We start from the raw sequence: 114376 nt of genomic DNA, 5'->3' as shown, positions 1-114376 counted from the left end.
GCACCAGGCGCGGATCGGCGAGGACGGAGAGTTCAGCAGGATGACGGGAGAAGAAGTCTCCGAGCCCCTTCGACGCACCGAGCACGCGCACGAGACGCACCCGGTGGCGCTCCTCAGCAAGAATTGCCGAGACATGCTCGGGAGAGCGGCGGAGGAGGATAGCCAGCAGTGACAACGCCTGGTCCGGATCCGCGGCAGCGGGGATGGCGGCGATCAGGTCGTCGACGTCGAGGCTCGCCAGCGAGGCGACGACACGCAGTTGTTCGTCTGCCCACTCAAGATCTGCGAAGCCCATCCGGGCCAGATAACTGAGTGATCTCGATTCGCGCATGATCCTCCGGACGAGGGATGCGACGACCCCGTCGCATCCCTCGTGCGTCTCGGTTAGAGCATCTCCAGATTGCTCTTGAGCTCGAACGGCGTCACCTGTGCACGGTAGGCCTGCCATTCCTGACGCTTGTTGCGCAGCACGTAGTCAAAGACGTGCTCCCCCAGCGTCTCCGCAACGAGCTCAGAGCCTTCCATCAACGTGATGGCGCGATCGAGGCTCGCGGGCAGCGGGTTGTAACCCAGAGCGCGGCGCTCGGCCTCGCTGAGGCTCCACACGTTGTCTTCCGCCTCCGGCGGCAGCTCGTAGCCTTCCTCGATGCCCTTCATACCCGCGGCGAGAAGCAGCGAGTACGCGAGATACGGGTTGGCGGCCGAGTCGATGGCGCGGTACTCGATGCGCGAGCTCTGGCCCTTGTTGGGCTTGTAGAGCGGAACGCGCACGAGCGCGGAGCGGTTGTTGTGACCCCAGCAGACGAAGCTCGGGGCCTCGTCTCCGCCCCAGAGCCGCTTGTACGAGTTGACGAACTGATTGGTGACGGCCGTGATCTCGGGCGCGTGGTGCAGCAGTCCGGCGATGAACTGGCGGCCGATCTTCGACAGCTGGTACTCGGCTCCGGCCTCGTAGAAGGCGTTGCCGTCTCCCTCGAAGAGCGAGAGGTGGGTGTGCATGCCCGAACCGGGATGCCCCGCGAGCGGCTTCGGCATGAACGTCGCGTAGACGCCCTGCTCGATGGCGACCTCTTTGATCACGGTGCGGAACGTCATGATGTTGTCGGCCGTGGTCAGCGCGTCGGCGTAGCGCAAGTCGATCTCGTTCTGACCGGGACCCGCCTCGTGGTGGCTGAACTCGACGGAGATGCCGAGGTCTTCGAGCATGCGGACCGACCGGCGGCGGAAGTCGTGCGCCGTGCCTCCGGGCACGTTGTCGAAGTACCCGGCCGAGTCCACGGGCTCGGGGCCCGCGGCGCCGTACTGCGACGACTTCAGCAGGTAGAACTCGATCTCCGGATGCGTGTAGAACGTGAATCCGCGGTCCGCGGCTTTCGCCAGGGTGCGCTTCAGGACGTTGCGAGGATCGGCGACGGCCGGCAAGCCGTCCGGTGTCGTGATGTCGCAGAACATGCGCGCGGTCGGGTCGATCTCGCCCCGCCACGGAAGGATCTGGAACGTCGTGGGATCGGGATGAGCCAGAACATCGGCCTCATACGATCTCGTCAGGCCCTCGATCGCGGAGCCGTCGAATCCGAGACCCTCGGTGAAGGCTCCCTCGACCTCGGCGGGTGCGATCGCTACTGACTTCAGAGTTCCGACCACGTCGGTGAACCAGAGCCTGATGAACTTGATGCCACGTTCCTCAATGGTGCGAAGAACGAAGTCACGCTGCTTATCCATCTATGGGGACTCTCTTTCGAACGGGGTCTTTCAACCAGTTACAGGTTAGTGCACGCCCTCGATCCTGCGGGTCAGCTGGGAACGAGCACGATCCAGGCGAACCAGGCGAGCATGCCGAGCCAGACGATCACTGCGGCCGAGGCGAGGAGTGCCGCACCTCTGCTGCCGAGCTTCCAGACGACGATCAGTGCGAAGAGGCCGACGGCGAGCAGGATCCCGAGGTAGGGGAAGTACGACGGAACGCCGACGAGCGCCAGGGCGGGCTGCGTAGCCGTGGCCGAGGCCATGCCGAGAGCGAGGATGCCGCCGAAGATCAGGCCGGAGACGGGCGAGATTCCCGAGGCGATGAGCAGGCCGAGTCGTTCGCGCTGGATGCCGCGCACGATCAGGGTGATGACCCATCCGATGAACCAGAGCGCGCAGAACCCGAAGAAGATGATCGGGATCAGCAACTCGAACCAGTTCACCTCGTCGACGGCGCGCACGACCGACGCGGCGCGAGAGGTCTCGTGGATGGATGACGCCGTCACGAAGGGGATCGTCGCGTCGTCGTGGTCGCATACGGTCGAGACGTCTTCTCCGGGCTTGTCGAGCCAGGCGACAGCGGTCTTGGCGGCGCAGTCGCTCGTGTCGAGCACCTCGTGGCCGGCGCCGGTGAACGAGACGAACTGGCTTCCGGCGATGGATGCGGCGGCGGCCTGAGCGGTCGCTGCGGACGAGATCGGATCATTCGATCCGGCGAGGATGAGGGTGGGTTGCGTGAACGTCGGAGGCACGCGCAGCTCCGTGCCCGCGGGCGTGATGCCGGCCTGCGCGCACACGGCATCGGTGAGCGAGTAGGTCACGAGCAGCGGCGGATCCACGGGCACGACGGGTTCTTCGCCCTCGGCCGGAGCGGCGGCCTCGGGCGCAACGGGATCGGGCGACCAGTTCGCCTTCTGATCGAGACAGGTCGAGGTCAGGTACTGGCCCCAGTCGACGGTGCCCACAGCATCGGCACCCAGAGCGACAAAGGGAGCGAGCGCGCCGGTGTCGCCCGCCTCGAGCCGATCGAACAGGAGTGGCAGGGTGCTGGCGACCGCGGGGTCGGTCAGGAGCTGCTGCACCAGGCTCACGAAGTCGTTGCCCTCGAGTTCGACGAAGCGCTGCCTGTCGGTGAACGGGTTCGTGACGGGGCCCTTGAACGGATCGTCATCGAGATCCGATGCGATCTGGGCGACCGTTGCCGCGTAGTCGGTGCCCTCGACGTCGGAGCGAGTGGACAGCTCACCGAGCGACGCCGTGAGCGCGGCGTAGGCCTCGCCCTTGATGTCGGCCGCTGCGGGGCTGTAAGAGTCGAGGAGTACGGCGTCGCTTCCGGCCGCGTCGAGCCCGGCCACGGCCGTCATCACCTTCGACGACCAATCCGAACCGAACAGGGTCCAGGTCGGGATCTCGAGCTTGTTCCGCAGATCGACCACGTCTGCCGCAGTCTGGGCGATGGTGTAGCCGTTCGGGTCTCCCCCGGCGTCGATGAAGTCGGCCAGACAGTCGGAGAGTTCGAGTCCCACGGCGGTGCCCTCCGCCTCGACCGTGTCATCGGTCGAGGTGAAAGACTCGACCCACGCGTTCGTCGCTCCGGGGCAGTCCAGGTTCGGCGTGGATGCGGAGCCGCCGCGCTGCTCGAGCACGACGACGTCTCTGTGGGCCCCGAACCCGAGGTCGCGCGACAGGTGCTGGCCCACCGACGCAGCCGACTCACCGAGTCCGGGCGCCATGACGACGATGGGTGTGCCCGTGGCTTCTGCGCTGGCCGGTATGACGGCGTAGGGGATGTCGATGGTTCGACTGGCAGGGTTCAGCCGGTTCTCCGGAACCGTCAGCACGCCGCACTCGGCGTCGCCGCTCGACGGCTTCGGGCACCCGTCGTCTGCTGCCGCGTTCGCGACACCAGGCGCGCTCAGGGCGAGCAGCACACCCGCCACAAGGGCGATGGACGGCATTCGCAGCCGACTTGATCTTTTCACTTCACATCACCGTCACTATCGAGTCAGGCACACGATACCGTGATCGCTCGCCTCGGCCAGCAGCGCCCCGCAGGGTGTTTCACTCTGCGTCGATAGACTGGCCCGATGTCAGAGACGCCGCCGTCCGTGCCCCCTTCTGCTCCGAAGCGCGTGCGCACGCGCCATTTCCAGAACGCGAAAGCGAGCGGAACCCCGATCACCGGACTGACGAGCTACGACCAGCTGTCTGCCCGAATATTCGACGAGGCCGGCATCGACTTCCTCCTCGTCGGCGACTCCGCCGGCAACACGGTTTTCGGCTACGACACGACCCTTCCGGTCACCGTCGATGAGCTGATTCCGTTGACCCGCGCCGTTGCGCTGGCCGTGCAGAGGGCGTTCGTCGTCGCCGACATGCCGTTCGGCTCCTACGAGAGCGGCCCCCTCGAGGCACTGCACACGGCGGTGCGCTTTATGAAAGAGACGCACGCCCATGCCGTGAAACTCGAGGGAGGCGTGCGCAGCGTCGAGCAGATCCGACGCATCGTCGGCGCCGGGATTCCGGTGATGGCTCACATCGGCTTCACCCCCCAGAGCGAGCACGGGCTGGGCGGTCACATCATCCAGGGCCGAGGTGAGGGACTGGACCAGCTGATGGCGGATGCCCTCGCCGTCGAGGAGGCCGGCGCCTTCGCCGTCGTCCTCGAGATGGTGCCGGCGGAGGCCGCGCGTCTGGTCACCGAGAGGCTGCGTATTCCCACCATCGGAGTGGGTGCGGGGCCGCATGTCGATGGCCAGCTTCTGGTCTGGACCGACTTCGCGGGGTTCTCGACGGGCCGCATCCCGAAGTTCGTGAAGCAGTACGCCGATCTTCGAGGGGTTCTGACCGACGCCGTCACCCGGTTCCGATCAGACGTCGCAGACCGAAGCTACCCCGGTCCAGAGAACTCCTACGAGTGATCGGCAGCGACGAGCACGCTGGTTCAGCGCTGCTCGTCGGCCTCTTCTTCGGCCCACTTCGCGCTGTTGGCACGAAGCTTCTCGAGGGCGTGCGACGCCTCCGCCTCGGTAGCGAACGGTCCGACCCGGTCGACGACCGAGGACTCGTAGCCATGCTCCACCTTGCCGGTCTTCATGTTGTACCAGTACTGCTTCGAGGCGTCTTCCGACATGTCAACTCCCGGGATCTCGCGAAGACCTTCGATGGTCGGCGCTTCGGCTACGTCAAATCCTAGGCCCAGTTCCGCGAACGCCGCAGGGGCTCGTCTGCCCTAGGCTCGATAGGAAACGCAGAGGCGCGCCCGACGCGTCGACGGTGATAGTTCGAGGAGACCGACCATGAGCACCCCAACCGCATCCGACGTGGCCATCGGCATCGACATCGGTGGCACCGGCATAAAGGGGGCGATCGTCGATCTCTCTTCCGGCGAGTTGCTGAGTGACCGGGTCAAGCTCTCCACCCCCGAGGGCGGCAAGCCGAAAGACATCGTGGGCACGGTCACGAAGATCCTCGAGAAGCTGACGGATGCACCCGACGATGCGCCCATCGGAATCTGCTTCCCCGCGGTCGTGCGGAACGGACGCACGATGTCGGCCGCCAACGTCTCGAAGAAGTGGATCGGCCTCGAGGCAGAGAAACTCTTCGAAGACGCCCTCGGCCGAGACATCTTCTTCGTCAACGACGCGGATGCCGCGGGGTACGCCGAGGTACGATTCGGCGCGGCGCGAGACCGGTCGGGTCTGGTCATGATGACGACGCTCGGCACCGGAATCGGCACGGCGATCATCTACAACGGGGTGCTCGTGCCGAACGCCGAGCTCGGCCATCTGCAGATCGACGGGGGCGACTACGAGCTGAAGGCCGCCTACTCCGCCAAGGAGCGCGAGGATCTGTCGTGGTCGAAGTGGACCGAACGCCTGCAGAAGTACTATTCCGAGCTCGAGAAGCTGCTCTCCCCCGACCTCTTCATCGTGGGCGGCGGCGTCTCGAAGAACTATCAGGAGTTCCTTCCCCTGCTCGACCTGACGACCGAGATCGTGCCGGCCGTTCTGCGGAACAACGCGGGCATCCTCGGAGCGGCAGCCCTCGCTGCCCAGCCCCGCGTGGTCGCGGGCTCCGACGACGCGCCCACCGAGCATCCGGCCGCCGAGCTCTGAGCTCTTCGGCGCTCTGCGCCGCGGGTGGCCGGGGTGTGAATGGGTCGGCCGTACGCCGGGTTCTGTCCGCATCGGCGTTGCCGCCGACCCGTGACGGCCATCTATCTCGGGACTACGTTGCCGCAGCCCTCTAGCGGTCTACCCGGGAACTCGACGAGCAGTCTCGAGCGTTCCCTGTCTGACCTTGCTCCGGGCGAGGTTTACCAAGCAGGCCAGGTCACCCTGGCCTCTGGTGGTCTCTTACACCACCGTTTCACCCTTACCGCAGGCGTGAGCCTGAGGCGGTCTACTTTCTGTGGCACTGTCTCGCGGGTTGCCCCGGGTGGGTGTTACCCACCGCCCTGCTCTGTGGAGCCCGGACGTTCCTCGGCAGCCGAGCATCCGAAGATGCGCGACTGACGCGACCGTCTCACCGACCCATTCGTGTGGAAGTCTACGGCAGAACGCCGCAGCGGATCACAGGCCGGACTCCTCCGTACGCACCAGGATGCAGTTGCTGTCGGGGTCGAGGACCACGTCGTCGGGAGCGGCCGCTCTGATGACCGCGAGATCGGACTCGTGGAGCTTGACGTGACTTCCGCCTGAGACGCCGCGGGTCAGCAGCGCCGCACCTATGCCGTAGCGCGAACGCTGCTTGTCGTACAGGGCGACGAGCTCGGCACTGATCGCAGAGGCGATGCGGGCCCGGCGTTCGGTCACCTGCGCGATCTCGGCGTTGATCTGCTCGAGCTTGTCGTCGCGGTCTGCGGTCAGCTCCTTCTCTGTCACCAGGAGCTCGTCGAGGCGGGCGGATGCGGCCTGAAAACGACCATCGATCTCCTCCTGGCGCTCCATGACGGTGAGTTCGATGTCTTCGAGGTCGGACTGGCGCTTCAGCAGCGAGGCCAATTCGTGTTCGAGACCCTGGATGTCTTTCGGCGACGAGCTGATCGCGAGCCGCTCACGGTCGCGGGCGATGCGTGCCGCCACGACCTCGATATCGGACTCGACACGACCGATCTCGACCTTGGTGTCTTCTAGTTCGCCGCGAATGGACGCGGAGAGCGCTCGAGAACGGGCGACGTCTTTCGCCAGCTCTGCGAGTGCGAGCGACTGCGGAAGCGTCTTGGCGGTGTGCGCGAGCTGGTCGAGTCGCGTGTCTGCAGCCTGCAGATCGAGAAGTGATGTCTGCTCGGTGATCGGTGCCTTCATGGGTGCCTTCCTTGGCTGAGCGTGGTGGGTGCCGTGAGACGGCGAGGCGGACGAGACTATTGGGTGACGACGAAGTCCCACGGGTCGGTGCGAAGCTCGCTGACCGTGAACGTGGCATCGGGCAGTTCGGCAGCGAGTGCCGACGAGGCGGAGTCGAGCCACAGCCACTCGCTGGCCCAGTGCGACACATCGATGAGAGCCGGGCCCGCCGACAGCATCGATTGCTGCCTCGATTCCGATGCGGGATGGTGTCGCAGATCGCTCGTGATGTAGACATCGGCCGAGGCCACGGAGGGGTCGGCCAGCAGGGAGTCGCCGGCGCCCGCACAGAGGGCCACCCGAGATATCTGCTGCTCGTAGGCGCCCGACACCCGGATGCCCGTGGCGGTCGCCGGGAGAATCTCGCCGAGGGCGAGGGCCAGCCGACCGAGGGTCGTGGGCTCGGCCAGGTCTCCGACGCGGCCGAGGCCGGTACCGGAGCGCTCGCCGGCCACGATGGGCGTGGACTCGACGAGTCCGAGACGCTTGGCGAGAACCGACGAGGTGCCGTCGTCGACGATGTCGGCGTTCGTGTGGGCGGCGACCAGCGCGCATCCGGAGCGGATGAGACGCGTGAGCAGGGCGCCCTTGTAGCGATCGGTGGCGACCGACGTGACACCGCGCAGCAGAAGCGGGTGATGCACGAAGAGCACATCGGCGCCGAGCTCGATCGCCTCATCGACGGTCTCGGCCACGGCGTCGACGGCCAGGTGAACGCGCATGGCAGGCTGCATCGCGTCTCCAGTGCTTGTTCCCGGTCGATCCCAGTCTTCGGCGAACCGTGTCGGCCAGAGTCGTTCGACCGCGGCCTCGAAATCCTGGAGCGTGTGCATCACCCGCCCAGCCTACCGGCGGGGTGCCTGTGTGAATCCGGCACTCGTGCGGATCGAGACCCGAGGCATCCGTCTTGCCGAAGCGGCATGCCGAGTTGCGCCGCGGATGCGCTCGACCCATCGTTGTGTCATGACCGATCACGAGCAGCAGTCGCCGGCGTCTTTCTGGGAGTCGCGTTACCGGGAGTCCGACAGGACCTGGAGTGGGCGCGCCAATGCGGCGCTGGAGCGAGAGGCCGGCGGACTGACTCCAGGGAGAGCCCTCGACCTGGGCAGCGGCGAGGGCGGTGACGCGCTGTGGCTGGCGTCACGCGGGTGGAGCGTGACCGCCGTGGAAATCTCTCCGACGGCGCTTGCGAGAGGGCGCTCTGCGGCCGAGTCTGCAGGGCTTGGTGATCGTATTTCGTGGGTGGAGGCGGATCTGGCGGCGTGGGCTCCGGAGGGCGAATACGACCTCGTGTCGGCGCACTTTCTGCACTCTCCCGTAGAGCTTCCGCGCGACGAGATCCTTCGGCGCGCCGCCTCGGCCGTTGCTGTCTCCGGGGTCTTGCTCATCGTCGGCCACGGCGCCTTCCCGCCGTGGTCGACGCACCGACACGAAGGTCCTCCGCTGCCCGGGCCCGATGAGGTGCTGAAGAGTCTCGCGTTGCCCGAGTCGGAGTGGACCTTGCTGACGAGTGCCCTGGTCGACCGCGACGCCCGATCTCCGTCGGGTGACACGGTGGTCATGACCGACGCAGTACTCATGTTGAGACGCACTGTCCCAGTGTGACGCGGTGTCGTGACGTCTCGCTGTCGGTGGCTCTCGCTATCGTCGATGGCAGGGGCGAATAACAGGAGAGCACCATGATGAACGACGCGCAGTCCGTAGCTGAATTGGTGCGATGGGCGGCAGAGAATGCGGCGCACCTCGCGTGGCAGAGGGTCGACGAGCAGTCGATCGAATTCGATGTCGCGGCACCGTTCTCCGTACGCCTCGTGGCCGTCTCGGGCACGTGGCAGCTCGTAACGGTGTCGGGTCGAGGTGCTCGAACCACATCGCTGGGGGCCCTCGACATGCCGTTCGACGATGTTCTCGAGTCGCTGCGCGATCGCCTCTACGGCACGGCTACCGACGAGTTCGACGACACCGATCGATCGGGCGGTCAAGCCCTCGCGCAGGTGCTTCGAACCTCATCAGACGAGCAGCGCGACCGCATCTGGTGCGCTCGGGCGGCCACCCTGCTCGCCGGGCACGCCATCAAAGACGGCTACGGGCTGCAGGCGCGCATGAGGTTGGAAGAGGCGGCCGCGCTCTTCGCGGCGGCGGGCGATATCGATGCCGAGAACCGCATGCTGCAGACGCTGGCATCGCTTCCCGAGCTGCTGCGGGCGTGACGCCCGGTCTGCGAGGGGTGGGCCCTACCGGGCTCGAACCGATGACATCCACGGTGTAAACGTGGCGCTCTACCAACTGAGCTAAAGGCCCCTGCATCACGAGAAATCGCTCTCTCGTGCGGTGAACAGATTACACGCTCGCGGCGCAAAGCCGGAATCCGAGCGTCAGTCCGCGAGCACGTAGCCGTGGGCCGGCACCGCGACTCCGCGCAGGGCGACCTCGGCATCCGTCAGATTGAGTGCCAGCGTCGTGCGGCCCTCGCCGGAGCGTGCCGTCGCCTCGAGCAGAAGCGTCTCGTTCGCCAGTTCGAGCACCTCGACGCGCGCGTCGTGCAGCCACGCGTGCTGTCGCCGGAACGCGATCAGGCGCTGATGCAACTCGAAGACCTCGTTGCGCTGCCACTCCGGCGCCCCACGATCGGCCCGCGGCCTCACGGCGTCGTCTCCCCCGGCCCTGTCTTCTTTCTCACCGGTCAGGCCGCGCTCGTCGCCGTAGTAGACGCTCGGAACGCCGGGCAGGAAGAACAACAGCGCGTGCGCGATCTGTGAATGTCGCCTGTCGGAGACGAGCGACGCGATGCGGGTGACGTCGTGGTTGCCGACGAAGGTGAGCGGCGCGAAACGCTCCACGAACTCCTGGTGCCGCTCGAGCGACCACGCCAGTTCGAAGAAGTTCTTCTCGTTCAGCGAGTTCCAGATCGCCTTCCACAGCTCGTACTGGGTCACCGAATCCATGCCGGACTGGTCGACGATCGAGGCGTAGTCGCCGTGGATGACCTCCCCCACGATCCATAGGTCAGGGTGCGTCGAGCGGACCGCGTCGAGGATCGGCCGCCAGGCATCCGGTGCCACGGCGTACGCCGCGTCGAGCCGCCAGCCGTCGGCGCCGCGGTCGAGCCAGTGCCGCATGACGCCCGTCACATAGTCGGCGGCGGGCGGATGCGTGAGGTCGAGTTCGACGAGGTGGCCGTGGCCCTCGAAGACGGCGGGCTTCAGTTCGCCGTCTGACGCTTGATCGGCGTCGAGACGGAACCACGCCGCCTCGGCCGAGCCCGGGCCGGCTGCGACCGCCGCCTGCCAGAGAGGGTTGCTGCGGGCGACATGGTTGAACACGCCGTCGAGCAGGAGTCGGATTCCCCGCTCGCGGCACGCCGCGACCAGAGCATCGAAGTCGCCGTCATCGCCGAGTCTCGGATCGATCGAAAGATGGTCGATCGTGTCGTAGCCGTGGGTCTCGGAGTCGAAGATCGGTCCGAGGGCGAGCCCGTTCGCACCGAGGTCGACGATGTCGTCGAGCCATGGAACGATATCGCCGAGTCGATGCTCAGCGGGAGCATGCGGATTCGACGTGGTGTCAGCGCCGACAAAGCCCAATGGGTAGATGTGCCACCAGATGACGTGCTCTGTCCATGCGGGCATGCGTCGACTCAGGCCGCGACAGAACGCATCTCGTCGAGAGCTGCCCTATAGGCCTCGATCGAACGAGCCTCTCCGGGGGCGGTGATGAAGCTCTCGCGGATGATGCCGTCGATGTCGATGAGGAAGGTCGCGCGATTCGCGAAGCCCTTGCCGTCGAGGAACACCCCGTACTCCTTCGCGACGGCGCCGTGCGGCCAGAAGTCGGCCAGCAGCGTGAAGTCGTAGCCCTGCACCTCAGCCCACGACCGCAGGGCCGACTTCGAGTCGACCGAGATGCCGAGAAGCTCGACGTCGTTGTCCTTGAACAGGTTGAGGTTCTCTTCGAGCGCACAGAGTTCGCTCGTGCAGGTTCCGGAGAATGCGAGAGGGAAGAAGACGAGAGCCACGGCCTTCTTGCCGCGGAACTGGCTCAACCGGATTCTCTCGCCGAACTGGTTGGCGAGGTCGAAATCGGGAGCGCGGGTGTCGTTCTCCAAAGCCATGATTGTTCTGATTCCTTTCGCGAGCGGGGATGGACGCCGTGTAGGCCCGACCTGGGTGCCCGTTCGCTGAACGTCGCCGATCCTACGCCTGATCCCGGGGAGTACCAACCGGATCGCGGCCAGAGTGCCCGGAACATTCACTAGGCTGGAGGATGGCGCGCATCCCGACGCTCGGACACGAATCCGGACACGGCTCGCACCGGCACTAGAAAATCTGTCACCCACAGAAAGAGGTCGACGTTGACTGTCAACGACCAGGACCCGTACTCGGTTAGCTCGACCGATTCCGATCCCGAAGAAACCGCGGAGTGGAACGAGTCACTCGACCAGCTGGTTGCGGCTCACGGCCACGGGCGTGCGCGCGAGATCATGCTGAGCTTGCTCAAGCGAAGCAAAGAACTGCACCTCGGTGTGCCGATGGTTCCCACCACCGACTACATCAACACGATCGCTTCCGAGAACGAACCCGACTTCCCGGGCAACGAGGAGATCGAGCGCCGTTACCGCGCGTGGATCCGGTGGAACGCCGCCGTGCTCGTGCACCGTGCGCAGCGCCCCGGCATCGCCGTCGGCGGCCACATCTCGACCTACGCGTCGAGCGCCGCCCTCTACGAGGTCGGTTTCAACCACTTCTTCCGTGGCCAGGACCACGCGTCCGGCGGAGACCAGATCTTCGTCCAGGGCCACGCCTCCCCCGGAACCTACGCCCGAGCCTTCCTCGAGGGACGCCTGGGCGAGAACCAGCTCGACGGCTTCCGCCAGGAGAAGTCGCACGTGGGCGGCGGACTCTCGTCGTACCCGCACCCGCGTCTGATGCCCGACTTCTGGCAGTTCCCCACGGTCTCGATGGGTCTCGGCCCGATCAACGCCATCTACCAGGCCCAGTTGGCCAAGTACGTCACCAACCGCGGCATCAAGGATGCGTCGGACCAGCAGGTCTGGGCATTCCTCGGCGACGGCGAGATGGACGAGGTCGAGAGCCGCGGACAGCTGCAGGTCGCCGCGAACGAGGGCCTCGACAACCTCAACTTCGTGATCAACTGCAACCTGCAGCGCCTCGACGGCCCTGTGCGAGGCAACGGCAAGATCATCCAGGAGCTCGAGAGCTTCTTCCGCGGTGCCGGCTGGAACGTCATCAAGGTCATCTGGGGCCGCGAGTGGGACTCGCTGCTCGCCAACGACACCGACGGCGCGCTGCTGAACCTCATGAACACCACGCCGGATGGCGACTTTCAGACGTACAAGACAGAAGACGGCGCCTACGTGCGCGAGAACTTCTTCGGTCGCGACCCCCGCGCTCTCAAGCTCGTCGAGAACTACACCGATGACGACGTGTGGAACCTCAAGCGCGGTGGACACGACTACCGCAAGGTGTACGCGGCGTTCAAGGCTGCGGCCGAGCACAAGGGCCAGCCCACCGTCATCCTCGCCCACACGATCAAGGGCTACGGCCTGGGCAAGAGCTTCGAGGGCCGCAACGCGACCCACCAGATGAAGAAGATGACGCTCGACAACCTCAAGGCGTTCCGCGACGAGCTTCGGATTCCGATCACCGACGCTCAGCTCGAGGAGAACCCCTACCTTCCGCCGTACTTCAAGCCGGCCGAGGGTGACGAGGCCATCGAGTACCTGCACGAGCGTCGTCGCGAACTCGGAGGCTATCTGCCCGAGCGTCGTTCGAAGTACGAGCAGTTCGATCTGCCTGACGACTCCGCCTACCAGACCCTCAAAAAGGGATCGGGAACGCAGGAGATCGCCACGACCATGGCGTTCGTGCGCCTGCTCAAAGACCTGACCCGCTCCAAGGGCTTCGGTCACCGCATCGTGCCGATCATTCCCGACGAGGCCCGCACCTTCGGTCTCGACGCGTTCTTCCCCACCTCGAAGATCTACAACCCGAACGGACAGAACTACACCTCGGTCGACCGCGATCTGCTGCTCGCCTACAAGGAGAGCCCGCAGGGAACGATCATCCACGTGGGTATCAACGAGGCCGGCGCGCTGGCCGCGTTCACGGCTGTCGGCACCTCGTATTCCACCCACGGTGAACCGCTCATCCCGGTCTACGTCTTCTACTCGATGTTCGGATTCCAGCGCACGGGTGACGCCCTGTGGGCTGCCGGTGACCAGATGGCCCGCGGCTTCGTCATCGGCGCGACCGCCGGACGCACCACGCTCACGGGTGAGGGACTGCAGCACGCCGACGGACACTCCCTGCTGCTGGCATCGACCAACCCCGCCGTCGTCTCGTACGACGCCGCCTACGGTTACGAGATCAACCACATCGTGCGCGACGGACTCGAGCGCATGTACGGCGGCTCGCACAGCGACCCGAACGTCATGTACTACCTGACGGTCTACAACGAGCCCCACGTGCAGCCGGCCGAGCCCGAGGGACTCGACGTCGACGGTGTCCTCCGCGGCATCTACAAGCTGAAGAACGGCACCGTCGAGGGTCCGAAGGCGAACATCCTCGCCTCCGGCGTCGCGGTTCCGTGGGCTCTCGAGGCGCAGCAGCTGCTGGCCGACGACTGGGGCGTCTCCGCCGACGTGTGGAGTGTCACCTCGTGGACCGAGCTCCGTCGCGATGGGCTGAAGGCCGAGGAGCACAACTTCCTCAACCCGAACGCTCCCAAGCAGACGGCCTACGTCACGACGAAGCTGGCCGACGCTGCCGGTCCGTTCGTCGCGGTGACCGACTACATGCACGCTGTGCCGGATCAGATCAGGCAGTTCGTGCCCGGTGAGTACGCGACCCTCGGTGCCGACGACTTCGGTTTCTCGGACACGCGGCCCGCGGCTCGTCGCTTCTTCAAGATCGACGGCCCGTCTGTCGTGGTGCGCACCCTCGAGCAGCTCGCTGCCAAGGGCGAGGTCGACGCCTCGGCGCCTGCCTGGGCCATCGAGAAGTACCGTCTGTACGACGTGACAGCCGGAACGTCGGGTTCCGCCGGCGGAGAGAGCTGACGCCCGCGCAACGGCCGACGCGTTCGATGATCAGATCAGGCGCCCGGATCGAAGAGACCGAGCATGGCCAAGAGTAAGGCGGAGACGCTCGCGTGGCTCCGCACCATCTCGGGTGAGCTCGCGACAGCGACGATCAAGCGCCTCGACGCGACGCTGCCCTGGTACGGCGACATGCCGCCAGGGCGGCGCAGCGCCGTCGGACTCGTCGCGCAGGCAGGTATCAAGTCGTTCATCCAGTGGTACGAGGACCCCTCGACCACCACGTGGATCGCATCGGACGTCTTCGGTTCGGCGCCCCGCGAGCTTCTGCGCTCGGTCACGCTGCAGCAGACGCTGCAGCTGATCCGGGTGGTCGTCGAAGTCGTCGAAGACCGGGTCAAGGGTGCCGATGCTTCGCTGCGCGAGGCCATCCTGCTCTATTCCCGCGAGATCGCCTTCGCGTCGGCCGACGTCTACGCTCGCGCCGCCGAGGCGCGCGGGCTCTGGGACGCGCGACTCGAGGCCCTGGTCGTCGATTCGATTCTGAGCGGCGAATACGACGACGAGCTGCCCTCGCGCATCGCGGCTCTGGGGTGGCATGGCCACGGCGAGGTGAGCGTCCTCGTCGGCACGACTCCTCGCGTCCTCGATGTCGACCAGCTGCGCCGCACGGCACGACACCTCCAGGCAGACGTTCTGATCGGGGTGCAGGGAAACCGCCTCGTCCTCGTCATCGGACGTTCGATTCCCGCTCCTGGCAGCGCCACCCCTGCGAGCGAGGCCGCAGAGATGGACGAGCCCAGTGCGGAGCCCACCCTCAGCTTCATGGACATCGCTCGCGCGCTGGAACCGGGATTCGGACCCGGCCATCTCGTCCTCGGACACGAGGTGCCGAGCCTGGTCGACGCATCCCGAAGCGCGAAAGCGGCCCTGGCCGGTTTTGCGGTCGCTCGGGCATGGCGCAACGCGCCCAGGCCCACCCTGGCCGACGACCTGCTGCCGGAACGTGCCCTCGCAGGCGACCCGTTGGCCCGGTCTACCTTGGTCAATCGCGTCTATCGTCCACTACAAGACCAGTCGCCGGAGCTGATGGCGACGCTGTGGTGCTACCTCGACAACGGCCGCTCGCTCGAAGCCACGGCGCGGGAGCTCTACGTTCACCCCAACACGGTGCGATACCGCCTCAAGCGCGTGTCCCAGGTCATCGGATGGGATGCCACCGGTGCGCGCGAGGCGCTCATCCTGCAGTCGGCGCTCATCCTCGGAACGATGCACGACCACGATGGCGGCGCCACACGACGGTGACGCGGCCCTGTACCCTTTCGACAGCAGTTCTCGCCATTGTTGGTGGGAAATGCACACACCTTTGATCTCAACTCTTGGGAGGATGATCTAGTGATCGTCATCGTCTGCCCCGGCCAGGGTTCTCAAACCCCCGGCTTCCTCTCTCCCTGGCTCGATGTTCCGGGGTATCGCGAACACCTCGACGAGCTGGGATCCGCTTCCGGCCTCGACCTTGTGGCCCACGGTACGACGAGCGATGCCGACACGATTCGTGACACCGCCGTCGCCCAGCCGCTGATCGTGGCCGCCGGCATCCTGACCCTTCGTGCTCTGCTCGCCGACGGTCGCATCGACCGCATCGGCGGCATCGCGGGTCACTCGGTCGGCGAGATCACCGCGGCAGCAGGCGCCGGTGTGCTCACCGAGACGGATGCGATGGCTTTCGTTCGTCAGCGCGGGCTCGCGATGGCGTCGGCCGCTGCAGAGACGCCGACAGGTATGAGCGCGGTCATCGGTGCCGACGAGCAGGAGCTGCTCGCCCGCCTCGACGATCTCGGGCTTCAGCCCGCGAACTTCAACGGCGGTGGCCAGATCGTCGTGGCGGGCGCGCCAGACGCCCTCGCGGCCCTCGCCGCAGAACCACCGGCGAAAGCCCGTGTCATCCCCCTGCAGGTCGCCGGCGCGTTCCACACGCGCTACATGGCGCCCGCCGTCGCGACGCTCAGCGAGGTCGCCTCGCGACTCGATGTGAACGACCCCACGACCACCCTCTGGACGAATAAGGACGGCAGCATCGTGACCAGCGGTCGCGAGTTCGTCGAGCTGCTCGTCGGTCAGGTCTCCTCCCCCGTCCGGTGGGATCTCGACATGGAGGCCTTCGCGAACGCGGGGGTCACCGGCATCATCGAAGTCGCTCCCGCCGGCGCCTTGACCGGCCTCGCCAAGCGCGGCCTCCGAGGTGTACCCGCCGTCGCGGTCAAGACTCCCGACGACCTCGAGGCGGCGTTCGCGCTCCTCGACGGCGACGCGTGACCCCGACACCCGATTCCCCACACCCGGAGACTTCCATGAAGCACGCCCCACTCAAGCAGAATCGCGGCAGCGAGTTCACCCGCATCCACAGCGTCGGCGCGGCCCGAGGCGAGAATGTCGTACCGAACGACGACCTTGTCGGACCGATCGACTCGTCAGACGAGTGGATCAGGCAGCGCACCGGGATCATCGAGCGTCGTCGTGCCGGCAAAGATGTGCTGGCTGTCGACCTGGCCACGACGGCCGCTCTCGAGGCGATCGAGCGTGCGGGCATCGATCCGCAGCAGATCGGTGCCGTCATCGTGGCGACCATCAGCAACCCTGTCGTGACGCCGTCGATCTCGTCGCTGCTGGCGGAGCGCATCGGTGCGAACCCCGCCGCCGCGTACGACATCGAGGCCGCGTGCGCCGGATACACCTACGGAATCGCCCAGGCGGACTCCCTCATCCGCTCAGGTCTCGCAGAGTACGTACTCGTCGTCGGGGCCGAGAAGCTCTCCGAGTTCATCGATCCGGCAGACCGATCCATCTCGTTCCTTCTCGGTGACGGAGCGGGTGCCGCCATCGTGGGCCCCAGTGACTTCGCCGGCATCTCCCCCAGTATCTGGGGCTCCGACGGCTCGAAGTGGGACACGATCTACATGACCGGAACCCACGCGCAGTTCCGCGATGGAGAGATCGACACCTGGCCCACCATGCGTCAAGAGGGCGCCACTGTCTTCCGCTGGGCCGTCTGGGAGATGGCGAAGGTTGCCCAGCGCGCCCTGGATGCCGCCGGCATTACGAGCGAGGACCTCGCCGCGTTCATCCCGCACCAGGCGAATATGCGCATCGTCGACGAGTTCGCAAAGCAGCTGAAGCTTCCCGAGTCCGTCGCCATCGCACGCGACATCGCGACCACGGGCAACACCTCGGCCGCGTCCATCCCTCTTGCTACCCACCGACTGCTAGAAGAGAACCCCGAGCTCTCCGGCGGCCTCGCCCTGCAGATCGGCTTCGGAGCCGGCCTGGTGTTCGGAGCGCAGGTCGTCGTTCTGCCCTAGCCACCACGTCGCGTTGCTTAGCGAAGAACGCGCACGGCCTGACCTAAACTAAGTGACGGTCAATTCAACCCTCAAGGAGAAACACAATGGCATTGTCCACCGAAGAAGTGCTGGCCGGCCTGGCCGAACTCATCAACGACGAGACCGGTATCGCCACCGACACGGTCGAGATGGACAAGTCGTTCACTGACGACCTGGACATCGACTCGATCTCGATGATGACGATCGTCGTCAACGCTGAAGAGAAGTTCGACGTGAAGATCCCCGACGAAGAGGTCAAGAACCTCAAGACCGTCGGAGACGCCGTCACGTTCATCGTCGCGGCACAGGACTAACACTCCCGCTGCAGCGCAGACGACAGGCCCGGGCATCACGCCCGGGCCCGTCGTCCACGCACCGAATACTGCCCACGATTGACCACGTGCTAGAGAGTTTTCCATGAGTTCCAAACGAATCGTCGTCACCGGAATCGGTGCGACCTCCCCCCTCGGCGGCACCGCCCGCGACACGTGGGCAGCGCTTCTCTCCGGAGCGTCAGGCGCCACCACCCTCGAGCAGGAGTGGGTAGCGAAGTGGGAGATCCCGATCACGTTCGCCGCACAGGCGAAGGTTCCCTCGAGCGAGGTGCTCGAGCGCGTCGAGACCAAGCGCCTCGACCCGTCGAGCCAGTTCGCGCTCACGGCCGCCCGCGAAGCCTGGGCTGATGCCGGCTCCCCAGACGTCGTGCCCGAGCGCTTCGGCGTGGACTGGGCGACGGGAATCGGCGGCGTCTGGACGCTTCTCGACGCCTGGGACACGCTGCGCGAGCGAGGCCCCCGCAGAGTCCTGCCGATGACCGTCCCCATGCTGATGCCGAACGGCCCCGCCGCCGCCATCGAAATGAGTCTGGGCGCGCGAGCCGGTGCTCGCACCGTCGTCTCCGCCTGCGCATCCAGCACAGAGTCGATCGCCAACGCCTACGACCACCTGCAGGCCGGCTACGCCGACATCATTATCGCTGGCGGATCCGAAGCGGCCATCCACCCGCTTCCCATCGCGTCGTTCGCAGCTATGCAGGCCCTCTCCAAGCGCAATGACGACCCAGCAACGGCCTCGCGTCCCTACGACGTGACCCGTGACGGTTTCGTGCTCGGCGAAGGCGGAGCAGCCATCGTTCTCGAGACCGAGGAACACGCCCTCGCCCGCGGTGCCCGCATCTACGCCGAGGTAATCGGCGGAGCGGTCACGAGCGACGCGTACCACATCACCGCCCCCGATCCCGAGGGGTCGGCTGCGGCCCGCGCCATGATCGCGGCCGTCGAGGGGTTCGGATACTCACTCTCCGACGTCGCACACATCAACGCTCACGCCACATCGACGCCCGTCGGCGACATCGCGGAGTACAAAGCGCTCCGTCATGTGTTCGGCGACTCGCTTGCGGGCATCCCCGTCTCCGCGACCAAAGCATCCACCGGTCACCTTCTCGGTGGCGCCGGCGGAATCGAGGCGATCTTCACGATTCTGGCGCTGCACGAGCGCACGGCGCCGCCCACGATCAACCTCACCGAACAAGACCCTGAGATCGACATGGACGTTGTCACCGCGCCGCGCACTCTGCCCGAGGGCGATCTCGTGGCCATCAGCAACTCGTTCGGTTTCGGTGGCCACAACGCGGTCGTGGCCTTCAAGACCGCCTGACGCGCGAACGTTTGTCGTTCGGTCCCCTCGCTTCACCCGACCACGTCGGCGGAGGCAAGGGGACCGAACTGGTTAACCGACGGAGTGGAGCCACACCACGGGAGAGAAATCGCTCTCGTGGCGGAAGGGCTCCAGCTCGTCGTCCCATGCCTGTCCTAAGGCCAGGCGGAGCTCGCGGTGCAGCTCGAGTGCGTCGGTTCCGGCGTTCTCCATGGCCGCGCGAACGCGGTCCTCTGGAATGACCGTGTTTCCGGCGCTGTCGGTCTGCGCGTAGAAGATGCCGAGGTCAGGCGTGTGCACCCAGCGACCGCCGTCGGAGCCGGCGGCGGGATCTTCGGTGACCTCGTAGCGGAGGTGTTCCCAGCCTCGGAGCGCGGAGGCGATCGCCGCGCCCGTCCCTGCGGGGCCTTCCCAATAGAACTCGGTGCGCTGCGAACCGCGAAGCACCGGCTGCTCTCGCCAGGTGAAGTTGACGGCACGACCGATAGCGCGACCTGCGGCCCACTCGACGTGGGGGCAGAGCGCGCGAGGGGCGGAATGAACGAAGATCATTCCGTGTGCGACGGGTGCCACCATTGTTTTCTCCATTTCGTGAGGTACGTCTTCCCCAACGACCTGTGAAATGGAACTGTGGCGGCACTGATATGAAGTTGTTCTTGCATTATGCACGACGCAGCTGCGTACTGCCAGATGAATTGCCGCGGGCGTGAGCGGCGAGCCGATGCTCGATGTCTGGGAGCCTCGGACATACTGAGTAGACAATTACTGTGTTGGAGTGCGTTATGTCGGTGAGGTCGGGAATCCTCGCGGTGTTGAGCCTCGGTACGGCCTATGGCTCCCAGGTGCACGGCGAGGTCGAAACGCGCATGCACAGAGTCGGCTCCATCAACGTCGGTCAGATCTACTCGACCCTCGACAGACTTCAAGCGCAGGGCTCCGTGGTCAACGCCGGCATGACGGGCGACGGACTGCCTCTTTACGCTCTCACTCCTCAGGGTCGCCACGAGGTGTCCTCCTGGCTGATCGAGGCCGATGCCCGCGCCGGATGGACGGACTTCGTCGGTCATGTGCTTCTCGTGGCGTCTCTTCCCGACGCGCCGGTCGGCGCTCTGATCGACGCGTATCGACAGGTGCACACGCGCCCCACTCCGTCGGCAGACGGCGACGAGGGGCCTCTCGACGACCTCGGCGTCAGAAGCGGTGAGATCCTGTCGGCCGCGGCGCTGGCGTGGCTCGACGAGGTGCAGGATGTGCTGACGCGGGTCGACTGCACGCGTCCGCTGGGCAGCTTTCGTCCGCGACGGGGCCGTCGTCCGCGCCGCGAGGACGGCTAGGACGCCCGGTCTGAGCGCACGAAGAGCGACGCGGGCAACAGGCGGGCTCGTCGGCGTGTCGACTGTTCCGCCTCATCGCGGATCGAATTCTCGATGGAGATCAACCACTCTCTGATCTGCGCTCGCTCGAGTCCTCCCGCGGGAGCGCCGCGGGAGTCCGCATACTGCTCGCGTTCGACGGCACGACGTAACGCGTCCACCTGTGCACGAGGAATGCGGCGCAGCGCGAGCAGCCTTTGAGCGAATTCACCCGGGGTGTCTCCGCGCGACACCTCGATGCCGAAGTCGCGTGCGAAGTCCTGGAGTTCCCACCACGCTCGTGTCGCCGGTGCATGCGACCGGCTGAGCGACTCGAGAAGACGTCGCCTTCGCCACGCTCTGATCGTCGCCGGAACGAGGCCCGCCAGGCACACGCCGACCGCGACGGCCAAGACGGTCAACCACCCCCGCAGTTGCGCCGACGATCGGGTATCTGCCGTTGATGATTGAGCCGCCGGGTCGGTGTCCTCGCGGGCTTGCGCGGTGGGAGTGGTCTCAGACGCCTCGGGTGCTGGAGCGGTGGATTGCGGCGTCTGTTGGGCGAATGCCGGCACGGAGTACGCGGGAACGGAGATCCCGAGGCTCGGTGTCGGCTCGAACGGCAACCACCCGATGCCCTCGAAGTACAGTTCCGGCCAGGAATGCAGCTGGTCGGTGAGCACCTCGTATTGGGCTTCTCCGTCTACATAGCTGGACGCGGCCGAGCTGGGAAAGTATCCGATGGCGATGCGAGACGGGATTCCGAGCACGCGCGCCATCGTGGCCATCGATGCGGCGAAGTGCACGCAATAGCCGCTCTTGACCTCGAGGAAGGCCGCCTGCGCTTCGGCGTTCGTGCCGTCGAAGGACTCGTCGACGGGTGTGTCGACGGAGTAGGTGAATTGCCCCGAGGTGAAGTAGGACTGCAGCGCCACCGCCCGGTCGTAGTTGGTCGTGGCTCCGCCAGCGACATCGTTGGCTACCTCGGTGACGATGGCCGGAAGATCGGGGGGAAGCGCAAGCAGCGGGCTCAGACTCGGCGGGATCGTGCTGCCGGCGGCGGCCAGCTGCTCGGCCGTGGGCACGAGAGTCAAACTGTCGACCGAGTAGTCGTCTCCCCTGCTGTCGTTGCGGCTGTCGGGGAGAGAGACGACGCCCGTATCGGGGTCGGCAGTCCAGCCACGGCCCGCGTTGTTGAGCGCCGTCGCCGGATAGGGAAGGGGTAGCCACTCGCTCCGCAGCCCCTCGATCGATACGTCGGTGGTGACCGTCGAGGTCTCCACCTCGTCTGCCAGGCCGCTCGGACGCGCCAGCCGCTCGAACAAGCCGTCCGACGAGTCGTTCGGCTGCCAGGTTCCCGTCGAGAAGTCGTTCAGGTCGACCATCTTGAGGTAGAGGGGCTTGTCGGACGTGGTCGTGTAGCGCAGCGACACGATCGGCGTGGTGCGCCGAAGATCTCGTCCGAGCTGAATCACGGGGTCGACGCCCGCGCCGTAGACGGAGGGCAGGCGTCCGGAGTTCCTGGAGTCTGCGAATGCCTGGGCGGTCAGCCCTGGCGTCACAGACGGAATGATGAGGGCACACACGACGGCAGCGGCACCGAGAGCCAGCGCGGTTGCAGGAGAACGTCCGGCGCGGCTCACCGAACGGCCCTCGGGTCTGCCCTTGCCGTCGACTCGAGCCGCAATCCAGAGCAGGAGGAGGAATGAAGCCGTGGTCGCGATGAATCGGACCACGTCGACGTCGCGCGCCTGAACCGCCGAGGGCACTGCGAACAGCGTCAGCGCGAGGAGGCCGACGAAGGCGGGAAAGCGCACGACGACGGCCGCGTCTGCCACGATGGCCAGAAGGCCGCATGCCATGCAGATCAACTGCATGAGAGACGAGACGGGGTCGGCGGGAATCGTCTGTACCTGGATCTGGCCACCGGCGTCGGTGAAGCCCTGAATGAGCACGTCGATGGTCGCCGGTGTGGGAATGATGCCGGCGATCGCGGTGCCGGGCGCAAAGACCCATTGGCTGACGAGAATCCACACGACGAGTGCCGCGAGGATTCCGAGCGCAGGTCTCAGCCCCGAGGCTCGAACGGCCCAGGATGCGCCGACACAGACGGCGGCCATAGCCATGGCGGCGAACCACCATTCGGCTCCTTGGATGATGGGCGCGAGCCCCGCGAGCGGTATTCCTATCGTGAGGAGCACGGCGAGTGACACCATCCACGAGCCCCGTTGCCGCCGACGTCGGTCGAGGCGAGTGCGGGGGCTCATCGTACGATCCTCGCGCTGTCGAACTCCCATGCCGCAGACGGCGGCACCGCGGGCGACACGAGTCGAGCGGTCCATCCAGCGCGGGTCAGCCGCTCGCTGAGCAGCTGAGCCCATTCGGGCGCCGATTCGGAGGACCCGATCGCGACAGGATGCACGATGAAGGCGTGCGCTGCCGAACTCGCCGTCGCCGCCTGGGCGAGTGCATCGATCGACTGCCTGTCGACGTCTCCGAGCACGGCGAAGAGCGGCGGCAACTCGCCTGAGATTCGCCCGGCATCCGCAACGATGTCCCGAGCGGCCAGGGGCGGACGTCCCGAGTCGAGCTGGGCGTAGGCGCCCCGGAGAAGCAGATCTGCTGGTGAATCGTCGGCACGCTCGCCGGTGTGCGGTGTCGCGGAGTCCGGCGACTCCACGAGCACGACGCGGTACCCCTCGTGAAGGAGATGCACACCGATCGACACGGCCATCGACACCGCCCACTCGAACGTGTCCGACTGCGTTTCGGCGGCTGTGACGCGCCGGAAATTCGGAAAGCTCTCGGCACGGGTGTCGAGGACGACGACAGCCTCGTGGTCGGTGTGCTGGTCGTCTTGCCTCACCATCAGCTCGGAGTGCCGCGCCGTGGCCGGCCAGTGCACGCGTCGAATGCTGTCGCCCGTCTGGTATTTGCGGGCTATCACGTCTTGTTCGCCGCTCGCCGACGGGCGTCTCGATTGCATGGCCTGCCCGTCGCCGCTCGGGAGGCGGAATGATCCACGGGAGAGGGCCTCCACGCCCGGAGTGACGGTGAGTGTGTCGGAACCGCCCACGCTGAAGCGCCTGGTCGCGAGGCCGAAGGGGTCGCTGAATCGGATGGAGAGCGGACCGATCGCATGCCTGCCTCTACGAGGGGAATCGATGAGATAGCGCAGAGTCGTCAGACGCGGTGTGTCGGTTTCGAGCGAGCGGAATGCAGGGAGGGGTGGCAGCGTGGCTGTCGGACTCTGGCCGAGCGGTGCGGCTGCCTCGTCGTGCCAGAGCGCGCCGGGGGTGGGAACGATGCCCCAATTCTGCACCGAGAGGATGACCTCGCAGTCGGTACCCGCACTGGCCGTCTCAGGCGAGAAGCGCCGAACGACGGTGAGCTTGGGCTGGCGCACGGAGACGAGCATCAGGGAGAGAAGGGGTAGGGCCAAGGAGGCAGAGGCGGCGAAGGCGATCTCGCGCTGACCGAGCATCGGCGCGAGCGCGAACAGTGCAACGGAGGCGGCGAGAAAGCCCCATCCGCGAATCGTCAGGGTGGGCCACCGTAGTCCATGACGAGAACCGTTCATGCGAACGCGCATCGATCAGAGCGACCTGGCGGCGACGAGTGGCACCGGCGTCGACTGCACGATCCTGATCAAGGTCTCCTCGATCGCATCGACGCTGCTGCGATGGTCGGTCACCGACTTGCGTGTGGGAACGATGCGATGCCCCAATACGGGAACCACGAGCGCGTCGATGTCGTCGGGGAGGACGAAGTCCCGACCCTCGAGTGCCGCCGCGACTTTCGCCGCGCGCACGAGATGCAGAGTGGCTCGAGGGCTCGCTCCCAATCGCACCTCGGGATCGCGACGCGTCGCCTGCGCGATGTTCACCACGTATTGTTCGACGGCCCGAGAGACGAACACCTCGCGGGCGCACCGGGTCATCGCCAGAAGTTCGTCGCGGTCGACGACGGCGTCGATATCGTCGAGAGGGCTCTGCAACTCGCGATTGTGCAGCATGGCGAGTTCCGCCTCGGCGTCGGGGTATCCCATGGAGATCCGTGCCATGAATCGGTCGCGTTGCGCCTCGGGCAGCGCGAATGTCCCCTCCATCTCGATGGGGTTCTGGGTGGCGACGACGCTGAAGGGCGTATCGAGGCGGTGAGTCACTCCGTCGACGGAGACCTGCCGCTCCTCCATGCATTCGAGCAGGGCCGACTGTGTCTTGGGGGAGGCTCGGTTGATCTCGTCGGCGATCACGATATTGGCGAACACGGCGCCCGGTTTGAACTCGAAGCGATTCGCCTGCTGGTTGAAGATCGACACTCCCGTGACATCCGAGGGAAGCAGGTCGGGGGTGAACTGGATGCGACTGACGGACGCGCTGACCGAGCGAGCGAGGGCCTTGGCCAGAGTCGTCTTGCCCACGCCCGGAACATCTTCCACAAGGAGGTGTCCCTCGGCGAGGAGCACGATGAGCGACAACGTGGCGACATCGGTCTTGCCGTTGATCACTGCTTCGAGATTGGCCATGATCGAGCCGGAGAGCCGAGCGAACTCGTCGAGGTCGATATCGGCTGAGCTACGGGCGCTGGGCTGGGTGTTCGAATCGGGCAACAGGAAACTCCCTCGTTTCGCTCGATTCTAACCGCGGAAAATGAGGGAGTTCCCTGCCGGTTGCAAATTGCCGATCAGGTCAGGAGCGGTGAGCCGGATGGCCTGTCGTCAGATATTTCGCGCCCTCGTCCGGGTCGGTCAGCCACTCGGTGAACAGCATCACCATGTCGTCTCGGATCTGCACCTCACCCAGATCCGGGTGATCGATAAGAGCGGTGGTGACAAGACCCTCTTCTACGGGGAGGTAGCTCGACGCCCCTCGCCGGTACGCGGCCTGGGCCGACTGCAGATGCACAGCGAACGAGGGGCCGTAGTCTTCTCCGTCTCGGAAGACGCCCTGCGCCCAAGCGATGAGGTCGAAATCGGTCTTCGCGTCCCACGGACAGTTGCGGAGTGTCTTGTCGGTTTCCGAGAAGTAGCGGTACTTCAGTTCACCGTCGATCACCCAGTAGTTGGCATTGGCGATTCCGATGCCGATCGTCAGACTCGGCGTCTCGGGATCGAGCAACCGATAGGTGCTGATGTACGTGACGGATGCCGGCATGGGCGACTGCAGTGCGCGGGGAATGGGCGCGGGGATGCGAATCTCGAACGAACTGAACACGAGGCTCCTCCCCGGCGCGTGGCTGAATCGACTCTAACGCGTGCGCTGCACCCCATGAAACATGAGCGGCGTGCCGTGGGAGCCTCATCGAGCGCTGTGCTGCCGTTCCGAAACCGACCACCTGATGGCCCATGTCGATCCGCCCATCCCGACGACACGCCATCCTGCCTTTTCTGGCAGGGTGGAGCCGGAATGACTGCGCGTCCGCTGCGGCATCCGAGACCGTCCCTGCCAGGGATCCAGAGAGGTACCTATGGACAACGCCGAAATCGTCGGAATCCTCGTCATCGCCGGGATTGCACTCGTCGTCGCTGTCGTGGTGGTTCTCGTGCTGTTGCTGTTTGCACGCAGCTGGATCAAAGTGGCTCGAGCGGACGAGGCCCTTGTCATCTCGGGCCGAAAGCAGAAAGTTCAGCTCGCCGTCTTGAGCGCCGACGGTTCGAGCCGCGACGAGATGTCCGAGTCGCCCGTTACGGTCATCGTCAACGGTAAGTCGCTCGTCAACCCGATCACTCAGCGCCACGAGATCATCTCGCTTCGCTCTCGTCAGGTCTCCTTGAACGCTGAGGCCCAATCGCTCGACAGCGTGACGTTGAACGTCGACGGTGTGGCCATCGTGAAGATCGGATCCGATCCCCTGCTGGTGCGACGCGCGGCTGAGCGCTTCGCCTCGCAGGACGCCGCGATCGAGCAGTTCACCACCGAGCAGCTGGAAGGCGCGCTGCGTGGAATCGTCGCGACCCTGTCGGTTGTCGAACTCATGCGAGAGCGAAAGAAGTTCTCGGATCAGATCGCGGCCGACGTGTCTCAGGAGCTCGCTGAGCAGGGACTGATCCTGGACTCGTTCCAGATCAAGGGCATCACCGACAAGGTCGGCTACATCCAGTCGCTCGGCGCTCCGGAGATCCAGGCGAAACGCCAGGCTGCAGAGATCTCGCAGACCAACGCCGATCGGGCCATCAACCAGAAGAACATCGCCAACAAGGAGGCCAACCTCGTCGAGCAGACCGGCCTCGACACCAACACGGCCAACTCCAATGCCGGCATCGGCCGCGCTCGGGCCGAGGCGGAACAGGCCGAGAACCTCGCCCGCGAGCAGGCGCAGCAGGCCGTTCTCCAGCAGCAGGCAGAGAACCGTCAAGCCCAATTGGATGCCGACGTGAAGCGTGTCGCCGATGCTCAGCGATACGAGGCGGAGACACGTGCGCAGGCAGACCTGTATACCCGCGAGCGGGCAGCAGAGGCTGCGGCCATCGAGCAGGTCAAGCAGGCAGAAGCGCGTACCCGTATCGCCGAGCAGCAGGCGCAGGCAGACAAGGCCCGAGCCGACGGTGAGGCAGCGGCCGCGGTCGCCAAGGCGACCGGTGAGGCGAGTGCCCTTCGTGCACAGGCCGAGGCGGAGTCCGAGGCGCGGCGCCTGCGCGCCAATGCCGAGGCTGACGCCATCCGAGCTGAAGGTGACGCCCGCGCTGGTGCACTCGAAGCGGAAGCCAAGGCCATCGCCTCGAATCAGGAGGCCTTCCTCTCGCAGCGCGTTCTCGACGTGCTGCCGTCGATCATGGCCGAGTTCGCGAAGGGATACTCGGCGATAGGAAGCGTGTCGATCGTCGGCGGGTCGAGCGACGACGGAGCCTCGAATCTCGTCGGCGCGGACAGTGCGAAAGCATTGAAGTCGGTCTTCGACACCGTCAGCGCGGCGACGGGTCTCGATCTCGCGTCGATCCTTCAGGGACAGGCTGTCGGGCGAGGCATCGGCGAGGGCATGGCCGCGACCGCTCCCCCGACCCCCGCCGCGCCAAGCGCGCAGTGAGCAGCGACGCCGGGTGAAAGAAGGGCCGTCCCGCATACGCGGGGCGGCCCCCTGCTCAGACTTCTCGCGGGGTAGGGCGTGTGGGACTTGAACCCACGACCGACGGATTATGAGTCCGCTGCTCTAACCGGCTGAGCTAACGCCCCCTGCGGCCCGTGCGTCTGACGAGCTCAGACCGGATACCGACTCACCACATTACCGCTATTCGTGCGACGCACTCGGCGAGACGATGAGCGGGTCTGTGACGACCTCTCCTCGGTAGAGCTTCTCGAATGTGCTCAGGGTGCGCTGGATGTCGTGGGCGGCGATGAGGCGAAGCGATGCGTTCTTGAAGACATCGAGTTCGTCTTGAGGGAGCGTGAGGATGTCGGTGAGCCGGTCGGCCATCTGCTGCGCGTCGCCGGGAGCGAACAGGTGTCCGTTCTCTCCGTCGCGCACGAGATGGGGAAGGGCCATCGCATCGGCGGCCACGACCGGCAAGCCCGACGCCATCGCCTCCATCGTCGCGATGCTCTGCAATTCGGCGATGGAGGGCATGGCGAAGACGGTCGCACGCGTGTAGGCGTCGCGTAGTTCCTGCTCGGTGACGTACCCCGTGAAGGTGACGCGATCTGCGATACCCAGGGTGACGGCCATCGACTCGAGGCTCTTCTTCAGATCGCCACCGCCGACGATCTCCAACTGCGCGTCGAGATCTGCGGGCAGCAACGTCATGGCCTTCAACAGCACGTCGATCTGCTTCTCGCCGGTGACTCGGCCGACGAAGAGGATCCGGTTCTTCGGACGGACCGTGAAATCGGGCGTGTAGTTGTCGGCGTTGATTCCGCAGGAGATCGAGTAGACGTTGGTGAGCCCGGTGGACTTCTCGAGGAACTCGGCCGCCCGTCTCGTCGGCGTCGTGATCGCGCTGGCTCTGCCGAAGGTGCGCTTGGCCGCCTTCCATGCGAGCCCTACTGCCCAGTCCTGCCACGACTTCGGCAACAGGGTGAACTCGAGGAGGTTCTCGGGCATGAAGTGGTTGGTACCCACGATATGGATGTTGCGCTTCTCGGCCTCGATCGACAGTCCGCGACCCACGATGATGTGCGACTGGAAGTGCACGACGTCGGGCTTGACCGCGTCGAGGATCTTGGCGCTGTTCTGGTTGATGACCCAGGGCAACGCGAAGCGGAGCCAGTCATGCGGGTACCAGCGCCAGCTGCGCAGGCGATGCACGGTGATGGCGTGACCGTCGTACGTCTCGGTCCAGGTGCCGTGCTTCTTGGATGCCGCTGGAGCCACGACGTGGACGTCGTGCCCCCGGGACGCCATGCCCGACGCGAGACGCTCGGAAAATCGAGCGGATCCGTTGACGTCGGGAGAGAAGGTGTCGGCACCGATGACGATGCGAAGGGGCCGTTCGGAGGAAGCCGTCGACGGCACCTCCGCCGAGGCGGGACGTGGGTCGGAGGAATCTGACACGGAATGAACCTTCTGTTGAGAGACGGGGAGGTACGAGGCCCTGAGCGGGGCTCGGAGGACAAACTACCTTAGCGCTCGATCTGCGGGTGGTAGCGGGCGAGCCCGAAGACCCCGACGATGGCGATCGCGCCGGTGATGACGTAGCCGATCATCGCCCACCACGGCGCCTGAGCCGCCTCGCCGAGCACGAGGATGCCGATGGCGACGGCTATGAGTGGATCGACGACGGTGAGGCCGGCGACGACGAGATCGGGCGGACCAGAGGAATAGGCCGTCTGCACGAAGTAGCCGCCGAGGGCGAATGCGGCGACGAGTCCGGCGACGCAGACGAGCGTGAGCCACTCGAAGTCGCCCTGCTGTAACCGCTTGATGACGACCTTCGCGAGGGTCGCCACGAACCCGTAGAGCACGCCGGCACCGATGATGTAGCCGATCGCACGGACTCTACGGCGGAACACGATGAAGCCCGCGCCGAAGACCAGCAGAACGACCGCAAGGATCACGAGGATGACGGTGAGTTGCACCTCGGTGATCGGGCGATCCCGAGCCGTGAACGCCGCCAACACCACGAACAGGAACACGCCTCCCACGCACAGCACGATCGACAGGATCGACTTGCGGTCGAGATTGACCTTGCTGAGCCTGGCGTTGAGGAAGGCGGTCATGACGAGCGCGACGACGCCGAGCGGCTGCACGACGATGATGGGAGAGAAGCCGAGGCTCGTGAGTTGGAAGACGACCGCGAGTCCGAGCATCAGGGTGCCGAAGACCCAGGACGGCCGCGAGAGCAACGACCACAGCTGGGCCAGGTTCAGGCCGCTCGAGCCGGAGAGATTGGTCTTCGCTTCGACCTTGGCCACTCCGCGAGACTGGAACTGCGCGCCGAGGCTCAGGAAGACGGCACCGACGATCGCGATCGGAATGCCGATGAACTGAGCCGGATCGAGAGCGAACTGGTCCTGAATGTCGGTGAGTTCGGGAGGCACCCCCCGAGATTACCCTGACGACCGCGCCGATAGGCTTAGCGAATGGCTGTTCTCCCGATTCGAATCTCTGGAGACCCCGTTCTCCACTCCCCCGCATCTGACGTCACGGTCTTCGACGACACACTGCGCCAGCTGGTCGCCGACATGTTCGAGACGATGGATGCCGCGCCCGGCGTCGGTCTGGCCGCGCCGCAGGTCGGTGTGCCGCTGCGGCTCTTCACCTACGGGTGGGTCGACGACGACGACGTGGAGCACCGCGGTGTCGCCATCAACCCGGTTCTGCTGATCAGTCCGCCGCCCGTCGCCGAGAGCGACGAGGATTCCGACGCCGAAGGGTGTCTCTCGTTTCCCGGTGAGCGCTTTCCTCTCGTGCGGTCGACGGACGCTCTGCTGCGTGCCGTCGATCTCGATCAGAAGCCGTTCGAGATCGCCGCGAGCGGGTGGCTCGCCCGCATCTTCCAGCACGAGTTCGATCACCTGGGCGGCATCCTGTACGTCGACCGTCTCGAGTTCATCTACGGACGACGAGCTTCGAAGATCGCGCGCAAGCGGGGCTGGACCGAGCCCGGCAGCAGCTGGATGCCCGGGGTCGACGACCTCGACGCGTAACGAGGCCGCGGCGTCAGCTGAGGGCCCGGATGCCGGCCGCGACGGCCGCCGCGGCGACGACCACCACGATGAACGGCACGCGCAGGGCGAAGAGGACGGCGGCCATGAGGACCGCGGGCACTCGAGCGTCGAGCTGAAGCTGCTGCCCCTGGGCGAAGGTCTGCAGCGAGATGAGTGCCGCCAGCAGGGCGACCGTGAGCAGGTCGACCATGCGCGCCGGTGTGGGGCGCTCGATGAGACGCGCCGGCACAAGATAGCCGAGGCTCTTCAAGCCGAAGCAGATGATCGAGGCCAGAAGCACGACGTGCCATGCTGTCATGACTCCTCCCCCGTCCGGTTGCCAGACGCGCGCCGTCCCGATCCGAGCCAGTTCGTCGCTCCGAACACCACGGCGACGAGGGCGGCGACGAGGACGGGTAGCCCCGGCATCAGAACCGGCGTCAGGATCGCGGCCACGAACCCCGCAGCCACGGCCACGGCCTGAGCCTGCAGCTTGGCCAACCGTGGCCAGAGGAGGCCGAGGAACGCGGCGGCGGCGGCCGCATCGAGTCCGTAGGCGCTGACATCGCCGAGCAGGTCGCCGATCACGGCGCCGAGGAGGGTGGTGAGGTTCCATCCGACGTAGACGACGAGTCCCGTCGCCCAGAAGCCGATTCTCTGGGCACGCAGCGAGCCCTGAGCGCTCGAGACGGCCGTCGACTCGTCGATCGTCAGATGGGCCGCAGCCGCCCGGCGTAGAAAGCCTCGTCCGATGACGGGCGACATCCGGATCGCGTAGACGGCGTTCCGCGAGCCGAGCAGTGCGGCCGACGCGACGGCCGACGGCCACGCGGACAGACCGCCGGAGGCGAGAACACCCACAAGGGCGAATTGGGAGCCGCCCGTGAACATCACCAGGCTCAAGATCATCGTCTGCCAGATGTCCAAGCCGGCACCCACCGTGGCGAGCGCACCGAACGAGACTCCGTAGGCCGCCGTCGGCAATCCGACGGCGAGGGCGGCACGGTAGGCGCGTGTGTCGTCAGCGCTTCGGGCGCCCACGTGGCTGCGCGGACGAGGCGACACTCAGTACGACGACGCGTCGCGGAGCTCGATCGCCGCCGCGCGCTTGTACAGTCTGGAGCTCCTGACGGTGAGAAGAACGCCGAGCACGATCGGCACGCCGAGCATCAGCATGAGGGCGATGATCCTTCCGGCGATCTCGGCCCCGTTCACCTCGCTGGCGTTCTGAGACGACGACACTGCAGACCCGGCGACGGAGCCCAGGACCACGATGAGGAAGACGACCCAGGTGACGATCGCCCCGACCATGAAACGCCGTGCGCGACGCCGAAGCGTGAGGGGATTCTCGGACACGGCCGATGTGAAGGAATCGCTCATCGTTCTATTTTATGGGCGCTCGGGAACGAAAAAAGGCCACCAGGGGTGGAGCCCGTGGTGGCCTTTTCGCTCCCCGACTTGGACTCGAACCAAGAACCTGCCGGTTAACAGCCGGCTGCTCTGCCAATTGAGCTATCGAGGATTGCTGGAAACAGCGTAGTTACACTATCACCTATTCGGCGATGCCTTTGTCACGCTCATCGACCTCCACCAGTATCCCACAACTGGATCGACAACTCCGTCAACACCCCCGCCGCCGAGGAACGCCCGGGTGATGTCGAACACCCTCCGAGTCGGAAGGGGCCGGGTCATGGTAGGAGCATCCGCGCTGTGCGGCGTGACGATGAGATTCGGGGCGATCCAGGCGATACTGCCGCTCTGACGTGCATCGACGAGGGCGTTGGTGATGACGAGATCACCGCGACCGATGTCGACGACGAAGGCGGAATTCTTCATCGCATCGAACTGCGCCCGGCCGATGAGTCCGCGCGTGTCGTCGATGACGGAGGCGGCGAAGAAAGGCCAGGGTGAGCATCTTGCGATGCTATCCGGCGGTCACCGTTGGTCGCCGGAGACGGTGCGGGCGAGCCCCTGTACGTAGGGGTGGTGAGGATCCTCGAGCACCTCGTCGATCGTGCCGAGCCCCACGACCATGCCCTCGTGGAGCACGGCTATGCGGTCCACCGAGCGACGAAGTACATCGAGGTCATGGCTGATGATGATGGCGCTAGCCCCACGGTCGCGCTGGAGCGAGGCGATGACATCGACCACCTGTCCGCGAACGGAGACGTCAATGCCTGCGGTCGGCTCGTCGGCGACCAGGAACACCGGATCCATGACCAGGGCCCGGGCGACCGCCACTCGCTGTCGCTGTCCGCTGGAGAGCTCGTGCGGCAGCATGTTGAGCATTCCGACGGGCAGCAGCAGGCTGTCGAGGAGCGTCGCCGCGCGAAGCCCGGCGTCGTTGGCATCGAAGTGCTTGTCGCGCAGAAAAAGCGGTTCGGCGATGATCTCGGCGACCGTCATGTTCGAGGTCAAGGTAGACCCGGCATCCTGTGCGAGATGGCCGATGCCGAACGTGAGTCTGCTGAGTTTGCGACCCCGGGTGCGTTTGAGGTCGTAGCCGAGCACGGAGAGGGCCCCGCCGACGATGCGAGGCGCACCGTCTCGAGACGGCGCCAACGCGGCCGAGCCGGAGATCACCGAGGCGATCGTCGACTTGCCTGACCCACTCGATCCCACCAGGCCGATGATCTCGCCCGGGTCGACATTCAGCGTGAAGCCCTTGACCGCGGTGTGCGCGGAGCTGACGCTGTGTGCCGGATATTCGATCGTGACGTCAGACGCCGTCATTATCCGTTCGCTCATGGATACCGACCCTAGCCGTCGACCGCCTGAAGTCGGTGGAGCGCCTCGCGCCTCGTCTGCTGTTCGACCGGATCCGGAACGGGAAGCGACGCCAGAAGCCTCTGCGTGTAGGGGTGACGCGGAGAGCCCAGCACCTCGGCGCCCGTTCCCTCCTCGACGAGTTCACCCTTGTAGAGCACCGCTATGCGGTCGGCGAGCATGTCGACGACCGCGAGGTCGTGACTGATGAAGAGCGACGCGAATCCGAACTCCCTCTGCAACTCGGTGAAGAGCTCGAGTACCCGGGCCTGCACCGAGACGTCGAGAGCGCTGGTGGGCTCGTCGGCGATGAGTAGCTTCGGACGCAACGCGATCGACCGTGCCAGGCTCGCTCGTTGCCTCTGACCACCGCTGAGCTCGTGCGGGTACCGATCGCCGAATGCGCGGGGCAACTGCACGGCCTCGAGCAGCTCGTCGACCTGTGCGCGAGCGTCGCGGGTGTCTGCGGCCCGTCCGTGCACGACCAACGGCTCGGCCACGCACTCCGCAATGGTGAGCAGAGGATTGAAGCTCGACGCCGGGTCTTGGAACACGAAGCCGATGTCGACCCGGGCACTACGGAAGGAGCGTTCCTTGATGCCGAGCATCTCGCGTCCGAGCACGTTCAGCGACCCGCCTGTGACCTTCGAGAGGCCGGCGATCGCGCGGCCGATCGTGGTCTTTCCCGAGCCCGACTCCCCCACGAGACCCAGGACTTCTCCCTCTCTGATCTCGAAGGACACGCCGTTCACGGCACGGAAACCACCGCGGCCGAGGCGCCCGGGGTACTCGATGACCAGGTCGCGAGCGGCCACCACGGGCGTGCTCGAGGACGCCCGGTCCAGACGCTCCTGAGTTCGGACGGCAGCACGGGCCTCTCCTTGCCCGATGTGCGGAACAGCGGCGAGGAGCTGCTTCGTATAGTCGGCCTGGGGTGAGGCGAACAGGGTGCGGGAATCAGCTTCTTCGACGACCTTGCCCTGGTACATCACGACGACTCGATCGGCGAGGTCGGCGACCACGCCCATGTTGTGCGTGATCAGCACGATCGCGGTGTCGAACTCGTCGCGCAGGCGGCGCAGCAGATCGAGGATCTCCGCCTGCACGGTTACGTCGAGCGCTGTCGTGGGCTCGTCGGCGACGATGAGGCCCGGATTCAGAACCAGCGCCATGGCGATGACCACACGCTGCTTCTGGCCGCCCGAGAACTGGTGCGGGTAGTAGTTGACCCGGGTCTCGGGGTCGGGGATGCCTACCCGACGCAGGATGTCGATGGCCTGCTTCTTGGCATCGGCGCGCGACACCGAACCGTGCGCTCGGATACCTTCGGCGATCTGCCAGCCGACGGTGTAGACGGGGTTGAGGGCGGTCGACGGTTCCTGGAACACCATCGCGACGTCTTCGCCGCGGAGACCGCGCAGAGTGCCGGAGTTGGCTCCGACGATGTCGGTGGTGCGGCTGCGATCGCGGCTGCGCAAGAGGATCGACCCCGACGAGGTTGCCGTCGCCGGAACGAGGCCGAGGATCGACTTCGCGGTCACGCTCTTGCCGCTGCCGCTCTCGCCGACGATCGCGACGATCTCTCTCGGGCGAACGGCGATCGAGACACCGTCGACGGCGCGTACGGCACCGCCGTCGGTGGCGAAGGTCACGCGCAGATCGACGATCGAGACGATGTCCGACTCGTCGACGGACGGCTCGCTGGGGACTGCACTCATGAGACGCGCTCCTCGTCGTTCGTTGTCGCTCTGTCGTCGGCGACCACCGCCTGGCCGGTCGCTGCTGCACCGTGCGGTGCCGCTCCGTTGTCCGGAGCCGGCGCGCCGGTGTCGAGCGCCGCGCGGCGTCCGCGGAGGCGCGGGTCGGCGAGGTCGTTGAGGCTCTCGCCGAGAAGGGTGATGCCCAATACGGCGAGCACGATGGCGAGACCGGGGAACAGGGAGGTCCACCAGATTCCGCTCGTGACGTCGGAGAGGGACTTGTTGAGGTCGTAGCCCCATTCGGCGGCGGCCGTGGGCTCGATGCCGAAGCCGAGGAAGCCGAGGCCGGCGAGTGTCAGGAGGGCCTCCGACGAGTTGAGGGTCAGGAGGAGAGGAAGCGAGCGGGTGGCGTTGCGCAGCACGTGACGGAAGATGATGCGCGGCGCGCGCGTACCGATCACTTTGGCGGACTCGACGTAGGCCTCGCTCTTGATGCGCACCGTCTCGGCCCTGATCACGCGGAAATACTGCGGAATGAAGACGACGGTGATCGAGATCGACGCCGCCAGGATGCCTCCGAAGAGGTTGCTCTGACCGCCCGAGATCACGATCGACATGACGATGGCGAGCAGGAGCGAGGGGAAGGCGTAGATGGCGTCGCAGACGACGACCAGTACCCGGTCGAGCCAGCCTCCGATGTAGCCGGACACGAGTCCGAGGAAGATGCCGGCGAAGATCGAGAGGATGACCGAGACGACGATCGTGAGGATCGCGGTCTGGGCACCCCAGATCACCCGGGAGAGTACGTCGTAGCCGCCGACCGTCGTGCCCAGCAGATGCTCGGCGTTCGGTGCCTGCTGGGCGCCGAACGGGGTGCCGTCGGCACGCAGTTGGGCGAACCCGTAGGGCGCGAGCAGCGGGGCAAGCACCGCGGTGATCACGAAGACGCCCGTGATGACGACGCCCGCGATCAGCATGCCGCGCTGCAGGCCGATGCTGGAGCGCACCTCGGCGAACAGCGGGATGCGCGACGAGAGATTGCGACGCGGGCGGGGACGAGTGGTTGTGGTCGTCACGACTAGTACCTGACTCTCGGGTCGATCAGCGCGGCGATGATGTCCACGATGAAGTTGGTGACGGCGACGATCACGGCCAGGAGGGCGACGATGCCCTGCACGGCGACGAAGTCACGTGCCTGGAGGTATTGGGCCAGCTGGAAGCCGAGCCCCTTCCATTCGAATGTCGTCTCGGTCAACACCGCGCCGCCGAGCAGCAGTGCGATCTGCAGGCCGATGACGGTGATGATCGGAATCAGAGCGGGGCGATACGCGTGCTTGCGCACCAGCCGGAATTCCGTGACTCCGCGTGACCGTGCGGAGTCGACGTAGTCGGTTCCGAGGGTACCGATGAGGTTGGTGCGCACGAGCCTCAGGAACACGCCCGCGGTGAGAAGGCCGAGAGCGACCCCGGGAAGCACAGCGTGCGAGAGCACGTCGCCGATCACGTCGGGGTTGCCCGTCTGGATCGCGTCGATGAGATAGATGCCCGTCTTCGACTGCAGGAACTGCATCTGCAGCTCGGCGCCGGTGGAGGCGCGCCCCGCGACCGGGAGGATCTGGAACCAGACGGCGAACACGAGCTTGAGCAGGAGACCCGCGAAGAAGACCGGGGTCGCGTAGCAGAGGATCGCGAAGATACGCAGGAACGCGTCGGGCGCGCGGTCGCGGAACGAAGCGGCGACCATACCGAGCGGGATTCCGACGATGAACGCCACGATCAACGCGTAGAACGCGAGCTCGAGCGTAGCGCCGCCATAGGTCAGCAGCACCTGGGTGACGGGGCGGTTGTCGCTGAGGGTGTTGCCGAAGTTGCCGGTGAAGATGTTGCCGAGGTACTCGAGGTACTGAACGATGAGCGGGCGGTCGTAGCCCGCTTCATGGATGCGCTCCTGCAGCTGGGGACCGGTCAGCTTGCCGCCCAGGGCGGCCGTGATCGGGTCTCCGGTCGTGCGCATGAGCAGGAAGACGAGGGTCACGAGGATGAACACCGTCGGGATGATGAGCAGGAAGCGCACGAGGATGTAGCGGCCGAGGCCTCCCCCACCCGACGACGAGCTTCGCCGGAGTACGGCCGGGGGCGCGGCGGATGCCGGATCCGGAGAGCTGAGTTCTGCAGTCACGTGCGATGTCCTTCGGTAAAAACGACGGGTGACGTGACTCAGGGGCGAGGCGCCTGCGCGCCTCGCCCCTGAGCCACAATGCTAGACAGACTCTAGCCTGTGGCCGATCAGCCCTTGGTCAGGGCTCCGTAGCGGAACTTGAACGACGCGTCGAGCGTGTCCTTCGTTCCCTCGACGGTCGTTCCGGTGACCGCCACCTGGGCGCCCTGCAGGTACGGAACCGTCGAGAGGTCCGCAGCGACGGCATCCTGGATCTGTTCGATCAGGGCCGTGCGCTCCGCGGGGTCGGTCGTGACGGCCTGCTTGAGGATCAGGTCGTTGACGGCCGGGTTGTCGTAGTGATTGGCCAGGAAGTTCTCGGTCAGGAAGAACGGCGTCAGGTAGTTGTCGGCGTCGGAGTAGTCCGGGAACCAGCCGAGCTGGTACGACGGGTACACGTCGGTCGTGCGGTCCTTCGAGTACTGCACCCATTCGGTCGTCTCGAGGTTGACCGTGAAGAGACCGGTCGACTCGAGCTGATCCTTGATGAGCGCGTACTCGTCGCCCGAGGAGGGGCCGTAGTGGTCGTTGCTGTACTGCAGCGACAGCTCGACCGGGCCGGTGATGCCTGCGGCCTCGAGAGTGGACTTGGCCTTGTCGGCATCCGGGCCACCGTTTCCGTCGCCGTAGGGTGCCTTGAGCGACTCGGTCGCGCCCGTCAGACCTGCGGGAACGTAGGAGTAGAGCGGAGTGTACGTGCCCTTGTAGACCTGGTCGGCGATCTCATCGCGGTCGATGAGGTCGGCCACGGCCTGGCGCACAGCCAGGGCCTTGGCCGGGTCGGCCTCGGGCGTCTTGGCCCCGAACGGCTGCGTGTCGAAGTTGAAGACGATGTAGCGGATCTCGCCGCCGGGTCCGTCGACGACCTTGACCTTGTCGTTGCCCTTCAGGTCGTCGATGTCGGTCGCGGAGAGGCTACGGAAGGCCACATCGATGTTGCCCTCCTGGATGTCGAGCTTGAGGTTCGACGAGTCGGCGTAGTACTTGACGTTGACCTGGTCGGTCTTCGCCTTGCCCAGAACGCCGTCGTAGCCCGCGAACGCCTTGTACGAGATCAGGTTGTTGAAGTCGTAGCTGGCGATTTCGTACTGGCCGGCGAATGCCTTGCCCTTGACGATGTCCTCGTCGCTGGTGAGCTCCGTGGCCGAGAAGACGTCTTCGTCGACGATGGGACCGGCGGGGCTCGACAGGATCTGCGGGAAGACCTGGTCGTCGGCCGACTTGAGGGTGAAGACGACCGTGGTGTCGTCGGGTGCCGCGACCGAGTCGAGGTTGTACAGGAGCGACGCAGGGCCGTTCTCATCGTTGATGGCAAGCTGGCGATCGAACGAGAACTTCACGTCAGACGAGGTGAGGTCGTTGCCGTTGGCGAACTTCAGTCCGGGCTTCAGCTTGACGGTGTACTCGGTGGGCGCGGTGAACTCCGCGGACTCCGCGATGTCCGGTTTGACATCGGGGGTGCCGTAGGGCGTGTTCATCAGGAAGGGGAACACCTGGTTCATGACGGCGAAGGAGCCGTTGTCGTACGACCCGGCCGGATCGAGCACCGTGACCTTGTCGGTGGTACCGATGGTGATGGCGCTGCCGCCCGTGCTGCCGCCGTTCGAGCCGCCGGAGCACCCGGCGAGCACGAGGGCCACCGCTGCTGTTCCGGCGAGCGACGCGACGACTCGAGCCGTGCGTGTGGATGCGGATCTCATATCCGTCTACCTCTCTGGAGTGATGTTTCAGACACAGGTGCACCCCCTTATCGGGGCATACCGTGATTGCTGTACCCCAGTCATACCGCAGCGGACGAACTGTCACCAAGCTGACAGGGAGCGGGGAGGAACATGTTTACCGGATCGAAACAAGCCGGTTCCTGCCTCGCAGGAGCGCTTCGCTGCCATCGTCGGCTATTCGCGCAGCGCTCGCCTGTCGGCTTCGACCTGCATGAGCTGACGCTGCAGCGAACGGTGCTCTTCGGGCTGGGCGGTCGCATCGGTGCGCTGGAACTGCCCGAGCAACTCCTCTTTGCGACGCACCAGATCGCGTTCGATGAGCGAGAGCACCACCTGTTGCAGGTACACGTCGAGTTCGCGTTCGGGGCGTTCGGGCACGGGAGCGACGGCGAGCTGCGCGACGAGCGTCTTCACAGGATCGGGGACGGTCTCCTGGATGATCGATGCCCACTCGGGCTTGTCGAAGGAGTTGAGTCTCATGGCCACGGCGTCGCGTACCGCGGCCAATGCTCCGTTGCTGAACGCCACCGCCGTTCCCCGCGCCAGCAGGTCTTTGCCGACGCTGTTCGGGAACTGCAGCATCGCCATCAACGCATCGCGCTCGAGGCGGGTTGCCGTTGTGCTCGGCAGACTGGTCAGGGAGATGGCCACGGGCGGCGCGACCTCGAGCGAGGTGATGGATGCCGGCCCGCCCTCGGCGGCCGGGGCCAACCGCGGCGACTCGAGTTCTCGCGACGCGGCGTGCTCGCTCGACCTTCCCGCGGCATCCACTGCCCGCCCCACCTCGCCGAGGTCCATGCCGAGCAGACGCGCGAGCTCGCGAGCGTATCCGGGTCGGATAGAGGGATCTCGGATGTCGGCGACGACCGGAGCCGCTGCCCGCAGCGCGGCGACGCGGCCCTCGACCGTGTTGAGGTCGAAGGTCGAGAGGCGCTGCTTGATCACGAACTCGAACATGGGCTTCTTGCCCGTGACGAGACGACGCACCGCGTCGTCTCCTCGACCGAGCCGCAGGTCGCAGGGATCGAGCCCGTCGGGGGCCACGGCCACGTAGGTTTGCGCGGCGAAGCGGTGCTCCTCGCTGAAGGCACGCAGCACGGCTTTCTGGCCGGCGGCATCCGGGTCGAACGTGAAGATGACCTCGCCGAGCCCTGCCGTATCGTCGGAGAGCACGCGGCGCATGACCTTGATGTGGTCGACACCGAACGAGGTGCCGCAGGTGGCGACCGCGGTCGTGACCCCGGCGAGGTGGCAGGCCATCACATCGGTGTACCCCTCGACGATCACGACCTGGTGGCTCCGAGCGATGTCTCGCTTGGCCAGGTCGAGCCCGTAGAGCACCTGCGACTTGTGATACACGAGCGTCTCTGGCGTGTTCAGGTACTTGGGGCCCTTGTCGTCGTCGAGCAGGCGCCGCGCACCGAAGCCGACTGTCTGACCCGTCTGATCGCGGATCGGCCAGATGAGCCGCCCGCGAAACCTGTCGTAGCTGCCCTTCTCGCCCGTGCTGGTGAGGCCCGCCGCTGTGAGCTCGTCGGACGTGAACCCCTTGGAGCGGAGGTGCTTGCCGAGGATGTCCCAGCCTTTGGGTGCGAAGCCGACACCGAAGCGCTGCGCCGCCGACGCGTCGAAGCCCCGCTCGCCGAGGAACCGCCTGCCGACCTCTGCCTCGGGCGTCATGAGCTGCTCGATGAAGAACTCCCTGGCAGCGTCGTTGGCCGCCAGGAGTCGTGCCCGGCTGGAGTAGTCAGACGGGGCTCCCCCGTCTTCGTAGTGCAGCTCGAATCCGATGCGCGCGGCCATGCGCTCGACGGCCTCGCTGAACGAAACGTGATCCATCTTCTGCAGAAAGGTGAAGACGTCACCGCCTTCGCCGCAACCGAAGCAGTGGTAGTACCCCACCTGTGGGCGAACGTGGAAGCTCGGGCTGCGTTCGTCGTGGAACGGGCAGAGCCCCTTCATCGATCCCACGCCGGCACTCTTCAGCGTGACGTACTCTCCCACGACGTCGCCCAGGTTGATGCGCGACCTGACCTCGTCGATGTCGCGCCTCAGAATCAGTCCAGCCATCAGCCCAGCAGTCCCCTGCTCCAGGCGATCGCCGACTGATCGGTGAGGCTGGCCACCTGATCGACCACGACGCGCTTGCGCGCCGCGTCATCGGATGCTTCGCGCCAGTCGGCCGCGAACGCCACCTCGAGCGCACCCTCGCCGAGACGGAAGAGCTCGGTAGCGAGGGAGGTCAGGATGCCGCGCTGTTCGACGTAGAGCGGCTGGCGGGAGTCGCTGGCCATCACGTAGGCGGCGACGATGCCTTTCAGCACCGCGATCTGCGCCTCCACTGGCCGGGGAACGACGACGCGTCCGCCGAAACGGGCGAGTGCCTCTGCGGGGTACGCATCACGGGTAGCGGCCGTCGATCGGCCGGCGAACCTGCCGATCAGCTGGCTGGTGAGATTCTTCAATCGACCCTGGGCCAGCCGAGATCCGTCCCAGCCGTCGAGCCAGATCTCAAGGGAGGTGAGCTCGTCGAAGGCGGCGGTCAATTCGTCGCGGCTGAAGTCGTCGCCCACCCACGACGAGATCGCCGACACCAGATCGTCGTGATCGGCCCGCGCGCCCAGGGCGCCCACGTCGATGTACCCGGTCAGCACGGCGTCTTCGAAGTCGTGCACCGAGTAGGCGATGTCGTCGGAGAGGTCCATGACCTGGGCCTCGATGCACTTCTGGCCCGCGGGTGCACCCTGGCGAAGCCACCGGAAGGCGGCATCGTCTTCGGGATACACACCGTACTTCGCGCGACCGCTGGGGTCGCCGATCGCGTCGTCGATCGTCCACGGGTATTTGCAGCTCGCGTCGAGGCTGGCCCGGGTGAGGTTGAGTCCGGCGCTCGTGCCGTCGGCGTAGATGACTTTCGGCTCGAGTCGCGTGAGAATGCGCAGGCTCTGCGCATTGCCCTCGAAGCCGCCGATGTCGGCCGCCCACTCTGCGAGGGCGCGCTCGCCGTTGTGGCCGAAGGGCGGATGCCCCAGGTCATGGGCGAGACACGCCGTGTCGACCACGTCGGGGTCGAGCCCGAGACTCGTGGCGAGCTCGCGACCCACCTGGGCCACCTCGAGCGAATGCGTGAGGCGGTTGCGGGCGAAGTCGAGGTCGGCCGGCGAGAGCACCTGCGTCTTAGCGGCGAGTCGACGGAAGGCGCTCGAATGCAGGATGCGTGCGCGGTCGCGCGCGAAATCGCTGCGGCGCGACGAGTGCTGCTCGGCGACGATGCGTTCGCTGTCGCGCGGCTCGTACCCCGCGGGGAGAACGGTCGGCGCGGTGGCGATGTCGGAGGTGGTCGGCATGGCTCTATCCACCGCTGTGGTGCAGTTCGGCGCTCGCCAGTTCGGCGCGCTCGGGCAGATCGAGTTCGCGGGAATCGAGCCACTTGTCGGGCAGCGACGGCCGTTTCGGTGAACCCGCCCGACCTCGCGGACCCTCTGCGTCGATGCCCGGGTAGGGCAGCGAGCCGTCGAGCGTCGCGAGAACGGCGTCCATCTCTGCGAGCGATTTCACCATGCTGAGGCTCGCGCGAACCTCATGGCCCACCGGATACCCCTTGAAGTACCAGGCGACGTGCTTGCGGATATCGCGGCAGGCACGGTCTTCGTCTTCGAAGAACTCCGAGAGCAGCTCGGTGTGCCGACGGATCGCCCCGGCCACCTCTCCGAGCGTCGGCGCGGCGCGCGACTCACGAGCGACGGATGCGTCGAGGCGGCCGCTGCGAACCCGGAACGCATCGGCGAGATCGCCGAAGAGCCAGGGACGACCGAGGCACCCTCGCCCGACGACGACGCCGTCGCATCCGGTCTCGTCGACCATGCGGATGGCGTCGTCGGCCGACCAGATGTCGCCGTTGCCGAGCACCGGGATGCTCGTGATCGTCTCTTTGAGCTTCGTGATCGCCGACCAGTCGGCCTGGCCCGAGTAGAAGTCTGCTGCCGTGCGCGCGTGCAGCGCGATGGATTTCACGCCCGCGCCCTCCGCGGCCTTGGCCGCCTCGAGGTACGTGAGGTGATCATCGTCGATGCCTTTGCGCATCTTGACCGTGACCGGAATGTCGCCAGCTGCGTCAACTGCCTCTTCGACGATCTGCCGGAAGAGCCCCAGCTTCCAGGGCAGGGCGGAGCCGCCGCCCTTGCGGGTGACCTTCGCCACCGGGCATCCGAAGTTCATGTCGATGTGGTCGGCGAGATTCTCCTCGACCAGCATGGTGACGGCCTGGCGCATCGTGGCGGGGTCGACTCCGTAGAGCTGGATGGAGCGCAGCGTCTCGGACGGGTGATGGCGGATGAGTCGCATGGACTCGGGGGTGCGCTCGACGAGCGCGCGGCTCGTGATCATCTCACTGACGTAGAGCCCTGCGCCGTATTCGCGGCAGAGCCGTCGGTATGCGGTGTTGGTGATGCCCGCCATCGGCGCGAGCACGACGGGTACGTCGAGCTCGATCGGCCCGATGCGGAGGGCGGGAGCCGGAGTGACGGCCGTATCGGCCGGTGCGAGGGAGGAATTCATGACTCGTCGATTCTCCCAGACATTTGAGGGGGCGGGGTCAGGCGCGGTGACGACTGTGAACGAGGGCTCAGGTCGGGTCGATGACGCAGACGCCGTCGACGCACAGCGCGCCGGATGCGCCGACCATGCGCAGACCTGGCGCATCCGGCGTGGCCAGCGTCGGTGTCGTCGTGGCCTCGGTCGAGTCGCCGGCCTCGGCGGCCGACGTCATGCCTGCACCGATTCTGCGGAGCCGTCGCGCTCGAGCGCCACCTGACCGAATACCTCGACGAAGGTGGTCGCGTCCTGTGCGCCCGATACGCCGTACTTGCCGTCGATCACGAAGAAGGGCACGCCCTGGATTCCGTACTCCTGAGCCTGACGCTGATCGGCGCGGACGGCGGCCAGGTACTCCCCCGATTCGAGCGATCGCACGACGTCGTCTCGATCGAGTCCGATCTCTGCGGCGAGGTCGGCCAGGTCGTCTACGCGGCCGACGTTGCGGCCCTCTTCAAAGTAGGCCTTCAGGAGTCTCTCCTTGGCCTGCAGCTGCAGACCTTTCGACTTCGCGTAGTGAATGAGCTCGTGCGCCTTCACCGTGTTGGCGTGCTGCAGGGCGTCGTAGTCGTAGTGCAGCCCGACGTCTTCGGCGATGCCCACGACGCGAGTGAGCATCTGCCTGGCCTGTTCGACCGGAATGCCCTTGTGCTGGGAGAGGAACTCGACCTCGTCGCCGTCGAAGTCGACGGGCGTATCGGGCGAGAGCTCGAAGCTGTGGTACTCGATCTCGACCGCAGGGGTACCGGGCTGCGTCGCGAACGCCTCGACGCCGGCCTCGAGCTTGCGCTTGCCGATGTAGCACCAGGGGCACGCGATGTCGCTCCAGACATCGACTTTGATGGAAGCGGGGGCAGCGGGGGTCTGAAGATCGGTCACGGTGGGTCGAACGGATGCCCGTGGTCGGCTATTCCCGAAAGGTCGGTCGCCGGCCGGAAGATTTCGCCCGGCCCTGTGGTTGACTCCGTTCATGACGACTTCAGGGCGCGACCGGGTGATCGACGATGCGGCTCGCCGCGGAATCCTCGTGGAGATCGTCGAACGCCCGCCGGCCAGCAGCCTCGAAGAGGTCGCGGCGGGGCTCGGCCTCGAACCGTCGGAGATCGTGAAGACCCTCGTCGTGAAACGGCACGACGGAGATTTCGTGTTCGCCCTGGTTCCCGGAGACCGGCAGATCAGCTGGGCGAAGCTGAGAGCCCTCGTGAACGTGAACAAGCTGTCGATGCCGCACCAAGATGTCGCCCGAGATGCCACGGGTTACGAGCGCGGCACGATCACGCCGCTGGGGAGTACGACGGCCTGGCCCGTGTTCGCCGACGAGCGCATCGTCGGCCGACGGATCGCCCTCGGCGCCGGCGAGCACGGCCTGTCGGCTTTCGTCGACGCAGACCAGCTTCTGGATTCCTACGGCGCGACGATCGCGGACATCACCGACGAACTGAAGCCCCGCGAGGCCTGATAGCCGCCACCGGCCGATCGCTAGCGGGCCAGAGACACGACGTGGCGCGCGTACTCGACGCGGCCGAAGACATCCGGCGCCGTCGCCGTGCTGAATACCGGCACGTTGCTCTGGTACTGCAGCTGACCGTTGCGAGCGGTCACCTGCACGAATCCCGTCATACGGGATTCGCGGGCCAGCAGGAAGAGAAGGCTCAGGATGAACACGAAGAAGAAGCCCACGATCGCCAAGACGATCGCCCAGGTCGGTGTCTTCTGTTCCACTCGGGTGAAATCGGAGACGAAGAACTCGGTGCCGACGAGCGGAACAGTCCCGGCAGGAGTGACCAGCCAGCTGCTGGTGACAGCGATCTCTCCGATGACGACCAGCGGAGGTTCTGATTGTGCGGCGGGGTGGGAATCGACAGGGGTGAGATCCGACATAGCCGAAGCTTAGAGGGCGGGCGCGCTCGGCGAGTCGACGGCTCCGCCGAAGCGGCGCGACCGACCCGTGTAGTGCTCGATGGCCTGCCACAGATCGACCCGCGTGAAGTCCGGCCAGAGGGTGTCGAGGAAGACCATCTCGGCGTAGGCGGACTGCCACAGCTGGAAGTTGCTGGTGCGCTGCTCGCCCGAGCTGCGCACGAACAGGTCGACATCGGGCAGATCGGGCAGGTAGAGGTGCTTCTGGATCGTCTTCTCGCTGATGCCCGAGGGCTTCAGACGGCCGGCGCGCACGTCTTCGGCGATGGCGGTGACCGCATCCACGATCTCGTTGCGACCGCCGTAGTTGACGCACATGCTCAACGTCATCGTGCTGTTGGTCGCGGTCATCTGCTCTGCGAGCTGCAGATCCTTGATGACGCTCGCCCAGAGTCTCGGCTTGCGACCGGCCCAGCGGATGCGCACGCCCCACTCATCGAGCTGATCGCGGCGGCGATGAAGTACCTCGCGATTGAAGCCCATGAGGAATCGCACCTCGTCGGGTGAGCGCTTCCAGTTCTCGGTCGAGAATGCGTAGACGCTCAGGTGCTTGACGCCGATCTGGATGGCGCCGGCGACCACGTCGAGCAGTGCGGCCTCGCCGGCGCGGTGTCCCTCCACCCGGGTCAGACCGCGGGAGTTGGCCCAGCGTCCGTTGCCATCCATCACCACGGCGACGTGGCCGGGCACCTGCGCCCGTGGGATCTCGGGCGGGTACACGCCCGTCCAATTGAGGGGCCGGAACTCGGGAACGTCCGATGCGCGGGATCTGGTCATGACACGGCCTCCTGGCGTCGTTTCTGGGCCGAGCGGTCGACGTGCTCGAGAGAGCGCAGGCCGCGCTCCAGATGCCACTGCGTGTAGGCCGAGACGACTCCGCTCGCTTTGGAGCGCGATGCCTGATCGGCGGCATCGGCCCGAGCCCAGTCTCCGGTCAGCAACGCGCTGAGCAGACCGATCGTCTGCTCGTCGAGGCGCACGGTTCCCGGAGGGGCGACGGAGTCGCTGACGACACCTCCGAGTTGCACGACGAATGCGGAGTGCGGCCCGGGCTCGCCGGTCACGGCGCAGTCGTGGAAGCTCGGCGCCCATCCTGCCATCGAGAGGGCGCGCAAGAGATAGGAATCGAGGGTGAGGCTGGCGCCGTGTTCGCCGCGTGACAGAGAACGGAGTGCGCCGACCAGCAGGAGGTACTGCGGGAGTCCGGCTTCGGCCTCGCTCAGCTTGTCGGCCGTCTCGACCATGGCGCTGGCCGCGGTGTAGCTCGCGTAGTCGGCGGTGATGGCCGCGCCGTAAGAGGAGATCGTCTCGGCCTGGGTGACCGTATCGAGCGACCGGCCCTCGTAGAACTGAACGTCGGCGACCATAAAAGGCTCGAGCCGGGCACCGAATTTCGAGCCCGTGCGACGGACCCCGCGGGCCACTGCCCGCACCTTGCCGTGCTGTCGAGTGAGCATGGTGACGATGCGGTCTGCCTCGCCCAGCTTGTGGGTTCGCAGCACGACGCAGTCGTCACGGTAAACAGGCACGATCCATTATCGACCCTGGTTCAGGGGATTGCCCGGCGCACGCGCGGTCGTGGTACACCTTGAAGGTGTCTGATGCCGTGGCCTTCTCCATCCCCCTCTGGTCGGATCTGCTGGCCGTGGGCATCGGCAGTCTGCAGGGCGCGATGTTCGCCTCGCAGTTCCGGGATCGCCGGCTGGATCTGCTCGGCGTCGCCATCATCGGTGTGGCGACGGGCCTCGGGGGCGGGCTTCTTCGCGACATCTTCCTCGTGGTGCCGCTCGTCGCCCTACACACGAACTGGTACCTGAGCGTCGCCGTACTCTCCGCACTCTTCGGCATGCTTTTGGTGCGCCTCTTCGAGCGGCTCGACACCGTGATCACCATTCTCGATGCGCTGACCATCGGCCTCTTCGGCGCCATCGGAACCACCAAAGCGCTCTCGCTGGGTCTGCCCGTGATCCCCTCGATCTTCGTGGGAGTCGTCTCCGCGGTCGGCGGCTCCGTCGTTCGGGATGTTCTTCTCGCGATGCCGATCGCGCTGATGCACGTCGGGTCGCTCTACGCTGTCGCTGCGGGAGCAGGCTCGGCGGTCCTCGTCGCATTCTGGGCCGGAGGCATGGACATCACCGTCGCCGCCGTGATCTGCGTCATCGTCACCACGGTGGTGCGCCTGCTGGCCGTGCGCTACGGATGGAGCCTGCCCGAGCAGCGCGCCATCCGCAGGATGCCCAGGATCTCGCGCGCGGCTCTGCGTCCACGCTGGCCCCGGCTCCGCCGAACGGCGAAGCCGGGGCAGCGCTGACGATCGGCCCCGTTCGCGATCAGACCGCGGCGAGCTCGCGATCCGAATCAGAGACCCGGATGGCGCGGTTCACGGCGCTGACGACGGCCTTCAGAGACGCCGTCGAGATGTCGGCGTCGATGCCGACGCCCCACAGCCTCGAGCCGTTGACCTGCAGTTCGACATAGGCGGCGGCCAGGGCATCGCCCGACGCGCTGAGGGCGTGCTCGACGTAGTCGTAGAGCTTGACCTCGACACCCTGCTCGCTCAGGACGTTGAGGAACGCGGCGATGGGTCCGTTACCCGACGCCTCCGTGTCGAGGGTCTCTTCACCGATGCGCAGCTCGACCTGCAGAGAGACGCTTCCCGACATGTCGCTGGCCGTGCGGGTGCGAGCCAGTTCGAATCGGCCCCACTTCGCTTCGGAGCGCTCAGCGGGAGCGGGCAGGTACTCGTCTTGGAAGATGGCCCAGATCTGGTCGCTCGTGACCTCGCCGCCCTCGGCGTCGGTCTTGGTCTGCACGACGCCCGAGAATTCGATCTGCAGTTTGCGCGGCAGATCGAGCGCGTGGTCGTTCTTCAGCAGGTACGCGACGCCGCCCTTGCCCGACTGCGAGTTGACACGGATGACCGCCTCGTAGCTGCGCCCCAGATCTTTGGGATCGACGGGGAGATACGGCACGGCCCAGACCAGCTCGTCGACGTCTTTGCCCTGAGCGGCAGCATCGACCGCCATGGCCTCGAAGCCCTTCTTGATCGCATCCTGATGCGAGCCGCTGAATGCGGTGTAGACCAGGTCGCCTGCCCAGGGGCTGCGCTCGGGCACCTTCAGCTGGTTGCAGTACTCGGCGGTGCGCCGGATCTCGTCGAGGTCGGAGAAGTCGATCTGCGGATCAATGCCCTGCGTGAACAGGTTGATGCCCAGCGCGACCAGGTCGACATTGCCCGTGCGCTCTCCGTTGCCGAAGAGACATCCCTCGATACGGTCGGCGCCCGCCATATAGCCCAGCTCGGCGGCGGCGATCGCCGTACCTCGGTCGTTGTGAGGGTGCAGCGACAGCACGATGTTCTCTCGGTGGGCGAGCCGGCGGCTCATCCACTCGATCGAGTCGGCGTAGACGTTCGGCGTCGCCATCTCGACGGTCGCCGGCAGGTTGATCATGACCTTGCGGTCTGCGGTCGGCTCGAAGATCTCGATGACCTGGTTGCAGACATCCAGCGCGAACTCCAGCTCCGTACCGGTGAAGCTCTCGGGAGAGTATTCGTAGTAGACGACCGTCTCGGGAATCGTGTTCTCGTACTGCCGGCAGAGCCGAGCTCCGGCCGTGGCGATGTCGATGATTCCCTGTCGGTCACTGCGGAAGACGACGTCGCGCTGCAGGATGGACGTGGAGTTGTAGAGATGCACGATGGCCTGCTTCGCGCCGGCGATCGACTCGTAGGTGCGGGCGATGAGGTGCTCGCGCGCCTGAGTCAGCACCTGGATGGTGACGTCTTCGGGAATCGCGTCTTCGTCGATGAGGCTGCGTACGAAGTCGAAATCGGTCTGGCTGGCGCTCGGAAACCCGACCTCGATCTCCTTGTAGCCCATGCGCACCAGCAGGTCGAACATCACGCGCTTGCGCTCCGGACTCATCGGATCGATGAGGGCCTGGTTGCCGTCGCGCAGATCGACCGCACACCATCGCGGTGCCTCGGTGATGCGCTTGTCCGGCCAGGTTCGGTCGGGCAGATCGACGACGATCTGCTCGTGGAAGGGACGGTACTTGTGGATCGGCATGGCCGATGCAGTTTGATTGTTCTTCACGGTCTTGTTCCTCTAGTGTCTTCGGATTGTCAGCCAATGACGAACTCCGCGACGAGGAAGGCCTGAGACTAGGACTCGTCGCGGCAGCTAAGAAGGAGCAGACCGAACAGCATGGTGCAACGCTAGCACCGTTTGCGGATGGCGACGATGACTTCTGGGACTGACCATCCGGTGCGGTTAGGCTGAAACAAAAGGGAGAGGCCGAATGCCTGAACAGCAGACCATCGTCATCGCCGGTGCCTCCGGCATGATCGGCACCGAATTGACCCGCCAGCTCGAGGCTGCCGGTCACCTGGTGATCCGGCTCGTTCGGCGGCCGACGCACCACCCGAAGGAACGGCAGTGGGATCCGGAGGTGTCGTGGCTGAATGTCGCCACGGTCGACGCAGCCGATGTCATCGTGAACCTGTCCGGCGCATCCATCTCTCGGCTGCCCTGGACCCTGCCGTACAAGAAGCAGATTCTCTCGTCGCGCATTCAGGCGACCAGCACCATTACGGCGGCGATCGCGAAGTCCTCGTCTCCCCCAGCGACGTTGGTGAACGGCTCTGCTGTCGGCTACTACGGAGATCGACCGGGCGAGATCCTGACCGAGACATCTGCCCAGGGCGACGGCTTTCTGGCGAAGGTCGTCGACGCGTGGGAGCGTGCCGCCGCCAAGGCCTCGCCCAATACACGGGTGGTCATGGCCAGGACTGGCCTCGTGCTCGGCAACGGCGGCGCGTTGAAGCCGCTGGAGATCCTGGCGCGTCTCGGGGTAGCCGGCCCACTCGGATCGGGCAAGCAGATCTGGCCGTGGATCAGCCTGCGCGACGAGGCTGCCGCGCTCGCACACCTCGCTCTGAACTCGTCGCTCTCCGGTCCCGTGAACTTGGCGGCCCCTCGCCCCGTGAGCGCCACAGAACTCACCGAGACTCTCGCCCGCTCGCTCAACCGCCCGTTCTGGCTTCCCGCACCGAGTTGGGCCATCAAGGCAGCCCTGGCCGACGCGGGCAAGGAGCTGCTGCTCTCAGATCAGAACGTCTCGTCGCAGCTGCTCGTCGCAGACGGCTTCGCATTCCGCGATCAGAACGTCGACGACGGCCTCAGCGCCGCACTGTCGGCGCCGCACCGTATGGCTCGCTGAGACCTGCTCAGATCGCTTGCCTGTTCAGCGCGATGGCACGGCGTAGCGCAGCGCGCGCGCGGCGCCGGTCGCCGCTGGCATCGTAGGCGAGGCCGAGCCTGAACCAGGCGCGCCAGCTCTCGGGGGCGGCGTCGACCTCGGCTCTGTATTGATCGAACTCGGCGTCTGCAGCTGCCCTGTCGGGCCGACCGCTGGGCCTCTTGGGAAGGCTGTCTTCGGGCAGCGACTCCTCGGCCTCGAGATCTTTGACCAGGCGTTCGGTGCGGATGCCGAAGAGAAGCTCACGCATCAGGGCCCAGGCGGCGATCAGCGGAAGAACGATGAGCGCGACTCCCAGCCCGATGGCGACGGGCTCCCCCGTCGCGACCAGGCGTACCGAGCGGTCGACCACGAGAATCAGATAGAGCGCCAGGAGAACCGCCATCGACCAGGCGGCGATGCGGCCCTTCACGGCGCCACTGTCTCGACGACGTCGCCGGCGCGACTCATCGCTCGCCCGCGTCGGGGCTGAGATCGACGAGCTTGTCGAGCCCGACGATGACACCCCTGGCCTGCGTTGCTGCACGAAGGGCGATCACGATGCCCGCCTCGTAGGCGCTCGGTGAGAGCGTCTCGTGGCTGATGGTGAGCACCTCGCCGACGCCGCCGAGAATGACGTCTTGTTTCGCCACGACCCCCTGCAGGCGCAGACTGTGGATCGGAACGCTCGCGACCTGCTGGCCTCGGGCGCGCTGGTCGGTGTGCGGAGCCGAGACCGGGCCGAGTGGGCCGCGAGCCGCGGCGATCAACTCGGCCGTTCTCACCGAGGTTCCCGAGGGAGAGTCGATCTTGGTGGCGTGGTGTGCCTCGACGATCTCGATCGAGTCGTAGAAGCGCGCGGCCATGGCCGCGAACGAACTCGCGAGCACCGATCCGACGGAGAAGTTGGGGATGATCACGGCGCCCAGTTCAGGGTTGTCGACCAGGCGTCGCTCCAGAGCCCGGATGCGATCGGCAGACCATCCGGAGGTACCGACCAAAACGGGGATCTCGTTCGTGAGCGCGAAATCGACGATCGAATGAGACACGGCGGGTACCGTGACATCGACAACGAGGTCGGCCCCGATCATCTCGGAAAGATCCCCCGACGATCCGATCCGCGCGAAGATCTCGAACCCCTCGGTCTCGTCGACGATTCGTGAGAAGAGTTGCCCCATGCGGCCGGATGCGCCGACGACGGCGACCTTCGTAGTCATGGCTCCAATCTACCAACGTCGGTGTCTGCCTTAGCCTTGAGCCATGGATATGCGCGACGCCCGAACGGATTCGCCGGCGGCCCACAGGCTGCTGACCGACTACTTCACCTGGCGCGCCAGCGAGTTCCCTCCGGCGCAGGGCACGTACACGATCAGCTATCCCGACCCGACCGCGTTCGTCGCGCCGGATGGCGCCTTTATCGTCGCCGTCGACGACGATGACGAGCCCGTGGGCTGCGGCGGTATTCGTCGCATCCCGCGCGACGAGGCGGGTCGGGCGCGGTTCGAGGTGAAGCACCTCTGGCTCGCTCCCGACAGTCGTGGCAAGGGTCTGGCCACCGCGATGATGGACGAGCTGGAATCGCGCGCACGGGAATTCGGTGCGGATGTCATGGTGCTCGACACGCACCACACCCTCACCGGGGCTGCGCGCCTCTACGCCTCGCGGTCGTACCTTCCCGTCGACGCGTACAACGAGAATCCGAATGCCACCGTCTGGTACCGGAAGGACCTGGGGCTGTCGGCCTAGGTCGTTCCGGCTCGGATAGAGGACTCGAGGTCAGTACGGCTGCGCTTCGGGCAGACCCGTGCGCAGCTCGACCGGCAGATGTCCCAGGTCGTTGTGGGTGACGAGCTCGGGCAGCCGTCCGGCCTTCACCGTGATGATGGTGAGGCCGCAGTTGGCCTGATTCACGCCCACCCATCGCCAATCCGGCGCGCCCATCGCCTCTCTCACGAGCCACCCGATGACGAAGTTGTGCGTGATCAGGAGGTCGTTCGTGGTCTCGCGGGTCGGCGACAGGAACTCGGCGACCGCGTCGGCCATCTGCGCCCTGCCGGCGTCGACCTGTTCGATCGTCACCGAGTTGAAGAACGGCTGGAACGAGTGCGGCATCTGGGGCGAGTAGCCCGTGGGAACGCAGTCGAAGAGCAGCGCCGTGGGCTCCGGCTGCAGCGCCGGCAGATGCGCTGCCATGATGGTGGCTGTGTCTTCTGCGCGCTGCAACGGCGAGTGCCACACGTTCGTGAACGGCACGCCGCCGAGGCGTTCCGCAATCAGTCGCGCCTGGCGCTGACCGCGCGGAGACAGAGGGCCGTCGTCCATGCCGTACTCGGCGTCCTGCTGTTCGCCGTGTCGAACGAGATACAGCGTGCGGGTCATGAGCTCGCTCCCGCCAGGGTCGCGCCGAGACGGTCGAAGGCGTTCTCCGAGATGGCGCCGACGGCAGAGATGGAGAACGGCCGGGATGCGATGTCGCGGGCGAGCTCCTGCACATCTCGTGGCGTGACTCGGTCGAGACGCCGCAGTGCCTCGTCGAGGTCGACGAACTCGCCCTGGGTGATCTCGGCGCGCCCGAGCCGCGACATCCGGGTGTCGGAGTCTTCGAGAGCCAGGGCCGCGGAGCCCGACAGCTGGCCGTGTGCACGCCGCAGCTCTTCGTCGGTGATGCCGTCGTCGGCGAGGAGCTGGAGCTGCTCGATCATCAGTTCGGCGACGTCGCCCACCCGAGCCGGAGTGCATCCGGCGTTCATACCGAAAAGACCGGCGTCGGAGTACGACGGAGCGAACGAGTATACGGAGTACGCCAGACCCCGCTTCTCGCGGATCTCCTGGAACAGTCTCGACGACATTCCGCCGCCGAACACCGATCCCAGCACGCTGAGCGCGGAGCGGCGTTCGTCGCCAGCCGTGAATCCGGAGGTTCCGACGATCAGACTCGCCTGCTCGTTCGGACGCTGCACCACGACCAGAGGTGCTCCGCGGTGGACCTCTACTCCGGTGGATTCTCGTCGCGCGACGGGTTCGGCCGCGCGTTCCAGATTCCAGCCCGCGGCGGTCAGCGCTGCAGTGACCCGCGCGACGAGTTCGTCGTGGTCGACCGCACCGGCCGCGGTGATCACGAGGTCTTGGGGGCGATAGTTCTCGAGGTAGTGCTGCCACACGGCGTCACGCGTGACCTCGCGAATAGTCTCGGCGCTGCCACCCACAGGGCGTCCGAGCGGATGGTCGCCGAGCACCGCTTCGAAGAACCGCTCCCCCGCGACGTCGGACGGGTCGTCGGACGCCTCGGCGAGCTCTTCGAGGATCACGCCGCGTTCGGTCTCGAACTCGCTGCGCTCGATCAACGATGACGTGAGCATGTCGGCGATGACGTCGACCGCCATCGGCAGATCTTTGTCGCGGACCTTGGCGTAGTAGCAGGTGTATTCCTTGCTCGTCGCAGCGTTGTGCTCGCCGCCCACGGCATCGAAGGCCACCGCGATGTCGAGGGCCGATCTCGTCGGTGTTCCTTTGAACAGCAGGTGCTCGAGAAAGTGCGTGGAACCGTAGCGCGAGGGAAGGGCGGGCGCCGCGGCCGTGGCGAGCACACTGCCGAGCTCGTCACGAGAACCCACGGCGACCCAGTACCCGACGGTGGCGCTTTGCGCACCGGGCATCTTCTCCGTGAGGATGCGCACCCCGGACGGGAGGATGGTGCGGCGGACCAGAGACCCCCCAGACGCTTCGACGCGGAGTTCGGGCAGGTTCAGAGGGAGGGGCACGGCGTTGTTCATCGGGCCCAGCCTATGTCACTCCGATGCGCGATCGAGGGCGTTCAGCTGGTGCGGCTCGAGAACCAGATCGGCGGATGCGACGAGGTCGGCGACCTGTTTCGCCGACGCCGCCCGCACCACGGGAGCGATGACGTTCGGTTTCGATCGAACCCAGGCGAGCGCACACGCGGCGAGTGACGCGTTCTGCTCAGCGGCGACCCGCTCGAGCGATTTCAGGACTCGGAATCCCTCGCGACCCACGTGCGTGGCCGCATCGGCGAACATGATCGACTCCGGAACGTCGCTCCGCACGCGGTAATCGCCGGTGAGGAAGCCGTTCGCCAGGGGCAGCCGGGCGAAGATACCGATGTTGAGCGACTTCGCTGCGGGCAACAGGTCGTTCTCGACCGGTCGTCGGGTCATCAGGCTGTACGGGCTGAACACCGCTCGAAAACGGGGCAGTTCGTTCTCGTCTGCGAGCCTGCGCGCCTCGAGGAGACGGGCGCCGGAATACGATGACGCCGCCAATGCCCGGATCTTGCCGCTGTCGATGAGCGTGGCGGCAGCCGCCAGACTCTCCTCAAGCGGCGTGTGCGGGTGGTCGCTGTCGAACGAGAGCAGGTCGAGGTGATCGGTCTGGAGCCGCTCGAGGCTCGCCTCGGTCGCCGTCACGATGTCGCTGGCGGAGAGGCCGGGCGCATCCGGATGGCGGCCGATCTTGGTGGCGAGGAACACGCGGGAGCGCGCCTTTCGGCTGCGCACCCAATTGCCGATCATGATCTCGCTGCGACCGCCCGCGTAGTGATCGGCCGTGGAGATGAGCCGGCCGCCGGCCCCATGAAACGCATCGAGGGCCTCGGCGGTCGCGGCGACGCCAGAAGCCCACCCGAAGACGTTTCCGTCGATGGCGAGTCGGAATCGGGCGGGTGGCAGGCCTTGGCTGGAGCTGGCGTCGTCGTTCGGCGTCATGAGGGCAGTGTAGTTGTGAGACCGGAGAAATGACGAAGGCCCGCCCCACCGGAGTGGGACGGGCCGTCGATCAGAGGTGACTAGCCTTCGGCCGGAGCCTCGGGACCCTCGCTGGCTGCAGCGGATCCCTCGGTGTCGGATTCGTCGGCAACGACCGGAGCGAGCGACAGCTTTCCGCGGTCGTCGATCTTGGTGATCTCGACCAGGATCTTCTGGCCGACGCCGAGCACGTCTTCGACGTTCTCTACGCGCTTGCCACCGGCGAGCTTGCGCACCTCGGAGATGTGCAGCAGGCCGTCCTTGCCCGGAAGCAGCGACACGAACGCACCGAACGTCGCGATCTTGACGACGGTTCCGAGGAACTGCTCGCCGACCTCGGGGTTGGTCGGGTTGGCGATCGCGTTGACCTGGGCGCGAGCGGCCTCGGCGGAGGGACCGTCGACGGCACCGATGTACACGGTTCCGTCTTCCTCGATCGAGATGTCGGCGCCGGTCTCGTCCTGGATGGAGTTGATCGTCTTGCCCTTCGGGCCGATCAGCTCGCCGATCTTGTCGACGGGGATCTGCACGCTGATCACGCGGGGCGCGGTCGGTGCCATCTCGTCGGGAGCGTCGATCGCGGAGTTGATGACGTTGAGGATCGCGGTGCGCGCGGCCTTCGCCTGCTTCAGGGCGCCGTCGAGCACGCTCGTGGGCAGACCGTCGAGCTTCGTGTCGAGCTGGATCGCGGTGATGAAATCACTCGTTCCGGCGACCTTGAAGTCCATGTCGCCGAGCGCGTCTTCTGCACCCAGGATGTCGGTGAGGGCCGCGTAACGGGTCTCTCCGTCGATGGTGTCGGAGACGAGGCCCATGGCGATTCCGGCGACGGGTGCGCGCAGCGGCACACCGGCGTTCAGCAGCGACAGGGTCGAGGCGCAGACGGAACCCATCGACGTGGAGCCGTTGGAACCCAGAGCCTCGGAGACCTGGCGGATGGCGTAGGGGAACTCGTCGCGGCTGGGAAGCACGGGTGCGATGGCGCGCTCGGCCAGGAAGCCGTGCCCGATCTCGCGGCGCTTCGGCGAACCGACGCGACCCGTCTCACCGGTGGAGTAGGGCGGGAAGTTGTAGTGGTGCAGGTAGCGCTTCTTCTTGATCGGGCTCAGCGAGTCGATCTGCTGCTCCATCTTGAGCATGTTCAGCGTGGTGACGCCCAGGATCTGGGTCTCACCGCGCTGGAAGATGGCGGAACCGTGCACGCGCGGGATGACCTGAACCTCGGCATCGAGCGGACGGATGTCGGCGAGGCCACGACCATCAATGCGGACGCCCTCGGTGAGGATACGACCGCGGACGACGGTCTTGGTGACCGACTTGTATGCGGCCGAGACCATCGGCGGGATGTCGCCCGACAGTTCGCCTGCGGAGACCTTCTCGTTGATAGCGAGCTTGACGCGCTCTTTCAGTGCGTCGTCTGCATCCTGGCGCTCGGTCTTGTCGGCGATCTGGTAGATCGAGACGAGCTCGTCGTACGCGAGTTCTGCGACCGCGTCGTATCCAGCCTGGCTGTAGGCGGGGAACACGGGGTATTCGCGGACGGGCTTGTTCACCTGCGCGGCGAGCGAGGCCTGGGCCTCGACGAGCTGCTTGAGGAACGGCTTGGCGGCCTCGAGGCCCTGGGCCACGATCTCCTCGTTCGGCTTCGTGGCGCCGGCCTGAATCAGGTTCCAGCTGTTCTCGGTGGCCTCGGCCTCGACCATCATGATCGCGACGTCCTGGTTGCCCTGGGCGTCGGTGACGACGCGGCCGGCGACGGTCAGGTCGAACACGGCCTCTTCGAGCTGCGAGTACTTGGGGAAGGCGACCCACTGGTCACCGATCAGTGCCAGGCGTACGCCGGCGATGGGGCCCGAGAACGGGATGCCCGAGATCTGGCTCGATGCGGAGGCCGCGTTGATCGCCAGGGTGTCGTAGAACTCATCGGGCGCGATGCTGAGCACCGTGATGACGACCTGGACCTCGTTGCGGAGGCCGTTGACGAACGACGGGCGCAGGGGGCGGTCGATCAGGCGGCAGACCAGGATGGCCTCGGTCGAGGGACGTCCCTCACGGCGGAAGAACGATCCGGGGATCTTTCCCGCGGCGTAGCTGCGCTCTTCGACATCGATGGTGAGCGGGAAGAAGTCGAAGTTGTCCTTCGGGTGCTTTCCGATGCTGGTGGCACTCAGCAGCATGGTTTCCTCGTCGAGGTAGGCCGCGACGGCGCCCTGTGCCTGCTGTGCCAGACGTCCCGCTTCGAAGCGGACCGTGCGGGTGCCGAACTTGCCGTTATCGATAACGGCTTCGGCGAATTTGATTTCTGGACCCTCCATATGGGGGTTTCTCCTTATGTGTTGTCTCCCGCCATGCAGGCGAAGAGAATTCGCGGCCCCGTGTGGGCTCTCGCGATGCGTACAGCGGAGTGGGGTGACAGAGCGACATGCGGGTGCTCGCCGATTGCGAGACCCGTGCACGTACGCGCCTTATCGAATCCGAGGGATTCGTCAGAACCATCAGAGCATGGGGCGCATGTCTGGCCAACAGTAGAAAACCTCGGACCACTTCTCGCGTTCCGAAACCCACCACCGGTGACCAGCGTCCTGCCGGCCTGCTCCGCATTTGATGCTCGTGTATTTATTTGTTCGCATTGCCCACGAGGGGCAACAGGCTGATCTTAGCAGGCGTGTGCTCAATGCAGCCGGATAGCGTCGATTGCGCCTTCGGCGGGTCGGCCGACCTCGACCGTAAGCGGGCGAGACAGACGGGTGAACGGTCGAGACGGATCGGGCAGCTTGCCGTCGCCGAAGACTCGTGCGGGCACCGTCACGAGCACTCCCTCGTCTCGGAGGGCCTCGAGGGTCTTCCCGATGGATGCGCCGGTCCCCCGAGGAAGGAATCCCGCGCGAGCGGGCGTCGGCCCACCTGCGAAGTACGCCTCGACCCGGAGCTCACGGCCGAGCCAGCGGGTCGCTCCGGGCCAGAGCACGACGGTCAGGGCGGGATCGGTCCAGCCGAGCGCGAGGTCGATGGAGTCCTGACGCCGGTTGCTCTCGTCGAGCATGAGCACGCCGTCGACAGCGATCTCCCGCAGGTCGAATCCGTCGAGCCTCACGAGTCGTGACGCGGAATTGCGATCTCGCCCGCTTCGAACCCCGAGGCGCACGATCTGCACGATGGCCGGCACGGCCACGACGACCGCGACGATTCCGATCACGGTGCCCACCACAGGCACACGCGACGTCATCGAAGCAGCCAGGGCGGCGACGACAACGATGCCCAGGAGAAACGGCTCCCACACGAGGAGGGAGAGCTTTCTGCGGGGTGCGGGCATTGCTCAATCCAAGCACGTCCGAGCACGCTGGCCCGACCGTCAGTAGGCGCGGCCCATCCGGAGTACGACACGGAGTCCGTGCCGAGTGACGACGATGTCACACGGGATGCGGGGCGCCTTGCCCCTGTCGGACAACCGCCCCAGGCAGGCGTCGACCGGTGCCTCGAGGCCACGAGGCACGAAGCCTACGACGCCGCTGAGCTCCGAGCCCATCCAGAGACGCACCGGCATCGGGGCGTCTACGCGATCCTCGGCCGGCGGACGGCGCTCGACGAATGCGTCCGTCGGAGAAACCAGCGCCTCCTGAAGCTCGGTCAACTCGTTCTGGAAGGGTGAGCTGCCGGCGACCTTCAACGTGACGCTGGTGAACCGGGGGAAGAGATTGTAGGTGTAGTCGGCGAGGGAGCCCGCACCCGCATCGTGCTTGTCGGGCACGTCCGACTCTCTGCGATCGCCGATGACCATGGAGCCATTCAACTCCCCCGGCATTCGGGAAGGAAGAGCGAGATGCGGAATGGCTCAGCGAGTCAGGCCGATAGCCAGATCGACCCGCAGGCCGTTCTTGGTCTGTCGGATCGTGGCCTTCATACGGGTCGACTTGCCCGAATCGACGAGCCGACCGAGTGCGGCTTCGACCGGAGCCTCGAGACCGCGGGGTATGAAGCCGACGACCGGGGAGGGCCGCTGGTTCACGAAGAGCCGCACGGGCGTCGGCGCATCCGTTCGTTCGTCGTCGACGCTGCGTCGCGAGATGAAGGCCTCGGTCTCGGTCACTCCCTGGTCGAGGACCGCGCGCAGCGCGTCCTGACAGGGATCGCTGTCGGCCAGCTGGATGCGCACCTTCTGATTGCGGGGTATCAGGTCGTAGAGGTAGTCGTCGAGCGATCCCGCACCCTGGTCGGTCTTCGCGAGCTCGGGGTTGTTGACACGGCCGAACGAAAGGAATCTCATTCGTCTATCCAAGCGCCTGCGCGGCTCGTGCGCGAACTCGTCCACGCCGGCCGCGCCGCGCGAGCGACACCGACATCAGCACGACGCCGAGCACCACGCCGATGGTGCCGCCGGAGGTGTTCGCCAGCACATCGTCGAGATCGGCGACCCGCGTCGGGAGGAGTGCGCCCTGCCAGATCTCGATGGCGCACGAGATCGCCGCGCAGAGGAGGATCGCGAGCCACCAGCGCCGACGACCGAACAGCAGAACGAAGAAGACACCCAGGGGGATGAACATCGCGATATTCGCGACGAACTCGACCCTGTCGAAGGTGATCCAGTCGGTGGCCTCGTAGCGTTCGAAGAAGTCGAGGAAGCGCCAGAGAACGCTGCTCGTGCCCGCATCGTAGGGCTCCGGACCGAGTGTGACCCATGCGACGCCGGCCAGGTAGAGAACCGTGAGCAGAGAGAGCACGGGATGGCGTCGGAACATGACTCGATACTGCCGCACAAGTCTTGGTGGATCGTGTGCATGCTCTGTTCTAGAGTCGAGATATGACTGACAGAGAACTGGACGAGAGTAGCAACAACGACGGCAACGAGGACCTGCTCGAGGTATCGAGCGAACTCGACGACAGGGGCGACGCCGAATTCACGAACCCGGGCGATCCCTCGGTCGACGATGAGGAGTCCCTCGACGAGGATCTGCTCGACGGCACGGACACGGAGTTCAGTGTCGAGGAGAGTATCGACACTCTGCAGATCGACGATCCGGATGAGACGAACGACGATCTCGACGACGAGGACTACAAGGCCGAGAGTGCCGACGAGCTCGGCGACGACGACCGCGTCTGAGAGCCAGACACCGCCACACATGCGAATGGGCCGTTCTCCCCTCGGGGAGAACGGCCCATCGTCAAGAAATGCGGCGAACTATCGACGCAGGCCCAGACGCTCGATCAGCGCGCGGTAGCGCCCGATCTCGACATCGGCCAGGTAACCCAGCAGGCGGCGACGCTGTCCGACCAGGAGCAGGAGTCCACGACGCGAGTGGTGGTCGTGCTTGTGCTCCTTGAGGTGCTCCGTGAGGTCCTTGATGCGACGCGTGAGCATCGCGACCTGGACCTCGGGGGATCCGGTGTCACCGGGGTGAGTTGCGTATTCTTCGATGATCGCCTTCTTGACATCAGCTTCAAGAGCCATAGTTGGTGATCCCCTTTCTCCTCATTGCGCGGTGCCCGTCACAGTATGTGCGGGCTCTCTTTATCCGCGGCCGTTAGACGGCAACCTTGTGATTCTAGCAGATCGATCGAGAGCCGGTCGGCTAGTGCTGAACGATCGCGAGGAGCGGCAGGCGACGGCGCAGCCGAAGGGTGAATCGACCGCTTCGAGCGAGCACGACGCCCACGACGAGCGCGGCGACAGCGGGCACCACCCCCGACACGAGCATGCCGAACGGGGCGCCGTAGCTCTCGACGAGCCACCCCATGAGCGGGCCACCGAGCGCCTGGCCACCGAGCAGCACCAGGACGTAGACCGACATGACGCGGCCGCGGATAGACACGTTGCTCGACAGCTGGATGAGCTGGTTCGCTCCCGTGAGGAACTGCAACGTGCAGAACCCCACCACAACGAGAAGCACGCAGACCACGGGCTCGGTGGGAGCACCGGAGACGATCGCCTGAACGGTTCCCCAGGCGAGGCCGGTGATCACCACGGCCCGAAGCCGGATGCTCGTCCGGCGGGTCGAGAGCACCGCGCCGGCCAGCGCACCGACGGCGACGAGCGAGTTGAACAGACCGTATCCCCCGGGTCCGCTGTCGAAGACATCCGAGGCGTAGGCCGCGAGCAGCACGGGCATGTTGAGGGCGAAGACCGCGACGAACGCCACCATGACGACAGTCCAGAGGATCGTGGGCTTGGCCAAGACGTACGACAGGCCCTCCTTGAGCTGACCCTTGGCCCGCGGGGCTACGGGAGCCGGGTACAGGGTGGCGGAATTCAGCATCAAGACCGTGATCACCACACCCAGGCACGCGACGGCGTTGATCGCGAACGACCATCCGGCGCCGACCGAGACGAGCAGCACCCCGCCGATCGCCGGCCCGATCAATGCGCCGAGCTGGAAGACCGACGAGTTGAGGCTGATGGCGTTGCGCAGATACTTCGGCCCGACGAGTTCGTTCACGAAGACCTGGCGGGTGGGGTTGTCGATCACCGTGGCGAGACCCACGACGAGTGCGACGAGCATGATGTGCCATACCTCGACCACTCCGGTGAGCGCCAGCACCGCCAAGGCGACACTGGCGAGCAGCGAGACGCTCTGCGTGATCGCCAGCAGCATCCGCTTCGAGTAGCGGTCGACGAGCACGCCACCGTAGAGCCCGAGGAACAGCATCGGTGCGAACTGCAGAGCGACGGTCAGGCCGACGGCGGCGACGCTTCCGGAGAGTTCGAGTACCAGCCAGTCCTGGGCGATCCGCTGGATCCAGAGGGCCGTCATGGCGACGATATTGGCGGAGGTGAAGAGTCGGAAGTTGGGGACTCTCAGTGAGGAGAAGGTGTCTTTCCATGGCGGTGCCGAGGTCAGCACGGGCATGGGGGCGGTTACGGGAAACGGGTCGGAGGGAGGGGGTGTCACGAATAATCCAAGTGCGAGATAACGAAAGCGGTTGCGTATGAAATGGGGATGCCGAGCATCCGATTCCTCAACGCTATTGCCACCCCCAGTCATTCCCCGAGTAAATTGACCCTATAACTCCCATTACTTTTCCGAATGAGACCCGTGTTCGACCCCACTCTCCTCCGCACCTTCCTCGCCGTCGCCGAGACCTCGAGCTTCACGGTTGCCGCCCAGCGTCTGGGCATCAGCCAACCCACCGTGAGCCAGCACGTCAGGCGACTCGAGCAGGCCTCTGGCCGCCTGCTCGTCGCCCGAGACACGCGCGACGTGTCGCTGACCGACAACGGGGATGCGATGGCCGGGTTCGCGCGCACGATCCTCGCGGCCCACAGCGCCGCCGATGACTACTTCAGCGGCTCGGCGATGAAGGGAAAGCTCCGGTTCGGTGCCGCCGACGACTTGGCGATCACGCAGCTCCCCCGCATACTCCGGCACTTCCGCCAGCTCTATCCGCAGATCAACCTCGAGCTCACCGTCGACCAGTCGGGGCCGCTCTTTCGCAAACTGCACGCCGGTTCGCTCGATCTCATCTTCATCAAACAGAAGCCCGAGACGACAGACGGGACGGTGGTGAGGCGGGACCAGCTCGTCTGGGTCGGACAAGAGAAGACGATCGTCGAGCTCGGTGCACCGGTGCCGCTCATCACCTACCAGGGAACGACTGTCAGCCGGACGAGTGCGATCGAGGCGCTGGAGCAGGCTGGTCGGCGCTGGCGCATCACCTGCAACACGCGGGAGGTGAACGGTCTTCTGGCCGCAGTGCGAGCGGGTCTCGGCGTCGCGGTCTTTCCCCGGTCGCTCATTCCCGACGATCTGGTCGTGGTCGGCAATCGCTTCGACCTGCCCGTGCTGGGCGAGGTCGATCTGACTCTCCTCCGCAACCCGGCGGCTCCGGCGGAGCCTGTCGATGCCCTCATCTCGGCGATCATGGGCCGCACACTCAACCGAACGGCGTAGCGAGACATCGCCGTTCATCGACCATCAGCCCCCACGATCGGATCCCCCGCGCAGTGAGCACGTCTCCGTCTGACACACCCACTCGGCGAACACACTTCGTCGATCTCGCCCCGTTCCGCCGCAGCCCGGCGTTCTTCCGTCTCTGGCTCGGCGGCCTCATCGCGGGAATCGGCGGCCAGATGACCGTCATCGCGGTCGGCCTGCACATCTACGACATCACCGGCTCGACGACGGCGGTCTCCCTCGTCGGCGTCTTCGCTCTCGTTCCGATGATCGTCGCTGGTGTGTACGGGGGCGTTCTCGCCGACAGTTTCGACCGTCGTACCGTGGTGCTCGTGGCCGAGTTCCTCGCCTGGGGGTCCACGGTCGGACTCGCTCTCCTGGCGTGGAACGGCATCGACGAACTATGGATGTTCTATGCGCTCACGACCATCACGGCTGTCGCGACGACCGTGATCGGTGCGACCCGCTCGGCGATCGTGCCCAGGCTGCTGTCGCCCGAGCTGCTTCCCGCCGCGTCGGCACTCGGGGGCATCAGCTTCGGTGTGCAGGTGACCGTCGGCCCCGCTCTGGCGGGTGTGCTCGTGGCCACGGTGGGATTCCAGTGGACGTACACGGTCGATGTCATCCTCTTCGTCGCCGCATTCACCGGGGTCGTGACGCTTCCTCGCATCATTCCGGAGGGCGGAAGCCGCCGCGCCGGCTTCGCCGCCGTCTGGGAGGGCCTGGCGTTTCTGAAACGGGCGCCCAACATCCGCATGTCGTTCCTCATCGACATCGTGGCCATGACGTTCGGGATGCCGAGGGTCGTGTTCCCGGCCGTAGGCGCTCTGCTGATCGGCGGCGGCGCGATCACCGTGGGCATCCTCTCGGCCGCCTTCGCGGTCGGCGCCCTGCTCTCGTCGGTCTTCTCGGGAAGGTTGGGCCACGTACGCCTCCAGGGCCGAGCCATAGCTCGCGCTGTCGCCGTCTACGGTGCCTTCATCGGGGCATTCGGTCTGGTGCTTCTCGTGATGGATCACGGCCGCTCAGGCGGAATCGCGTCGTCTTTCGACGACGCGAACCTGCCCGCGCTCGCCCTGGCGAGCCTGGCGCTGGCCGGTGCCGGTGCCTCGGACAACGTCAGCTCCATCTTCCGTCAGACCATGATGCAGTCCGCCGTTCCCGACGTCATGCGCGGTCGCATCCAGGGCGTCTTCACGGTGGTGGTCACCGGAGGGCCGCGCCTCGGCGACGCGTATGTCGGTCTCGCCGCGGCGACCGCGCTGCTCTGGCTGCCCCCGCTTCTCGGCGGGGCCATCGTGGTGCTGTTCTCGCTCGCGGCGGTACGCCTTCACCGATCGCTGAGGGAATACGACTCACTCGCGCCCACACCCTGAGTCGGCCGCCGGCGAGGGCGGGGCGTGGAGCCGAATGGCCCCACGCCCCGCCGTCGCGGTTACCCGAGCGAACGCTACGGGACGCTGATCAGATCGATGACGAAGACGAGCGTCTTGCCGCCGAGGAAGTGCCCGCCGGCGGGACCGTATGCAAGGTGAGGAGGAATGGTGAGCTTGCGGCGCCCGCCCGCCTTCATTCCCGGAATGCCCTCCTGCCATCCGGCGATGAGGCCGTTGAGGGGGAAGCTGATGGTCTCGCCCCGACCCCACGACGAGTCGAACTCCTCGCCGGTCTCGTACTCGACACCCAGGTAGTGCACCTCGACGGTTGCTCCAGGCGTGGCTTCTGCGCCGTCACCGACGACGATGTCCTCGATGACCAGCTCGGTGGGAGCGGGCCCCTCGGGAAAGTCGATCTCGGGCTTGGTGTTCATGTTTTCGGTCATGGCACCATCCAACCGCTCTCGGGGTGCGCGGGTCAAAAGCGTTCTCTCAGGGGGTAATCGAGACGATCAGACAGGACGCACGAGATGCAGGCGCTGAGTCGGCCTGGTCATCGCCACGTAGAGCCCGGATGCCCCGCGGCTCGACTCGGCGAGAATACCGTCGGGGTCGACGACGACGACCGAGTCGAACTCCAAGCCCTTCGCATCCTGTGCGGTCAGCACCGCGATCGCACGGTTGAGGCCCTGGGCTCCGAGCCCGATGTCACGGCCGAACGACTCGGACAGGGCCGGGTACAGCGCATCGACCGTGGCCTCGGGGGCGATGACCGCCACCGTTCCGCGGTCGTCGATGTCTCGATCGTCTTCGATCACCGTGATCACCGCGTCTCCGAGCGCATCGGGGTCGACGGGCCGACCGGCGGGACGGAGTTCGACGGTCGTCGTCGTGACGGGCCACTCGCTCTCTCGAACGGCCGTGGCACGTGTTATCGGCAGACGGTTCTTCTCGGCCATCGCCTCGGCCTCGAGCGCGATCTGTGCGGGAGTGCGGTAGTTGACGGTGAGTTCCTCGAGCCGCCACCGCTCGCCGAGGGGCGACGATCCGACCAACGGCTGCACGGCATCCTGCCAGCTGCGCGCACTGGCCGCTGCGCTCGCCTGCGCCATGTCGCCGACGACGGTGAACGACCGCAGGGGGCAGCGACGCGCGAGGACGCGCCACTGCATGGGCGACAGCTCCTGTGCCTCGTCGACCACGATGTGACCGTAGGTCCACGTTCGGTCGGCGGCCGCCTGTTCGGCCGTGGTTCCCCGCACACTGCGCTCGGCGAAACCCGCGGCGAGGTCCTCCGCGTGCACGAGGCCCTCGACTTGCATGTTGCGGATAGCGTTCTCGGCGTTCTCGATATCGCGCTTCTTCTGCAGCTTCTCCTCGCGCTTCAGGGCGGCGTTCTGCGCGTTGTACTCGCCGAGGAGCTCAGCCGCCTCGTCGAGCAGGGGTACATCGGAGATGGTGAATGCCGCGTCACGGTCGCGGCGCAGGAGTGCACGCTTCTCGTCCGACCACGACGGAGTCAGCGATGCGAGCCACTGCGGCCGCGCGTAGAGATCCTGCAACAGCTTTTCCGGTGTGAGCGGCAACCAGGCCGTGTTCAGCGCCACCACAACATCGTGCGAGGTGCGGAGGTCTTCGCGCAGCACCGCCTGGTCGGCGTCGTCGACCGTGTTGCCATGCGAACGCAGCTGGTCGGCGAGCAGCCGACTCAACTGGTTGAGCGCGCTCTTGACGAAGACGACGCGCGCCTCGTTGTGCGGCTTGCGGGTCTCCCACGCGCGGTTCATGGCGGCGGAGATGAGCCCGGGCTCGAGCGTGAGTCGCTCGCCGTTGACGTCGAGGTCGATCGCCTCGAGTGGCACGCGCTGCCGGGAGCGCACGGCCCGTTTGATGACACCGGCCATCTCGGCGGCGCCCTTCACCCGCGCGGTCTCCGGCGCGTCGTCGTGGACGGCCTCGAGACCCGGATACAGGCCGCCGACACTCGAGACGACCACGCCGGTCTCGCCGAGGCTCGGCAGAACCGCCTCGATGTATTGCAAAAATGCCCGCGACGGCCCGACGACGAGAACACCGGATGACGCGAGTCGCTCACGATGCGAGTAGAGCAGGTAGGCGGCCCGGTGCAGAGCGACGGCGGTCTTGCCCGTGCCCGGCCCGCCCTGGACGACGAGCACTCCCCCGAGCTCCGACCTGATGATCCTGTCCTGCTCGGCCTGGATCGTGGCCACGATGTCGCTCATGCGGCCGGTCCGCTGACTGGTGAGGGCCGCGAGCAGGGCAGCCTCGCCCTGCAGCGAGTCAGCCTGCTCGACGAGGAGTTCGGCATCGAAGATCTCGTCGTCGATGCGGGTGACCGTGCGTCCCTCGGTGATGAGGTGACGCCTCGCCCGTGCGCCGAGAGGCGTCGCCGCGGTGGCCTGGTAGAACGCGGCGGCCTGGGGCACACGCCAGTCGAGGAGGATGGGTTTCAGCTGTTCATCGCGCAGCCCGATGCGACCGATGTACCGGAACGGAGAGCCATCGTCTGAGTCGGCGCCGTCGGTCAGCTCGAGCCTGCCGAACGCGAGCCGGTCGTCGACCTCGTCGAGCTGAGCGATGCGGTCCTCGTAGAGGCGCGCATAGGCGTCGCGCTCGGAACGGCTCTGGTGATTTCCGCCCACGTCGTCGCGTCGTACCCGCTCGAGGGAAGTGCGGGCTTCCACCCTCAGCGCGTCGAGACGCGCGTACAGCTCCTCGACATAGCGGCGTTCCTGGGCGAGCTCGGTTGAAACCACGAATAGACACTCCTTGACAGCGGCCATCTAGTTTACTCGGGTCTCAGTCCCCGGTCCGTGCGCTCAGATGACGGGCGGCCCCTGCCGCGGCTCGTGGGGACCGCCGTACTGCTCCGAGGGCTGCTGCTGCTGCTGGTAGGGCTGCTGTTGGGCGAGGGCACTAGGCGACGGACCCGACGCAAGCAGCGATGCCCTGTCCGCGGTCACAGCCTGCAGCAGATCTGCTTCGTCTCGCTGGCCGCCGATGCCATCGCGCCCGGTGACGACGCGCTGGCGCGCGAAGGCCAGGCGCGTCGCATCCTGCGTGAAGCGCCGCATCACGCGGCCCTTGTCGCCGCCCTGGGCCGCGGCCCACGCACGAGCCTGTCGCCTGCCTGCACCCGTCGAGAGCATCGAGACCTCTTCCGGCGTGAACCACCCGGCGGATGCATACTCCTCGAGACGAACGCGGGTGAGCGCCGCCTCGCGCTTGCGCAGGAAGACGACCGCCACGATGGCGAGGGCGAACAGCGGGACCTGCACGATCGCGTAGACGAGGAAGAAGCCGCCGAGTCCCTCGACGATGAAGGAGGAGCCGTTCCACAGCGCGTGCAACAAGACGGCCGGAACCAGGCCGATGAAGAAGAACCCGATGCCGGGCAGCCAGCCCTTCTTCTGCGACGCGAAGCCCAGCGCGACGCCGGTGCACGCCGTGAACATCACGTGGGCGAAGGGCGACATGATGCCGCGCAGGAAGAAGGTAAAGCCGAGGCCGATACCGCCGGACTCGATCAGCGACGAGCCGAAGTAGAGGATGTTCTCGGTGAAGGCGAAGCCCGCGGCGACGGTGGCGCCGTAGACGAGCCCATCGATCGGGCCATCGAAGTGACGACGAAGCACGAAGAAGAGGATCAGCACGCCAAGGCCCTTCGCGCTCTCCTCGACCAGGGGCGCCTGGATGACTGCGGAGAAGAAGTCGCCCACGCCTCCCTGACCCTGCGTCGCGTAGTAGACAGCGAGCTGGATGCCGAGACCCACGAGCAGGGCGATGGCGACCGAGGCTGCCGCTCCCCAGAGGAAGGCGAACCACAGGGCGCCGCGCGGTTCCGGCTCCCAGCGGTCGATCCACGTGATCGTGAGGATCACCACGGCGAGAGGAATCAGTGCGACGAGTCCGCAGACGACGAGCGCGAACGGTCCGAGCCCGATCGCGACGTACGCGAGCACGGCCAGGAAGACGAATCCGAGCACGCTGATGCCGATGATCGAGAGCACCAGTCCGGTGGACTTCTGGGCGGGAGGGGTCGGCGCAGACCACACCGCGTGCTCGGCGTAGACCGGGTTCTCGGCCTGCTGGAGCTGAGGGGCGAATGCAGGCTCGGCCTGCTGGGGATAGTAGCCGGGCTGATAATGCTGGGACACAATGCTCCTCATCGGTGACAGGCCACCGATCCTAGCGGCACGGCACCTCTTCGGGGAGAACCGCGCGTCAGAAGACCGCTCCGGGATTCATGATCGACAGAGGATCGAAGACGGCCTTGATGCCCCGCTGCAACTCGAGACTCTGCGGCCCGAGCTCGTTCTCGAGCCACCGCTTCTTGAGTACGCCCACTCCGTGCTCTCCCGTGAGCGTTCCTCCGAGCTCCATCGCCGCGACGAAGAGCTCGTCGGCGGCGGCCCAGACGGATGCCGGCACCTCCTGCTCGCTCTGGCCTTCGGATCCCGAGATCGACGATGGGGCCCGTGGCGGCACGACGAAGTTGGGATGCAGATTGCCGTCACCCGCGTGAGCGATCGTGGGGATCGCGATACCGTGCCGACGCGAGATCTCGTCGATCGCGGCGAACATCTCGGCGAGGTGCGATCGGGGAACGCAGATGTCTTCGATGAGCACCTCGCCGACGGATGCCAGCGCGGGGTGGAAGTTCCGGCGAACGGCGAGGAGCGCCTCCCCCTCCTCGGCATCGCGCGCCAGGCGCACATCGGCGCCCAGGCCCGTCAGGATCGTCGAGATCGCCGACGCCTCGTCTGCCGCGCCCCGCGCATCGGTCTGCACGAGCAGGTACGCGCCCCCTCCCTCAGAGAGGCGTGTGCCGGTGTACGCGTCGATGGCGACGAGCGACGCGTGGTCCATGAGTTCCATCACGGCGGGTCTGATGAGGGCGGCCGTGATGGCTGCGGCCGCGGCCGCGCCGGCACGGACGTCGGTGAAGAACGCCCCGAGGGTGACGATGTCGCCGGCCGGTATCGGTCTGAGGCGCACCGTCGCCTCGACGATGACACCGAGCGTGCCCTCCGATCCGGTGAGCAGGGCCGTGAGATCGAAGCCGGTGACACCCTTCACACTGCGCCGCCCCGTCCGAAGCAACGACCCGTCGGCGAGGACGACGACGAGGCCCAGTATGGCTTCTCGGGTGACGCCGTACTTCGCGCAGAGGAGCCCGCCGGCGTTCGTGGCGATATTGCCCCCGATCGTCGAGATGGCCTTGGACGCCGGATCAGGAGAGAACACCAGGCCGTGCGGAGCGGTGGCGTCGCTCAGGTGCTGGTTGATGACGCCCGCCTGCACCACGGCGAGCTCATCGGCCGGGTTGATCTCGAGGATCTCGTTCATGCGCTCGGTCGAGATGACGAGGGCGCCGTCGGTGCCGACTCCTCCCCCCGCCAGCCCGGTGCCCGCACCCCGCGGCACGACGGGAATCCGGAATCGGCTGGCGATCCGCATCGCCGATTGAACATCTTGCGTCGACCGCGCGAGAACCACCGCGAGAGGGCTGCCTGGCGCAACCCATCCCGACTTGTCGGTGCGCACGGACTGGAGAAGCACGGGGTCGAGCGACACAGCCTCGCCCAATTCTGATCGGAGGTGCTCGAGAGCGAGCTGAGACGACGTTGGCTCGGTGGTGAACATACGGCCATGCTAGGCGGTGCCGCAGCGGCTCTCCGGCCAGCCTCTACTATCGAAGCATGACGAGCGCGGGTGATCCCCTTCCCACCCGCAGGCAGCTCGACCGCCGCGCCACGCGCTACGCGATTCGTCGAACGTGGCACGGGTTCATCCTGCATCGCGACATCGACGCCGCCGCGTCGATCACCTTCTTCTCCGCCCTGTCGCTCTTTCCGGCAGCGCTCGCCATCGTCTCGGGACTCGCCCTGTTCGACAGCCGTGGCGCCACCATCGAGCTCATCCTCGACGTGGTCGGACGCCTCTCGCAGTCCGAGACCTCGACGGCCGTGCGTGCGATCTTCGACCAGCTCTCGCTCCTTCCGAACTCGGGCTGGGCCCTCCTCGTCGGCACCGTGCTCACGCTCTGGACGGTGTCAGGATTCGCCACCGCGTTCGGCCGGGCCATGAACAACGTGTACGGGGTCGAAGAAGGACGCCGACTGACGAAGAACCGCGTGCTGATGCTGGGCGTCGCCGCGGGGCTCATCGCGTGCTACCTCGTCATCGGCCTTATCGTGGCCATCACTCCGTCGGTGGCGGATGCTCTCGCCGCGTCCCTCGGTTGGCCGGAGATCATCGCCGAGCTCTGGTCGGTGCTCAAATGGATTCCCCTCGCCCTGGTCGCGATCTTCACGGTCGGATTCCTCTACTACGGAACGCCGAACCTCCATCGACCGCGCCTGCGCTGGCTCTCGGTGGGTGCCACGTTCACCGTGGCCATCTGGACCCTCGCAGCCGTCGCCTTCAGTCTCTATCTCGCGACGTTTGCGAACTACGACCGCCTGTACGGGTGGCTCGGCGTTCCGATCGCCGCGCTCATCTGGCTGTACATCTCGTCGGCGGTGCTGATGCTCGGCGTCGAAGTGGACGCCGAGTTGACCCGCGCGCGCCAGCTCCTGGCCGGGCTGCCGGCCGAGGAGGCCATCCAGATCCCGCTGCGCGATACGGCGCGCAACGGCATCCTGGCCCGCCGTCTGTCGGCCGATCTCGCAGAGGGACGCGAGCTGCGCCGCCTCTCGCAGATGCTGCGCGAGGCGGCGCAGAAGGCTACCGAGGCTCCTTCGTAGCCGCTTCGGCCTCGGCCTGCGCGATCACCTGGATCACATCCGTCACCGGTTCCAGCCCGCTGAGTCGGGCGGGAGAGAGCAGCTTCTGCACGCGCTCCCTGTCCATCAGCCCGGCTTCGACGACGAGATCGGCGATGTTGCGTTTCGTGAGAAGGGCCGCGTGCGCCAACGAGGATGCCGCGGAGTAGCCGATGTACGGCGTCAGCGCGGTGACGACGCCGACACTCGACGCGACCATGGCGTCGAGGCGCTCGTGATTGGCGGTGATGCCGTCTATGCAGTTGATACGGAGGGTGCGGCACCCCTGTCTCATCCACGCCAGGCTCTGCAAGAGCGAGTGGGCGATGACCGGCTCGAAGGCGTTCAGCTGCAGCTGGCCGCCCTCCGCCGCCATGGTGACGGTCAGATCCGCGCCCGCGACAGAGAAGGCGATCTGATTGACCACCTCGGGAATGACGGGGTTCACCTTGCCGGGCATGATGCTGGAACCCGCCTGCCTCGGCGGAAGGTTGATCTCGCCGAAACCGGCCTGGGGCCCGCTGGAGAGGAGCCGGAGGTCGTTGCAGATCTTCGACAGCTTGATGGCGCTGCGCTTCAGAATTCCCGAGAGCTGCATGAAGACACCCGCATCACTGGTCGCTTCGATGAGATCGGCGGCGGTGATGTGCTCGTAGCCGGTGAGGGCGCTGAGGTGTGCGCGCACGGACTCGACGTACCGCGGGTCGGCGGTGATCCCCGTGCCGATGGCCGTCGCGCCGAGATTGATCTCCCAGAGCAGCGGGACGGTCTCCTCCAGGCGGTCGAGGTCTTCGGTGAGCGTGGTCGCGAAGCCGTGGAACTCCTGGCCGAGGGTCATCGGCACGGCGTCCTGCAGCTGGGTTCGCCCGACCTTGAGCACGCCGGCGAACTCTCTGCCCTTTGCGGCGAAGGAGTCGCGCATGAGCGCGTGCTCGACCAGCAGCCGCTTCAGCGAGAAGCACAGGGCGAGTTTGACGGCGGTCGGGTAGGTGTCGTTCGTGCTCTGGCTGCGATTGACATCGTCGAGTGGATGCAGCAGCTCGTAACTGCCCTTCTCCTCGCCAGCGAGTTGGAGGGCGACGTTGGCTATCACCTCGTTGGTGTTCATATTCGTCGAGGTTCCGGCGCCGCCCTGGATCACGCCCACGACGAACTGATCGTGGTACTCGCCCTGGCGGATCGCCTCGCAGGCGGCCTCGATCATGGCCCCCTTCTCCGGGGCGAGTACTCCGATCTCGACGTTGGCTCTGGCGGCGGCCTGCTTGACGATGACGAGGGCGTCGATCAGGTCGGGATAGACGGAGATGGGCCGACGGCTGATCGGGAAGTTCTCGAGCGCTCGAGCCGTGTGCACACCCCAGAAAGCATCGAAGGGTATCTCGACGCTGCCGAGCGAATCGGTCTCGGTGCGAAAACGAGTGGCCGTCGAGGGCTTGGCCGCCGTCTCGGCCGAGGTCTGCGCGGCGAGTCTCTCGGCAGCCGTCGTGGGCGCGGTCGTCGGGGCATTCTCCATGTGAATATCAGCTCCATTGCTTGTCAACGGGGTTCGTGGCCCCAGCAAGCCAGCCTAGCTCAGCCGGCGCAGCAGACCCCGGATGAAGGAGGCTCGCTTGGGCGTGTACGGCGGGTAAACGAGGCCCAGGGTGTCGGGTCTCAGCGGTTTCGACAGCACGGCCTTCTCGTGGCTGAACGTCTCGACGCTCCGCCTGCCGTGGTAGCTGCCGGATCCACTCTCGCCGACTCCCCCGAATGGCAGTCCGGGCACGCTCAGGTGAGCAACGGTCACGCCGAAGCCGACCGCTCCCGACGACGTCTCGGTCAAGAGTCTGCGCCGTGCCGCCTTGTCGTTGGTGAAGGCATACAGCGCGAGCGGTTTTTCTCCCGAGCGGATGTAGACGATGGCATCGTCGAGACCGGTGACGGACACGATCGGGAGGATCGGACCGAAGATCTCCTGTGCCATGACGTCGTCGGTCCGATCGACGTCGGTCAGGACGGTCGGCTCGATGTAGCGCTCCGCTTCATCGGATCCCCCTCCGATGGCGGCCGTGCGCCCATTCACGAGGGCGCTCAGACGGTCGAACTGAGCGTCGGTCGCGATGCGACCGAAATCTGTCGTGCGGCGTGGATCCTCTCCGTAGAGCGAGGCGATCGCCCCTCGCAGAGCCTCGACCAGCCGACCCGCCACATCCGGCGTCGCCAGCACATAGTCGGGCGCGACGCACGTCTGACCGGCGTTCAGGAATTTTCCCCAGGCGATGCGCTTCGCCGCCGCGACGATGTCGACTGTGTCGTCGACGTACACGGGCGACTTTCCGCCGAGCTCCAGCGTGACGGGCGTGAGGTTCTTCGCAGCGGCGGCGGACACGATGCGCGCAACCCTGGCGTTGCCCGTGTAGAAGATGTGGTCGAAGCGCTCGGCCAGCAGCTCGGTCGTCTCGGCTACCCCGCCCTCGATGACGACGATCGAACGATCGTCGAGATAGCGCGGCAGGAAACGTGCGATCACGGCCGATGTGGCGGGAGCGAGTTCGCTCGGTTTGAGCACGACCGCGTTGCCGGCGGCGAGAGCGCCGACGAGCGGTGACAGGAGTAACTGGAGCGGGTAGTTCCACGGCGAGATGATGAGCACGACACCGAGAGGCTCGAGGATCACGGATGCTGACGCGGGCGCGAGCGCGAGCGGAACCGCCACGGGGCGAGGGCGAAGCCAGGACCTCAGCCTCGAGATGGTGTGCGATACCTCGGCGAGGACGACGCCGATCTCTGTCAGCTGCGACTCGGTGGAATTCTTCGCCAGGTCGTCACGAAGCGCCCGCTCCAGCTCGGGTCCGCGCTCGACGAGGAAGGCTCGGAGCCCGTCGAGCTGCTGCAGCCTCCACCGAAGCGACAGCGTGCGCCCCGAATCGAAGCCGTCTCGCACAGCCTTGACGAGCTCGGATATAGCCGGAGTTGCATCCATGGCCATGACCTTAGCCCCACCTGTCTCAGGACGCGTGGAAGAACGGCACGATCAGGTAGATGCCGAAGAGCACGGCGCCACTGCACAGCACGAAGCAGGCGATGGCCGCGACGCTCGCCCATCGAGGTCGTCCGCCCGCTCGAGCGTTCACGACGGAGACGGAGCCCGACGGTGTGGTCTCGATCGTGCCGGGCGAATCGTCGGCGTCGAGGCCGCGACCCACATTCAGCAGCCTCAGTCCGAAGGCGAAGAGGCTGACCACGACGGATGCCGACACGAGTGCCGCCGCTGCAACGATGGCGAATGCCGCCCAGTCGATCATTCCGCTGCCTGCCTCTTCTTCTTGCGGTTCTTGCGGGTGGCCTTCGGCGTGCGCACGGCACCGACGGCCGCGTCGACCTCGCTGACGACGGTTCCGCTCGTGACCTTGTCGCGCGACGAGATGACGAAGATGGCGACGATCACCGCGAGACCGAGCACCGCGTCGATCACGATGCCGACCGGGCCGATGGTGGCGAGGAGCGCCGCCGCCGCACCAACGGCAGCGGCAGCCGGAAGGGTCAGGAGCCATCCGACTCCGATTCGACCGGCGGTACGCCAGCGCACGGATGCGCCCTTGCGCCCGAGGCCCGACCCGATCACAGACCCCGATGCGACCTGAGTGGTCGACAGTGCGAAACCCAGGTGGCTCGACGCGAGGATCGTCGCGGCTGTACTCGTCTCTGCTGCGAAGCCCTGGGCCGGCTTGATGTCTGTGAGGCCCGTTCCCATCGTCTTGATGATGCGCCAGCCGCCGGTGTAGGTTCCCAGCGCGATGGCGAGGGCGCACGCCGCGATGACCCAGAATTCCGGCCCGGTGCCCACGGCCTGGGCTCCCGTCGCGATCAGCGTCAGGGTGATCACTCCCATGGTCTTCTGGGCGTCGTTCGTGCCGTGCGCGAGGGCCACGAGCGACGACGAGAAGATCTGCGCATACCTGAAGTTGCCGCGACCCAGTCCGCGACCCGTCGCAGGATCGCGGGTGATGGCGTAGGCGAGGCGAGTGGCGACGAAGGCCACGAGTCCGGCGACGATAGGCGCGACGAGGGCGGGAAGCACCACTTTCGAGACGAGGACGGTGAAGTCCACGCTTCCGATGCCGGCACCGACGATCGCCGCGCCGATCAGTCCGCCGAAGAGTGCGTGAGACGAGCTCGACGGAAGGCCGAACAGCCACGTCACCATGTTCCAGCAGACGGCTCCGATCAGGCCGGCGAAGATCATCTCCGGCGTGATCTGGATTCCTCCGTCGCCCTCTCTGATCAGACCGCCCGAGATCGTACGCGCGACCTCGGTGCTGAGGAAAGCGCCGACCAGGTTGAGAACAGCCGCGAGTCCCACGGCCATCCGAGGCTTCAGAGCGCCCGTCGCGATCGGTGTCGCCATCGCGTTGGCGGTGTCGTGAAAACCGTTCGTGAAGTCGAAGAAGAGGGCCAGAACGATGACCAGGACAACGATGAGGGTGAGATCCACCAGCGACTCTCTCTAGAGGTGCACACACGTTCGCGCAGGGGAATTTCACCGCTTCACTTCGCGATGAGTTCACACACTATTAGGGTGTCTAGGGTTGCCCTGTTCACGGGCACCTCGATGATCGCATTCTTCGCTCCGCACGGTCAACTTCTCCGGCGGGTCCCGAGCAGATGGACTTCACCCGCCCATGCGCCGCCAGCCCGCCCTCCTGTGCGGAATCCTGCTCGCATCGCTCGCGCTCTTCGGCTGCCACCAGTCGTCAGAGCCGGCCGTCCCCGACCGCGTCGCCGCCGCATCTGCTGCGGAACCCGCGGCGCAGGCTCTCGTCGGCGGGGTGACATCGGAGATCTTCTCCAGTGCATCCGCGTCGACCGACACGCAGGTGCTGTTCATCCACGGCGGGTCGTACGTGCACGAGGCCTCGGCTCTTCACGCGCCCTTCTTCGACAAGATTCTCCGAAACGCCGACGCCACGATCACGATGCCGATCTATGCCCTCGCACCCGAACACGGTTACCAGGTGGCGTACGCGCAGATGCTGGATGTCTACCTCGAGCTGCGAGCATCGCATCCCGATTCGCCGATCGTCTTGATGGGCGGCTCCGCCGGAGGCGGGTTTGCTCTCGGGTTCGCCCAGAGCCTCGTCGAGCAGGGCCTGCCCCAGCCCGACCACATCGTGCTGCTCTCGCCCTGGTTGGATCTGACCCTGACGAATCCCGACATCCCCGCCGTCGACCGCAGAGATGTGCTGCTCGACCGCAAGGCGCTCATCCCCAACGGCCTGGCTTGGGCGCACGGCGACGACCCGGAAGGCTACCGGCTCAGCCCCGTCAACGGATCATTGGCCGGACTGGCCCCGACGACGGTCCTGGTCGGCACCGATGACATCCTGTATCCGGATGCGCTCAGGCTCGAGGCCGAGGCGACGACCGCGGGGCTCGACTTCGAGCTCGTCACCTTCCCCGGAGCGAATCACGTCTTCGCCATGTCGTCGGGTAGCTCAGGCGATGAGGCGCGCCGCATCGTCGAGAAGCTCATCAGGCCTCGCGACTGACGGTGACTGATCGTCGATCTTCACCGGTCGTCGAGAGTCACCGGTCGTCGAGAGTCACTGTTCGTTGTGCGTGACGGGATCCGCGCCGAATAGTCGGCCATCGGGCCGGCCCAGGAGGGTGATGGCCTCCATTTCAGCGGAGGAGAGCTCGAAGCCGAACAGATCGAGGTTCTGCGCCTGACGCGCAGGATCGGCAGACTTCGGAAGCGGCACGCTGCCCAGTTGAACGTGCCAGCGAAGAACGACCTGGGCCTCGGTCACCTCGTGTGCACGCGCGGCTTCGACGATAACGGGCGACGTCAGAACGTCTGATCCCTTGCCCAGGGGGCTCCACGACTCGGTGCGGATGTTATGCACCTCGTGGAACTCGCGGAGGGCGAGCTGCGGGAAGTAGGGGTGGAGTTCTACCTGGTTCACCGTGGGCAGTACTCCTGTCTCGGACTGCAGGCGCGTGAGGTACTCCTCGGTGAAGTTCGACACGCCGATCGACCGCGCCAGCCCCTGCTCGTGTAGCTGCACCATGGCTCGCCAGCTGTCGACGTAGCGGTCGTCGCCCGGGTTAGGCCAGTGGATCAGGTACAGGTCGATGCGATCGAGTCCCAGTCTGTCGAGAGACTCCTGGAATGACGTGAGGGTGCTCTCGTAGCCGTGGGCGCGCCCGGGGAGCTTCGTCGTGACCACGATCTCGTCGCGTGCCACCTCGGAGTTTCGCACCGCTTCGCCCACCGCGTCTTCGTTGCCGTAGTTCACAGCGCTGTCGATCAGTCTGTATCCCGTGGTCAGGGCCGAACTCACGGCAGACACCGCGTCAGCGCCCTTCAACGGGTAGGTTCCCAGCCCCACGGCGGGGAGGGTGTTGCCATCGGCGAGGAGGTGAGTCGGTGCGTTCGTCATGCAACGAGCCTAAACCTGCGTGCGGCAACCCCCTCGGCGAGTTCATGCGCCCGGGGTAGGGTCAAAGAATGACCGCTGGTGTAGTCCGTCCTGATCTCCGTCCGAACGCTCTCCCCGGCTGGGTCGCCCGCCAGCGGTGGTATCAAAGCTCGGCAGAGAGCGCAGAGCTCGTGCTCGTCGGAGAGTGGGTCCTTCCGCCTGCACCCGGTGGCACCGCCTTCGTCACCCACCTGCTTCGCGACGGCTCGGGCGCGGCATCCACGCTCTACCAGGTGCCGCTCGCCTACCGTTCGGCGCCCCGAGCAGAGGCCGCGGAGTCCACCCTCGTCGGCACGGTCGAGGGCGACGTCGACGGTTCTCCGGCAACGCTCTGGGTCTACGACGCGCCGCACGATCCGGACTACTGCGCGGCCCTCCTCGCTTTTATGCTCGATGGCGGGGTGAGCGGCGAGACCGAGCGGTCGTCGGGCGCCACGGCGGACGGCCATCGGCATCCGACGGCGTCGCATTCGACGTTCGCCCGGGCGCACGTCCTCCGCGGCGAGCAGTCGAACACGTCGATCATCTTCGACACGGTCGATGAATCGGGCGAGCCGTCGCTGCCCGTCATCTGCAAGGTGTTCCGTACTCTTCACCACGGCGAGAACCCGGACATCATCGTCCAGTCCGCGCTCGCCGAGGCCGGCTGCACGCTGGTTCCGCCGTCCGTCGGCTACGTGTCGGGTGTCTGGCGGGCTGACGCTTCGCCTGGATCGCCCGTCGACAGCGGACATCTCGCCTTCGCCCAGCGGTTCCTGCCTGGCGTGCGAGACGCGTGGCGTGTCGCCCTCGACGCGGTCGAACAGGGCGAGGATTTCAGCGACCGCGCGCGGAGCCTCGGGGCTGCAACCGCCGAGGTGCACGCGGTCCTGGCAGACATCCTGCCCACGGTGGCCGCAACAGCAGACGAGAGGGCACAGGTGGCGGCGAGCATGCGCCGACGACTCGGCGCCGCGGTCGCCGAGGTGCCGGAACTCGGGGTCTACGAATCGGCCGTCGACTCCATCATCGCGGGAGCAGAATCCGCCGAGTGGCCGAGGCTCCAGCGCATCCACGGCGACTATCACCTCGGTCAGGTCGTCGCCGTTCCCGACCGCGGGTGGGTCCTCCTCGACTTCGAGGGCGAGCCGCTCCGACCTCTGGCCGAGAGATCTCAACCGGATCTCACGCTGCGCGATGTGGCGGGCATGCTCAGGTCGTTCGACTATGTCTCGGGATCATACGAGCAGGCTCACCCGGGCGCGTCGGCTCAGAGCTGGGCATCGGCGTCACGCACCGCATTCCTCGAGGGCTACTCCGAGCGCGCCGGGGTCGACATCGAGCACTTCCGTGTTCTTCTCGACGCCTTCGAGATCGACAAGGCGCTCTATGAATCGATCTACGAGGCGCGCAACCGGCCCGCATGGCTTCCCATCCCTGTGACCGCTATCTCCCGACTGGTCGCTCTGTCGTGACGCAGCTGCCCGATGCTCCGCGGGCGGAGCGCCGTCCTACGACGCGAACGCACCACGGCGACACCGTCGTCGACGACTTCGAGTGGCTGCGAGACAAGGACGACCCCGCCGTTCGTGCCTACCTCGACGAGGAGAACGCGTTCACCCGGTCGTCGACAGAACACCTCGCAGGCCTGAGGCAGTCGATCTTCGACGAGATCAAATCCCGCACACTGGAGACCGACCTATCCGTGCCTGTGCGCCACGGACGGTACTGGTATTACTCCCGAACGGTCGAGGGTCAGCAATACGGGATCCACTGCAGGATCCCCATCGCAGACGACGAGGACTGGACCCCTCCCGACATCGCCTCGGGCGACGTCAGAGAAGAGGTCCTGCTCGATGACAACGTCGAGGCCGAGGGCACCGACTTCTACTCGCTCGGTAGCTTCGACGTCTCGACGGATGGGCGACTTCTGGCGTACTCGATCGATACCACCGGCGATGAGCGGTACACCCTCTACATCAGGGACCTCGAAACCGGACTCAATCGAGCAGACGTGGTGCCGAACACCTTCCCCGGTGCGACCTTCTCGCCCGACGCGAGCGTCGTCTTCTACCCGACCGTCGACGACGCCTGGCGCCCCGATACGATCTGGCGTCACGCGGTCGGCACCGACGCATCCGACGACCTCGTCGTCTTCACCGAACCCGACGAACGTTTCTGGGTCGGCGTGGGACTCACCCGGAGCGGACGATTCCTCGTGCTCGATATCGGTTCGAAGATCACGAGCGAGGTCCGCATTCTCGATACCCGTGATCTCGAGGGCGAGTTCATCGTCGTCTGGCCGCGGAGAGAGGGAGTGGAGTATCAGGTCGAACACGCCGTCGTAGCGGGTGAAGACCGGCTGCTCATCGTGAACAACCATGGCGCCGAAGACTTCCAGGTCATCGATGTGCCGGCCGATCGGCCCCTCGATGAGACCGCCTGGCGCACGCTCGTGCCGGCCAGCCCGGGGCGTCGCATCGAGGAGGTCGACGCATTCGCCGACCATCTCACTCTCGAATACCGCCGCGACGGCCTCACCCGGATCGCCGTGATCAGGCTCAGCGAGGGATCCGAGCCGTACGGCCCCATCGAGGAGATCCCGTTCGACGAGCCCCTCTTCCAGGTCGGCACAGGCGGCAACCCCGAATGGACCCAGCAGACGGTGCGGCTGGGCTACACGTCGTTCATCACGCCCTCGACTGTCTACGACTTCTCGGTCGCAGACGGAACGATGACACTCCTGAAGCGGCAGGTCGTACAAGGCGACTACGATCCCGACGACTATAAGCAGGAGCGAATCTGGGCGACGGCAGACGACGGCGCGCGCATTCCCCTCTCCCTCGTCAGTCGCACAACCTCCGATTCGTCGGTTCCCCGTCCGACACTCCTGTATGGATACGGCTCGTATGAGGCGAGCATCGATCCGGGCTTCTCGGTTCCCCGGATCTCGCTCCTCGACCGCGGCGTCGTCTTCGCCATCGCCCATGTACGTGGCGGTGGAGAGCTGGGCCGGGCCTGGTACGAGCAGGGAAAGACGCTGACGAAGAAGAACACCTTCACCGACTTCGTCGCCGCTGCCGACGAGCTCATCGGTTCCGGCAGAACGACGTCAGGCCTCATGGTGGCCCAGGGCGGAAGCGCGGGCGGACTGCTCATGGGTGCGGTCGCGAACATCGCGCCCGATCGTTTCGCCGGCATCCTCGCTCAGGTTCCGTTCGTCGACGCTCTCACCTCGATCCTCGATCCGGATCTGCCGCTCACGGTGATCGAATGGGATGAATGGGGCGACCCGCTGCACGACGCGGAGGTGTATTCGTACATGAAGTCGTACTCACCGTACGAGAACGTGCGTGACGACATCAGCTATCCGCCGATACTCGCGGTGACCAGCCTCAACGACACACGCGTGCTGTACGTCGAGCCCGCCAAGTGGACGGCCCGGCTCAGACAGGTCGGCGCCCCGGTGCTGCTGCTGACCGAGATGACGGCCGGACACGGCGGTGTGAGCGGTCGCTATGAACGGTGGAAGGAGATCGCCCAGGAGTACGCCTGGGTGCTCGACCGCCTCGGCCTCGCGGCCGCCCCGCTCATCAAAAATACCTAGGAATCTGCGCGCCGTTTACCCGTCATTCAACGAGACATGGTTAATTAGGGGCACACGCACGGAGGTCGCCCGAGCCTTCGGCATCACACCCGAGGTTGACATGCCTGTCAGAACCGCCGAGTACCCACGCCCCGATCACTTCATCCTGCATCTGAGTGACACCCACTTCATCGGTGATGACGGTCTTCTCTACGGGGCCGTCGATGCGGAGGCGCATCTTGCCCAGCTGCTCGCCGAGCTCGAGAGCTCGAAGGCGAGGCCAGAGGCGATCGTCTTCACGGGAGATCTCGCCGACAAGGGCGATCCCCGGGCCTACGAGAAGTTGCGTGCCATGGTCGAACCCGTCGCCGCACGCCTCGGCGCCCAACTCATCTGGGTGATGGGAAACCACGACAACAGGGCGTCGTTCCGCGCGGGACTGCTCGGCCAGCTTCCCTCGATGAAGCCCGTCGACCGGGTCCATGATGTCAACGGGCTACGCGTCATCGCGCTCGACTCGAGTGTGCCCGGCTCGCACCACGGCGAGATCACGCCCGAGCAGCTCGACTGGCTCGCCGAGGAGCTCTCCTCCCCCGCTCCGCACGGCACGATCCTGGCGCTGCACCATCCGCCCGTTCCGAGCGTCCTCGACCTCGCGGTGCTCGTCGAGCTCAGAGACCAGTCGGCGTTGGCTGAAGTGCTCGAGGGTACCGACGTGCGTTCCATCCTCGCCGGGCACCTGCATTACTCCAGCACGGCCACCTTCGCCGGAATCCCCGTGTCTGTCGCCTCGGCCACGTGCTACACGCAAGACCTCAACGTGCCCGTGGGCGGAACGCGAGCACGGGACGGCGCCCAGGGATTCAACCTCGTGCATGTCTACGAGAACACGATCCTGCATACCGTCGTTCCGATCGGCACGTACAGCACGACGTCGTACACCTCCGCCGACGAGACGGCGCGCATCCTCGACCGAGAGAACGTCGTCATCCGCCCGGCCGAACCGAGAGCGATTCCCATCGACCCCGTCTTGACCGTGCCCCAGCTCCTGCCTCAGGAAGCCACGATCTCGTCCTGACCGGTCAGCCGTCAGCTCCGGTGTCGGTGCCTCCGGTTCGTGTGCGTCAGGTGCCGGTGCGTCAGGCGTCGGCGCCTCAGCTAGACGTCTTCTCCCACGGCGCTGGGATCGGGAAGTACTTCTCGAGGAAGTCGACCATCAGCTCGGCACGCTCATCGGCGGGCACCTCGGGAAAACTGCCGTCGTTGAGACAGAACAGGTCGAACTGGCGCCGACGAAGCAGAGCCGGAAGGCGGCCGAGGCCACTCTTGAGCGTGGTGTCCACATAGAGCACCTTCGCGTCTTCCTGCGTGACGGCACGGCCCTCGAGCAGAGCGTAGTAGTGGTACAGCGAGTTGGTGACCGAGATGTCCGACTTAGAACGGAATCGGCTGGCCGCTGTGCGCCGGAACTCCTCGGGAAAGTCCGACTCGAGGAGTTCGATGACGCTTTTTCGCAGCGGAGCGGGCGTGTGCTCGAGGTGGCGCGTGATGACGTGACCGAACTTCTTCAGAAGCAGATCGCGGTTCACCCTGGCCGAGTTCTCGAATCCGCTACGGCTGGGATCGCTGAACCCCAGACCGATGCGCGTCGTAGCCTCGATGAACTTGGTCACGCCGCCGGAGGAGAAGAACATCGACGGCGGAACGGGGCGACCGAAGAACATGTCGTCGTTCGAGTAGAGGAAGTGCTCGCTGAGGCCCGGGATGTTGTGCAATTGGCTCTCGACGGCCTGCGAGTTGTGCGTGGGCAGCACCGACGGGTCGGCGAAGAACTGTTCGCTTCGCATCAGCTGCACTCGGGGGTGCTCGTCGAGCCAGGCGGGACGCGGCGAATCGGTAGCGATGAAGATGTTTCGCACCCATGGTGCGAAGAGGTACACCGACCTGAGGGCGTACTTCAACTCGTCGACCTGGCGGTAGCGGGCGTCGGCCTCGTCTCCCTCGCCGACGACGACGCCCTCCATGCGAGCGGCTCGGGCCTTCTGGTATTCGATGTCGTTGCCGTCGACCCACGAGAAGACCAGGTCTATATCGAAGGTGACATCGGTGGCATGCGGTTCGAACATGCCCTGGAAGGTGTCCCAGCTGCGGCCGTACAGCTCGACCGTCGCAGGAATGGCCTCGACCAGTGGTAGCTCGCGTCGGGTGAGCGAGTTCTCGACCGGACACACGTAGTGGTCGCCCTCGATACTCCAGAACTGCAATTCGATACCGGTCGAAGACCCGTAGCTGAGACCGCCCAGGGGCTCGAGCCTCGGCCGGAACAACCGGAAGATCATCGCTGAGCGCTTCTCTGAGAGCAGGCCGTCGCCGAGCAGGACGGGGGGTCGTCGTCGACCACCGACCGTACGCGAATAGAACGGCTCGTCGGCGCAGGCGACGGCGAGAGCTTTCTCGACCCGTCGGCGCAAGGGTGCGTCGACCACGAGCACAGGGCGTTCGTCGTTGCCGCGCACGAGAACGAAATCGATGCCACCCGCGATGAACGCGTCGCGAATGAAGAGCAGATCCTCGACGAGGGCCTGGTGCGGTGTTAGCGAGGTGTTGATGAGGGTCGCGAGACCCTTCTTGACGATGACGTCGGGCCGACCATGTACCTCGGGCCACGAGCGAGGTGCGCCATGAACACCCGTAGCTGCTGTGAAGAGCTCTTCGGGGGTGAAAGCCTCGACACCTTCGTCGATGTCGATGTTGTGAGTTGCAGAGCTTCCGGACAAGTAGATATCAAGCCTTTCCGAGCAGTACGGGGAGGCCCCAGTTTTCGCTTCAGTTATTATATCGCGCGCCCGCGACTTCGGACGCTCTGCGTTGCTAGAGCCAGCCCCGGCGTCGGAACATGACGTAGAGGCCTGTCATGGCGACCAGCATCACGCCGATGGCGACGGGGTACCCGTATTGCCAGTGCAGTTCGGGCATGGCATCGAAGTTCATACCGTAGATGCCCGCGATCACCGTCGGCGCGAAGAAGATAGCGGCCCAGGCGGAGATCTTCTTCACCTCCTCGTTCTGGCGGTTGCTCGCCTCGGCGAGCACTTTCATATCTTCGTTCTGGCGCTGGGCCACGAGGGTCGCGTTCACGGCGAGGATCTCTCGGAGCGTGCCGCGGAATCCCTCGATGCGGTCGTTCACGACCGCGGTGTGGTCGGCCACGTCACGCAGCGCGCGGCGCAGCTCGAGGTTGGTCTCGAACGCGTCGAAGCCTGCACGGAGGGTCTCGAGCATGCCGACCAGCGGCAGGGTGGCACGCTGGAAGTCGAGCACCTCCTGCGAGAGCTCGTAGATGCGCCTCGACACCTCGGCGTCACCGGCGAACACCTGTGCCTCGATCTCGTCGATGTCGTTCTCGAGGCCGGACACGACGGGCAGGTACTGGTCGACGACAGCGTCGAGGATGCCGTAGAGCACCGCCACGGGCCCGAGCGCGAGGAGCTCGGGTTCGGCCTCCATGCGCTGGCGCACGACCGCGAGGTCGGGCGACTCGCTGTGTCGCACCGACACGACGAAGTTGGGCCCGACGAAGAGATGCAGTTCGCCGAAGTCGACCTCCTCTCGCTCATCGGAGTAGTTGGCCGCCCTGAGCACCACGAAGAGGGTGTCGCCGTAGCGCTCGAGCTTGGGGCGCTGATGCGCGCCGATCGCGTCCTCTACGGCGAGGGGGTGCAGGTCGAATTCCTTCTGGATCGCGGCCAGCTCCGCCTCGTTCGGTCGGTAGAGGCCGATCCACGCCATCGAGTCGGTGAAACGGGCGCAGCCCGACAGCGTGTCCTCGAGGCTGGTCGGAGAGAGAACCCGACGACCGTCGGCGTACACGGCGTTGTCGACTGTGCTGCTGTGCCGGGCCGAGGGAGCGATCTCGACCGTAGCGACCGACGGCGTGTGGGGGTGCGCGCCAGGACGCAGCGACGACATCGCCCGGAGGGCCTGGGACACGCTGGGCTTCTTCATCGTCACCTCTTCTGGACGCGCCCGGGATTTGGGCGGTTAACCTTGACACATGGATGTGAACGAGACATGAACGACGACCTGAGCACCGCCGGCTCCTACGTGACAGCCGGCTCCGAATTCACCCGAGACACCAATTACATCGATGATCGCATCACGGCGTTCACGACGGAATCGGGCCGCGACGCCGAGGGCCGTCTGCTGTGGCCGGTCGAGTCCGACCGCTACAGGCTGATCGTGGCCCGCGGCTGCCCCTGGGCCAATCGCGCCGTCATCTCGCGCAGACTCCTCGGTCTCGAGAACGCCATCTCTCTCGGCATCGCGGGCCCCGTGCACGACAAACGCAGCTGGAGTTTCGATCTCGATCCCGACGGTCTCGACCCCGTGCTGCGGATCCCCCGTCTGCAGGACGCGTTCCTGGCTCGTTTTCCCGACTACCCGCGCGGCATCACCGTTCCCGCGCTCGTCGAGGTCTCGAGCGGCCAGGTCGTCACGAACGACTACCCGCAGATCACCATCGATTTCGCCCTGGAGTGGACTGCCTTTCATCGTGAGGGCGCACCGCAGCTCTACCCGGAGCACCTCAGAGCCGAGATCGACGAGATCAACTCGGTGGTCTTCTCCGACGTGAACAACGGCGTCTACCGCTGCGGTTTCGCCGGGTCGCAGAAATCGTACGAGCGCGCGTATCGCACGCTCTTCGACCGGCTCGACTGGCTCACCGAGCGACTGAGCACGAGACGGTACCTCGTGGGCGACACGATCACCGAGGCCGACATCCGCCTGTTCACCACGCTCGTGCGCTTCGACGCCGTGTACCACGGGCACTTCAAGACGAACCGGCAGAAGCTCACCGAGATGCCCGTCCTCTGGGCTTACGCGCGCGACCTGTTCCAGACGCCCGGGTTCGGCGACACCATCGATTTCGAGCAGATCAAACAGCACTACTACATCGTGCACACCGATCTGAATCCCACCCAGATCGTGCCGGTTGGTCCGGATGCGACGGGCTGGCTCGAACCGTCAGGTCGCGAGATCCGAGGCGGGCGTCCATTCGGTGACGGTACGCCGCCGCCTCCCCCGCCAGCGGCAGAGAGAGTGCCGGATCTGGTCTGATCCGCACGTACCCAAAGAATCGAGCAGGCGCGGACCGTCGACCTAGGCGTCCAGCGCCTGCTCGAGAAGGTGCACGAGAGCATCCAACTGAACACTGTCGCCCGACGACACCTCTTCGTCGCTGCCGTCGAGTGCACGGGCCGCGAGGCCCTGTTTGCTGTCGATGAGCTCGGCGATCTTCGCGTCGATCGTCTGCGCGGCCACGATCCGCCAGGCCGTCACCGGTTCCTCCTGGCCGATGCGGTGCACGCGGTCGATCGCCTGCGTCTGCTCGGCAGCCGTCCATGACAATTCGGCGAGCACCACGTTCGATGCGGCCTGGAGATTGAGCCCGACTCCGGCGGCGGTCAGCGAACAGACAGCGACGGACACCGCAGGATCGTTGTTGAACGCATCGATCTCCTTCTGCCGGTGCAGCGCAGACTGATCACCGCGGATGGAGACCGTCTGCAACCCGGCCTTCGCGAAGGCCTCCTCCGCCTGGTCCATGACGTCGATGTGCTTGGCGAAGAACACGACCTTGCCCACCGATCGGGCGAGCTGGGCCGTGTAGTCGGCTGCGAGCGACGCTTTGGCCTGACCGATGAGGCGAACCATGGTGAAGACGTTGTCTCCGCTTCCGCCCTGTGCCTTCGACTCCTCGACCTCCTGACGTGCGACCGCGCGCATCAGGTTCTCTGTCGAGACCTCGGCATCCGGATCTGACTTTGTGCGGGCGGCGAGCAGCCGCGTGTAGCGCGTGACGAGCCGGCGACCCAACTCGGCCTCCGCCTCGCGGATCGAGCGCCCCAGATCGTCGTCGAGCTCGACGGGAAGGTCGACGATCCTCTTGGCCGGCAGGTCGGCGGCCACGTCGAGTTTGCGGCGACGCACGATTCCCATGTCGATGACCGCCTCGCGTGCCTCAGAGAAGAATCCGAAGTCGGCGGGAGTGAGCCCGGTCTCTTCGAGCTTCTCCATGAGGTCCGGCGTGGGCTTGGTTCCGTCGATCCACCCCAGGAGCTGCCAGATGGCACGGAAGTCGTCGATGTCATTGATCAGCGGCGTTCCCGTGAGGGCCATCATCAGAGGGCTTCCTCCCGGCGCCTGCGACCGGATGCGTTCGGCCAGGGCGAGCACGTGCTTCGACCGCTGCGACGACAGGTTCTTGATGAAGTGCGCCTCGTCGACCACCATGCCGCGGAACCCAAGTGTGCTCAGCCAGGCCAGGTGCCTGTCGAGTACCTCGTAGTTCACGATCACGACATCGGCGAAGGCGTCGAGACCCGCTCCGTCGCCGTGAATGACCGTTGCACGACGGTGGGGAGTCCACAGTTCTACCTCGCGTGCCCAGTTCATCTTCACGACGTTCGGCACGACCGCGAGCAGCGGGTAGGCGTCCGCGACGGATGCGGCGAGCAGAGATTGGGCCGTCTTTCCGAGACCGGGTTCGTCGGCGAGGAGGAAGGAACGGTGGCCCTGGGCCACGCTCGCCACGAATCGGGCCTGGTGACGCATGAGTTCTTGCCCGGGGGGCGAGAGCCTGTCTATCCGGGGCGCCTCGGGAAGGTCCATGCTCGCAACCTGTCCGCCCGCACCGTATTCGAAGGCGCGGAAGAGGGGTCCGAGCAGCTCCCAGTTCGAGAGCCTGCCGTGCGACGAGTGCTTCTGCGTCGAGGCAGAAGAGAAATCGGGGGCGAGGAACGGGTTGGCCAGCTGGCGTGCCTTGACCGACTGCGGAATGACCTGCCGCTCAGCGAGCTCGGGAGGAAGCATGGTGGTCTGCTTGGGAGCTTCGACGACCTCCTCGGGTACGTCGATACCGGCTTCTTCGAGATACTGGCGCCGCAGCTTCTGTGCGACCGGCGAGATGGGCGCGTCGTTCTCGAGGAGCGTGATCAGCGACGTGTCACGCGCCGCCGTCTTGGCGAGAATCGATCCGATACCGTCGAGGCGTTTGATCTGCTCCGCGCGGTCGGTGTCGGAAAGATCGGGGTTGTTGCGCACCGAAATGCGTTCCTCCCTCGCCAGAAGGGCCACGACGAGGAACTTGGTGCGGTTCGACGGCGCCACCTTTCCGCGCTGCGCAGCCGCTTCGACCTCGCGCACCTTGCGCGCGAGGATCGGGATGAGGCCGGTGTTGTCGACGCTCTTGGATGATCGGCGTCCGCCGGATCGAGACATGCTCCTCCTGTGGAGTGTGGGCCCCGCCGTCCGTGCTCCCTCTGTGGACGACGATGCCGAATAACGATCCCTGGCCGGGATCGGTGCGGTCGTGCGGGCCGGGAGTAGGCGTCGAGCAACATGACATTGTCACGGTCGACGGGGAGAGCGAAGCGGCCCGGCCTGCAGACAGTCTACGTCACCGCGCGCCGCGCACGCGCCGAGGTCGACTCAACGGCGGGTGATCGGCCTCTCGGGCGTCTGGGGCACTTTGATCAAGAGACCGGCGGCAACAAAGACCACCGCAGCCGCGAGGTGCAGGATCTGCCAGACGAACAGCTCGAGCTCGAGCGGCACGATCGGGTTCCAGAGAACGACGATGGCGGCCAGAGCAGGCAGCCACCACCACTGCTTGGCCTGGAACGCGAAGACACCGATGATGGCGGCGAGAATGCTGACCGCGTATCGGAAGATCGTGAACCATTCGCTGTCTATCAGGGCGACTCCTGCGAGCAGCAGGATGGCCGCGAGAAGTCCGGGCGCGAGCGCGAGACGGGCGAAAGAGGGGTTCGGATAGCGCTGCGACATCGTGCCGACAGCTTAACGTGTCGCCGTGGGCGCCGGTCGCGCGAGGTCGTCCAACGCGTGCTCCAGAGTGCTGTGTTGAAAGACGTAACCAGCGTTCTGTAGCCGCTCGGGCACGACCCATCTGCTCTTCAGGATGAGCTCGGTCTCTGTCCGCAGCACCGACATGGCGACCTCGAGCATCCATCTGTAGGCCGGCAGCCCGACCGGCGCACCGACGTTGCGCCGAAGCAGAGCCATCAGCCGCCTGTTGTCGCTCGGCTCCGGGGCAGAGACGTTGACGACGCCGTCGATATTCGGTCGGTCACGGATGAACCGCACGATCGCGACGACGTCGTCGACGTGCACCCAGCTGAATTTCTGGAGGCCCTCGGTGCCCCGTTTCTCGTGCCAGACGCCAGCGCGGCGCCGGGCGGCCGAACCGAAGAGAGAGCGGAACCACCACCCGTCGTGCTGCGTTCCGCCCAGTCCGAGCCGGGCGACGCGGATGAGTGGTGTCAGTGCGCCGCCGCGGCCAAGCACGATCGCCATCCTCAGGGCCACCCGCCTCGTCTGGGGAAGCTCGCCAGCGAAGAACTCGTCCTCCCAGTCTGTGGCGATCGATACGGAGAAGCCCGTGCCGATCTCGCCGTCGGACTCGGTCTGCGGCCGATCCTCAGCGTGCCGGTAGATGGTGGCCGTGCTCGAATTGAGCCACAGCGGCGGCGGCGACGCGACGCGTGAGATGGAGTCGCGCAGAATGCGGGTGGTATCGACACGGGATCGCCGGATCTCATACCTGTTCTTCGCTGTATACCGGCAGTTCACGCTCTTTCCGGCGAGGTTGATGACCAGCGCCGCGCCGTCGATGGCGGCATCGATCGCCGCCGTGTCGTGCCAGGAGACGGCCGGCGCCGACCGGCCGACGAGTGTGACCTCGTATCCCTCAGCCAGGAGCTCCTGTCGCAGCACTCCCCCGATGAAACCGCTGGCACCGGCAAGAACGGCGCGACGGGTGGAGAGCGGGTCTGGCGAAGCGGGAGTCATACATCCAGTCTGGTCGACGTGCCCGACTTTCATGGCCATGTCGATTGTTCGAGACCGGCCGCGGCGCTAAGTTTTCCTTATGACCTCACCTGTGCCCTTCGGCGCCCCCTCGCCCGCCCTCTTCTCCGGCCCCGAAGGCGTCTGGAACGCCGACCCCGTCGAACTCGCGGCCCGTCTCTTCGTCGCCGTCTTCCAGCCTCAGGCGTCGGCTCCGTTGCCGCAGCGAGAGGTGTCCGATATCTACGATTCCCTCGCGGCCTTGGGCGGCTACTCGCTGCCGGCTCAGCGTGTGGGCAACACGCAACCGCTCGCCCTGACGGTTCAGTTGGCGCAGGAGGCCATCCTCATCTGGGAGCGGGCGACGATCGCGACCCGTCTCTCCGCGGGCGCCGGCCCTGTCTCCCACACGGTCACCGTGCTCCGATTCGGGCCCGGTGTCCTCCAGGCCGCCGACCCCGTCGCCGCCCTCCGCGAGCGACTCGGCTGACTCTGGGCATGACGACGCCCTTCCGGGTCTCTCCCGCGGTCGCCGATGCGCTGGCCGACGGACGCCCTGTCGTCGCGCTCGAATCGACGATCATCTCGCACGGCCTGCCGCGTCCGCGCAACCTCGAGGCTGCTCGTGAGTTCGAGGAGATCCTCCTCGCGCAGGGCGTCACGCCGGCAACGATCGCCGTCCTCGATGGCATCCCTCGCATCGGCCTCGACGCCGAGGGTGTAGAACGGATCGCATCGGAGGACATGGCGAAAGCGAGCGTGCGCGACCTGCCCATCCTCGCTGCCAAGCAGATCAGTGGCGCCACCACGGTGGCTGCGACGGCCTATCTCGCCGGCAAGGCCGGCGTTCGGGTCTTCGCCACGGGCGGGCTCGGCGGAGTACACCGCGGCGCAGGGCAGACCTTCGACGAATCGGCTGATCTCTCCGCTCTGGCCATCTCGCCCGTCGCCGTCGTCTCCGCCGGGGTGAAGAGCGTCCTCGACATCGCGGCAACGCTCGAGCGACTCGAGACGCTCTCAGTTCCCGTCATCGGATATCGGACGACGAACTTTCCGAGCTTCTGGTTGCGCGAGTCGGGCCACACCATCGACTGGTCGGTCGACTCCGCGACCGAGATCGCGCAGGTCATGCGCAGCCAGGATGCGCTGGGGCATGGTCAGGGAATCGTGGTCGCGAACCCCATTCCCGCGCATCAGCAGTGGGATCCCGAGGAGCACGACCGTATTCTCGAACAGGCCTTCGCGGCCGCCGAGGCAGCGGGAGTGCATGGCAAGGCCGTCACGCCGTTCCTCCTCGGCTACATCGTCGATGCTTCGGGTGGCAAGAGCCTTGAGGTGAACCTCGACATCGCACGCAACAACGTGCGTCTCGCTGCCGAGATCGCGACAGCGTGGAGCGTGCGTGCGTGAAGTGGTGAGTGAGCTCGGCGCAACGCCCGTCTCGGCTGGCTCGCCCCGCGTCGTCGTGTTCGGCGACGTGATCGACGACATCATCGTCACGCCGTCGGGTGATATCCGGCCCGACACAGATACCCCTGCCCGCATCGTCCGCACGGCGGGCGGATCTGCCGCGAATTCCGCGGCGTGGCTTGCGTGGGCGGGCTGTCATGTCGACTTCGTCGGCCGGGTGCACGTCACAGATCTCGAGCGTCATCGCGCTCTCCTCGTCGAGGCCCGGGTCAGTCCTCACCTTCTCGGTGAACCAGATCTGCCGACCGGTGCGATCGTCGTGATCGTCTCCGCCGACGGAGCCCGGACCATGCTGACCCAGAGGGGAGCGAATGCCGCCCTCTCGCCGCGCGACATCGGTCCCGAACGTCTGGCGCGGGCTCACCACCTGCATTTCACCGGGTATTCGATCTTCCGGCACGCACGAACGGCAGACTTTCCCGACCTCATCCGTCGTGCACACGACGCGGATGTCACGGTGAGCGTCGATCCGGGATCGGCCGGTTTCATCGCCGACTTCGGCCGCGATCGCTTTCTCGAGGCCATCGGCGAGGCGGACATCGTCGTTCCGAATCTCGACGAGGGTCGGGCGCTCACCGGTCGGTCCGATCCGCCCTCCATCGTCGAGTCTCTGGTCGAGCGTTTTCCGCTCGTCGCCCTCACCCTCGGCCGTGACGGCGTCGTTCTGGGAACGAACGACGGCATCCGTCTGTCGGCTCCGAGCAAGGCCACGCGTGCTGTCGACACCACCGGTGCCGGAGACGCGTTCTGCGCCTCCTTCCTCTCTGTCGTGCTGCACGAACCCGTCCGAGATCGCGACGTGCTCGAGCGAGCCGTGTCACGCGGTCTCGACACGGCAGCCCGCGCCGTCGCCGTCGTTGGGGCCAGGCCAAGCCCCACCGCGTAAAGTCGTGGTGTGGAAGAAGAGGCGGCCGCACGGCACAGCGATGCGCTGGCACTCGACCACCTGCAGACGTTGATCCGGATCCCCACTGTCTCTCGCCTCGACGAGTCGCTGATCGAGTGGTCGCGGTTCGACGAATTCACCTCGACGCTCGCTCTCCTCTACCCGCGGGTTCATGCCGCCCTCTCGCTCGACATCGTCGACGGGTACGCGCTCCTGTTCCGCTGGCACGGCCGATCGCCCGGTGACGAGACCGTTCTGATGGCTCACTACGACGTCGTCGCGGCCGACGATGCGACCGGCTGGACGCATCCACCGTTCGACGCGGTCGTGACCGGCAGCGGGGCCGACCGGATCATCTGGGGGCGGGGAACCCTCGACGACAAGGGGGCGGTCGCCGCGATCCTCGAAGCCGTAGAAAGCCTTCTGGGGGCCGGTTTCGTTCCCGAGCACGATGTCTACCTCAGCTTCGGCCACAACGAGGAGACGGCCGGATCAGGGGCAGCGGCCCTCGTGCGCGAACTCGAGCATCGAGGCGTGCACCCGCGACTCGTACTCGACGAGGGCGGTGCCGTCGTCGAGAAGGTGTTCCCCGGCGTGAGCCGACCGACCGCTGTGGTGGGCGTGAGCGAGAAGGGCATGGCCAACATCACCCTGACGGTCGAGCAGTCGGGCGGCCATGCCTCGACTCCCCCGCGTCTGACGGCCACGGCGAGACTCGCCAGGGCGCTTGTCCGCCTCGAGAGACGGCCCTTCCCCGCGTCGATCCCGGCTCCCACCATCGAGATGATCCGAACCATCGGCGCCCACTCGACTCCCCTTCTCCGTTTCGTCTTCACCCGGGCCGACACGCTTCGGCTTCCCCTCATCGCGCTCTTCGCACGTCTCAGCGATGAGACGAACGCCATGATCAGAACCACCGCCGCGGTCACCCAGCTTCGTGCGAGTGACTCGGCCAACGCTCTGGCCGAACGTGCCGTCGCGGTGGTCAACACCCGCATCGCGATCGGTTCCTCGGTCGCCGCGACGCTGAGACACATCAGACGTGTCGTCCGAGATCCTCTCGTGGTGATCGAGGCGAGCACTCCGAGCGAACCGTCCCCCGTGTCGCCGTCGACAGGAGCGATGTGGCAACTCCTCTCGGAGACGATCTCGGCCGTCTATCCTCGCGCCATCGTCTCGCCCTACGTCATGCTCGGCGCGAGCGACGCCCGCCACTTCACCAGCATCAGCTCGCACGTCTATCGCTTCACACCGTTCGAGATGTCCTCCGCAGAACGCGCCACTCTGCACGCCATCGATGAACGCATGCATGTCAGCACGTTCTTGTCGGGAATACGGTTCTACAGAACCCTGATCGAGCGACTCTAGTCGGCGTGCGGTTGCGTACGAGGCCGGTCAGCGGCCAGACGAAAACACGCACGGCCTTCGGGGTGGCGCGTGCCTTGGTGGCGATCGTCGGCGTCGTCGCCCTGGTCGGCGACTTTCAGTACATCCTCGGCTTCAGCAGCTTCTCGACGGTCAACTACTTCACCTACTTCACGAATCAGAGCAACGCCGCCGGCGTCGTGGTGCTGGGTATAGGAGCGTGGCTCTCGTTCAGACGCTCGACCGACCCGGGCTGGCTCATGACGGCACGGATGCTCACGGCCACCTTCACGATCATCTCCGGAATCGTCTTCGGGCTCATCGTCAGCCAGGCGGGAGACTACAACTACCGCATCGTGGTTCCGTGGTCGAGCCAGCTCCTGCACTTCTGGATCCCGTCGTACGTGATCATCGACTGGATCTTCGCCCCGGGCCGCACGAAGATCCCGTGGCGCCGCGTGTGGCTGGTGCTCATCTATCCCCTCGTGTGGGGCGGTTTCACGATGATCCGCGGCTCGATCGTGGGCTGGTATCCCTACTTCTTCCTCGATCCCGGTCAGGTGTCCGGACCGCTCGAGTTCGCCGCCTACTCGGGAGCGATCCTCCTCGTCATCGTCGGGCTAGCGGCGGGGCTGATAGCGCTGACGCGACGTCGTGGTCACGTCGTCGGCACGAAGGGCTGAAGACTGGCCAGGGCGATGTCCCGCACTTCGTCGTCGCCGAGATCGGCGAAAGCCCGGGCGGCGCTGCCACCGACCAGGCCGATCAGTACCGCGTCGCCCGTGAGGGGCATGAGGTTGATCCACTGGGTGATCATCGGGGCTGCCATGGCCGAAGCCGTGGCCGAAGGGGTCGGAGTCGAATCCGACGGCGCCGGCGCGTCAACGACGAGACTCCAGAAAGCTGCCTCCTGCGTCCAGAACGGTGTGTCATAGCGCAGCCACACCTTCTCGACCGCGCCTGACCCGAGGGCGGCGATGGCCGTCCTGTGGCTGAACGGAAGCGGCGGATCGAACGTGATCGAATCTGACTGCAGAACGCCGATCGGCACGGTCACGATCACCCGATCGACCCGGATGGACTCCCCCGTGGCCATCTTCAGGCGCACGGCGTCGTCACCGAGCGATACCTCCCGCACCGGCGTCGAGAGAGCGACATCAGCACCGTCGAGCGCATCGACGATCACCTGTTGAGCCGAACCGACCACAAAGGCATCGCCTCCCTGGCCCTTGTCCGCATCGTCGAGTCCGTACCAGGTCGAGAGCTCGTCAGCATCCGCGCCGAGCGTCGTCACGACTGTTCTGTCCACATACTCCGCGACGCGAGCCGCCGGGCTGACGCCGATCTCGTCCACCGACACGTCGACGGACGTTCCGTTCGCCCCAGCAAGCGATTCTCGAAGACTCGGGTCTCGCGACTGAGCCGCTCCCCAGGTGACAGCGGCGTCGACCGCGTCGCGGCCCACCGCGTTGTCGGGGACAGTTTCGGATGCGGGAGTGAGCTGGACCCGCGATGTGGCGTCGACGGGCACCGTGTCGACGTCGACGTCTCCGAGCTGATCAACGAGGGTCGACGAGTCGACGCCGCGAACGAAGCTCGGACCGAGATCGACGGCCAACGGCCAGTCTCCGGGGCCATGAGCATCCACCCGACCGCCGACGCGATCGCGCCCCTCGAAGACGACGACCTCGTAACCCGCGGCGACGAGCGCCTTGGCCGCGGCCGCCCCTGCGAGTCCCGCTCCGACGATGCCGATTCGCTCACCCTCGGATGCCTGGCGCAGCACGTCTGCGGCCGCTCGCTCACCCGAGGTCTGGGCACCGTTCATGGTGCCGGGGAAATCGCTGCTCGTCGCCTCGCCGGCGAAGAAGATGCGGTCGGAGACGCTCTCGGCCAGGGTCTCCCGCGAATCCGGCGACGAGCCCGCGGGGATATAGCTGGTGCTTCCCAAGGAGAAGGGGTCGGATGCCCAGTTCGACCGGATGAACCCATTTGGCGTCGGTATCGTGCCCGGAGTCGGCACCGGGGTGGGCGTCGCCGAAGTCGGCGCGGGACGCGGCGGACCGACGCACGCCGAGAGGGCGAGCACGGCCGCACCGGTGGCCGCGCCCACGAGAAAGGTACGACGGTCAACGCTCATGTCTGGTGCTCCGGCGCTGGTGGCGCGTCACTGCGCAGAGAGGTCGGGCAGCCTGATCGGGCGTGACATGGGGGGAAGGTCATTGACTCTCTCGAGCGCGGGACGCAGCTCGGACAGCCAGACATCGTACCCGGCCGCGTTCAGATGGAGTCGGTCCTCGCTGAAGTCCGAATTTAACTCGCCATCGGCATCGGCAAGCGCCGGCCACAGGTCGAGGTAGTGCACCCGCTGGGTCGCCGCAAACTGCCAGATGTGGCGATTGATCGCCCTCACGTTCTCGGCGAACTCCCGCCCACGAGGCAGAACGGACTGCAGGAGGATCCGGGAATCCGGCAGCTCCTGGTGCAGACGAACGAGCGCGCTCTCGATGTTTCGAACGATGCGCTCGATGCTTCGGCGCTCGGCCAGATCGTTCGTGCCGATAAGCAGCACGATCGTCTGGGGGTCGGCCTCGATGACGGCGTCCAGCCGCTCGAGCAATCCGTCAGTAGTGTCTCCGTCGACTCCGAAATTGCGCGCATCGACCTCTGAGAACCAGTCCTGCCAGGCTCCTGCGGCGGTAATGCTGTCTCCGACGAATGCGGTCACGGGCTTATCAGTCATCATGCCTCCGTTAGTGCTCACGTGCCATGATACGCGGCGGTCGATTCACGACGAGGGTGTCGGCTCCGGCTTGGCCGCCGTCGCCTTCTCCGCCGCAGCGGTGATGCGGTTCGCCATTCCCGTGAAAATGACGCCGTGGAAGGGGAGGATCGAGAACCAATAGAGGCGCCCGCCAAGGCCGCGGGGAAAGAAGACGGCCCTCTGGTCGTAGATCGAGCCCGCTCCGTCTTTCGCGGGGGTCGCCCGCATCTCGAGCCAGGCGAGGCCGGGAACCTTCATCTCCGCCCGAAGTCTGAGAAGCGAACCTCGTTCGATGCTCTCCACCCGCCAGAAGTCGAGCGCGTCGCCATTGTGGAGCTCTGTCGCGCTTCTGCGCCCGCGACGCAGGCCTACTCCACCGACGAGCTTGTCCATCCATCCACGCGCCGCCCAGGCGAGCGGGAAGGAATACCAGCCATTCTCGCCGCCGATGCCCTCGATCACCTTCCACAGCTCAGACGGGGCCGCGCTGCTCGTACGCTGCTTGATGTCGAGAAAGACGGTGTGGCCTGCCCAGTCTGGGTCCGACGGCAGCGGGTCGCTGGCCGCGCCAAGCACGACCGCGTTCTGCCAGCTGGTCTCGACCGCTCCCGTCTTGACCTTCTCCAGAGCAAGCCGCACGGCGCGTCTGTAGGAGGTGAGCCCCCCATCGGGATCGGGAATGAGGGTGCGGATGTCGTCTTCGTGAGCGACGCAGTCGAATTGCAATGAGGCGATGATGGGCACGGCGAGAGCGCGCGGGATCGGTGTGACGAGGTTCACCCACTGCGACGCCAGCCACGGTGTCATCACGGGCAGCGCGGCGATCGGGCGCTGTTTCAATCCGGCCTCGAGCGCGTAACCGTTCATCATCTGCCCGTAGCGCAGGACATCGGGCCCGCCGATGTCGAAGGTGCGATTGACATCGGACGGCACGGTCGCCGAGTGGACCAGATAGTAGAGCACGTCGCGGATCGCGATGGGCTGAATGCGATTGCGGACCCACCGCGGAGCGGGCATGTACGGAAGGACGTCGGTGAGGTGGCGCACCATCTCGAATGATGTCGAACCCGATCCGATGATGACCCCTGCTTGCAGCGCGACCGTGGGTACGCCGGAGGCGAGGAGGATGTCTCCGACGCGCTTCCGGCTCTCCAGATGCTCGGAGAGGCGACCGTTGTCGGGGTGCAGGCCCCCGAGGTACACGATGCGCTTCACACCCGCGTCCTTCGCCGCCTTCGCGACATTGCCGGCAGCCGCTTCCTCTTGTTCCCGGAAATGACCGGGCTTGCCCATCGAGTGCACGAGATAGTAGAGAACCTCGACGCCTTCCATGGCCGCGGGCAGCGTGCTCGCATCGTCGAGATCGCCCGTGACGATCTCGACCTCCGACGCCCAGGGCACGTCTGTGAGCTTGACCGGATCGCGCACCAGAACGCGCACCAGGAATCCGGCGTCGATCAGACGGGGAACGAGGCGACCGCCGACGTATCCTGTCGCACCGGTGACGAGAACACGAGACTGCGCAGCTTTTTCCATTCCCTCACGCTACGGGGCCGAGCCAGTGGCCTGGCAGGCATTGACACGCTGGAGAGCAGTCTCGGCACACTGCCAGCGCAGCATCAGCGCTTCGCCAGTGCTCGGTGGTTCTTCGTCAGTGCTTGGTGGTGTGGTTCCAATCGACCGGTCGACCTCGCAGGAGCTCGGACAGGTCGTCAAGTCGCTCGGCCCAGAACGCCGCTACCGCGCGTGCCTCTGACGCCGCGAGAGACGCGTCGTGCACGACGGTCACCGTGCACGATCGGGGATCTGAGGCCAAACCGGGAGCAAGGTCGAAGGAGAGCCTGACGTATGGATCGAAGTCGATGCTGAGCCTTCGCAGCGGTTCGCTCTCGTCGATGGTGCCGAACCAGTCTGCCTCGTGCGGCTCGCCGAGGGGCCACACGATGGCGAAGCGGCCGCCGACGCGGCCATCGGTCAGGACGTGGCCGAGCCAACCGTCGAGAAGCACGGGGTCGACGAGACACGGCCACACGACGGATGCAGGAAACGGAACCAGGAGCTGCGACTCGACGGCGCGGCGGGGGCGCATGGGAGCTGCGTTCGCGTCGAAGACCATATGCTCACGATATCCGGCACGACCGACAGGCGAGACTCGTGCGCTCGGGGTGTGCGAGCCCCGTGGCCTAGGCTGGCTGGGTGTCAACAGAGACCCTCACGACAAGCGCGTCGACCCCTGACCAGATCCACGGACCGGGAGTCGTGCTCGCGGTCGATTTCGGTGGAACCAAAGTCGAATCGGGTCTCGTCGACGAGACCGGAGCCCTCCTCATCGGCAGCCGCTTCCGGCATCCGACGGGTCGAGACCGCTCCTCCGACGAGCTCCGTGACGCCGTGGTGTCCGTGGTCACGTCGACGCTCCAGCAGCTCCCCGAAGGCACCACACTTCTGGGCGTCGGTATCGGAGCGGCCGGACCGATCGACCGCGAGAGGGGCCGTGTCTCCCCCGTGAATCTGCCCGCGTGGCGCGACTTCGCCCTGCGCGACACCGTGGCCGCCACCACGCGCGACCTCGGGCACGACGCGCCCGTCAAGCTGCGGCTCGACGGGCTCTGCATCACGCTCGCAGAACACTGGGTGGGCGCCGGCCGAGGTACCGACAACATGATGGGCATGATCGTCTCGACCGGTGTCGGCGGCGGCGTCGTCTCCGGCGGAGCGGTCGTCGACGGATTCTCCGGCAACGCGGGGCACATCGGGCAGCTCGAGGTGCCCGGTTTCACCGACGTGGATGCCCCGTGCACGCTCGAGGAGATCGCGTCGGGCCCGCACACGGTCGCGTGGGCACAGGCGCGAGGCTTCGAGGGCGAGACCGGCGAGGACCTCGCCGCAGCCTATGCAGAGAAGGATCGCATCGCCGTGGCCGCCGTGACTCGCAGCGGAACGGCGATCGGTCGTGCGATCGCCTCGGTCTCGACGCTGCTCGATCTCGAGGTTGTCGTCATCGGAGGCGGCTTCTCGCTCGTCACGCCCGACCTCTTCGACATCATCCGCACCGCGATCGACCGCTACTCGCGGTTCGACTACGCCCGTCGCGTCGAGGTTCGTCCTACCGGCCTCGATACCGACGGACCACTCATCGGCGCCGCGGCCCTCGTCTACCGATCGGTCTGAGCCAGCAGCTCTCGAACGCGCACGACGTCGTCGTTCATCTGTTCGATGAGCGGTCCGACGCCCGTGTACTTCACCATGCCCCGGATGCGATGGGTGAACTCCACGTCGACGACGTGGTCGTAGAGGTCGATGTCCTCGTCGAGCACGAACGCTTCGACCTGTTTCTGAGGCACCCCGGTGAAGGTCGGATTGTTGCCGACGGAGATGGCCGCTGGGTAGCGCACGCCATCATCGGTGAGCCATCCGGCGTACACGCCATCGGCGGGAATGAGACCCTGCGACTCCGGAGACAGATTGGCAGTCGGGAACCCGAGCTCTCGCCCCCTCTTCGCGCCGTGCACGACCATTCCGCGGACGGTGGGGATGTGACCGAGCAGCTCCGCCGCCCCTTCGACATCTCCGTCTCTCAGAAGCTCGCGGATCCAGGTCGATGACACCCTCCGGTCACCATCGAGCCGCACGTCGTCGATGAGTTGCACCTCGAACCCGTGCTGTCGACCGAGTTCGCGTAGCAGTCCGACGTCGCCCGCGCCGCGCGCCCCGAAGCGGAAGTCGCTGCCGACCAGAACGATCTTGGCGTGCAGGGCATCGACGAGCATCCGCGAGACGAACTCCTCGGGGGTCTGGTCTGCGAAGGCCCTGTCGAAGGTGAGCACGAGTGCCGCATCGACACCCGTCGACGACAGCAGCTCGATCTTGCGCTCTGTGCCCACGAGGGTTGCGGGACAGCTGCCCGGTGAGAGCAGCGCGAGCGGATGCCTGTCGAAGGTCACGACGACACTCGCGAGCGACTGCGCGTCAGCGACGCCGAGAAGCTGACGGATGACCGCCCTGTGCCCGGCATGCACGCCGTCGAACTTGCCGATGGTTACGGCAGTGCGGCCGATATCCGCGGGTACGGAGTCGAGGTCTGTGAACACTCTCATGCGGCGTCCGGCGGGGTGTCTCGTTCGATCGCAACGACCCGCGCACGGCGCGATCGAAGCCAGATCATGCCCAGGATGGGGAGGAACAAGGGGATGAACAGATAGCCGTTGCCGTACCACGACCACACGCTCGGCCTGGCGAAGAGCTCGGGGTGAGTGAGGCTGAGGGTGCCGACCACGAGTACCCCCACGAGCTCGAACGTGATCGTGATCCAGGCCACGCGGTACCAGACCCGCCCCGGCGCGATCAGCGCGATGGTCGCGACGATGTAGACCACGCTGGCGAGGGCCGACAGCCAGAACGCGAGCGGTACCTGTTGCGAGTCTTCGACCGAGTGGGCGATCTGCACGAACGAGCGACCGGTCGCTCCGAGGGCGAGAATGCCGTAGACGACGATGAGTACCCTGCCGACACCCTTCGAACGTGTCGAGCGGGGCGCGGAAGCTGTGAGTTGTGGCATGGCTAATCGAGTTTACAACCCGCGTGAGGCCGCTCTCCGTCAGGCTCCCTGCACGAACCAGATCACGTTCATCCGATAGACCATCACGGCGATGGCCAAGCACACGACTCCCAGGATCACCGTGCTCCAGCGCGTTCTCTCCACAAGGGCCCAGAACACCCCCGCCGCCGGCAGCAGGAGTGCAGAGATCAGGTAAGTGTAGAACTCGAGAGGGTCGCCGCTCGGGCTGTTGCCCGCGAACGGAGACACGATGGCCGAGACCAGCTGCGCTACCAGCAGCACCTCGACGAGTGCCACGACTCCGAGCGTGTAGTCGTTCGGCTTCCGCCCCGCGAAACCGAGGGCAAGGCACAGGATGCCTCCTGCCACGGCGACGACCACCTGCGCGATGGTGAACCACTCGATCATGCCGACGCACCGCTCGGGGTCTGCTGCGGGTCAGGAGGAAAATTCACCAGCGTCTTCGCTCGACCAGCCGAGATGGACACGAGGCCGACCAACCGACCGTCCGGAGCGATCGCGGCGACCGGACCCGCGGCATCCGGAACGTCGTCGCCGAGCTCGAGTTTCTTGCCATGCCCCAGATCGACGCTCTGCGGGGCTGTGAGGTCGAGGATCTCGAAGAGTCGCGAGGCCGTCGCGGCGGGCCCCTCGAGCGCCTCGGCCACGACGACGGTCTCGAGATCGAAGGCCTCGGACACGCCGAACGGGCCGATACGCGTGCGCCGCAGGGCGGTGAGATGTCCACCGACTCCGAGAGACGAACCGAGGTCACGGGCCAGGGCGCGAATATAGGTTCCCGACGAGCACACGACCCGCACATCGAGGTCGATCACCGCGGCGCCGTCGGGTGTGCTGGCAGAGCGCTGTTCGAGGACCTCGAACTCCGACACGGTGACCGGTCTCGCGGTGAGCTTCACCTCGACGCCCTCCCGTACGAGAGCGTACGCGCGCTTGCCGTCGACCTTGATGGCGCTCACCGAACTCGGGGTCTGCTCGATGTCGCCCGTCAGGTCGGCGATCCCAGTCCGGATGTCCGCCGCCGTGATGACGCCGATCGCGCCCGACGGCGCAACAGAGACGAGTTCTCCCTCGCGGTCGTCCGTCGTCGTCGCCACGCCGAGTCTGATCGTCGCCAGGTACTCCTTGTCGAGACCGACGACGTAGGTGAGCAGGCGTGTCGACGTGTTCACGCCGAGCACCAGCAGCCCAGTTGCCATGGGGTCGAGTGTTCCGGCGTGCCCGACCTTGCGCGTTCCTGCTATGCGGCGGGTTCTGGCGACCACGTCGTGGCTCGTGAGGCCCGCCGGCTTGTCGATGAGGAGGACACCGCTTCGGGTCGACGGCTCGGCTTTGTCACGTGTGAACTGGTCTGGCACCCCTCAACTGTAAACGCGCCCCGCCCACTGTTCGGGCCGCCCATGGGGCCATCGCGTCAGCAGCTGTCCGCGAACACCCTCCGAGGACGGTCGGGATCGGTGGTGTCGACGATGGCCGTCGCGCTGAAGCGCGGACCAGCCTCGGCTGTGTAGCGGTCGAGTGCCTCGTCGAGCGAGGCGTTCTTCGGCCTGGCCGGCGTCTCGAGGAAGATCGTGTAGTTGAAAGTGCCGCGCAGTTCTGCCCGCGCGAGGAATGGTCCGGCGACGACGAGGATGGCGTCGGCCGGCGCCGTTCGCCAGACGGGCTCGACGGCACGAGAAGCACTCTCGTCGAAGGCCGCCACCACGAAACCGGCGCTTCCGCCCAGGCGGAGAGGATCCACGAGCACGCGCCTGAACGTGGCGTAGTCGTAACGACGTTCGTAGTAGTCGCCCGAGCTATGCCGGGTGGCCTCGCCCGGAACCGTCGGCTGCACGAAGTCGTCGATCGATGCCAACACGGCCGCGTGACCCGCCCGCTCGAGGGCGGAGACCAGTTCACGGCCGAATTCGAGGGCACCGACCGCACCGTCGATGGCGACGATCGCCCGCCCACGACCGTAGTTGTGCACGATTTCGGTGGCCTGCGCATCGAAGAAGCGGCGGCTGTCTATGCGGTCTGGGGAGAGGTCTGATGACACCTGTCAAGTCTAGGCACGCGGTACGGCCCGCGGGTCAGTACGTCGAGCGATCATTGCTGTTCCGGGGTCGCGGCCGCTCTCAGTCACCCCGAGACGCCGAAGAGCGGCAGACACGGAGCCACGCCCGACGCCGCGACGCTCAGTCGAGCCGAGCTCGCCCACTCTGTCCTGTCGAGGCGAAGGCGATCAGAGACCACCACATCGTCGTCTCGGACATCTCGGGAGATGCCGTCTCTTCGATATCCCAGGCGTCGAGACACGCCCTGGGAGGCCGCATTGTCCTGGAAGACCTCGCTCACTGCGCTCTGCGCGTCGAGCTCGGCGAATGCCAGGTGCAGCAGTGCGGCGCGGGCCTCGGTTCCGAGCCCGCGTCTCTGGTAGTCGATTCCGAGCCACGATTCTGTCTTCACCTCTCGGCGCACTCGGAAGTCCCGGGCTCGCAAGGCCACCATTCCCACGGGCAGTCCATCGACGAAAACCGCGAGTTCGAGCTCCCACGACTCCGGAGTCCACTCGCCGCGCCGCCTCCAATGCTGCTGCACCACGTGAACGGCGCGCTCTCCCGGCGTCCCTTCTGTCCAGGGCACCAGGTACGGCCGCTCCCCGGGCGCGTGGACGCCCTCCGCAGCAATGCCGGCGAGCGTGGCGAGTTCATCGTCGTTCGGAGAATGGAGGACGACGCGCTCGGTCGTCAACCGCAGGTTCAGGAGGGGCCACAGGTCAGCGATCACGCCACGAGCATCTCACGACCTCACGGGTGCCGTCACGATCCGGCCGCGAAGTGAGCCTAGGCTGACACGGTGACGACGAACGCCCCGCCCATCGGCCCCTCAGGAGCGTCCGGCACGAGCGACTACGCCCGCTCATTGATCGAATGGTTCGAGGATTCGGCGCGCGATCTGCCCTGGCGCGCTCCAGGCTTCGGCGCCTGGGGCATCCTCGTGAGCGAGTTCATGCTGCAGCAGACGCCCGTCGCGCGCGTCATACCCCGACTCGAGGAGTGGCTCGCTCGGTGGCCCACCCCCGAGGCGCTCGCCGCCGACTCCCCCGGCGAGGCCGTGCGTGCATGGCAGTCGCTCGGATATCCGCGACGGGCGCTGTGGCTGCACGCCTGCGCCGTAGCGATCACCGAAAGACACGCGGGCATCGTGCCGTCCGACGTCGCGGCGCTCAGGGCGCTTCCGGGCATCGGCGACTACACCTCGAGGGCCGTGGCCGTCTTCGCTTACGGCCACAGGCATCCGGTCGTCGACACGAATACCCGCCGCGTCATCGCCCGCTCGGTCGAAGGACGCGACGACGCGGGACCTCCCAGCGCTCGACGCGATCTCGAGGCCATGGAGCGTCTCCTGCCCCACGACGAGCACGACGCCCGTCGGTTCAACGCGGCCATCATGGAACTCGGTGCCGTGGTGTGCACGGCGCGCCGACCGGGCTGCGATATCTGCCCCGTGCGCTCGCTGTGCGCCTGGCGTCGAGCAGGCTTCCCGGACACGGGTGGGCCGAAGAAGAAAGTGCAGAAGAGGTTCGAGGGCTCCGACCGTCAGGTGCGTGGTCTGGTCCTCGCTCTCCTTCGCACGAGCGAGGCCACCCAGGGCGTGTCCACGGGTGCCGTCGATGCGGTCTGGCACGACAGCGTGCAGCTCGAGCGGGCCGTCGACGGTCTCGTCCGAGACGGCCTCCTCGCCCGAACACCGGGTGGCTTCGCCCTTCCCTCGTGAGCGGCCCTATGCTGGCCAGCAGGTCGACAGAAGAAGGCGGTAACACGATGAGAGCTCACCTCGGGGTAGCAGTCACCCTTCTCGCGGTCGTGCTGACCGGATGCGCGGGGGCTCCGTCCGACGGCCAGCCCACGACCGCGCCAGCCACCACAGCCACGCCCACGGCCAGCCCCGAAGCGGGCGCGGCCGAGACCACGCCCCCGGCACCCGAGCCCGCCGCACACGCGATCCCGACCGACTGCGCATCCCTCATCGCTTCGACGCCTTTCGCTGCCACGTTCGGCAGCTGGCCGTTGAACGATCCGTCGGTGGTCGGAAGCCCGGACGGGCCCTACTACACGCCGACCGGATCCATCGCGCCGACCTCCGCACCGAGCGGCGCGACTCTGCTCGAGTCGATGCTCGCCGCAACCGAACTCCGGTGCGTGTGGAGAGACCCGCAGGCCGACATCACGAACCTGTCCGTCGAGATCGGCCAGGCCGATCCTGGCGTCTCGGCCCCGTACCTGCAGTCGCTGCCCGCCGATGGATTCAGCTGCACCCAGGAGGCCGCCGGCCAGACGTGCGTGAAGTCCGAGACAGAGACGAAGTACAACGTCGAGATCGGTGAAACCGTGCTCGTGCGCGACGGCGTGTTCATCCGGGTGAGCCAGGCCAACGTCTCGACTCCAGGTCTGTTGGACACCCTCGTCAGCGACGTCTGGAATTAGATCGGCGCACCCCGCCGCCTAGGCTAGGCCTATGCGAATCGCCGTGATCGGAGCAGGAGCGATCGGGGGTACCATCGCGGCGCTCCTCGATCGCGTGGGACATGACGTGGCCATCACGGCGCGCGGCGATCAACTGCAGACGATCCGCACATCCGGTCTGCGCATCGCGGGTGGCTGGGGTGAGCACACGGCCCGGCCCCGGGCATCCGCCGTGCTGGAGACGGCGCCCGAGCTCGTGTTCGTGTGCACCAAGGCACAGGATGCGGCGGGTGCGATCACGGTGAATGCCGAGAGCCTGGTGGGGATCCCCGTCGTCATCGTGCAGAACGGACTCGATGGGGTTCGCCTTGCGGAAGAACTCCTGCCCGACTCCCCTGTCATCGGGGCGATCGCGATCTATGCCGCGAGCTATCTGAAGCCGGGCCTCATCGACGTGACCGCTGCGGGACCCACCGTCATCGGCACAGACGATCCTGCCCGGCGGGATATCGCCGCCCACATCGCATCCGTGCTCGGTGCGGCGATGCCGACGTTGTTGGTGGCCGACTTCCGCGGCGCGCAATGGTCGAAGCTCATCGTGAACCAGGTCAATGCCATGCCCGCCATCACCGGTCTGTCTGCCCAGGAGACGCTCGTGCATCCGGTGCTCGGACGCATCGTCACGGCCAGCATGCGCGAGGCCGTGCGGATCGGTTTGTCTACCGGAGTCCGGTTCGCATCGCTGCAGGGCCTCAGCCAGCCCGTGCTGCGGGCCTTCGCGCTCGCGCCGATCTCCATCGGGCGAGCGCTCCCGAGGCTGATGGCCGCGCGAATGGGCGACACGCCGAATCCGGGATCGACCCTGCAGAGCATCCGGAGGGGCCAGCCCACCGAGATCGACTTCCTGCACGGAGCCGTCGTCAGGGCTGCATCCGAGGCAGGACTGACGGCACCGATCAACGAGCGACTCACCGAACTGGTGCACAGGGTAGAGAAAAGCGGCGACTTCCTCGGTGTGGAGGAAGTCGCCGCTGAATTCGCTTGACCAGCTAGCGCGGTCAGTGACGAGGAGCCGACACCGGTTCGTTGTCGTTGTCGTCGTCTTCGTCGTCGAGCTCGTCGAGCTCGTCGTCGCCCAGTTCGCGCGGCTTGATGTACGGATCGGCGTCGCCGGCGTACTGAGCCTCGCGAGCGAGCCGCAGGGTCTCGGCGTCTCGCTGCTGCGCTTCGGCCAGGAGACCGTCGATCAGCTGGGCGTTCTCGGGAATGCCGTCTGGAATGAACTCCAGGCTCGGAGTGAGGCGGGCCGTGATGTTCTTGCCCACCTCGCTCCGCAGCATTCCCGTGGCGCTCTTCAGAGCAGCCGCGCTGTCTGCGCGCTCCTCGTCTGAGCCGTACACCGTGTAGAAGACCGATGCGTGCTGCAGGTCGCCCGTCACCCTCACATCCGTGATGGTGACGAAGCCCAGGCGGGGGTCTTTCAACCCCCGCTCGAGCGTCTTCGCGACGATGACCTGGATTCGCTCTGCCATTTTTCTGGCGCGTGCGGGATCAGCCATGGTGCTTTCCGTTCTCTTTCGAAGCTGCGATCGAAGTCCGTGAGGACTAGACGCGCGGCTTCTCCTTCATCTCGATGGTCTCGATCTCGTCGCCGATCTGGATGTCGTTGAACTTGCCGAGGCCGATACCGGCTTCGAAGTCCGTACGAACCTCGGTGACGTCGTCCTTGAAACGACGCAGCGACTCGATGGCCAGGTTGTCGCCGACCACGACGCCGTCGCGGATGACCCGCGCCTTGGCGTTTCTCGTGATGGTTCCCGAGCGCACGATGACACCGGCGATGTTTCCGAACTTGGAGGAACGGAAGACCTCGCGGATCTCCGCCACACCCGACTGCACCTCTTCGAACTCGGGCTTGAGCATGCCCTTGAGCGAGTTCTCGATGTCTTCGAGCGCGGAGTAGATGACCGAGTAGAAGCGCACGTCGACACCTTCACGAGCGGCACGCTCGCGCGCCTTCGTGTCGGGGCGCACGTTGAACCCGATGATGATCGCGTTGTCGACCGTGGCCAGGTTGACGTCGGACTCCGTGACAGCACCCACACCGCGGTGGATGATGCGCAGCTGAACCGAATCGTCGACCTCGATCTTGAGCAGCGACTCTTCCAGCGCCTCGACGGCACCGGAAACGTCACCCTTGATGATGAGGTTGAGCGACTCGACCTTGCCCTCTTCGAGTGCACGGGTGAAGTCCTCGAGCGAGATGCGCTTGCGGCTCTTGGCCAGCAGCGCGTTGCGCTCGACGGCTTCGCGCTTCTCGGCGATCTGCCGGGCGGTGCGGTCGTCTTCGGTGACCAGGAACGTGTCGCCGGCGCGGGGCACCGTCGAGAGTCCCTGCACCTGCACGGGGCGGGCGGGCGTAGCTTCGGTGACGATGTTTCCATCCTCATCGTGCATTGCCCGCACCTTGCCGTAGGCGGTTCCGGCGACGATCGGATCTCCGACGCGCAGCGTTCCCGACTGGATGAGCACGGTTGCAACCGCACCACGGCCCTTGTCGAGCTTCGCCTCGATGGCGACGCCACGGGCATCCTTGTTGGGGTTGGCGCGCATGTCGAGACCCGCGTCCGCGGTCAGCAACACGGCGTCGAGGAGTTCCTTGATACCGATGTTGTTGAGAGCAGACACGTCGACGAACATGACGTCTCCGCCGTACTCCTCGGCGACGAGGCCGAACTCGGTGAGCTGCTGGCGCACCTTCGCCGGGTTCGCACCGACCTTGTCGACCTTGTTCACCGCGACCACGATCGGCACGTTGGCAGCCTGGGCGTGGTTGAGTGCCTCTACCGTCTGCGGCATGATGCCGTCATCGGCAGCGACAACCAGGATGGCGATGTCGGTGACCTGCGCACCACGGGCGCGCATGGCGGTGAACGCCTCGTGGCCCGGGGTGTCGATGAAGGTGATCTTTCGCTCGACGCCCTCGTGCTCGGCCGAGACCTGGTAGGCACCGATGTGCTGGGTGATGCCACCCGCTTCGCCTGCAACGACGTTCGCGCTGCGGATCGCGTCGAGGAGCCTCGTCTTACCGTGGTCGACGTGACCCATGACCGTCACGACGGGCGGACGGATCTCGAGAACGTCGTCGGTTTCGTCTTCGAGCTCCTGATCGATGTCGATGTCGAAGCCACTCAGCAGCTCGCGATCCTCGTCCTCCGGAGAGACCATCTGGATCTTGTAGCCGAGCTCTTCACCCAGGATGTCGAAGGTCGCCTCGTCGAGAGACTCCGTCGCCGTCGCCATCTCACCGAGGTGGAACAGCACGGTGACGAGGTTTCCGGGGCTCGCGTCGATCTTGTCGGCGAAGTCGGTGATGGATGCTCCGCGGCGCAGTCGCACCACGGTCGAGCCGTCACCACGGGGAACGCTGACGCCTCCGAGCGACGGGGCTTCCCGCAGCTCGAATTCAGCCCGCTTCGTACGCTTCGACTTACGTGCCTTGGCACGACCGCCTCCACGACCGAAGGCTCCGGCCGTTCCTCCGCCGGGGCCACGACCGCGGCCGCCACCACCCGCGGGGCGAGGCGCACCGAAACCGGGCGTCGCTCCAGGAGCGCCGCCGGGGCGCTGGAAACCGCCGCCCGCCGGGCGAGCGCCGCCCGCACCACCGGGGCGGAATCCGCCGCCGGCACCCGCGGGACGCTGGCCGAAGCCGCCGGGGCGTGCGCCCTGGCCTGCGCCGCCGGGACGCGGAGCGCCCGGACGAGGCGCGCCGGGACGAGGCGCTGCCGGACGCGGGATCGCGCCGGTCGAGCCTCCACCGGTGCCCGCGCGGGGTGCCGGTGTGGTGCCCATGCCCTGCTGGCTGGCGAAGGGGTTGTTGCCGGGGCGCGGGGCGCCGGGGCGCTGCATGCCCTGCTGGCTGGCGAACGGGTTGTTGCCCGGGCGGGGGGCACCGGGTCGCGGCGCTCCACCGGCGGGAGCGGTGTCGCCCGTAGCCACGGGGGCGGCGGGCTGACTCGTCTCGACGGCGGGAGCCGGGGTCGGGGTCGCAGCGGGAGTCTCCGCCGGTGCAGCAGGTGCGGCAGCGGGGGTCGGAGTCTCCACGGCCGGAGCCGCGGGAGCCGCAGGGGTGGGTGCGGCGGGTGCCGCGGGACGCGCCGGTCCGGGGGTCGCCGTCGTCCGCGCTCCACCGGGGCGGGCGGGTGACGGGGCGGCCTTCGCCGGAGCGGGCGTCGAGGCGGCCGCGCCGGCACCGTCAGCGAGAAGGGCTTCCTTCAGGCGACGGGCGACGGGCGGCTCGATGCTCGATGACGGGCCCTTGACGAACTGACCCATTTCTTTCAGCTTCGCGAGGGCGATCTTGCTGTCGACGCCGAGTTCGGCGGCGACTTCGTGTACGCGTGGTTTTGCAGCCACAATTCTCCTGTCTGGGATCCGCTCCCAAACAGGGGCAGACCATTAGTTGTGCGCGGGGCTCATTTGGAGCCGCTCATTAGTTGTCACTCATTAGTTGGTCACGATGTACGTTTCAGCCTGTTCTTTAGAAACTGAATGTCTGCGGATTGATGGATGAGTCGCCTGCCGCTCGAGAAAATCGAGAACGGAGGACGTGTCGAGTGCGGTCTTGATGCGCAGCGCCCGGCCGAAAGCCTTGCGCGTCTGCGCCTTTTCGACGCACTCGATGCGGGGATGCACCCACGCGCCCCGACCGGGCAGAACGGCCGTCTCATCGACGACCACGACTGGATTCCGGGCGACGACCCTCAGAAGAGAGGATCGATCGGCGCGCGCGCGGCAACCGACGCACGTTCTTACGGGTTCCATACTACACCTCCCCCGAATCGATCCCCGTGGTGACGCGGCGTCAGGCCTCGTCCATCACCGAATCGGGCTGGATGTCGATCTTCGCACCGGTGAGCTTCGCGGCGAGGCGGGCGTTCTGCCCCTCCTTGCCGATGGCCAGCGAGAGCTGGTAGTCGGGAACGAGCGCGCGGACGGCCTTCAGCGATTCGTCGATCACGAACGCGCTCGACACTTTCGCCGGTGACAGCGCGTTGGCGACGAACGTGGGCAGATCGGTCGAGAAGTCGACGATGTCGATCTTCTCGTTACCGAGCTCGCTCGTCACGGCACGAACCCGCTGGCCCAGCTCGCCGATGCAGGCGCCCTTGGCATTGATTCCCGGCTCGGTGGCGCGAACGGCGATCTTAGTGCGGTGGCCGGCCTCGCGTGCGAGCGACACGATCTCTACAGCGCCCGATGCGATCTCGGGAACCTCGAGCGCGAACAGCTTGCGCACGAGCGAGGGGTGCGTGCGGGAGACCGTGATCGAAGGACCCTTGGTTCCCTTCGACACGCTCGTCACGTAGACGCGGATACGCGAGCCGTGAGAGTAGTCCTCGCCCGGCACCTGCTCCTCCGGAGGGAGGATGGCCTCGATCGTTCCGAGGTCGACGTGGATCATGCGGGGGTTGGGGCCCTGCTGGATGATTCCGGCGACGATGTCGCCCTCGCGTCCCTTGAACTCTCCCAGAACAGCGTCGTCTGCGATGTCGCGAAGACGCTGGTTGATGACCTGCTTCGCCGCGAAGGCTCCGATACGACCGAAGTCGCTCGGGCTGTCTTCGCTCTCGCCGATCACGGCACCGTCGTCATCGAGTTCGGGCACGTAGATGCTCACGTGTCCGCTCTTGCGGTCGAGGTGCACGCGCGCATTCGGAGCCACGGGCGCCGGCGTGTCTTTCGGTGCGTCGACCGGCAGAACCGGCGTCGTGTGCTTGATGTAGGCGGTCAGGATCGCCTGTTCGATGATCTCTACCAGTTCGTCGAACGGGATCTCCCGCTCGCGCTCCAAGAGCCTGAGCACGCTGAGGTCGATGTCCATAACCCGGCCTCCTTCTTCTGTATTAAATTCGTGGTCCCCCGACGCGGATGGCGTCAGGTCCAACAGATCAATTTACCCGACGAAGCGACTCCGCGGTACCGCGCACGCAAATCAGCGAAGGCGCGGCACCAGTTCCGTGATGGGCACCTCGACACGTTCGCCGGATGCGCGATCCCAGAGCTCGACGACCCCGTCGACGGCGCCACGGCCGACGATCACGATCGTCGGTACACCCAGCAGTTCGGCGTCGCCGAACTTGACGCCGGGCGACACCTTCGGGCGGTCGTCGTAGAGCACCTCGAGCCCGGATGCCTCGATCGCCTCGACGATCGTCTCGGCTGTCTCGTAGACGGCTGCGTCTCGTCCCGTGGCCACGACGTGCACATCGAACGGAGCAACAGCCTTCGGCCAGATGAGACCCTTGTCGTCGTTGTTCAGCTCGGCGATGATCGCGAGGATGCGGGTCACACCGATGCCGTACGACCCCATCGTGACAGTGGCGAGCTTGCCGTTCTCGTCCTGCACCTTCAGTCCGAGGGCCTCCGCGTATTTGCGGCCGAGTTGGAACACGTGGCCGATCTCCATGCCGCGGGCGAGCTCGACGGGGCCGGAGCCATCGGGGGCCTCGTCGCCGGCGAGAACCTGAGCGACCTCGACGACCCCGTCGGAGCCGAAATCACGACCCGCGACCAGGCCGAACACGTGACGTCCATGCTGGTTCGAGCCCGTGATCCAGCCGCTGCCGTCGGAGACACGCGGGTCGAGCAGATAGCGGATGCCGGTCGAACCGGTCGTTCCGAGAACGGGACCTTCCGCCGACCACGGGCCGATGTAGCCCTTGACAAGGCCGGGATTGGCCACGAAATCCTTCTCGATGGCGGCCTCGACCTCGGCCGGCGCGAAGGCGACCTCGGCGCGCTTGAGATCGACCTCTCGATCGCCCGGGAGGCCGATGACGACGAGCTCGCGGGTGCCGTCGAGGTTGCGGAGCGCCAAGACGACGTTCTTCAGCGTGTCGGCCGCGGTCCACGAACGGCCGTCCGGCCGGGGATGGTTGGCGTTGGCCAGGTCGACCAGAGTCTGGATCGTGGGGGTATCGGGGGTGTCGTGCACGTCGGGCGGGGTGAGCCCGTCGTAGGAGCGCGGCACGGGCGGCGTCGTCGTGAAGGCCTCGACGTTCGCCGCGTATCCCCCGGCGCTGCGCACGAAGGTGTCCTCGCCGATCGGAGTCGGGTGGAGGAACTCCTCGCTCTTCGAGCCGCCCATCGCGCCGGCATCCGCCTTGACGATGACGTATTCGAGTCCGAGGCGCGTGAAGATGCGCTCGTACGCCGCGCGCTGCGCTTGGTAGGAGGCCTCGAGACCCTCGTCGGTGACGTCGAACGAGTACGCGTCCTTCATCGTAAATTCGCGGCCTCGCAGCAGACCGGCGCGGGGCCGAGCCTCATCGCGGTACTTGTCCTGGATCTGATAGATCGACAGGGGCAGATCCTTGTAGCTGTTCACCAGGTCTTTGACGAGAAGGGTGAAGACCTCCTCGTGGGTCGGTGCCAGGACGTAGTCGGCCTCGTGGCGATCGCTGAGCCTGAACATCCCGTCGCCGTACTCGGTGTAGCGCCCCGTGACCTCGTAGGGCTCCTTGGGCAGAAGGGCGGGAAAGTGCACCTCGTGTGCGCCCGCAGCCGTCATCTCCTCGCGGATGATGTTCTCGATCCGGGCCTTGACGCGCAGGCCGATCGGCAGCCACGCGAAGATGCCCGGGGCCTGCCGACGGATGTAGCCGCCGCGCACGAGGAGGCGATGGCTCGCCACCTCTGCATCGGAGGGATCTTCGCGGAGGGTACGGAGGAAATAGTTGCTGAGGCGAACTGACACGCTCACCAGTCTATTGATCGAAGCGGTGTCGACCCGACAGTGGGATCAGTTGCCGACGGAGCAGGTGACCTTCGCCGCCGTCTGGCCGGTGAAGGAATCCGGCAGAACGGTGGCACCACCCGCATCCGGAGCCGTCGTCGCGGCGGGGTCTGGAGCGGGAGCGGGAGCCGCGTCTGTAGCCGGCGCATCGCCCGTTCCGTCTGCCGACGTCGCCGAGTCGGCCGTGCCCACCTGGCTGAGGTCGAGGGGGGTGTCGGATGCCAGCGCCGCGTTGAGAATGTCGGAGTCTGCCTCGTTCACGACCACGCGGTTCGGATCGTCGGGATCGCCGCTGACCGGATACCGGAGGAACGCGACCTTATCGAGCTGCACGCCCTGCAGAGCCTTCGCGATCGAGACCATCGAATCGACTTTGCCGAGTTCCGTCGACAGGAACATGTTGCTGAGTGCCGCGTTGGCGAGACCGTAGAGCGTGACCGGGTTGGTGAGGGTGCCGTCCGAGAGTATCTTGCGGACGAGGGCGGAGAGATAGACCTGCTGAGAACTGATTCGCGCGAGGTCGCTGCCGTCGCCGACGCCCTCACGCGTGCGGAGGAACGCAAGCGCGTCTTCACCGGA

General features: G+C 66.2%; 110 protein-coding genes, 3 tRNA genes and 1 other RNA gene (2 of these 114 running past the window's edge). 35 read left to right on the top strand and 79 right to left on the bottom strand.

Annotated elements, in window-relative coordinates; translation table 11 throughout:
- The 3 genes from ASE64_RS12845 to ASE64_RS12835 form a co-directional block, all read right to left on the bottom strand.
- Nucleotides 1-331: the start of a bifunctional [glutamine synthetase] adenylyltransferase/[glutamine synthetase]-adenylyl-L-tyrosine phosphorylase gene (locus ASE64_RS12845; RefSeq protein WP_055781132.1), read on the bottom strand. Its footprint begins 2657 nt before the window's first position; the window shows 331 of its 2988 coding nt (coding positions 1-331); the start codon lies at nt 329-331; its stop codon lies beyond the left edge, outside the window.
- A 53-nt stretch (nt 332-384) separates the two neighbouring features.
- Nucleotides 385-1722: a glutamine synthetase family protein gene (locus tag ASE64_RS12840; RefSeq protein ID WP_044438472.1), complete on the bottom strand. Its 1338-nt coding sequence runs from the start codon at nt 1720-1722 to the stop codon at nt 385-387.
- A gap of 71 nt (nt 1723-1793) precedes the next feature.
- On the bottom strand, nt 1794-3704 hold the full coding sequence (locus ASE64_RS12835) for an alpha/beta hydrolase (protein ID WP_055781131.1): 1911 nt from the start codon (nt 3702-3704) through the stop codon (nt 1794-1796).
- A gap of 129 nt (nt 3705-3833) precedes the next feature.
- Here ASE64_RS12835 and panB point away from each other — a divergent pair, with 129 nt between their 5' ends.
- Nucleotides 3834-4667, top strand: coding sequence for a 3-methyl-2-oxobutanoate hydroxymethyltransferase (gene panB / locus ASE64_RS12830; RefSeq protein WP_055781127.1), 834 nt, complete (start codon nt 3834-3836; stop codon nt 4665-4667).
- A gap of 23 nt (nt 4668-4690) precedes the next feature.
- Here panB and ASE64_RS12825 read toward each other — a convergent pair whose 3' ends face one another.
- The gene (locus ASE64_RS12825) at nt 4691-4879 is read right to left on the bottom strand and encodes a hypothetical protein (RefSeq protein ID WP_055781124.1); all 189 of its coding nucleotides are present in this window, start codon (nt 4877-4879) and stop codon (nt 4691-4693) included.
- Nucleotides 4880-5045: 166 nt separating this feature from the next.
- Here ASE64_RS12825 and ppgK point away from each other — a divergent pair, with 166 nt between their 5' ends.
- Nucleotides 5046-5864, top strand: coding sequence for a polyphosphate--glucose phosphotransferase (ppgK, locus tag ASE64_RS12820; RefSeq protein WP_055781122.1), 819 nt, complete (start codon nt 5046-5048; stop codon nt 5862-5864).
- A gap of 36 nt (nt 5865-5900) precedes the next feature.
- Here ppgK and rnpB read toward each other — a convergent pair.
- The 3 genes from rnpB to ASE64_RS12810 all read right to left on the bottom strand — a co-directional run bounded on the left by rnpB (nt 5901) and on the right by ASE64_RS12810 (nt 7930).
- Nucleotides 5901-6284: RNase P RNA component class A (gene rnpB, locus ASE64_RS14495), an RNA gene on the bottom strand.
- Between the two features lie 36 nt (nt 6285-6320).
- The gene (locus ASE64_RS12815) at nt 6321-7055 is read right to left on the bottom strand and encodes a zinc ribbon domain-containing protein (RefSeq protein ID WP_055781119.1); all 735 of its coding nucleotides are present in this window, start codon (nt 7053-7055) and stop codon (nt 6321-6323) included.
- Between the two features lie 56 nt (nt 7056-7111).
- On the bottom strand, nt 7112-7930 hold the full coding sequence (locus tag ASE64_RS12810) for a Nif3-like dinuclear metal center hexameric protein (RefSeq protein WP_442853837.1): 819 nt from the start codon (nt 7928-7930) through the stop codon (nt 7112-7114).
- A gap of 127 nt (nt 7931-8057) precedes the next feature.
- Between ASE64_RS12810 and ASE64_RS12805 the strand changes: the two genes are divergently transcribed.
- Nucleotides 8058-8699, top strand: a complete 642-nt coding sequence (locus ASE64_RS12805; RefSeq protein WP_055781116.1) for an SAM-dependent methyltransferase — start codon at nt 8058-8060, stop codon at nt 8697-8699.
- 74 nt (nt 8700-8773) lie between these two features.
- Nucleotides 8774-9304 (top strand): hypothetical protein, encoded by a 531-nt coding sequence (locus ASE64_RS12800; protein ID WP_055781113.1) that lies wholly within the window; start codon nt 8774-8776, stop codon nt 9302-9304.
- Between the two features lie 18 nt (nt 9305-9322).
- Here ASE64_RS12800 and ASE64_RS12795 read toward each other — a convergent pair.
- From ASE64_RS12795 to ASE64_RS12785, 3 genes are all read right to left on the bottom strand, one after another.
- A tRNA-Val gene (locus ASE64_RS12795) sits at nt 9323-9395 on the bottom strand.
- 74 nt (nt 9396-9469) lie between these two features.
- Nucleotides 9470-10723, bottom strand: a complete 1254-nt coding sequence (locus tag ASE64_RS12790; protein ID WP_055781110.1) for an alpha-amylase family glycosyl hydrolase — start codon at nt 10721-10723, stop codon at nt 9470-9472.
- An 8-nt stretch (nt 10724-10731) separates the two neighbouring features.
- On the bottom strand, nt 10732-11205 hold the full coding sequence (locus tag ASE64_RS12785; protein WP_055781107.1) for a peroxiredoxin: 474 nt from the start codon (nt 11203-11205) through the stop codon (nt 10732-10734).
- Nucleotides 11206-11445: 240 nt separating this feature from the next.
- Here ASE64_RS12785 and aceE point away from each other — a divergent pair, with 240 nt between their 5' ends.
- From aceE to ASE64_RS12755, 6 genes are all read left to right on the top strand, one after another.
- Entirely contained in the window at nt 11446-14172 is a 2727-nt protein-coding gene (gene aceE, locus ASE64_RS12780) for a pyruvate dehydrogenase (acetyl-transferring), homodimeric type (RefSeq protein WP_055781102.1), read from the top strand.
- A 63-nt stretch (nt 14173-14235) separates the two neighbouring features.
- Nucleotides 14236-15456 (top strand): PucR family transcriptional regulator, encoded by a 1221-nt coding sequence (locus tag ASE64_RS12775; protein ID WP_055781100.1) that lies wholly within the window; start codon nt 14236-14238, stop codon nt 15454-15456.
- A gap of 90 nt (nt 15457-15546) precedes the next feature.
- A complete protein-coding gene (locus tag ASE64_RS12770) occupies nt 15547-16467 on the top strand; it encodes an ACP S-malonyltransferase (RefSeq protein WP_055781097.1) in 921 nt (306 codons plus the stop codon).
- Nucleotides 16468-16502: 35 nt separating this feature from the next.
- Nucleotides 16503-17510, top strand: a complete 1008-nt coding sequence (locus ASE64_RS12765; RefSeq protein WP_055781093.1) for a beta-ketoacyl-ACP synthase III — start codon at nt 16503-16505, stop codon at nt 17508-17510.
- Between the two features lie 86 nt (nt 17511-17596).
- The gene (locus ASE64_RS12760; RefSeq protein WP_044438497.1) at nt 17597-17845 is read left to right on the top strand and encodes an acyl carrier protein; all 249 of its coding nucleotides are present in this window, start codon (nt 17597-17599) and stop codon (nt 17843-17845) included.
- 103 nt (nt 17846-17948) lie between these two features.
- A complete protein-coding gene (locus ASE64_RS12755; RefSeq protein WP_055781091.1) occupies nt 17949-19187 on the top strand; it encodes a beta-ketoacyl-[acyl-carrier-protein] synthase family protein in 1239 nt (412 codons plus the stop codon).
- Nucleotides 19188-19259: 72 nt separating this feature from the next.
- Here the strand turns inward: ASE64_RS12755 and ASE64_RS12750 are convergent, their stop codons facing one another.
- Nucleotides 19260-19763, bottom strand: coding sequence for a DUF3145 domain-containing protein (locus ASE64_RS12750; protein WP_055781089.1), 504 nt, complete (start codon nt 19761-19763; stop codon nt 19260-19262).
- A 206-nt stretch (nt 19764-19969) separates the two neighbouring features.
- Between ASE64_RS12750 and ASE64_RS12745 the strand changes: the two genes are divergently transcribed.
- Nucleotides 19970-20521: a PadR family transcriptional regulator gene (locus tag ASE64_RS12745; RefSeq protein ID WP_055781088.1), complete on the top strand. Its 552-nt coding sequence runs from the start codon at nt 19970-19972 to the stop codon at nt 20519-20521.
- Here the strand turns inward: ASE64_RS12745 and ASE64_RS12740 are convergent.
- From ASE64_RS12740 to ASE64_RS12725, 4 genes are all read right to left on the bottom strand, one after another.
- A complete protein-coding gene (locus tag ASE64_RS12740) occupies nt 20518-22806 on the bottom strand; it encodes a transglutaminase TgpA family protein (protein WP_162234572.1) in 2289 nt (762 codons plus the stop codon). The two genes, ASE64_RS12745 and ASE64_RS12740, sit on opposite strands and share 4 nt — an antisense overlap.
- Nucleotides 22803-24119, bottom strand: coding sequence for a DUF58 domain-containing protein (locus tag ASE64_RS12735; protein WP_055781083.1), 1317 nt, complete (start codon nt 24117-24119; stop codon nt 22803-22805). Before ASE64_RS12735 ends, ASE64_RS12740 begins: the two co-directional genes overlap by 4 nt.
- Before the next feature lie 15 nt (nt 24120-24134).
- Nucleotides 24135-25067: an AAA family ATPase gene (locus ASE64_RS12730; protein ID WP_082466362.1), complete on the bottom strand. Its 933-nt coding sequence runs from the start codon at nt 25065-25067 to the stop codon at nt 24135-24137.
- Between the two features lie 163 nt (nt 25068-25230).
- On the bottom strand, nt 25231-25755 hold the full coding sequence (locus ASE64_RS12725; protein ID WP_055781080.1) for a hypothetical protein: 525 nt from the start codon (nt 25753-25755) through the stop codon (nt 25231-25233).
- Nucleotides 25756-26008: 253 nt separating this feature from the next.
- On the opposite strand from ASE64_RS12725, the gene ASE64_RS12720 reads away from it, so the two are divergent.
- Nucleotides 26009-27565 carry an SPFH domain-containing protein gene (locus tag ASE64_RS12720; protein ID WP_055781077.1) on the top strand — a complete coding sequence of 519 codons (1557 nt, stop codon included), beginning with the start codon at nt 26009-26011 and terminating at the stop codon, nt 27563-27565.
- A gap of 72 nt (nt 27566-27637) precedes the next feature.
- Here ASE64_RS12720 and ASE64_RS12715 read toward each other — a convergent pair.
- The 3 genes from ASE64_RS12715 to ASE64_RS12705 form a co-directional block, all read right to left on the bottom strand.
- Nucleotides 27638-27711, bottom strand: a tRNA-Ile gene (locus ASE64_RS12715).
- 55 nt (nt 27712-27766) lie between these two features.
- Nucleotides 27767-29026 carry a glycosyltransferase gene (locus tag ASE64_RS12710; protein WP_442853836.1) on the bottom strand — a complete coding sequence of 420 codons (1260 nt, stop codon included), beginning with the start codon at nt 29024-29026 and terminating at the stop codon, nt 27767-27769.
- A 68-nt stretch (nt 29027-29094) separates the two neighbouring features.
- A complete protein-coding gene (locus ASE64_RS12705; RefSeq protein WP_055781071.1) occupies nt 29095-30012 on the bottom strand; it encodes a DMT family transporter in 918 nt (305 codons plus the stop codon).
- Nucleotides 30013-30054: 42 nt separating this feature from the next.
- Between ASE64_RS12705 and def the strand changes: the two genes are divergently transcribed.
- Nucleotides 30055-30621, top strand: coding sequence for a peptide deformylase (gene def, locus ASE64_RS12700; protein WP_055781067.1), 567 nt, complete (start codon nt 30055-30057; stop codon nt 30619-30621).
- A 13-nt stretch (nt 30622-30634) separates the two neighbouring features.
- Here def and ASE64_RS12695 read toward each other — a convergent pair whose 3' ends face one another.
- From ASE64_RS12695 to ASE64_RS12630, 15 genes are all read right to left on the bottom strand, one after another.
- Nucleotides 30635-30940 carry an AzlD domain-containing protein gene (locus tag ASE64_RS12695; protein WP_055781065.1) on the bottom strand — a complete coding sequence of 102 codons (306 nt, stop codon included), beginning with the start codon at nt 30938-30940 and terminating at the stop codon, nt 30635-30637.
- Complete coding sequence (locus ASE64_RS12690) at nt 30937-31662, bottom strand: AzlC family ABC transporter permease (protein WP_055782012.1); 726 nt, start codon at nt 31660-31662, stop codon at nt 30937-30939. Before ASE64_RS12690 ends, ASE64_RS12695 begins: the two co-directional genes overlap by 4 nt.
- Nucleotides 31663-31686: 24 nt before the next feature.
- Nucleotides 31687-32001, bottom strand: a complete 315-nt coding sequence (locus tag ASE64_RS12685) for a hypothetical protein (protein ID WP_055781062.1) — start codon at nt 31999-32001, stop codon at nt 31687-31689.
- A 69-nt stretch (nt 32002-32070) separates the two neighbouring features.
- Nucleotides 32071-32143: transfer RNA gene (locus ASE64_RS12680), tRNA-Asn, on the bottom strand.
- Nucleotides 32144-32169: 26 nt separating this feature from the next.
- Nucleotides 32170-32502, bottom strand: a complete 333-nt coding sequence (locus ASE64_RS12675; RefSeq protein ID WP_268750586.1) for an NAD(P)-dependent oxidoreductase — start codon at nt 32500-32502, stop codon at nt 32170-32172.
- A 54-nt stretch (nt 32503-32556) separates the two neighbouring features.
- Nucleotides 32557-33369, bottom strand: coding sequence for an ATP-binding cassette domain-containing protein (locus ASE64_RS12670; RefSeq protein ID WP_082466269.1), 813 nt, complete (start codon nt 33367-33369; stop codon nt 32557-32559).
- An 11-nt stretch (nt 33370-33380) separates the two neighbouring features.
- Nucleotides 33381-35105 (bottom strand): dipeptide ABC transporter ATP-binding protein, encoded by a 1725-nt coding sequence (locus ASE64_RS12665; RefSeq protein ID WP_055781053.1) that lies wholly within the window; start codon nt 35103-35105, stop codon nt 33381-33383.
- Complete coding sequence (locus tag ASE64_RS12660) at nt 35102-36163, bottom strand: ABC transporter permease (protein ID WP_055781050.1); 1062 nt, start codon at nt 36161-36163, stop codon at nt 35102-35104. The genes ASE64_RS12665 and ASE64_RS12660 overlap by 4 nt, the downstream gene beginning before the upstream one ends.
- A gap of 2 nt (nt 36164-36165) precedes the next feature.
- Entirely contained in the window at nt 36166-37266 is a 1101-nt protein-coding gene (locus ASE64_RS12655; RefSeq protein WP_055781047.1) for an ABC transporter permease, read from the bottom strand.
- Nucleotides 37267-37373: 107 nt separating this feature from the next.
- The gene (locus ASE64_RS12650) at nt 37374-39005 is read right to left on the bottom strand and encodes an ABC transporter substrate-binding protein (protein WP_055781045.1); all 1632 of its coding nucleotides are present in this window, start codon (nt 39003-39005) and stop codon (nt 37374-37376) included.
- A 195-nt stretch (nt 39006-39200) separates the two neighbouring features.
- Nucleotides 39201-41096, bottom strand: a complete 1896-nt coding sequence (gene dnaG, locus ASE64_RS12645; RefSeq protein WP_055781041.1) for a DNA primase — start codon at nt 41094-41096, stop codon at nt 39201-39203.
- Nucleotides 41096-42373 (bottom strand): deoxyguanosinetriphosphate triphosphohydrolase, encoded by a 1278-nt coding sequence (locus ASE64_RS12640; RefSeq protein WP_055781038.1) that lies wholly within the window; start codon nt 42371-42373, stop codon nt 41096-41098. Before ASE64_RS12640 ends, dnaG begins: the two co-directional genes overlap by 1 nt.
- A 4-nt stretch (nt 42374-42377) precedes the next feature.
- Nucleotides 42378-43583, bottom strand: coding sequence for a tRNA dihydrouridine synthase DusB (dusB, locus tag ASE64_RS12635; protein WP_055781035.1), 1206 nt, complete (start codon nt 43581-43583; stop codon nt 42378-42380).
- Nucleotides 43584-43650: 67 nt separating this feature from the next.
- Nucleotides 43651-43794, bottom strand: coding sequence for a hypothetical protein (locus ASE64_RS17490; RefSeq protein WP_156351879.1), 144 nt, complete (start codon nt 43792-43794; stop codon nt 43651-43653).
- The gene (locus tag ASE64_RS12630; protein ID WP_235480616.1) at nt 43791-44498 is read right to left on the bottom strand and encodes a DsbA family oxidoreductase; all 708 of its coding nucleotides are present in this window, start codon (nt 44496-44498) and stop codon (nt 43791-43793) included. The genes ASE64_RS17490 and ASE64_RS12630 overlap by 4 nt, the downstream gene beginning before the upstream one ends.
- A 91-nt stretch (nt 44499-44589) precedes the next feature.
- Here ASE64_RS12630 and ASE64_RS12625 point away from each other — a divergent pair, with 91 nt between their 5' ends.
- Complete coding sequence (locus ASE64_RS12625; protein ID WP_055781032.1) at nt 44590-45078, top strand: aminoacyl-tRNA deacylase; 489 nt, start codon at nt 44590-44592, stop codon at nt 45076-45078.
- Nucleotides 45079-45098: 20 nt separating this feature from the next.
- Here the strand turns inward: ASE64_RS12625 and ASE64_RS12620 are convergent, their stop codons facing one another.
- Genes ASE64_RS12620 through recO form a run of 3 tightly spaced genes read right to left on the bottom strand, consistent with a single transcriptional unit; the run spans nt 45099 to nt 47068 of the window.
- Nucleotides 45099-45500: a hypothetical protein gene (locus ASE64_RS12620; RefSeq protein ID WP_055781029.1), complete on the bottom strand. Its 402-nt coding sequence runs from the start codon at nt 45498-45500 to the stop codon at nt 45099-45101.
- A gap of 9 nt (nt 45501-45509) precedes the next feature.
- Nucleotides 45510-46316, bottom strand: a complete 807-nt coding sequence (locus tag ASE64_RS12615) for an isoprenyl transferase (RefSeq protein WP_055781026.1) — start codon at nt 46314-46316, stop codon at nt 45510-45512.
- On the bottom strand, nt 46313-47068 hold the full coding sequence (gene recO, locus ASE64_RS12610) for a DNA repair protein RecO (RefSeq protein WP_055781024.1): 756 nt from the start codon (nt 47066-47068) through the stop codon (nt 46313-46315). Before recO ends, ASE64_RS12615 begins: the two co-directional genes overlap by 4 nt.
- A gap of 77 nt (nt 47069-47145) precedes the next feature.
- Between recO and ASE64_RS12605 the strand changes: the two genes are divergently transcribed.
- Nucleotides 47146-47850, top strand: a complete 705-nt coding sequence (locus ASE64_RS12605) for a trimeric intracellular cation channel family protein (protein ID WP_235480615.1) — start codon at nt 47146-47148, stop codon at nt 47848-47850.
- A gap of 19 nt (nt 47851-47869) precedes the next feature.
- Here ASE64_RS12605 and leuA read toward each other — a convergent pair whose 3' ends face one another.
- Entirely contained in the window at nt 47870-49636 is a 1767-nt protein-coding gene (gene leuA / locus ASE64_RS12600) for a 2-isopropylmalate synthase (protein ID WP_055781016.1), read from the bottom strand.
- 205 nt (nt 49637-49841) lie between these two features.
- Between leuA and ASE64_RS12595 the strand changes: the two genes are divergently transcribed.
- Nucleotides 49842-50762, top strand: a complete 921-nt coding sequence (locus ASE64_RS12595; RefSeq protein WP_055781013.1) for a TIGR01777 family oxidoreductase — start codon at nt 49842-49844, stop codon at nt 50760-50762.
- Between the two features lie 7 nt (nt 50763-50769).
- On the opposite strand, the gene ASE64_RS12590 is transcribed toward ASE64_RS12595, so the two are convergent.
- Nucleotides 50770-51186 (bottom strand): tetratricopeptide repeat protein, encoded by a 417-nt coding sequence (locus tag ASE64_RS12590; RefSeq protein WP_055782005.1) that lies wholly within the window; start codon nt 51184-51186, stop codon nt 50770-50772.
- A 61-nt stretch (nt 51187-51247) separates the two neighbouring features.
- Nucleotides 51248-51997, bottom strand: a complete 750-nt coding sequence (gene dapB, locus ASE64_RS12585; RefSeq protein WP_055781010.1) for a 4-hydroxy-tetrahydrodipicolinate reductase — start codon at nt 51995-51997, stop codon at nt 51248-51250.
- Nucleotides 51998-52040: 43 nt separating this feature from the next.
- On the opposite strand from dapB, the gene ASE64_RS12580 reads away from it, so the two are divergent.
- Nucleotides 52041-52526 carry a GNAT family N-acetyltransferase gene (locus ASE64_RS12580; protein WP_055781007.1) on the top strand — a complete coding sequence of 162 codons (486 nt, stop codon included), beginning with the start codon at nt 52041-52043 and terminating at the stop codon, nt 52524-52526.
- Nucleotides 52527-52556: 30 nt separating this feature from the next.
- On the opposite strand, the gene ASE64_RS12575 is transcribed toward ASE64_RS12580, so the two are convergent.
- The 8 genes from ASE64_RS12575 to ASE64_RS12540 all read right to left on the bottom strand — a co-directional run bounded on the left by ASE64_RS12575 (nt 52557) and on the right by ASE64_RS12540 (nt 60276).
- A complete protein-coding gene (locus tag ASE64_RS12575) occupies nt 52557-53159 on the bottom strand; it encodes a histidine phosphatase family protein (protein WP_055781004.1) in 603 nt (200 codons plus the stop codon).
- Entirely contained in the window at nt 53156-54553 is a 1398-nt protein-coding gene (locus ASE64_RS12570) for a M16 family metallopeptidase (protein ID WP_055781001.1), read from the bottom strand. Before ASE64_RS12570 ends, ASE64_RS12575 begins: the two co-directional genes overlap by 4 nt.
- Nucleotides 54554-54568: 15 nt before the next feature.
- On the bottom strand, nt 54569-55501 hold the full coding sequence (locus tag ASE64_RS12565) for an aldo/keto reductase (RefSeq protein ID WP_055780999.1): 933 nt from the start codon (nt 55499-55501) through the stop codon (nt 54569-54571).
- Between the two features lie 80 nt (nt 55502-55581).
- The gene (locus tag ASE64_RS12560) at nt 55582-57855 is read right to left on the bottom strand and encodes a polyribonucleotide nucleotidyltransferase (protein ID WP_055780996.1); all 2274 of its coding nucleotides are present in this window, start codon (nt 57853-57855) and stop codon (nt 55582-55584) included.
- A 356-nt stretch (nt 57856-58211) separates the two neighbouring features.
- Complete coding sequence (locus ASE64_RS12555) at nt 58212-58853, bottom strand: hypothetical protein (RefSeq protein ID WP_055780993.1); 642 nt, start codon at nt 58851-58853, stop codon at nt 58212-58214.
- 39 nt (nt 58854-58892) lie between these two features.
- On the bottom strand, nt 58893-59318 hold the full coding sequence (locus ASE64_RS12550; RefSeq protein ID WP_055780990.1) for a hypothetical protein: 426 nt from the start codon (nt 59316-59318) through the stop codon (nt 58893-58895).
- A 54-nt stretch (nt 59319-59372) separates the two neighbouring features.
- Nucleotides 59373-59804, bottom strand: coding sequence for a hypothetical protein (locus ASE64_RS12545; protein WP_055780987.1), 432 nt, complete (start codon nt 59802-59804; stop codon nt 59373-59375).
- 4 nt (nt 59805-59808) lie between these two features.
- Nucleotides 59809-60276, bottom strand: coding sequence for a VanZ family protein (locus ASE64_RS12540; RefSeq protein ID WP_055780983.1), 468 nt, complete (start codon nt 60274-60276; stop codon nt 59809-59811).
- A gap of 62 nt (nt 60277-60338) precedes the next feature.
- Between ASE64_RS12540 and ASE64_RS12535 the strand changes: the two genes are divergently transcribed.
- On the top strand, nt 60339-60638 hold the full coding sequence (locus ASE64_RS12535) for a hypothetical protein (RefSeq protein WP_055780980.1): 300 nt from the start codon (nt 60339-60341) through the stop codon (nt 60636-60638).
- A gap of 78 nt (nt 60639-60716) precedes the next feature.
- Here ASE64_RS12535 and rpsO read toward each other — a convergent pair whose 3' ends face one another.
- Nucleotides 60717-60986 carry a 30S ribosomal protein S15 gene (gene rpsO / locus ASE64_RS12530; RefSeq protein ID WP_055780977.1) on the bottom strand — a complete coding sequence of 90 codons (270 nt, stop codon included), beginning with the start codon at nt 60984-60986 and terminating at the stop codon, nt 60717-60719.
- A 121-nt stretch (nt 60987-61107) separates the two neighbouring features.
- On the bottom strand, nt 61108-62424 hold the full coding sequence (locus tag ASE64_RS12525; protein WP_235480614.1) for an MFS transporter: 1317 nt from the start codon (nt 62422-62424) through the stop codon (nt 61108-61110).
- A 144-nt stretch (nt 62425-62568) separates the two neighbouring features.
- Between ASE64_RS12525 and ASE64_RS12520 the strand changes: the two genes are divergently transcribed.
- Both ASE64_RS12520 and ASE64_RS12515 read left to right on the top strand, forming a co-directional pair.
- Nucleotides 62569-63423 carry a LysR substrate-binding domain-containing protein gene (locus ASE64_RS12520; protein WP_055780970.1) on the top strand — a complete coding sequence of 285 codons (855 nt, stop codon included), beginning with the start codon at nt 62569-62571 and terminating at the stop codon, nt 63421-63423.
- A gap of 53 nt (nt 63424-63476) precedes the next feature.
- On the top strand, nt 63477-64802 hold the full coding sequence (locus ASE64_RS12515) for an MFS transporter (protein ID WP_082466265.1): 1326 nt from the start codon (nt 63477-63479) through the stop codon (nt 64800-64802).
- A gap of 74 nt (nt 64803-64876) precedes the next feature.
- Here the strand turns inward: ASE64_RS12515 and ASE64_RS12510 are convergent, their stop codons facing one another.
- The 4 genes from ASE64_RS12510 to ASE64_RS12495 all read right to left on the bottom strand — a co-directional run bounded on the left by ASE64_RS12510 (nt 64877) and on the right by ASE64_RS12495 (nt 70469).
- Complete coding sequence (locus ASE64_RS12510) at nt 64877-65248, bottom strand: FKBP-type peptidyl-prolyl cis-trans isomerase (protein WP_200920223.1); 372 nt, start codon at nt 65246-65248, stop codon at nt 64877-64879.
- 66 nt (nt 65249-65314) lie between these two features.
- Nucleotides 65315-67579 (bottom strand): HelD family protein, encoded by a 2265-nt coding sequence (locus ASE64_RS12505; RefSeq protein ID WP_055780967.1) that lies wholly within the window; start codon nt 67577-67579, stop codon nt 65315-65317.
- Nucleotides 67580-67642: 63 nt separating this feature from the next.
- A complete protein-coding gene (locus ASE64_RS12500) occupies nt 67643-68980 on the bottom strand; it encodes a PrsW family intramembrane metalloprotease (RefSeq protein WP_235480613.1) in 1338 nt (445 codons plus the stop codon).
- A 67-nt stretch (nt 68981-69047) separates the two neighbouring features.
- Entirely contained in the window at nt 69048-70469 is a 1422-nt protein-coding gene (locus tag ASE64_RS12495; RefSeq protein WP_055780964.1) for an FAD-binding oxidoreductase, read from the bottom strand.
- Nucleotides 70470-70525: 56 nt separating this feature from the next.
- On the opposite strand from ASE64_RS12495, the gene ASE64_RS12490 reads away from it, so the two are divergent.
- On the top strand, nt 70526-71572 hold the full coding sequence (locus ASE64_RS12490) for a YihY/virulence factor BrkB family protein (RefSeq protein ID WP_055780961.1): 1047 nt from the start codon (nt 70526-70528) through the stop codon (nt 71570-71572).
- Here ASE64_RS12490 and ASE64_RS12485 read toward each other — a convergent pair.
- The 4 genes from ASE64_RS12485 to ASE64_RS12470 are packed head-to-tail and all read right to left on the bottom strand — an operon-like array spanning nt 71553 to nt 76064.
- Nucleotides 71553-73103 (bottom strand): aspartate ammonia-lyase, encoded by a 1551-nt coding sequence (locus ASE64_RS12485; RefSeq protein ID WP_082466261.1) that lies wholly within the window; start codon nt 73101-73103, stop codon nt 71553-71555. The two genes, ASE64_RS12490 and ASE64_RS12485, sit on opposite strands and share 20 nt — an antisense overlap.
- Before the next feature lie 54 nt (nt 73104-73157).
- Nucleotides 73158-74552, bottom strand: a complete 1395-nt coding sequence (locus tag ASE64_RS12480; protein WP_055780958.1) for an aldehyde dehydrogenase family protein — start codon at nt 74550-74552, stop codon at nt 73158-73160.
- A gap of 25 nt (nt 74553-74577) precedes the next feature.
- The gene (locus ASE64_RS12475) at nt 74578-74874 is read right to left on the bottom strand and encodes a hypothetical protein (RefSeq protein WP_055780955.1); all 297 of its coding nucleotides are present in this window, start codon (nt 74872-74874) and stop codon (nt 74578-74580) included.
- A complete protein-coding gene (locus ASE64_RS12470; protein ID WP_055780952.1) occupies nt 74871-76064 on the bottom strand; it encodes an inorganic phosphate transporter in 1194 nt (397 codons plus the stop codon). The genes ASE64_RS12475 and ASE64_RS12470 overlap by 4 nt, the downstream gene beginning before the upstream one ends.
- 187 nt (nt 76065-76251) lie before the next feature.
- On the opposite strand from ASE64_RS12470, the gene ASE64_RS12465 reads away from it, so the two are divergent.
- The gene (locus tag ASE64_RS12465) at nt 76252-77118 is read left to right on the top strand and encodes an alpha/beta hydrolase (protein WP_055780949.1); all 867 of its coding nucleotides are present in this window, start codon (nt 76252-76254) and stop codon (nt 77116-77118) included.
- A gap of 54 nt (nt 77119-77172) precedes the next feature.
- Here ASE64_RS12465 and ASE64_RS12460 read toward each other — a convergent pair whose 3' ends face one another.
- Nucleotides 77173-78012 carry an aldo/keto reductase gene (locus ASE64_RS12460; RefSeq protein ID WP_055780947.1) on the bottom strand — a complete coding sequence of 280 codons (840 nt, stop codon included), beginning with the start codon at nt 78010-78012 and terminating at the stop codon, nt 77173-77175.
- Between the two features lie 68 nt (nt 78013-78080).
- Here ASE64_RS12460 and ASE64_RS12455 point away from each other — a divergent pair, with 68 nt between their 5' ends.
- The 3 genes from ASE64_RS12455 to ASE64_RS12445 all read left to right on the top strand — a co-directional run bounded on the left by ASE64_RS12455 (nt 78081) and on the right by ASE64_RS12445 (nt 82694).
- Complete coding sequence (locus tag ASE64_RS12455; protein ID WP_156351876.1) at nt 78081-79505, top strand: maltokinase N-terminal cap-like domain-containing protein; 1425 nt, start codon at nt 78081-78083, stop codon at nt 79503-79505.
- Complete coding sequence (locus ASE64_RS12450; protein WP_082466259.1) at nt 79454-81637, top strand: S9 family peptidase; 2184 nt, start codon at nt 79454-79456, stop codon at nt 81635-81637. The genes ASE64_RS12455 and ASE64_RS12450 overlap by 52 nt, the downstream gene beginning before the upstream one ends.
- A gap of 100 nt (nt 81638-81737) precedes the next feature.
- Complete coding sequence (locus tag ASE64_RS12445; protein ID WP_055780937.1) at nt 81738-82694, top strand: phosphodiesterase; 957 nt, start codon at nt 81738-81740, stop codon at nt 82692-82694.
- A 76-nt stretch (nt 82695-82770) separates the two neighbouring features.
- Here ASE64_RS12445 and ASE64_RS12440 read toward each other — a convergent pair whose 3' ends face one another.
- Both ASE64_RS12440 and ASE64_RS12435 read right to left on the bottom strand, forming a co-directional pair.
- Nucleotides 82771-84393: a stealth family protein gene (locus ASE64_RS12440; protein ID WP_055780935.1), complete on the bottom strand. Its 1623-nt coding sequence runs from the start codon at nt 84391-84393 to the stop codon at nt 82771-82773.
- A gap of 94 nt (nt 84394-84487) precedes the next feature.
- Nucleotides 84488-85621 carry a magnesium and cobalt transport protein CorA gene (locus ASE64_RS12435; protein WP_055780932.1) on the bottom strand — a complete coding sequence of 378 codons (1134 nt, stop codon included), beginning with the start codon at nt 85619-85621 and terminating at the stop codon, nt 84488-84490.
- A gap of 66 nt (nt 85622-85687) precedes the next feature.
- Here ASE64_RS12435 and ASE64_RS12430 point away from each other — a divergent pair, with 66 nt between their 5' ends.
- Nucleotides 85688-86734, top strand: a complete 1047-nt coding sequence (locus ASE64_RS12430) for a glutathione S-transferase family protein (protein WP_055780930.1) — start codon at nt 85688-85690, stop codon at nt 86732-86734.
- Between the two features lie 42 nt (nt 86735-86776).
- On the opposite strand, the gene ASE64_RS12425 is transcribed toward ASE64_RS12430, so the two are convergent.
- The 3 genes from ASE64_RS12425 to ASE64_RS12415 form a co-directional block, all read right to left on the bottom strand.
- Nucleotides 86777-88897: a DEAD/DEAH box helicase gene (locus ASE64_RS12425; protein ID WP_055780929.1), complete on the bottom strand. Its 2121-nt coding sequence runs from the start codon at nt 88895-88897 to the stop codon at nt 86777-86779.
- Between the two features lie 210 nt (nt 88898-89107).
- Nucleotides 89108-89464 (bottom strand): DUF6804 family protein, encoded by a 357-nt coding sequence (locus ASE64_RS12420; protein WP_055780927.1) that lies wholly within the window; start codon nt 89462-89464, stop codon nt 89108-89110.
- Nucleotides 89465-89476: 12 nt separating this feature from the next.
- On the bottom strand, nt 89477-90487 hold the full coding sequence (locus ASE64_RS12415) for an epimerase (protein ID WP_055780925.1): 1011 nt from the start codon (nt 90485-90487) through the stop codon (nt 89477-89479).
- A 79-nt stretch (nt 90488-90566) separates the two neighbouring features.
- On the opposite strand from ASE64_RS12415, the gene ASE64_RS12410 reads away from it, so the two are divergent.
- The 5 genes from ASE64_RS12410 to ASE64_RS12390 all read left to right on the top strand — a co-directional run bounded on the left by ASE64_RS12410 (nt 90567) and on the right by ASE64_RS12390 (nt 94888).
- The gene (locus ASE64_RS12410) at nt 90567-90974 is read left to right on the top strand and encodes a hypothetical protein (RefSeq protein WP_055780923.1); all 408 of its coding nucleotides are present in this window, start codon (nt 90567-90569) and stop codon (nt 90972-90974) included.
- An 8-nt stretch (nt 90975-90982) separates the two neighbouring features.
- On the top strand, nt 90983-91894 hold the full coding sequence (locus ASE64_RS12405) for a pseudouridine-5'-phosphate glycosidase (protein ID WP_055780921.1): 912 nt from the start codon (nt 90983-90985) through the stop codon (nt 91892-91894).
- A complete protein-coding gene (locus tag ASE64_RS12400) occupies nt 91887-92840 on the top strand; it encodes a carbohydrate kinase family protein (protein ID WP_162234571.1) in 954 nt (317 codons plus the stop codon). Before ASE64_RS12405 ends, ASE64_RS12400 begins: the two co-directional genes overlap by 8 nt.
- A gap of 9 nt (nt 92841-92849) precedes the next feature.
- A complete protein-coding gene (locus ASE64_RS12395) occupies nt 92850-94208 on the top strand; it encodes a M20/M25/M40 family metallo-hydrolase (protein ID WP_055780915.1) in 1359 nt (452 codons plus the stop codon).
- 62 nt (nt 94209-94270) lie between these two features.
- Nucleotides 94271-94888 carry a Pr6Pr family membrane protein gene (locus ASE64_RS12390; RefSeq protein ID WP_055853580.1) on the top strand — a complete coding sequence of 206 codons (618 nt, stop codon included), beginning with the start codon at nt 94271-94273 and terminating at the stop codon, nt 94886-94888.
- Here ASE64_RS12390 and ASE64_RS12385 read toward each other — a convergent pair.
- The 4 genes from ASE64_RS12385 to ASE64_RS12370 all read right to left on the bottom strand — a co-directional run bounded on the left by ASE64_RS12385 (nt 94864) and on the right by ASE64_RS12370 (nt 99085).
- The gene (locus ASE64_RS12385; protein ID WP_082466255.1) at nt 94864-96345 is read right to left on the bottom strand and encodes a flavin monoamine oxidase family protein; all 1482 of its coding nucleotides are present in this window, start codon (nt 96343-96345) and stop codon (nt 94864-94866) included. The two genes, ASE64_RS12390 and ASE64_RS12385, sit on opposite strands and share 25 nt — an antisense overlap.
- A 27-nt stretch (nt 96346-96372) precedes the next feature.
- Nucleotides 96373-96948, bottom strand: coding sequence for a GDSL-type esterase/lipase family protein (locus ASE64_RS12380; RefSeq protein WP_055781994.1), 576 nt, complete (start codon nt 96946-96948; stop codon nt 96373-96375).
- Nucleotides 96949-96993: 45 nt separating this feature from the next.
- A complete protein-coding gene (locus tag ASE64_RS12375) occupies nt 96994-98505 on the bottom strand; it encodes an SDR family oxidoreductase (protein ID WP_055780906.1) in 1512 nt (503 codons plus the stop codon).
- A gap of 115 nt (nt 98506-98620) precedes the next feature.
- Complete coding sequence (locus tag ASE64_RS12370) at nt 98621-99085, bottom strand: SRPBCC domain-containing protein (RefSeq protein ID WP_055780904.1); 465 nt, start codon at nt 99083-99085, stop codon at nt 98621-98623.
- Between the two features lie 80 nt (nt 99086-99165).
- On the opposite strand from ASE64_RS12370, the gene ASE64_RS12365 reads away from it, so the two are divergent.
- Nucleotides 99166-100140: an ROK family protein gene (locus ASE64_RS12365; protein ID WP_235480612.1), complete on the top strand. Its 975-nt coding sequence runs from the start codon at nt 99166-99168 to the stop codon at nt 100138-100140.
- On the opposite strand, the gene ASE64_RS12360 is transcribed toward ASE64_RS12365, so the two are convergent.
- The 6 genes from ASE64_RS12360 to ASE64_RS12335 form a co-directional block, all read right to left on the bottom strand.
- Nucleotides 100125-101066, bottom strand: a complete 942-nt coding sequence (locus tag ASE64_RS12360; RefSeq protein WP_055780901.1) for a bifunctional riboflavin kinase/FAD synthetase — start codon at nt 101064-101066, stop codon at nt 100125-100127. The two genes, ASE64_RS12365 and ASE64_RS12360, sit on opposite strands and share 16 nt — an antisense overlap.
- Nucleotides 101063-101527: a hypothetical protein gene (locus ASE64_RS12355; protein ID WP_055780898.1), complete on the bottom strand. Its 465-nt coding sequence runs from the start codon at nt 101525-101527 to the stop codon at nt 101063-101065. The genes ASE64_RS12360 and ASE64_RS12355 overlap by 4 nt, the downstream gene beginning before the upstream one ends.
- Nucleotides 101528-101566: 39 nt before the next feature.
- Complete coding sequence (locus ASE64_RS12350) at nt 101567-101935, bottom strand: hypothetical protein (RefSeq protein WP_055780895.1); 369 nt, start codon at nt 101933-101935, stop codon at nt 101567-101569.
- Nucleotides 101932-102906, bottom strand: a complete 975-nt coding sequence (gene truB / locus ASE64_RS12345) for a tRNA pseudouridine(55) synthase TruB (protein WP_055780892.1) — start codon at nt 102904-102906, stop codon at nt 101932-101934. Before truB ends, ASE64_RS12350 begins: the two co-directional genes overlap by 4 nt.
- 56 nt (nt 102907-102962) lie before the next feature.
- Nucleotides 102963-103586, bottom strand: a complete 624-nt coding sequence (locus ASE64_RS12340; protein ID WP_156351870.1) for a hypothetical protein — start codon at nt 103584-103586, stop codon at nt 102963-102965.
- A gap of 83 nt (nt 103587-103669) precedes the next feature.
- On the bottom strand, nt 103670-104317 hold the full coding sequence (locus tag ASE64_RS12335) for a GNAT family N-acetyltransferase (protein WP_055780886.1): 648 nt from the start codon (nt 104315-104317) through the stop codon (nt 103670-103672).
- Between the two features lie 69 nt (nt 104318-104386).
- Here ASE64_RS12335 and ASE64_RS12330 point away from each other — a divergent pair, with 69 nt between their 5' ends.
- From ASE64_RS12330 to ASE64_RS12320, 3 genes are read left to right on the top strand one after another with little or no spacing between them, the layout of a single operon-like run.
- On the top strand, nt 104387-105307 hold the full coding sequence (locus ASE64_RS12330; RefSeq protein WP_442853835.1) for an A/G-specific adenine glycosylase: 921 nt from the start codon (nt 104387-104389) through the stop codon (nt 105305-105307).
- Nucleotides 105308-105354: 47 nt separating this feature from the next.
- Nucleotides 105355-106017: a hypothetical protein gene (locus ASE64_RS12325; RefSeq protein ID WP_055780882.1), complete on the top strand. Its 663-nt coding sequence runs from the start codon at nt 105355-105357 to the stop codon at nt 106015-106017.
- A gap of 31 nt (nt 106018-106048) precedes the next feature.
- On the top strand, nt 106049-107041 hold the full coding sequence (locus ASE64_RS12320) for a ketopantoate reductase family protein (protein WP_055780879.1): 993 nt from the start codon (nt 106049-106051) through the stop codon (nt 107039-107041).
- Nucleotides 107042-107054: 13 nt separating this feature from the next.
- Here ASE64_RS12320 and rbfA read toward each other — a convergent pair whose 3' ends face one another.
- The 6 genes from rbfA to ASE64_RS12290 form a co-directional block, all read right to left on the bottom strand.
- Nucleotides 107055-107555, bottom strand: coding sequence for a 30S ribosome-binding factor RbfA (gene rbfA / locus ASE64_RS12315; RefSeq protein ID WP_055780877.1), 501 nt, complete (start codon nt 107553-107555; stop codon nt 107055-107057).
- Nucleotides 107556-107601: 46 nt separating this feature from the next.
- Nucleotides 107602-110415, bottom strand: a complete 2814-nt coding sequence (gene infB / locus ASE64_RS12310) for a translation initiation factor IF-2 (RefSeq protein ID WP_055780874.1) — start codon at nt 110413-110415, stop codon at nt 107602-107604.
- 90 nt (nt 110416-110505) lie between these two features.
- On the bottom strand, nt 110506-110823 hold the full coding sequence (locus ASE64_RS12305; RefSeq protein WP_055780870.1) for a YlxR family protein: 318 nt from the start codon (nt 110821-110823) through the stop codon (nt 110506-110508).
- A 40-nt stretch (nt 110824-110863) separates the two neighbouring features.
- Complete coding sequence (gene nusA / locus ASE64_RS12300; RefSeq protein WP_055780868.1) at nt 110864-111883, bottom strand: transcription termination factor NusA; 1020 nt, start codon at nt 111881-111883, stop codon at nt 110864-110866.
- 111 nt (nt 111884-111994) lie between these two features.
- Nucleotides 111995-113758, bottom strand: a complete 1764-nt coding sequence (locus ASE64_RS12295; RefSeq protein ID WP_055781987.1) for a proline--tRNA ligase — start codon at nt 113756-113758, stop codon at nt 111995-111997.
- Between the two features lie 45 nt (nt 113759-113803).
- A protein-coding gene (locus ASE64_RS12290; RefSeq protein WP_055780865.1) for an LCP family protein crosses the window boundary here: on the bottom strand, nt 113804-114376 show its 3' end. It continues 609 nt past the right edge of the window; only the last 573 of its 1182 coding nucleotides appear in the window; the start codon falls outside the window, past its right edge; the stop codon is at nt 113804-113806.

This window comes from Agreia sp. Leaf210 (genome assembly GCF_001421485.1).
GTDB lineage: Bacteria > Actinomycetota > Actinomycetes > Actinomycetales > Microbacteriaceae > Agreia.
This window is presented reverse-complemented; position numbering and strand designations above follow the sequence as displayed.

Coding starts and splice junctions, on each gene's coding strand:
- ASE64_RS12840 (WP_044438472.1), bottom strand. CDS start 1,722: ATGGATAAGCAGCGTGACTTCGTTCTTCGCACCATTGAGGAACGTGGC.
- ASE64_RS12835 (WP_055781131.1), bottom strand. CDS start 3,704: ATGCCGTCCATCGCCCTTGTGGCGGGTGTGCTGCTCGCCCTGAGCGCG.
- panB (WP_055781127.1), top strand. CDS start 3,834: ATGTCAGAGACGCCGCCGTCCGTGCCCCCTTCTGCTCCGAAGCGCGTG.
- ASE64_RS12825 (WP_055781124.1), bottom strand. CDS start 4,879: ATGTCGGAAGACGCCTCGAAGCAGTACTGGTACAACATGAAGACCGGC.
- ppgK (WP_055781122.1), top strand. CDS start 5,046: ATGAGCACCCCAACCGCATCCGACGTGGCCATCGGCATCGACATCGGT.
- ASE64_RS12815 (WP_055781119.1), bottom strand. CDS start 7,055: ATGAAGGCACCGATCACCGAGCAGACATCACTTCTCGATCTGCAGGCT.
- ASE64_RS12805 (WP_055781116.1), top strand. CDS start 8,058: ATGACCGATCACGAGCAGCAGTCGCCGGCGTCTTTCTGGGAGTCGCGT.
- ASE64_RS12800 (WP_055781113.1), top strand. CDS start 8,774: ATGATGAACGACGCGCAGTCCGTAGCTGAATTGGTGCGATGGGCGGCA.
- ASE64_RS12790 (WP_055781110.1), bottom strand. CDS start 10,723: ATGCCCGCATGGACAGAGCACGTCATCTGGTGGCACATCTACCCATTG.
- ASE64_RS12785 (WP_055781107.1), bottom strand. CDS start 11,205: ATGGCTTTGGAGAACGACACCCGCGCTCCCGATTTCGACCTCGCCAAC.
- ASE64_RS12775 (WP_055781100.1), top strand. CDS start 14,236: ATGGCCAAGAGTAAGGCGGAGACGCTCGCGTGGCTCCGCACCATCTCG.
- ASE64_RS12765 (WP_055781093.1), top strand. CDS start 16,503: ATGAAGCACGCCCCACTCAAGCAGAATCGCGGCAGCGAGTTCACCCGC.
- ASE64_RS12760 (WP_044438497.1), top strand. CDS start 17,597: ATGGCATTGTCCACCGAAGAAGTGCTGGCCGGCCTGGCCGAACTCATC.
- ASE64_RS12755 (WP_055781091.1), top strand. CDS start 17,949: ATGAGTTCCAAACGAATCGTCGTCACCGGAATCGGTGCGACCTCCCCC.
- ASE64_RS12750 (WP_055781089.1), bottom strand. CDS start 19,763: ATGGTGGCACCCGTCGCACACGGAATGATCTTCGTTCATTCCGCCCCT.
- ASE64_RS12745 (WP_055781088.1), top strand. CDS start 19,970: ATGTCGGTGAGGTCGGGAATCCTCGCGGTGTTGAGCCTCGGTACGGCC.
- ASE64_RS12740 (WP_162234572.1), bottom strand. CDS start 22,806: ATGAGCCCCCGCACTCGCCTCGACCGACGTCGGCGGCAACGGGGCTCG.
- ASE64_RS12735 (WP_055781083.1), bottom strand. CDS start 24,119: ATGAACGGTTCTCGTCATGGACTACGGTGGCCCACCCTGACGATTCGC.
- ASE64_RS12730 (WP_082466362.1), bottom strand. CDS start 25,067: ATGGCCAATCTCGAAGCAGTGATCAACGGCAAGACCGATGTCGCCACG.
- ASE64_RS12720 (WP_055781077.1), top strand. CDS start 26,009: ATGGACAACGCCGAAATCGTCGGAATCCTCGTCATCGCCGGGATTGCA.
- def (WP_055781067.1), top strand. CDS start 30,055: ATGGCTGTTCTCCCGATTCGAATCTCTGGAGACCCCGTTCTCCACTCC.
- ASE64_RS12695 (WP_055781065.1), bottom strand. CDS start 30,940: ATGACAGCATGGCACGTCGTGCTTCTGGCCTCGATCATCTGCTTCGGC.
- ASE64_RS12685 (WP_055781062.1), bottom strand. CDS start 32,001: ATGAGCGATTCCTTCACATCGGCCGTGTCCGAGAATCCCCTCACGCTT.
- ASE64_RS12670 (WP_082466269.1), bottom strand. CDS start 33,369: ATGAGCGAACGGATAATGACGGCGTCTGACGTCACGATCGAATATCCG.
- ASE64_RS12665 (WP_055781053.1), bottom strand. CDS start 35,105: ATGAGTGCAGTCCCCAGCGAGCCGTCCGTCGACGAGTCGGACATCGTC.
- ASE64_RS12650 (WP_055781045.1), bottom strand. CDS start 39,005: ATGAGATCCGCATCCACACGCACGGCTCGAGTCGTCGCGTCGCTCGCC.
- dnaG (WP_055781041.1), bottom strand. CDS start 41,096: ATGGCTGGACTGATTCTGAGGCGCGACATCGACGAGGTCAGGTCGCGC.
- ASE64_RS12640 (WP_055781038.1), bottom strand. CDS start 42,373: ATGCCGACCACCTCCGACATCGCCACCGCGCCGACCGTTCTCCCCGCG.
- dusB (WP_055781035.1), bottom strand. CDS start 43,583: ATGAATTCCTCCCTCGCACCGGCCGATACGGCCGTCACTCCGGCTCCC.
- ASE64_RS17490 (WP_156351879.1), bottom strand. CDS start 43,794: ATGACGTCGGCCGCCGAGGCCGGCGACTCGACCGAGGCCACGACGACA.
- ASE64_RS12625 (WP_055781032.1), top strand. CDS start 44,590: ATGACGACTTCAGGGCGCGACCGGGTGATCGACGATGCGGCTCGCCGC.
- ASE64_RS12620 (WP_055781029.1), bottom strand. CDS start 45,500: ATGTCGGATCTCACCCCTGTCGATTCCCACCCCGCCGCACAATCAGAA.
- ASE64_RS12615 (WP_055781026.1), bottom strand. CDS start 46,316: ATGACCAGATCCCGCGCATCGGACGTTCCCGAGTTCCGGCCCCTCAAT.
- ASE64_RS12595 (WP_055781013.1), top strand. CDS start 49,842: ATGCCTGAACAGCAGACCATCGTCATCGCCGGTGCCTCCGGCATGATC.
- ASE64_RS12590 (WP_055782005.1), bottom strand. CDS start 51,186: ATGGCGGTTCTCCTGGCGCTCTATCTGATTCTCGTGGTCGACCGCTCG.
- dapB (WP_055781010.1), bottom strand. CDS start 51,997: ATGACTACGAAGGTCGCCGTCGTCGGCGCATCCGGCCGCATGGGGCAA.
- ASE64_RS12580 (WP_055781007.1), top strand. CDS start 52,041: ATGGATATGCGCGACGCCCGAACGGATTCGCCGGCGGCCCACAGGCTG.
- ASE64_RS12575 (WP_055781004.1), bottom strand. CDS start 53,159: ATGACCCGCACGCTGTATCTCGTTCGACACGGCGAACAGCAGGACGCC.
- ASE64_RS12570 (WP_055781001.1), bottom strand. CDS start 54,553: ATGAACAACGCCGTGCCCCTCCCTCTGAACCTGCCCGAACTCCGCGTC.
- ASE64_RS12565 (WP_055780999.1), bottom strand. CDS start 55,501: ATGACGCCGAACGACGACGCCAGCTCCAGCCAAGGCCTGCCACCCGCC.
- ASE64_RS12560 (WP_055780996.1), bottom strand. CDS start 57,855: ATGGAGGGTCCAGAAATCAAATTCGCCGAAGCCGTTATCGATAACGGC.
- ASE64_RS12555 (WP_055780993.1), bottom strand. CDS start 58,853: ATGCCCGCACCCCGCAGAAAGCTCTCCCTCCTCGTGTGGGAGCCGTTT.
- ASE64_RS12550 (WP_055780990.1), bottom strand. CDS start 59,318: ATGGTCATCGGCGATCGCAGAGAGTCGGACGTGCCCGACAAGCACGAT.
- ASE64_RS12545 (WP_055780987.1), bottom strand. CDS start 59,804: ATGAGATTCCTTTCGTTCGGCCGTGTCAACAACCCCGAGCTCGCGAAG.
- ASE64_RS12540 (WP_055780983.1), bottom strand. CDS start 60,276: ATGTTCCGACGCCATCCCGTGCTCTCTCTGCTCACGGTTCTCTACCTG.
- ASE64_RS12535 (WP_055780980.1), top strand. CDS start 60,339: ATGACTGACAGAGAACTGGACGAGAGTAGCAACAACGACGGCAACGAG.
- rpsO (WP_055780977.1), bottom strand. CDS start 60,986: ATGGCTCTTGAAGCTGATGTCAAGAAGGCGATCATCGAAGAATACGCA.
- ASE64_RS12510 (WP_200920223.1), bottom strand. CDS start 65,248: ATGACCGAAAACATGAACACCAAGCCCGAGATCGACTTTCCCGAGGGG.
- ASE64_RS12495 (WP_055780964.1), bottom strand. CDS start 70,469: ATGTTCACCACCGAGCCAACGTCGTCTCAGCTCGCTCTCGAGCACCTC.
- ASE64_RS12490 (WP_055780961.1), top strand. CDS start 70,526: ATGACGAGCGCGGGTGATCCCCTTCCCACCCGCAGGCAGCTCGACCGC.
- ASE64_RS12485 (WP_082466261.1), bottom strand. CDS start 73,103: ATGGAGAATGCCCCGACGACCGCGCCCACGACGGCTGCCGAGAGACTC.
- ASE64_RS12480 (WP_055780958.1), bottom strand. CDS start 74,552: ATGGATGCAACTCCGGCTATATCCGAGCTCGTCAAGGCTGTGCGAGAC.
- ASE64_RS12475 (WP_055780955.1), bottom strand. CDS start 74,874: ATGATCGACTGGGCGGCATTCGCCATCGTTGCAGCGGCGGCACTCGTG.
- ASE64_RS12465 (WP_055780949.1), top strand. CDS start 76,252: ATGCGCCGCCAGCCCGCCCTCCTGTGCGGAATCCTGCTCGCATCGCTC.
- ASE64_RS12460 (WP_055780947.1), bottom strand. CDS start 78,012: ATGACGAACGCACCGACTCACCTCCTCGCCGATGGCAACACCCTCCCC.
- ASE64_RS12455 (WP_156351876.1), top strand. CDS start 78,081: ATGACCGCTGGTGTAGTCCGTCCTGATCTCCGTCCGAACGCTCTCCCC.
- ASE64_RS12450 (WP_082466259.1), top strand. CDS start 79,454: ATGGCTTCCCATCCCTGTGACCGCTATCTCCCGACTGGTCGCTCTGTC.
- ASE64_RS12445 (WP_055780937.1), top strand. CDS start 81,738: ATGCCTGTCAGAACCGCCGAGTACCCACGCCCCGATCACTTCATCCTG.
- ASE64_RS12435 (WP_055780932.1), bottom strand. CDS start 85,621: ATGAAGAAGCCCAGCGTGTCCCAGGCCCTCCGGGCGATGTCGTCGCTG.
- ASE64_RS12430 (WP_055780930.1), top strand. CDS start 85,688: ATGAACGACGACCTGAGCACCGCCGGCTCCTACGTGACAGCCGGCTCC.
- ASE64_RS12425 (WP_055780929.1), bottom strand. CDS start 88,897: ATGTCTCGATCCGGCGGACGCCGATCATCCAAGAGCGTCGACAACACC.
- ASE64_RS12420 (WP_055780927.1), bottom strand. CDS start 89,464: ATGTCGCAGCGCTATCCGAACCCCTCTTTCGCCCGTCTCGCGCTCGCG.
- ASE64_RS12415 (WP_055780925.1), bottom strand. CDS start 90,487: ATGACTCCCGCTTCGCCAGACCCGCTCTCCACCCGTCGCGCCGTTCTT.
- ASE64_RS12410 (WP_055780923.1), top strand. CDS start 90,567: ATGACCTCACCTGTGCCCTTCGGCGCCCCCTCGCCCGCCCTCTTCTCC.
- ASE64_RS12405 (WP_055780921.1), top strand. CDS start 90,983: ATGACGACGCCCTTCCGGGTCTCTCCCGCGGTCGCCGATGCGCTGGCC.
- ASE64_RS12385 (WP_082466255.1), bottom strand. CDS start 96,345: ATGAGCGTTGACCGTCGTACCTTTCTCGTGGGCGCGGCCACCGGTGCG.
- ASE64_RS12380 (WP_055781994.1), bottom strand. CDS start 96,948: ATGACTGATAAGCCCGTGACCGCATTCGTCGGAGACAGCATTACCGCC.
- ASE64_RS12375 (WP_055780906.1), bottom strand. CDS start 98,505: ATGGAAAAAGCTGCGCAGTCTCGTGTTCTCGTCACCGGTGCGACAGGA.
- ASE64_RS12370 (WP_055780904.1), bottom strand. CDS start 99,085: ATGGTCTTCGACGCGAACGCAGCTCCCATGCGCCCCCGCCGCGCCGTC.
- ASE64_RS12360 (WP_055780901.1), bottom strand. CDS start 101,066: ATGAGAGTGTTCACAGACCTCGACTCCGTACCCGCGGATATCGGCCGC.
- ASE64_RS12355 (WP_055780898.1), bottom strand. CDS start 101,527: ATGCCACAACTCACAGCTTCCGCGCCCCGCTCGACACGTTCGAAGGGT.
- ASE64_RS12350 (WP_055780895.1), bottom strand. CDS start 101,935: ATGATCGAGTGGTTCACCATCGCGCAGGTGGTCGTCGCCGTGGCAGGA.
- ASE64_RS12325 (WP_055780882.1), top strand. CDS start 105,355: ATGAGAGCTCACCTCGGGGTAGCAGTCACCCTTCTCGCGGTCGTGCTG.
- ASE64_RS12320 (WP_055780879.1), top strand. CDS start 106,049: ATGCGAATCGCCGTGATCGGAGCAGGAGCGATCGGGGGTACCATCGCG.
- rbfA (WP_055780877.1), bottom strand. CDS start 107,555: ATGGCTGATCCCGCACGCGCCAGAAAAATGGCAGAGCGAATCCAGGTC.
- ASE64_RS12305 (WP_055780870.1), bottom strand. CDS start 110,823: ATGGAACCCGTAAGAACGTGCGTCGGTTGCCGCGCGCGCGCCGATCGA.
- nusA (WP_055780868.1), bottom strand. CDS start 111,883: ATGGACATCGACCTCAGCGTGCTCAGGCTCTTGGAGCGCGAGCGGGAG.